The sequence below is a fragment of the Rhodococcus coprophilus NBRC 100603 genome, from assembly GCF_001895045.1.
Lineage (GTDB): Bacteria > Actinomycetota > Actinomycetes > Mycobacteriales > Mycobacteriaceae > Rhodococcus > Rhodococcus coprophilus.
Genome location: NZ_BDAM01000010.1, coordinates 344,837 through 433,296 on the forward strand (window position 1 = coordinate 344,837; position 88,460 = coordinate 433,296).

An 88,460-nucleotide genomic window follows, 5' to 3' on the forward strand; every position below is an offset into this window, starting at 1 on the left:
TGGCCACCGTGGTGTCGGCACGCGACGACGTGCTCGTCCTCGATGCGGGGAGCAAGATTCTCGGCGCCGACCGCGCACCGTGGGCAACCGGATACGGCCGTATCCTCGGCATACCCGATGCGCGGATCGTCGCGCTGTCCGAACATCACGCCACCGTCCGGTGGCCCACAGAAAGTCCCCGCCCCGGGCTCGGCGACCGGGTTCGGGTGGTGCCGAACCACGCGTGCAACGCGGTGAACCTCGTCGACGAGTTGGTGGCTGTCTCCGGCGACGTGGTGGTCGGGAAGTGGGCGGTCGCGGCACGGGGCTGCAATACCTGATCCGGGTGCCTGCCCCGATAGGCTCCGTGGATGCCACCACTGAACCCTGACCTCGCCGGACGGGTCTTTCCGCCGACGTCGTATCTCGTCGGACGCGAGAAGATACGCGAGTTCGCTCATGCCGTGCGATCGAAGAATCCGATCCACCACGACGTGGATGCCGCGCGCGCCGCGGGGTTCGCCGACGTCGTCGCCCCGACCACCTTCACCACCGTGGTCCAGAGCCCCGCGGTCGTCCAACTGCTGGAGACGCCCGGCACCGGCCTCGAATTGCACCGGACCGTCCACGGCTCGGAGAAGATCGAGTACCACCGCCCGATCGTCGCCGGCGACGATCTGACCACGACACTGATCATCACCGACGTCACCGAACGCGCCGGCAGTGCCATCCTGTCCACTGTCTGCGAGATCCGGGACACCGGCGGCGATCCGGTCGCCACCGTCACATCGACACTGCTGCACCGAGGGGACGACGCATGACTCGGAGCACGCCACCGCGATTCGACGACCTCGAACTGGGAGCGATCGTCGCCAAATCCGACGTGAAGGTCACTCGCACCGACCTCGTGCGCTACGCAGGCGCGTCAGGGGACTTCAATCCCATCCACTTCGACGACGCGGTCGCAGCCCGCGAGGGTCTGCCCGGTGTGCTCTGCCACGGAATGCTCACGGCGGCACTCGGATTGCAGGTGGTCTCCGACTGGGTCGGAGACCCGACCTCGGTGGTCTCGTACGAAGCCCGGTTCACGCGGCCCGTCGTCGTCGATCCCGTGGACGGAGCCGACCTGTCGATTTCGGCCAAGGTCGCCCGACTCGACGAGGCGGAGCGGACGGCACGAGTGGACATCACCGTCTCCACCGGAGGCCGGACCGTCCTCGGGAAGACCCAGGTCCACATCAGATTCTCGTCCTGACCCGGCGGGATCGCACGCGCCGCGAGAGGATGCACAGCGTGACCGGAACGCACCTGGCTCGTCTCACCGTCACCGTGCTGGCGGTAACCCTCGCGGCGTGCGCGTCGCCGTCGACTCCTGCGGCCGAGGAGGAACCCACCCGGCCGGCGTCCACGACCGCCGGTTCTCCGGCCTCCGAAGCAGGCGTCCCGCGTGTCACGGGCACAGTCGCATCCGGGCTCGGAACCCCGTGGGGCATCACGTTCCTGCCCGGCGGTTCCGCTCTCGTCACCGAACGTGATTCGGGCCGTGTCCTCGATATCGGCTCCGATGGCACGATTCGCGAGGTGGGTCGCATCGACGACGTGGTCGCGGAGGGCGAATCCGGCCTTCTCGGTATCGCTGTCTCCCCGGCCTTCGAAACCGACAGCCTCGTCTTCCTGTACGTCACGACGAACGACGACAACCGGATCCTGCGCGCCGTCTACGACGGCGAGGGACTGTCCGAGCCGACGGTGATTCTCGACGGCATCCCCGCCGCGCGGATCCACGACGGTGGCAGGCTCGCCTTCGGTCCCGACGGCATGTTGTATGCGGCGACTGGCGAGGCGGGCGACGCCGAACTCGCCCAGGATCCGGTGTCTCTCGGCGGCAAGATCCTCAGGATCACGCCCGACGGTGCGCCGGCCCCGGGCAACCCGGATCCGGCGTCGCCGATCTACTCGCTCGGGCACCGCAACGTGCAGGGCCTCGCCTTCGACGAAGAAAACCGGCTGTGGGCATCGGAATTCGGCCAAAACGATGTCGACGAACTCAATCTCGTGACGCCGGGGACGAATTACGGCTGGCCCGAGGTGGAAGGCATCGGAGGCGCTCCGGAGTTCGCCGACCCGATCACCACCTGGCCGGTGTCGGAGGCATCACCGTCGGGGCTCGCGTTCGCGGACGGGCGACTGTGGATGGCCGCCCTCCGCGGAGAACGTCTGTGGAGCATCGAGGTCGCGGCCGACGGCACTGCATCCGCACGGGAATTCTTCGTCGGCGAGTACGGACGGCTGCGAACCGTCGCCGCCGCACCGGACGGTTCGCTGTGGCTCACCACATCGAACCGGGACGGTCGTGGACAACCGGGCGACGACGACGATCGCATCCTGCGAGTCGAAATTTCCTGACCAGATCAGGGAACGAGTACGACGACCGTCTCGGCGACGAGGGCGGGCTTGGCCGAGCCCTCCACCTCGACGGTGTAGGCCACCACCACGTTCGCGCCCTTCGCCGTACGTTCGAACGACTTGAATTCGGCGCCCGCCCGGATCCTGGAACCGACGGGCACCGGCGCCGGGAAACGCACCTTGTTCGCCCCGTAGTTGACCTTCATGGTCACGCCCTCGAGCGAGAAGATCTGCGCGCCGAGGACCGGCAGCAGCGACAATGTGAGGTAGCCGTGCGCGATCGTCGTGCCGTACGGCCCGTCCTTCGCCCTCTCGGGGTCGACGTGGATCCATTGGTGGTCGCCGGTGGCGTCGGCGAACAGGTTCACGCGCTCCTGCGTGATGTCCATCCACTCACTGCGCCCGAGGTCGTCCCCGACCGCCTTCTCGACTTCGTCGATTCCGTTGAAAACTCGCATTGCTGCTCCTGTTTCGGGTTGTGGCGGGGAGTCAGTGCCCGGTCCGCCTGAGAGTGACGCGGTACGTGTAGTGCTCCGGCAGAAAGTAACTCACCGACAACTCGACGGGTAGCCCTTCGCCGTTCGAGTACAGGCGATCCACCCGTAGCAGCGGATGCCCGACCGCACAGTTCAACTCGGAAGCGACCTGCTCGGATGCGGGAGCCACGGTGATCGACTGTGCGGCTTCGGTGATGGGCGTGTCGAGATGTGGTTCGAGCAGACCGATCACCGTGCTGCCGCTCGACGCGCCGGCCTGCAGCTCGGGCGCCTCGATTACGTGCGCCGCTATCTCGTACGGGAGATAGATGGTGGTGAGCACGAACGGGGTGGACCCGTGTAGTCGCCGCAGGACCACCGAGTACAGAAGGTCGGTGTCGAGGCGTAACCGACTGGCTGCGTCGATGTGGGCGCCCCTGCGCAGCGGGGTCACGATCTGCATGAGGGTGTCGGCCGACAACGCGAGCAGATCCTCGATCGACCCCAGCCGCCGTCGATAACGCCGGTTCGACTCGTTCGCGAACGTCCCGCGCCCCGGGACGCGGTAGACGAGGTCGTCCGCCACGAGGTCCTGGAACGCACGGCGGACGGTCTGCCTGCTCACCCCGTGTTGCCGGGCGAGTTCCGCTTCGGTGGGCAGGCGCGTTCCGTTGCTGTACCGGCCGGCCTCCACCGCCGTCCGCAACTGACGAGCAAGCTGCGCGTACGCAGGTTCCGACTCTCCCGCCTTGTTGTCCATGCCGACAATCCCGTTGCTGCCGCTCAGATTCCGCCGCGGCTGACGAGTTGGCTCGCTATCACGTTGCGCTGGATCTCGTTGGTGCCCTCACCGACGATCATGAGCGGCGCATCGCGGAAGTACCGCTCGACGTCGTACTCGGTCGAGTACCCGTATCCACCGTGGATCCGTACCGCGTTCAGAGCGATTTCCATCGCGATCTCCGAGCAGTACAGCTTCGCCATGCCCGCTTCCATATCGCACCGCTCACCGCTGTCGAACTTCTCCGCCGCGTACCGCGTCAGCTGACGTGCCGCGGTGAGCTTGGTGGCCATGTCCGCAAGGTAGTTGCCGATCGACTGGTGCTTCCAGATCGGCTTGCCGAAACTCTCGCGTTGCTGCGCGTAGGCCAGCGAATCCTCGAGCGCCGCGGCGGCGACACCGAGCGCGCGGGAGGCGACTTGCAGTCGCCCCGTTTCGAGGCCCTTCATCATGTGCCCGAAGCCCTTGCCCGGTTCACCGCCGAGGATCGCCGCTGCCGGAATCCGGTAGTTGTCGAAGCTCAGTTCGCACGACTCGACGCCCTTGTAACCGAGTTTGGGGAGATCACGCGAAACCGTCAGTCCCGGACCGTGTTCGACGAGAACGACGGAAATGCCTTTGTGCCGCGGCGTGGCCTGCGGGTCGGTCTTGCACAGCAGTGCGATCAGCCCGGCGCGGCGCGCGTTGGTGATCCACGTCTTCGCGCCGTTGATCACCAGGTCGGCGCCGTCGCGCTTGGCGTTGGTGGTCATGGCCTGCAGGTCGGAACCGCCGCCGGGTTCGGTGAGCGCCATCGTCGCGCGGATCTCGCCGGTGGCGAGCTTGGGCAGGTACTTCTGCTTCTGCTCCTCCGTGCCGTACAGGGCGAGAAGCTTGGCGACGACGGTATGTCCGCCCATCGCGCCCGCCAGGGACATCCAGCCCCTGGACAATTCCTCTGTGACCTGCACGTAGCAAGGCATCGACACCGGTGACCCGCCGTACTCCTCCGGCACTGCGAGACCGTAGATGCCGATCTGCTTCATCTGCTCGATCCAGCGCTCCGGGTACTCGTCCGCGTGCTCGACTTGCTGCACGGTGGGTTTGACCTCGCGGTCGACGAAGTCGCGGACCGTCTTGACCAGGAAAGCCTCTTCGTCGTTCTGGGTGCTCACGCGGATCCTTCGATCGGTTTCGGGTACGGAACCCCGACCAGACTTTGTACGGCCATTTTGTGGAGCCCCCGCAACGGTTGTCAATGGCCGAAGTGCCGAACCTGCCGAGGATTCCAGAGTTTTCGGCGATGCGACCCACTACATCTGCCTATAAGGCTGGCGCAGAACTCCACATTGGCCGTACATTCACGGTTCCTCGCACGTTGCCGAAGATCGGAGCGCCGGCATGACCACCACCCCCGTCGACGTCGGCGGACCGTACTTCGACGATCTGTTCGTCGGTCAGGTCTTCGACGCGGCACCCGCCGTCACCCTCACCGACGGGCTGGCGGCCACCCACCAGTCCATCCTCGGCGACCGGTTCCGCCTCCCCCTCGACCGGCACCTGTCGGTCGCGGTCGCGGGAGGCGCTCTCGCGCACGCCGGACTGGTCACCGACATCGCGATCGGGCAGTCCACACTGGTGACGCACCATGTCAAGGCCAACCTCTTCTACCGCGGTCTCCGTTTCCACCGCTTCCCGTTCATCGGCGACACCCTCTACACGACCACCGAAGTCGTGGGTCTGAAGGAGAACTCGGCCAAATCGGGTCGTAAGCCCACAGGCCTGGCAGCGCTCCGCATCAGTACAGTCGATCAGGACGATGAGACCGTGCTCGACTTCTACCGTTGCGCGATGCTGCCGCTGAGCGAGAACCCCGATCCGCACAGGACAGTCCATGCCGGTGACCTGTCCGCCATCGGGCCGCAGGACAGCCGGACATGGTCCGCCCCGGACAACTGGGATCTCGCGCTGTATCGCACCCGCGTACCCGGTGCTCATTTCGATCCGGCACTCGCCGGCACCGTGCTGCGATCGAGCGGGGACGTCGTGTCGTGTGCGCCCGAACTTGCACGGCTGACCCTCAACATCGCCGCGACGCACCACGACGAACGCGTCGGCGAGGCGGGGCGTCTGGTGTACGGCGGGCACACGATCGGGCTGGCACTGGCTCAGGCGTCGCGGGCGTTACCCAATCTGGTCACCGTGCTCGGCTGGCAGTCGTGCGATCACACCGGTCCGGTGCACGAGGGAGACACCCTGACCAGCGACCTCCATGTCGAGTCCGCCGAACCGCTCCCGCAGGGTGGCGGTGTGCTCACGTTGCGTTCCTCGGTGTCCGCCCATCGCGGGGACGGCGCGCCGTCACCGGTGCTGGACTGGCGTTTCACGGTGCTGGCAGCCTGAGCCGTCAGCCCGTCCGCTGGGGCCCGGTGGCGCGGATCTCGTCCACCAGACCCCAGTCGAGGGCGCGCTCGACGCCCAGCGGCGCGGCGGTGACGAACAGATGCATCGCCCGCCACCGCCCGATCCGGCGCGGAATACTCACGGTGCCACCGGCACCCGGAATCAGCCCCATCGACACCTCGGGAAGCCGGAAGATCGTGTCCGGTCGGGCGACCACCCTGCCTGCGAACGCGGGAATCTCGATGCCTGCGCCCACGCAGTGACCGTGCAATCGCACTTCGAGGCGGTCGGCGAGACGCGCGACAAGACGTCCCGCTCCCCCACGCGTGCGGATCAGATGTGCAGTCGCTGTATCGGGGGTGCGCCCGAATTCGTCGAGGTCACCACCCGCGCAGAACGACGGGCCCGCACCGTCCAGGACGATGTGGTTGAGGCTCTCGTCGAGAAGCGCCAGTTGCAGCGCCTCGACCAGCGCATCACGCAACTGTGTGCCGTAGGCATTGCGACGTTCGGGGCGGTTGAGCGTCACGTGCAGGGCATCGCCGTCGCGCGCGAGGAGCACCGGGTCCTCACCGGCCGGGGGCGGCAAGGGGCGTGGTCCGCGATCCGCGAGCCACCGCGCGAATTCCGGTCCTCCTTGGAGCGTCGAGTAGCCCAGCGATTCGACGTCGATCGCCTCCGCCACCGCGAGTGTTTCCGTCGCACGCAGCACGTGCCGGACCGTCAGGGACGCGAGCGGGTTCCGGGTCACCGCCGCGAGGAAGGTCGCAACTTCCGCATCGGGGTCCGGCGATCCGACCGTGGTCTTCGCCTGCGGGTCGGGGCTCGCGTAGGTCACGTCGAGGGCTTCGAGCAGCGGGCCGAAGGTGTCGGCGCTGTCGTGGATCGGTCTCGTCGCCAGGCCGACCAGCACACGATCGGACAGGATGGCCCTGTGCACCGCCCGCGCAAGGATCGCCCCGGGGGTGTCGTCGAGGCGGACGATCATGACCGGCTTGTCGACCGCGCCGTCCCCGTCGACGAGCGGTGTGTCCGCTGCTCCGTCGGCGAGGTCCGCAGGGGAAATCGTCACGGCGTGTGCCGTATCCATATGCTCTGCCCTCGCGCTCTTCGCCTGCTCCGTCCGCAGGAATGTAGCATCACGCACATGTCCCCCTGTCGCACCGACGACCCGGCCCGCGACTGGGCGGAGAGCGGAATAGCCTCTCTGACGGGCAGACTCGACGGACCACCTCTCGTTCCGCCGGGTCGCGCAGCGACCAGGGCCCGGGAACTCGGAGCATGGATCGCAGCCGCCACCGACGATGCCGTACGGCTCGACGGCGCCGCCCTGCTGTCCGAGCGCGCCGCCTTCACGGGAGCGCACCGCGCCGGCACCACATCCGTGGGGGGAGCGTGCCGATTGCTTCCCACCACCGACGGATGGGCAGCGGTGTCGTGCGCGCGCCCCGACGATCCTCTGCTGCTCGGTGCGCTCGTCGGCTCCGACGTCGGTAACGATCCGTGGCCCGCTGTGACGACCTGGCTCGCCGAGCACTCAGGCGCCGAACTCGCTGAGCGCGCCGAACTCCTCGGTGTCGCGGCCGGGCCGGTCGCGTCACCGGCAGGCACCCCACCCCAACCTCTCGAGCCCCGATCGGTCCGTGGTCTGCTCGTCGTCGACTTCAGTGCCCTGTGGGCCGGACCCCTGTGCGCGCATCTACTCGGACTGGCCGGTGCCCGCGTGGTGAAGGTCGAGACTCCGAGCCGGCCGGACGGAGCACGACGCGGCAACGCCGAGTTCTATCGCCTCCTGCACGGCGGACACGAATCCGTAGTACTCGACCCCGCGGACGACAGGCAACGCCGAGAAATGGCCGCACTCGTCGACGCAGCGGACATCGTGATCGAAGCGTCGCGACCGCGTGCCCTCATCGGTTTCGGCCTCGACGCCGGACGGGTGGTCGCCCGCGGCGGCACCTGGGTGTCGATCACCGCCCACGGCCGCGAGTCGATGCGGATCGGGTTCGGCGACGACGTCGCCGCCGGCGCCGGGTTGATCGCCCACGACGCGCGCGGTCCCGTCTTCGTCGGTGACGCGCTCGCCGACCCTCTCACCGGGCTCACCGCAGCAGCACTTTCCTTGTCTGCACCGGCCGACGGGTCCGGCGTGCTGTGGGACGTGTCGATGTCCGCAGTCGTCGCCGCGACCCTCGAGGCGGCGGGTGCGCCGGTGCCCCAGGCATATCGACGCGGCGACTCGTGGTGGGTGCAGACTTCCTCGGCCACCGTGGAGATCGCCGCACCGCGACCGCGCGTACCCCAGGGCGATGCGGCCCCGACCGGGCGCGACACCGCAAAGGTTCTGGCGGAGCTGGGAATCCGGTCGTGACGCAACTGGTGTTGTGCGATGTCGAAGTCGACGGTGTTCCCGGTTCGACGGTGGAGATCCGGGACGGGTCGATCGCCGAGGTAGGGGTCGGGCTGAAACCGGCGAGTGACGCGGCCGTGATCGACGGACGTGGAGGTGCACTGGTACCGGGGCTGCACGACCACCACATCCATCTGCACGCGACTGCCGCCGAACGGTTGTCGGTCCGGTGTGGGCCACCGCAGGTCCGCACCGCCGACGAACTCGCGGAGGCACTGAGATCCGCTTCGGGAGACTCGATTCGCGGCGTCGGGTACTTCGAATCCGTTGCGGGAATGCTCGACTCGCAACTCCTCGACCGGCTCCACGCCGAACGGCCGGTGCGCGTTCAGCATCGCAGCGGTGCACTGTGGGTGCTGAACTCCGCTGCTGCGGCGCAAGCGCATCTCGACACGGCCGACCATCCCGGTGTCGAACGAGACGACGACGGGCGCCCGACGGGGCGGGTGTGGCGCGCCGACACCTGGCTGCGAGACCGGCTGCCCGCTACGGCGCCGCCGACGCTCGATGAGGTCGGTGCAGAACTCGCCCGGTACGGGGTCACCGGGCTCACCGACGCCACACCGGATCTGTCGCCGAGCTCGCTCACCGCCCTCGTCGACGCACACACCGGCGGTGCTGTCCCCCAGCGTCTGCACCTGCTGGGTGCGCCGCCGGACTTCGTCTCCCCCGAGAACACGATCACCTCAGGACCTTTCAAGATCGTGCTCGCCGACTCCGGACTACCCGACCTCGACGGTCTCGCGGAGAAGATCGCACAGATGCACGCGGAGGGTCGCGCGGTCGCTGTGCACTGCGTCAGCCGGGAGGCGTTCGCACTCCTCGTGGCCGTGTTCACCGAGGTGGGCGCCCATCCCGGCGACCGCCTCGAGCACGGTGCCCTCATCCCCGCCGACTCGATCGACGACCTGCTCCGACTCGGTCTGCGCGTCGTGACCCAGCCCGGTTTCATCGCCGACCGCGGCGACAGCTATCTGCGAGATGTCGATCCACGGGACATCGACGACCTGTACCGCTGCCGCAGCCTGGTCGACGCGGGAGTTCCCCTCGCGCTGTCGAGCGATGCTCCCTACGGTCCGATGGACCCGTGGCAGATCATCGCCGCCGCGACGACACGGCGCGCGGGTTCGGGTGCGGTCGTCGGCCCGGCCGAGAGGCTCGATCCGCTCCGGGCGCTCGCCGGGTTACTGTCACCGGCGAACGATCCGGGTGGGCCGCCGAGAGCGATCCGGCCCGGTGAGCCCGCGGACCTGGTGTTGCTGGACGCCCCGCTCGCCGAGGTACTCGAGGCACCGTCGTCGTCCGCGGTGCGCACGACCGTCATCGGGGGCCGGATCGTCCACGGATGATGCCGGTGGCACCGGAAGGCGGTCAGGTCACGGTCCAGGTATGCGGTCCGTCGAGGAGTTGCTGCAGATCTGCGGGCGCCTCGCTCTTCGCCTGCGCCACCTGGTCGCGCGCGCCGTCGTCGTACGTCGGCCGGTGCACCGCACGCACGACACCGGTGACGGTGTACCGGAGATTCTGATCCGACAGGCGCGACAGGGCGTAGGCGTATTCGAGGTCGTCGGTGTACGCGTCGTGGACGACGATCTCGTCGGGGTCCACTTCGGTGCGCTGCGCGACGCGCAGTCCGAAACCCTTTCGTACCACGCAGAGTTCGTCGTCGGTTCCGAAGACGATCGGTTCACCGTGCCGGACATGGATCATCCGCGACCCGGCACCGTCCTTACGGAGCACGTCGAACGAACCGTCGTTGAAGATCGGGCAGTCCTGCAGTATCTCGACGAATGCCGCGCCACGGTGGTGCGCTGCGGCGCGCAGCACTTCCGTCAACCCCTCCCGGTCCGAATCGAGGGCTCTGGCAACGAAACTCGCGTCGGCGCCGAGCGCCAGCGACATGGTGTTGAAGGGAGCGTCGACCGAACCCATCGGCGTCGATTTGGTGACCTTGCCGACTTCGGACGTCGGCGAGTACTGCCCCTTCGTCAAGCCGTAGATTCTGTTGTTGAACAACAGGATCCGCATGTTCACATTGCGCCGCAGGGCGTGGATCAGGTGGTTGCCACCGATCGACAGTGCGTCGCCGTCACCGGTGACGACCCACACCGACAGGTCGGGCCGGGTGACGGCCAATCCGGTTGCCAGGGTCGGGGCGCGACCGTGGATCGAATGCACCCCGTAGGTGTCGAGGTAGTACGGGAAACGCGACGAGCACCCGATGCCGGAGACGAACACGATGTTCTCTCTCGCGAGGCCCAACTGGGGCAACATGCTTCGGACGGTCGCGAGGATGACGTAGTCGCCGCATCCGGGGCACCACCGAACCTCCTGGTCGGTGGTGAAGTCCTTCGGCTTCTGCGGCACGTCGGTACGCGGAACGTGAGCGAGGCCACTCAGACCCAGTTCCCGTCCGGCAATGCCGCTCTCGTGAGCCGCACCGTTGTGAATCGTTCCCGTCATGTGTCGGATCTCCGATCTTCGGTGGCGTCAGCGGGTGACGGCCGCGGCGACTGCGGCTGCGGTCTTTGCGGATTCGGCGTCTCGCAGTGCGCCGTCGAATTCCTCGAGCAGGGCCTCGTGGAGTTCGTCTGCGCGGAACGCCATGCCCGACACCTTGGTCACGGGCTGGATGTCGGCGTCGTACCGGGCCCGCAGCAGCATGGACAGCTGGCCGAGGTTCATCTCCGGCACCAGCACCCGTTCATATCCGGCGAGCACGTCACCCAGGTTCGCGGGCATCGGATTGAGATGACGCAGATGCGCGCGGGCTACCGAATGCCCGCCGCGTCGCGCCCGGCGGACCGCCTCCCCGATCGGTCCGTAGGACGAACCCCATCCGAGGACGAGGATCCGGGCGTCGCCGCCTGGATCGTCGACCACCAGATCGGGTACGTCGATCCCCGCGATCCGCGCGACCCGCACCCTGGTCATCAATTCGTGATTGGTGTGGTGGTACGAGATGTCGCCGGTGCCGTTGGCCTTCTCGAGACCGCCGATGCGGTGTTCCCTGCCCGGGGTGCCCGGGATCGCCCAGTCCCGGGCGAGTGTGTCAGGGTCCCGCGCGTAGGGCTGGTGTCCGGCGTCGTCGTCTTCCGGCGGTGACGCGAATCCGGGTTCGATGGCCTGCAGGTCGTCGGCGTCCGGAATGCGCCACGGCTCCGAGCCGTTCGCTATCGCGCCGTCGGACAGGACCATCACCGGCGTCCGGTAGGTGACGGCGATTCGGGCCGCCTCCCGCGCCACGTCGAAGCAGTCTGCGGGCGACTGCGGCGCGACCACGGCGACCGGTGATTCACCGTTTCGTCCGAACAGCGCCTGGAGCAGATCGGCCTGTTCGGTCTTCGTGGGCAGACCGGTGGACGGACCGCCTCGTTGCACGTCGACGACGATCAGCGGTAGTTCGGTCATCACGGCAAGCCCGATCGCTTCGGACTTCAGCGCGAGACCCGGACCCGACGTGCTGGTCACGCCGAGGGACCCGCCGTAGGACGCGCCGATCGCGGCGCCGATGCCTGCGATCTCGTCCTCCGCCTGGAAGGTATGGACACCGAACCGCTTGAGCCGGCTCAGCTCGTGAAGGATGTCGGAGGCGGGCGTGATCGGGTAGGACCCCAGGAACACGTCCATTCCCGCGGACCGCCCGGCCGAGACGAGTCCGTACGCCAGCGCCGTATTGCCCGTCACCTGCCGGTAGCGCCCGGGCGGCAGCGCCGCGCGCCCCACCTCGTAGGTGGTGGCGAACGATTCTGTGGTCTCTCCGTAGTTCCATCCGGCGCGCAGCGCGAGGATGTTGGCCTCGCCGATCTCCGCCTTCGCGGCGAACTTGCGCTCGAGGAACTCCTCGACGGGGGCGATCGGACGCCCGTACATCCAGGACAGGACACCCAGGGCGAACATGTTCTTGGCGCGGTGAGCGTCCTTCTTACCGACCCCGGACGGTTCGACGGCACCGGCGGTGAGGGTGGTCATGGGGATTCGATGGACCACGAACTTGTCGAGGACGTCGCTCTCGAGGGGGTCTGCGTCGTATCCGACCTTGCTCAGGTTCCGCTTGGTGAACTCGTCGCTGTTGACGATGAGGGTTCCACCCGCGGGCAGGTCGCCGATGTTGGACTTCAGGGCCGCGGGGTTCATCGCGACGAGCACGTCCGGCCGATCGCCCGCGGTGAGGATGTCGTAGTCGGCGATCTGGATCTGGAAGCTCGAGACTCCGTGGAGTGTGCCTTGGGGGGCGCGGATCTCGGCAGGGAAGTTGGGTTGCGTGGCGAGGTCGTTGCCGAACGCGGCGGCCTCGGCGGTGAAGCGGTCACCGGCGAGCTGCATACCGTCGCCGGAGTCACCGGCGATGCGGATGACGACTTGTTCCAGCTTCCGTGCGGTCGTTCTCGACGTCATACGGTCGGCTCCTTTTTCCCCCGGCGTGCGCTGGGGGTCGGGTGAGCTCCATGGTCGTCTTCATGCGCATTTCCGCAACCCGTTCCCGGAACTTTCTCGTCGAAACCACCCCAGCCGCACCTCGGGGCGGGCGCATCTCAGTCGAGCGCGGTGTCGGCGACGAAGCGCAGCACCTGCGGCCACGAGAGGGCGTAGGCATCCGCATTGACCTTGTTGCCATGCCGGGAGGGCGCGCTGAAGCCGTGTTCCGCACCTGGATAGACGTGCACGATGGTGGCCCCGGTTCGACGCTGTTGAAGCGTCTGTTGCAGGTCACGGAAGGTATCTGCGGACATCACGGTGTCGGCGCCGGCGTGCAGCACCATCACAGGTGCGGTGATCGCCGCGGACAGTTCGACGGCATCGAGCGGGTGGTTCGCCGGTGCCGAATCCCAGATGGACGGGTGGTACGCGACCACGGCGACGGTCCGCTCGTCGCGCGCGGCGAGGAGCAGCGCGAGTCGTCCGCCGAGGCACCAGCCGATCACGCCGATCTTCGACACGCCCAGCTCGTCGAAGGCGAAGTCGAGCAGGGATGTCATCTCGGCGAGAGAAGTCTCGTCGTCGAGTTGCCCCATCATCTCGGCTAGGCGTTCGTAGGGTGTGTCGTCGGCGCTCGGTCCGTGCCACGGATCCCACACGAGTGCTGTGGCTCCGGCGCGCCCGATGTCCTCAGCGTATTCGCGTACCTGGGCGTCGATCCCGGTGATCATGGGGAGGAGCAGCATGGCCCCGGCACTGCCGCCGACGGGACGGGCCAGGTAGGCGCGCAGTTCCCCGACCTGGAGGAACTTCGTTTCGATGTCGGTCACGGAGTGGTCCCTTTCGCTGTGATCGGGCCCGGAACTCCGGCCCGTGACGATCTTCGTACGTCGTGCGTGGCGCCGCCGATCCCACTCGCCGGAAATATTTGGAGAATTCCATTTCCGTTTGCGATAGTGTGGCTCTCATCACCTCGGCGGCCGATGCCGAGAGTACTTCGGAACCTCGCGGCAATCGCGAGGACCTGTCAGGGAAGGGGCGGTGGCATGACTCGCACCGTATTGGTCAGTGGCGGCACGGGCGGACTCGGAGCGGCCGTGACGAAACACCTGCTCGACACCGGTTGGCGAGTCGTGGTGCCCTGGCTCGTGCGCGAGGAACTCGGCCGCGTCGGTACCCACCCCAACCTGCACCTCGTGCAGGCCGACCTCACCGACGAGCAGCAGCTCGAAGACGCGCTCGCGGTAGCGGGAGAAGACCCGGACGCGCCCCTGTTCGGTGTCGTCAACCTGGTCGGCGGCTTCGCCTCCGGCCCTCGGGTCCACGAGACACCGATCGAGGTCCTCGACTCCCAGCTCGACCTCAACCTGCGGACCGCGTACGCCGTCAGCCAGGCGGCGCTGCCGCACCTGATCCGTCGCGGTGGTGGATCGATCGTCTGCATCTCCACCGCCGCGACTCGCAACCCCTTCCCCGGTGGCGCGTCCTACATCGCCTCGAAGGCCGCGGTCTCCGCGCTCGTGGAGACGATGGCGCTCGAGTACCGGGGTGACCACATCCGGGTCAACGCCTTGTTGCCCGTGGTCATCGACACGCCCGCCAATCGTGCCGCGATGCCCGACGCCGACACCAGCAAGTGGTCGCAGCCGGCCGATGTCGCGAAGGTCATCGAGTTCCTGATCTCCGACGCGGGCGCACCCATCACGGGCGCACTGATTCCGGTCACGAACGTCGGCTGACCTTCGGGCGCCACAAACACCGACTCTCGAAACGAATAATCCGTCGGGACAACTAATTGTTGCGGGTCATGATGTTGTAGACACCAGCTCAGGGGTTGAAGAAGGCGGACGGGTCTTCCGACGGCGGGATGGGAAGTACCACCAACTCATCCGCCGACCGAAAGAACCCGTCCGTGCTCCACCGAAATGCCCCGCTGTCCGTCGAAGGTCGCCGCCGCCTCGTGCAGCGGTGCCGGACCCGCCCGCTGTCCCACGTTGCCGCCGAGATGGGGATCTCCCGGGCCTGCGCCAGAAAATGGATGGCCCGCTACCGCGAACACGGCGAGCTCGGCCTGCTCGACCGGCCCAGCGTCCCGCACCATCAGCCCACCGCAACATCGGCCGAGACCGTGGCGCAGATCGAGACGCTGCGGCGGAACCGCAAGTGGTCCGCTTCCCGGATCGCGCATGAGCTCGCCGCCGACGGCATCACCATCTCGGTGCGTACCGTCAGCCGGCACCTGGCTCACCTCGGGCTGAACCGGCGCCGGATCCTCGATCCGAGCGTCGAGAACAACCGCCAGCCACGCCGGATCGTGGCCCGCTGGCCTGGTCACATGGTGCACGTCGATATCAAGAAGGTCGGCCGCATCCCCGACGGCGGTGGCTGGCGGGTCCACGGTCGGGGTAGCGAGCAGGCCAAGCAGGTCGAGCGCGCCGAGGCCGCCGGTGCCCGCGCCGGCTACGTGTATCTGCATTCGGCGGTCGACGGGTTCTCCCGCCTCGCTATACCGAGACCCTGGCCGACGAGAAAGCCGCCACAGCAATCGGGTTCATGCATCGAGCACGGGTGTTCTTCGCCGCTCACGGCATCGTGCACATCCATCGCGTGGTCACCGACAACGGATCGTGTTATCGGGCGAAGGACTTCGCGAAGGTGCTGCACGGTGGCCGGCATCAGCGGATCACCCCGTACACGCCTCGTCACAACGGGAAGGTGGAGCGCTACAACCGGATTCTGGCCGAGGAGTTCCTCTACGCCCGCGTCTGGGCCAGTGAACGGCAACGCGCCCAGGCCCTACAGGTCTGGAATGTGCACTACAACTATCATCGTCCGCATACTGCCGTCGGTAACCGGCCGCCCGCGAGCAAACTCCGGACCGGTGTCACCAACGTCATGGCCTCATACAACTAATCGGGCAGGGTGCGGGGATCAGGCACACGGCGAACTCTCTCCGAATTCTACTGAGGCAGAAGACCACCCGCGATCACGAGAGCGGATTTCCGCTCTCGCGAGTCGTCATGCTCCCAGATCCATGATCCACACCACCGCATCCGGCTGTACGGGGCCGAGCAGACGACTCTCCCCGGGTGGACCCCAGGCTTGTGGTTGCCGTTACGGTCCAAACATATACCCCTAGGGGTATAGTTGCCTCCCGAGGGGCGCATCCGGGCAATCGACGAAAGCCCCCGGACCGCGACACGGAAATCGAGGAGTGAACACATGCGGGAAATCGACATCGAGGCCTTCTGCACTGCGTGGGAGACCGGCGCAACAGTAGTGGATGTGCGCGAAGACCATGAGTACGAGAAGGAACACATTCCCGGAGCGCTCTGGATTCCTCTTGGGGAGTTGGGTTCTCGACTTTCCGAAGTCCCTGATGCTGAAGTCGTGTATGTGATCTGCGCGTCCGGCAGACGTAGCCTGTCCGGTGCCGACATTCTCGAGAGCACAGGCCGTCGTGCAGTTTCGGTCGCTGGCGGTACGGCCGCATGGCTGCAATCCGGGCGCCCCGCAGAGCACGGTAGCGCCCGGTGAGCACAGGCGCCGAAAATGCGCCGAGCATGCGACCGGCCGTGGATCCACCACGGTGACAACCAACACGTGGAGAAACACATACCCCTGGGGGTATTATGGAAGATGATTGCAACCCCTGAGGAGAATCCATGTGTTACCCCGTTACCTGCCCAACCTGCAAGAAGACGACCTGGGGAGGGTGCGGACGGCACGTCGACAGCGTGATGAAGTCCGTCCCCGCCTCCCGTCGCTGCACATGCAAGAAGGACGAGCCCAGCACCACGACCGGCTTCTTCAGTCGGCTTTTCGGTCGCTGACTCCGTAAAATAAGGCGGCCCAGACTCTTTCGCCGATCCGGCAGAGACCGCTCGAACGCGGCCGCCGCCTTCGGCCGGCAAACCCCGCCCGCCTCGCTCCGGGCAGCTCAGGTACGTGCATTCCGGCACTGACGAAACCTGTCTACGACTGCGATTCAGCGCCGGACCGCCGAGCGTCTTCTCACCCTCCCTGTCACTCGACCACCGCCCGTCCAGGTACCCCCCCCGGGTATTTTATTACCCCGGGGGGTATATCGTGTATGGCCATCCCCCGCGTGGCGACTGCCCGAGGACGGTCGCTCGTCGCGCAAGTTCAGTGGGTGCACTGCACCCGAATTAATACCCCTACCCGTATAGGAGCTCCAAGAGTATGAGGATCGAGCACGCCGTCGACGGCGACCAGCCGCCGAAGACAGCGAAGGAGAAACCGGGAACCGCCCCGCCGAAGACCGGCGGCGTGCTGGCTCGCATGGGCGCGGTCATGGCCACCCACGCGAAATGGGTTTTCGGCGTGTGGCTGATCGCCCTCGTCGCACTGGGGTCCGCCGCCCCTACCGTGTTCAGCTCGCTCGCCGGCGCCGGCTGGCAGGCGAACGGCTCGGAATCCGTGCAGGTCCGCGAACTCGCCCAGGAACACTTCGGCGGCAACTCCTCCGCCGCGGTCCAGGTGGTCGTGCACTCGGACGCCGAGCAGGTCTCCGATCCTGCCGTCCAGCAGGTACTCGACGAGGCCACCGCGGTATTCGCGGACGACCCTCGGTTCGGGGAGGTCATCGCACCCCAGCCGGGGATGTCGATCAGTCCGGACGGGCACACCGGCATCCTGATCGCGGGCGCGAATGCGAGCACCGACGAGATGGTCAAGGCCGTCGACGAACTCAAAGCAGAACTGACCGCCCTGTCCGGGGACGGCATCGAGGTCTACCCGACCGGCGCGTCCGCGCTGTGGAGCGACTTCAACGAGGCCAACCACGACGCGATGATCAAAGCGGAGATGGTCTCCTGGCCGGTGACGCTCGCGATCATGGTGCTCGCATTCGGCTCCCTCGTCGCCGCCGGACTGCCACTGCTGCTCACCCTGGCCGGGCTGGTCGCTTCGGCGGGCGGACTGGTCCTGCTCAACGAGATCACTCCGATTTCTGTGTGGGCCATGAACTTTGCGATGATGTTCGCTCTCGCGCTCGGCATCGACTACGCCCTGTTCATCGTCGCGCGCTTCCGAGACGCGCTGAGGAAGAGCGGGGACCCACGCGCCGCGGTGGCCGAGACGATGGACACCGCCGGCAAGGCCGTGGTGTTGTCGGGCCTGACCGTGCTGGTGAGCCTGTCCGCCGTACTCCTCGTACCCGCTCCCGCAGTACGGACGATGGCCGTCGGGATCATGCTTGCGGTGACGTTCGTCCTTGCCGCGACCCTGACGCTCCTTCCGGCGGTGCTCGGAAAGATCGGACCGAAGATCAATGGCGGTGCGCTCCCGTACGCCAAGCGCCAGCAGCACCGGTCGCCGAAGTTCGAGGCATGGGGCAACGTGCTGCACAAGCACCCGTGGCCGTTTGCCATCGGATCTCTTCTGGTGCTGATCGCATTGTCGATTCCGGTACTGGGACTGAAGGTCGCCATGCCCTCGATCCAGGTGGTCCCCACCGACGCTCCCGTCCGCCAGGGCTACGAACTCGTGCAGTCCCAGATGGGCGACGGTGCACCGGGAATGCTCCAGATCATCGCTCCGGCATCCGAGGCGGACTCGGCCGCGGCCACCGCCCGGGCGACCGAAGGCGTCGACATGGTCACCCCGCCGATACCGGCGATGGATGGCTCCGACTACGTGATGCTGCAGGCCGTCCCGACCGTCGACCCCTCGGACGATGCGATGGGCTCGATCCTGGATCGGTTGCGTTCCGACCTGCCGCCGCAAGCCCTGGTCGGCGGCGCACCCGCAGAGAACCTCGACTTGCAACAGGCGCTCAACGACTACCTCCCGGTGATCATCGGCGTCATTCTCACCCTCGGGTTCCTGTTGCTTCTGGTCGCGCTGCAGGCGCCGCTGATCGCCATCCTGGGCACCATCGTCAGCCTGCTCTCGACCGCTGCCGCGTTCGGAGTCGCCAAGCTGATCTTCCAGGACGGACACGGAGCCGGACTCCTCGGCTTCACCCCGCAGGGCTTCCTCGACGGCTGGGGGCCTGTGTTCTTCTTCGCGATGATCTTCGCCATCGCGATGGACTACACGGTGTTCCTGCTCTCGACCGCGAAGGAGCACTACGAGGAGTCGGGTGACCCGAAGGTCGCCCAGGTCATGGGCCTGGCGCATTCCGGCAGAGTCATCGCTGCCGCGGCGGCGGTCATGGTGGCGGTGTTCTTCACGTTCGCCTTCGCCGAGCCGCTGCCGCCGAAGGAGATGGGCATCATCCTCGGCGTCGCCGTCCTGCTCGACGCGGTCCTCATCCGCCTCGTGCTGCTTCCCGTGCTGCTGCGCCTGACAGGCCACGCAGCCTGGTGGTCGCCCGCGTGGCTCCGCCGGATCCTGCCCGACATCAGCTTCTCGCACGGCTGACGGGGGAATGCGTGGTGGGACTCACCCCACCACGCATACCCCCTAGGGTATACTGATAGACAGCCGAAAGGAGTCACAATGGCTTCAAACGACCAGAGCATGGCACCCGTGCTCAACCGGTTGCGTCGCGCACACGGGCAACTCGCCGGCGTGATCTCGATGATCGAGAACGGCCGCGAATGCACCGATGTGGTGACCCAGATCGCTGCGGTGTCGCGCGCTCTGGACCGGGCAGGATTCAAGCTCGTCGCCGGTGGTTTACGCGAATGCCTCACCGGAGAACCAGGGGACGGCAAGGAACCCATGACCGAAGCCGAACTGGAGAAGCTCTTCCTCGCCCTCGCGTGAAGAATTCGCAAAAAAGGAGATGATCGTGAAACGCCTTCCACGTCATGAGGGGTGGACCGTCGAACGCGTCGTTCCGCTCATGGCCGGGGTGATGGTCCTGCTGAGCGTGGGACTCACACTGGCCTTCTCACCGTGGTGGCTTCTCCTCACCGGATTCGTGGGCGCCAACCTGGTCTTCTATTCCGCGGCCGGATGGTGCCCCGCAAGCCTGATCATGGAGAAGGCGGGCCTGGAGCGGGCGAGCTGCCGCATCTCCCCGGCCACCACCCGAACCCACTGAAACAGCCCCTCGGGGCGAACGGAGACCGATCATGAAACTCGCACTGTCCACCACTCTGCGGACCACCTTTGCCGACGCCGTCGAGAAGACCCGGACCGCGTTGCAGGAACAGGGTTTCGGAGTACTCACCGAAATCGACATGCAGGCCACCCTGAAGGCCAAGCTCGATGAGGACATGGAGCGTTACCTCATCCTCGGTGCCTGCAACCCGCCGCTCGCGCACCGCGCCGTCGAAGTGAACCGTCAGATCGGGCTACTGCTGCCCTGCAACGTCATCGTCCGCGAGGATCCGACCGTCGAAGGCACCGTCCTGGTGGAAGCGATGAACCCGCAACTGATGGTGCAGGTCACCGGGGAGCCCGAACTCGAGGCCGTCGCGGAGGACGCCGGAAAACGCCTCCAGGCTGCGATCGACACGCTCGCCGCCCAGCACTGAGCCCCGGCGACCGCGTCACCGTCAGCCGACGATCCCCGCATCGCGCAGTCCCGTAATCTGTGCGTCCGTCAGGCCCAGCCCGGCGAGCACGGCGTCGGTGTGCTGTCCGAGAGCGGGGACCGGGCGCATCGGGAGTTCGACATCGCGGAAGTTCATCGGCGGCAACAGACCGCGCACTACACCCGCTTCGGTGTCCACGTCGCGCCACCGATCGCGTGACGTGATCTGCGGGTGTTCGATGAGCCCACGGAGATCGCGGAGTTGCGCCGCGGGAATACCTGCGGCAGCGAGCTTCTCGTCGAGGTCTGCTGCGGTGAAGCGACTTGTCGCGTCGCCCACCAGCTTGTCGACCTCGTGACGTCGCCGTACGCGTTCGACGTTCGTTGCGTACCGGGGGTCGTTCGCGAGGTCGGGCAAGCCCAGCACCTCGGTCACCAAGGTTCGCCACCCACGGTCGTTCTGCACGCCGATGAGAATCTCGCCGTCCGACGTCGGATACTTGTCGTACGGGGTGATCGAGGTGTGTGCCAGCCCCATACGGGGAACCTGCCGATCCTGATACATCTGCAGGTACATCGGATAACCCAGCCATTCCGCCGTCGCGTCGAACATGGAGACGTCGATCGTTGCGCCGACCCCGGTACGGTGCCTGCGGAGCAGAGCGGCTTGGATCGACGTCAGCGCATACATTCCGGCCGCGATGTCGGACGTGGGGATTCCGGTTTTCACAGCCGTCTCGGGAGTCCCGGTGATGGAGCACAGCCCGGTTTCCGACTGGACAAGCAGGTCATAGGCTTTCCGGTCGCGCATCGGACCGTCGGTGCCGTATCCCGACATGTTCACGACCACCAGTTCCGGATGGTCGGCGCGGAGCACGTCGGCGCCGAGACCGAGTCGGTCCGCGGCGCCGGGGGCAAGATTCTGCACGAACACGTCCGCGCCGGCGACCAGAGCCTTGACCGCGTCGATACCGGCCGGGGACTTCACGTCCACTGCGAACGATTCCTTGCCACGGTTGAGCCAGACGAAATGCGCGGCGAGACCACGCACGGCGCTGTCGTAGTCCCGCGCGAAATCGCCGTCGCCCACCCGTTCCACCTTCACCACCCGCGCGCCGAGATCTGCGAGATGCCGGGTGGCGAGAGGCGCTGCGACGGCCTGTTCGAGGCTCACCACCGTCAACCCTTCGAGCGGCAGTTCGCCGGTGGCTGCCGCCTCCGATCGATTGCTCGTCACCGGAACCATCCTTTCCTGATGTGTGGCGTCAGCCGGCGGGTCCGTCGGTGACGAGCGGCCAGAGATCACCCGACGCGACTGCGGTCGCGAGAATCTCGGCGTCCCACGAGGCAACCGTCCCGAATTCACTGCGCCAGGAGAGGATTCTGTTCGCGTGGCGATGCAGTTCGTGCTCCATGGTGAATCCGATCGCACCGAGGGCCTGGTGCGCGTTCCGCACAATCACTGCCGCGGAGTGACCGCTGCACGAGGCTGCGGCGGCGACCGCGAATCGCGTTCCGGAACTGCCGAAGCCGTGCGAGTCGGCGGCTACCACGGCTGCATCGGCGGCGGCGTGGGCGAGCGCCGATTCCGCCGCGAGGTCGGCCACAAGTGCTTGCACCGCCTGGAACTTTGCGAGAGGGCGTCCGAATTGCACACGTGCGGTGACATGTTCGACGACGAGCTCGAGGATCCGGTCCATCGCACCGACCGAGGCGAGTACCCGCACGAGTGCGCCACGGTAGCGAAACTCTTCGGCGAGCGTTTCCGGTACCTCGGTGCCGGCGAGCGCCGAGATATCGACCCGAATGTGGTCGCGCGGTTCGGAAGCGAGGTTCACGTCTTCGGTCAGTTCGATTTCCGCGACCGGAACCTCCGCGACCCGCCACGATGAGTCGGCGGCAGGCCACAACACGACGATCGTGTCGGCGAACCGTGCCCACGGCACATGGCAGGCACCGCCGTTCTCGTCCAGCAAGGCCGCTGTGCGCACCGCGCTGCCGGCTCGGAGACCGGCCTGTTCGAGCAGCCACCCCGCGAGCAGGTCGTTCTCCGCGACCGGCACCGCCGCTGCAGAACCACCGGCAGCACCGAGAAGTAGTGCGGCCTCGGTCCAGCCTGCGCCGCTGCCGCCGTCGGATTCGTTTCCGGTCAACCGGTCCAGCCCGAGTTCACCGAGCGTCGACCACAGGGTGCGGTCGAACTCGACGACATCACCGACACGGTGGTCGTCTCCGGCCGTGAAGACCTCGGACAGCATCTGCGCGAGGTCGCGCAGTTCGGTGGGCTCGGTCATCTCATTCCCAATCCTCGTGCGATGACCCCGCGCAGGATCTCGCTGGTTCCCCCGCGCAGCGTGAAGCCGGGCCGTTGCATGACGCCTGTCCGGACGAGACTGCGGAGCTGGTCGTCGGTGGCGGTGTACCCGGTGATCTCGTCCGCGAGGTCGGCGATGTCTCCTTCCGTCTTCGTGCCGAGCACCTTGACGACGGACGCCGCGAGTTCGGCATTCTCACCGCGCTCGAGCGACTCGGACACCGCGGTGGACATGTGGTGCAGACCTACGACGCGCGCGATCGTGGCCCCGATCCTCGTGTCGGGTTCGAGAGCACAGTCCGCGACCGCCCGGACGAGGCCGTCGAGCACACCGAAGGTGGACAAGAATCTCTCCGGGCCGCTCCGTTCGTACCCGAGTTCACTCGTCACCTGCTCCCAGCCGGCGCCGACCTGCCCCAGCACGAGGTTGTCGGGGACGAAGACCTCCTCGAGTTGCACCTCGTTGAAATGGTGGTCGCCCGACATCGACAGGATCGGCCGTATCGTCACGCCCGGCGAATCGAGCAACACGATGAACTGGCTCAGGCCGTCGTGCCGGTGCGCCGGGTCGAGCGGGGCGGATCGCGCCAGCGCGAAGAAGGCGTCGGCGTGGTGCGCACCGGAGGTCCACAGCTTGGTTCCCGTGATCCGCCACCCACCGTCGACCTGTGTGGCTCTCGTCTTGACGCTCGCGAGGTCGGAGCCCGATTCGGGTTCGGACATGCCGATGGCCCAGCAGATCTCGCCCGCAGCGATGCCGGGAAGAAACCGTTGCTTCTGCTCTTCGGTGCCGTATTTCAGCAGCGACGGTGCGGCCTGCCGGTCGGCAACCCATTGTGCGGCGACCGGGGCGCCGACCGCGAGGAGTTCCTCCGTGACGACGAAACGCTCCATGAAGGTCCGCCCGTGGCCGCCGTACTCCACCGGTATCGTCATGCCTACCCATCCTTGCGCGGCGAGGCGACGGGTGAAGTCGCTGTCCCAGCGGGTCAGCCACGTGTCGACGCCGGGCACGAACACGCCCGCCTCGATCTGCTCTTTCAGAAACGTGCGGACCTGGGCGCGCAGTTCGGTGAGTGCGGCATCCTCGGGCCCGGCCGGTGGCACCAAGCGTGTGCTCATGGTTCATCTCTTCCGTCGGTCGCCGGCACCGGAACGCCACCCGGGCACAGCAGATGCAAGGACAGTTCTGCGTATCGTTCGGCGATGACGTCGGGTGAATCCGGACCGGTGGGGTCGTACCAGTTCGCGATGGCGGAGGTCATCGCCAGGATCGACCGGCGGCAATCGTCGGGAAAGTCCGTGGTGAACACACCTCTCTCGATTCCCTCGTCGATGACGTCCCGAATCCGGCGACGCCCGGCCCGGCGGCGCTCCTCGTACAATCGTGCGCCTTCCGGTTCGAGGTTGCGTACCTCGGTGGCGATCATTCTGCCCTGATCGGGGAACTCGGTCCGGAACTTGACGTTGCCACGAACGAAAGCGCGGAGTTGTTCGACCGGATCGTCCCCGGTTCTCGCGAGTTCAGCGTCACACACCGCGTCGTACGTATCGACACCGTCCATCAGGGTCGCCAGCAGCAACTCCTGTTTGTTCTTGTAGTGGTAGTACAGAGCGGACAGGCTCACTCCTGCTTCCTGCGCGATCGTCCGGATGGACGACGAGCCGTACCCGTTGCGGACGAACTCTCTGCGACCCGCCTCGATGAAGACGCGCTGCTTTGCCGAGGGTGCTTTCACGACGACACCTCGACACCGCCGTACCGCGCGATCAGGGCCCGGAGTTCACCTTTGACCATCTTCCCGGTCGGTGTCCGCGGCAGGCCGTCGACGAATCGGATCTGTCGGGGGCATTTGAAGTGGGACAACCGTTCCCGGCAGAAGTCGATCATGTCGCGCTCGAGGTCGTCACCGGCCTCCGTGCCCGCCGCGAGGAGCACGAACGCCTCGACCCGCTCTCCGAAGTCCGTGTCGGGTACGCCCACGACCGCGACGTCGGCGACCGAAGGGTGCAACACGAGAACATTCTCGATCTCCTGCGGATAGATGTTGACCCCACCCGAAATGATCGTGAACTTGTCGCGGCCGGTGAGGAACAGGACATCGCCGGAGTCCAGGTATCCGAGATCGCCTGTCGTGTACCAGTTCTCTTCGAAGGGATGCCGCGTCTCCGCAGTCTTGGCGGGGTCCTTGTGATACTCGAACGTAAAGTCCGGACGCTCGAAGTACACGGTTCCGATCTCCCCCGCCGGCATCACCTTTCCCTCCGTGTCGCAGATCCGTGCCCGGCCCAGCGTGCCCGGGCCACCGGTCTTACCGACGCATCCCGGCTTGCGCAACCAATCCTGGGGTGTCACGACCGTGCTGCCGATCGCCTCCGTCGCCGAGTAGTACTCGTAGACGATCTCGCCCCACCACCGCATGAGTTCCTTCTTGACTTCGGGTGGGCACGGCGCGGCGGAGTGGAGCGCGTACTTCATCGACGACAGGTCGTACCGGTTGCGCACCGTCTGGGGAAGCTTCAGCAGACGCACGAAATGGGTGGGCACCCATTGGCTGTGGGTGACGCGGTATCGCTCGATGCACTCGAGACTGCGTTCCGCGTCGAAGCGATCCATGAGAACGACGGTGCCGCCGAGCGCCTGGGTGGACACGCTGTAGCGCAAGGGTGCCGAGTGGTATATCGGCGCAGGCGAGAGGTACACGGTCTGCTCGTCGAAACCGAACCCGCGCACCGTCTTCAACAGAGGAGGACCGGGCTCGTCGCCGATCTGCGCACCGGTGAGCGGCGGCTTGATGCCTTTGGGCCGTCCAGTGGTACCCGACGAGTACAGCATGTCGCTTCCACGCGGCTGGTCTGCCGGCGGCTCCGTCGGCAGACCAGCCACCTCGTCCTCGTAGGCGAGGTGGCCCGTTATCGCACCCGAGAAGGCAAGCCGGTGCCGCACCTTCGGGGTGTGCACGACGATCTCCGTGGCGAGTTGCGCGAGCGGCGCGGAAACGATCAGCACCCGGGCATCACAGTCGTCGACGATGTATCCCGCCTCCGCCGGCGCCAGGTGGGAGTTGACGAAGGTGATGTAGACACCGGATCTCACTGCACCCCAATACAGTTCGAACACGGTTGCATCGTTGACGGAGAGCACCGCGATGTGGTCCCCGGCTCCGACACCGTGGGCGCGCAGCCAGTGGGCGAACCGGATCGACGATTCCTCGAGCCGCCCGTAGGTGATCGTCCGGCCGGTCGCGACCTCGTGCACGGCGGGCCGATCCGGGTCCGTGGCTGCGTATCGGCCCGGATACACGGCTACAGCCCCAGGTCTTTCGAAATGATCGTCTTCATGACTTCGCTGGTGCCGCCGTAGATTCGGGTCACGCGCGTGTCTGCGTAGAGGCGCGCGATGGGGTATTCGGTGATATACCCGTAGCCACCGTGCAACTGGAGACATTTGTCGATCACGCGACCGGCGACCTCGGTGCAGAACAGTTTCGCGCGAGCCGCATCGGCAACACTCAGTTCCTTGCGGTCGAGCAGTTCGAGGCAGCGGTCGACGTAGACGCGGGCCGCCTGGGTCTCTGCGGAACATTCGGCGAGTACGAACTTGGTGTTCTGGAATGCCGCGACCGGTTTGCCGAAAACCTTGCGGTCCTTGGTGTATGCGATCGCATGCGCGATCGCTGCTTCCGCGAACCCGACCTGGTTGAGCGCGATACTCAAGCGCTCCTGCGGCAGGTTGTGGGTGAGGTATCCGAATCCGGCGCCCTCCTCACCAAGAAGATTCTCGACCGGCACCTTGACGTCGCTGTACGACAGTTCGGCCGTATCCTGCTGGTGCAGGCCGATCTTGTCGAGCTTGCGTCCGACGGAGAACCCTTCGGCGTCGGTGGGGACCGCGATGATGGACAGCCCACCTCGGCGGTTCTCGGGATCGAACGGCGAGGTGCGGCACACCGTGAGAATCAGATCCGCGGTCACCCCACCCGTGATGAAGGTTTTCGCTCCGTTGACGACGTAATGGGTACCGTCTTCCGAAAGCTTTGCGGTGGTGGCGATGTTGGCGAGGTCGGAGCCGGTCCCCGGTTCGGTCATCGCGATCGCGGTCATGATCGAACCGTCGGCGAAGCCCGGAAGCCAGCGCCTCTTCTGTTCCTCGGTGGCGTACTCGAGGAGGTACGGCAGGATCAGGCACGCATGGACGGTGTACGAACCGAAGGACACCCCTGCCCGGGCTACCTCTTCGAACACGATGGTGTTGTAGATGAAACTGGATTCCCCGCCACCGCCGAACTCTTCCGGAACCTGGATGCCCAGGACGCCGAGTTCGCCGAGCCGACGGAAGAATTCGCGCGGGGGGCGACCGAGTTCGTCCCACTCCTCCCGGTGGGGCACCACTTCCTTCTCGATGAAGTCGCGCAGCATCTTTCGGAACTGCTCGTGCTCTTCGGTCATGATCGTGCGTTGCATGGATGATCCTTCGGGCTGGGACGAGGCTCAGTTGCCCGTGAAGTTGCCGGGACGGCGTTCGAGGAACGCGGAGAGAGCCTCACGATGATCTTGGGTGTGGTGGGACAGTGCCTGCAAGGAGGCCGACAGTTCGAGCAGTGTGTCGAGGTCGACGCGCTGCCCTTCGCGGAGAAGCTTTTTCGTCATCCGCAGCGCGTTGGGCGGATTGACCGCCACCCGCTCGGCCAGTGCGCCTGCCGCAGCGAGGAGGTCTTCGGGTTCGACGACCTGGGAGACCATGCCCCACTCGAGGGCGGTCGCGGCGTCGACCCGGTCTCCGGTGAAAGCCATCTCCGCGGCCCGGGCAGCGCCGACCGCACGCGGCAGCAGCCACGCACCGCCGTCGCCGGGGATGATACCGAGTTTGACGAAGCTCTCGGCGAAGAACGCCTTCGTCGAAGCGATTCGCATGTCGCACATCATCGCGAGATCGCATCCGGCCCCGACGGCGGGGCCGTTGACCGCAGCGATGATCGGTACCTCGCAGTGGTACACGGCCTTGGGCAGTCGCTGGATACCGCGGCGGTAGCCCTCGCGGAGCGCGTACGGTGCGCCCGCGAACATTCCGGCGCGTTCGTCCATGTCTTTGACGTTGCCGCCGGCGGAGAACGCGGTCCCGGCACCGGTGAGGATCACGACGCGGGTGTCGATGTCCTTGTTGGCTTCGTCGACCAGACTCACGAGACGCTCGACGACGTCGTCTCCGGAGATCGGGTTACGAGCATCGGGGAGATTGAGCGTCCACGTGACGACATTTCCGTTGCGCTCGCTGAGTACGACGTCCTGCGCTGTCGTCATGTGGATTGTGGTCCTTCCGTCGCCGATGTGGCTCGAACCAGAGTTTTGGTCGAACGATCGTTAAACTACGGGCGGTGCGGGCGACTGTAAAGACTTGGGCGGCAAAAGGTCAGTCGGGAAGACTCATGCCCGATTCGGCAATTCGTATGCGCACCTCGTCGGGAAAGACGTTGCGGAACACGAACGGATCGCGCCCGAGAATCCACCCCGGTGCGAGCGCTGTCGCATAGCGCTCGAAATATCCCAGCTGCTTTCCGAACAGGACGAGTTCCTCGGGACTGGTGGTGTTCCATTTGCGGCCGAGGGACACGAGAGCACCGATCAGTTCGCTCAGCCGCAACTCCCCCATGTCCCTGCCGAGCAGCGGCCCGAAGGTCTCGGCCACCTGACGACCCACCTCCACGTCGTCGACATCGAGGTCGGCCGCGACACCGAGCGCCCGGATACTTCGCGCGGCCTCGGTGAAGTCGCCGTCGAGCAATGCCGCACGGAACAACGAGCGGAGCAGCATCCGCCACTGCTCGGGCAGTTCACCGACGATCCCGAAATCGAGCAGCGCGACCCGCCCGTCGTCGAGCAGCCACAGGTTTCCGGCGTGCACGTCACCGTGGAACGGGCCGTGGCACAGCACCGCTTCGATCCAGACCTTCACTCCGCGCCGCACCAGCAAAGCGGTGTCGATCCCGTCCTGCCCCGGAAGCACACGATCGAGCGGACGACCGCTGAGCCGCTCCATGCAGATCACGCGCGGACCACACCAGTCCCAGTACACCTCGGGAACGGTCACGAACGCGTTGTCGCCGAAGGCACCGATGTTGCGCCGGAACCGATCCTGCCGGTCCGCTTCGACCGTGGCGTTGAGCTCGGTCATGGTCGCGTTGTAGAGGTCGCGGATGATCGCGGGAGTGTTGGCGATCCGGAAGAATTCGAACACCTGCAGTAGCCGGGCACCCATGTAGGCGGCACGCAGGTCGACGAGCATGCGCCGGGCGATTCCGGGGCGCTGCACCTTCACCACGGCGCGGCGTCCGTCGCGCAACACGCATCCGTGCACCTGGGCGACAGAGGCCGCCGCGAGCGGAACATCCTCGAACGACGCGAACATCTCGTCGATCCGATGTCCGAGATCCGCTTCGATCACCGCGCGTGCTTCCGCGGAAGGAAACGTCGGGACGTCGTCGAGCATCCGCAGGCACGCATCCGCCAGGGCCACGGGAAACAATCCGGGCGACGAGGCGATGAGCTGACCGAGCTTCACGAAGGTGGGGCCGAGATGTTCGAACGCATCGACCGTGCCGTGCGCGGCAGCGAAGACGACGCCGTGGCCGCGGGGGCGCACCAGCCACCGCAGCACCGCCCACAACACGAATGTCACGAGAACCACGCCCACCACCACCGCGCGTCCGAGTTCGGCAAGCCCGAAACGGTCGAGCGGTGGGCTGTCGACGCGCAACGCGTCGGGTGACGGGCCGCCCGAACACGGTCCGACGGGACCGCGAACCGGTAGCTGCGTCGCCCCGACGTTCTCCTCCGATGCCTGGTCGCGCAGGGTGTGATCCTGCACCGCGTGCCCCCATCTCCCTCACCGACGCGCTCACCACGTCGCGGCTGTGAGCACGGTACCCGTAGAGAACCCCGGGAGCGAGGGGTCAGAGCAGTCACCGGCCGGCGCGCACGGGTGTTGCCTGTCGGTGGTCGCGACTACCCTTTGACGGGTAGTCGTTCGGGCCGACGATTCAGGGGTGGGTGCGGCATGGCAGAACAACTTCTCGACGATCTTTCCGGCGATGCGGGCAGTCAGACCGATTTCATGGGACTGGCGGAGCCCTTCCGTCGCGAGCTTCTCGCCCATTGCTACCGGATGAGCGGGTCGCTCCACGATGCGGAAGACCTCGTGCAGGAGACCTATCTCCGCGCGTGGCGGGGCTACGACAACTTCGGTGGCCGCTCGTCACTGCGCACGTGGCTCCATCGCATCGCGACCAATGTCTGCCTGACCGCGCTCGAAGGACGCAAACGCCGTCCTTTGCCTACCGGTCTCGGCGCACCCAGCTCCGACCCTGCCGACGATCTCGTGATCCGCCATGAGGTCCCGTGGCTCGAACCCATCCCCGGCACCTACACGGACGACGGTCGTTCCGACGACCCGTCCGACCCCGCGACGATCGTCGCATCACGCGATTCGATCAGACTGGCGTTCGTCGCGGCGCTACAGCATCTCTCCGCCCGGCAGCGCGCCGTGCTGCTGCTGCGCGACGTCCTGCAATGGCGCGCGGCCGAGGTCGCAGCAGCCCTCGATACGTCGACGGCAGCCGTGAACAGCCTGCTCCAGCGCGCTCGGGCGCAGCTCAAGGATGCGCAGGTGACCTCGGACGACGACTTGACCGAACCCGACAGCGCGGAAGCGAAAGCGCTGCTTGAGCGATGGGTCGAAGGTTTCGAGAAGTACGACATCGACTCGCTCGTCGACATGCTCACGAAGGACGCCATCTGGGAGATGCCGCCTTTCGACGGCTGGTACCAGGGTGCCGACGCCATCGTCCGGCTCATCAAGCTCAATTGCCCGGCGAAGGAGCCGGGCGACCAGGTCATGGTCCGCACGGTCGCAAACGGTCAGCCTGCATTCGGGCTGTACATGCGTGGTGAAGACGGACTGCATCGCCCTTTTCAGCTGCAGGTGCTCGACATCGTAGGCGGGAAGGTCGCGCACACCACGGCCTTCTTCGCCGATGACACCGACGCCCTGTTCGCCCGATTCGGATTGCCGGGGTTCCCGCCGGGCCTTCGCTGACGGCACGACTCGACACCGGCTACCCGCGAAGCGCGGCGATCGGTGCCCCTGATAGAGAAGGGGCATGATCACCGGCGCAGCACCCTTCCCTCTCGACAGGCCCACCTCGTTCACGGGCATAGCCCTGTCGATCGTCGGCGACAACGAGATAACGGTCTCCCAGCCCGTCGGCCCACAGTTTCTCGACCACCGTGGACAGACGACGATCGGTTCGGTCGGCGTGCTCACCGATGTGTCGGTGGGCGCAGCTGTCGCCGTCGCGCGCTTGAAGGCGACCGGTGAACGGCCGCAGACGGTGATGTCCCAGATCACGGTGTCCTCCGCGCACGCGTTCCCCACCGAAGGCTCTGTGTCGGGACGCGGACGAGGTGTGTACTTCGACGACACCACCGGACTCGCCGAAGCAACGATGTTCGACGACGACGGCAACCCGGTCATGCACCTGACCGGACGATCGATCGTGGTGGGCCGCGCGCCGTCCGACGATCTGCGTGCACCGGACACCACTCACCCGTCGGTCACCGACATCGAGCCCGAGGGCTGGGCCGACACGGGCGTGCTCGCGGAGCTGGGGGGTCTCGAGATCGTCGAAGAAATCGCGGCGGGGAGGGTACCGCGCGGCCCGCTCGCGGGGCTGCTGGGCATGACCCTGACCGACGTCCGGCACGGCACCGTGGACGGTGAGATCGTCCCGCTCGCGTGGATGGCGAATCCGATCGCTTCCATCCACGGCGGTGTGCTCATGTCGATGGCGGAGATCGTGTCCGGTCTGGCCGCGCAGACCCTCACCGGTGTCGGCGGGCGATACCGGATCCTCCAGATCAGCGCCGACTACCTGCGTTCCCCTGCCGCGCCCGGCCCGGCCGTGCAGCTCACGTCGGAGGTGACGCGTGCCGGTCGCCGCCTCGCCTCGATCGAGACGGTGCTCTCCGGTACGGACGGCACGGTCTATCTGCGTGCTCGCGCCAACGCCCAGTTGTTCCCCGGCGTGTAGCGCCCGCGCCACTTCCTCCCAGCTTCTGCACCATCAGATCACGCGGCTCGGCGCGCAGCGGTCACTGCTGCGGCGCCGAGCCGCGGAAACCGCCCGTCCGAGAGGGTGGTGAACGCGTTGCCCATCCGGTTGGTGACGAATGCGACCGACAACCCCGTGTCGGGGTCCGCGAAGGCACCGGAGCCACCGAAGCCGTAATGGCCGACGGATCGCAGCGGTTGTTGCCGCAGGGCGATCCACGCCGGGTGGTAACCGAGTCGCCAATTGGCCCGGATTCCGAGCACGTAGTCGCGACGCCGGGTCTGTACTTCGAGCAATTGGGCAACGGTGTCCTTCTCCAGCAGACGGACGTCGTCGATCATTCCTCCGCCTGCGATCGCCGCGTACATCCGAGCGAGCGCGCGGGCGGTGAAGACACCGTTCCAGCCGGGCATCACCGAATCGTGTGCTCGCGGGCTGCGCATCAACTCGTCGAAACCTTCAGCCATGCCCGCCTCGGCGAGTCCGCGCAGACCCGGCGTCCTGGCCAGCACGGCACCCGCGGTGGCCCAGGGCGCGGGCAGAAAGTTGACCTTCGGAAACACCCGCGCGATCCGGTGACGCTGGTCCTGGGGAACCCGGTACCAGAACTCGTCGACTCCGAGCGGGCCGGCGATCTCGGTGCGGACCAGTTCTTCGAACGAGGTGCCCGACGCGCGCGCGGCGATCTCCGCGACAAGGTTTCCGTAGGTCACCGCGTGATAACCGGGGCCGGTCGTGCGGCGGGGATCGGGGGGCGCTGCGGCGAGCGCGACAGCGACTGCCTCCGAATCGAGCAGGCCGAATCGTCCGGGCACGAGACCGCGTGCCTTGTGCAGACCTGCGCGATGGGACATCAATTCGCGCACGGTGATGGTGTCTTTGCCCGCGGCGGCGAACTCCGGCCAGTATTCCGCGACGGGACTGTCGTACTTCACAAGGCCCCGGTCGGCGAGCCGGTGGACGACCGTGCTGGCGACGCCCTTCCCGGTGGAGAAGGACAGGGCGACGGTATCGCGGTTCCAGCGCCGGTCACGCGCCGCCCACCCGGCCCAGATGTCGAGAACGCACTCGCCGTCCAGGTAACACGCCAGCGCTCCACCGCCCTGACCAGGTGAGAAGAACATCCGGAAGAACAGGTCCGCGACCGGCATGAACCGCGGATCGACCACCATCTGCGTGGCCGGTATTTCGTTCTGCGTCATGCCACCGAGCTCCTAGCGCTACCGTCCCGAACCACTGCTCTGCGCACGATGGTAGGAGCCTTACCCCACCGGCGTGGAGGTTCGCCGCGTCCGGGCGGCGCCTGCAACTCCCGCGGAATCGGTGTAAGGATGGACCACATGACCATCGCCCCACATTCGGAGATCCGCTCCGGCATCGACCTCGAATACGTCGACCAGCACGTTCGGCCGCAGGACGACCTGTTCGAGCACGTCAGCGGGCGGTGGCTCGCCGAACACGAGATTCCGGCCGACCGCGCTCTGGACGGTGCGTTCCGCACGCTCGCCGACAAAGCCGAAGCCGACGTCCGCTCGATCATCGAGGACGCCGCGGCGTCCGGCGGTGAACCCGGCACCGACGCCCAGAAGATCGGTGATCTGTTCGCGAGTTTCATGGATACCGACACCATCGAGGCTGCGGGCCTCGCTCCGATCTCCGGCGAACTCGCGGCCGTGGCCGGGGCACCCGACCGGAATGCCCTCGCGTCGGTGCTGGGTGCGTTGCAGCGGGTCGGTGTCAGCGGTGCGCTCCTGCACTACGTCGACACCGACTCGAAGAATTCGCAGCGCTACCTGATGCATGTGGCGCAGGGCGGGCTCGGTCTTCCGGACGAGTCGTACTACCGGGAGGAGCGTTACGCCGACATTCGTGGTTCGTACACCGAGCACATCGGCCGCATGTTCTCCCTCGCCGGCCTCGACCTCGATCCGGCGCGGGTGCTGGCGCTGGAGACCAAGCTCGCGGCCGGGCACTGGGACGTCGTCAAACGCCGCGACGCCGACCTGACGTACAACCTGGTCACCCTGGATTCGCTGATCGCCGACCGGCCGCAATTCGATTGGACGGGCTGGATCACCGCGACAGGCGCGAGTACCGAGCAGTGGGCGGAGGTCGTGGTCAGGCAGCCCAGCTTCCTCGACGTATTCGCGCAGGTGTGGGCCGACGAATCCCTCGAGGATTGGAAGGCGTGGGCGTCGTGGCGGGTGTTGCGGGCACGCGCGCCGTATCTCACCTCGGCGATCGTCGATGAGAACTTCGCGTTCTACGGACGTGAACTCACCGGCGCACAGGAGATTCGCGCTCGCTGGAAGCGAGGGGTGTCGCTGGTGCAGGACCTGCTCGGCGAGGCGGTCGGCAGGATCTACGTCGAGCGGCACTTTCCGGCCGAGGCGAAGACCCGGATGCAGGTGCTGGTCGAGAACCTCAAGGAGGCCTACCGCCAGAGCATCACCGGCCTCGAGTGGATGAGCCCGCAGACGCGCGAGGCGGCACTGCGCAAACTCGACAAGTTCACGCCCAAGGTCGGATACCCGGACAGGTGGCGCGACTACTCGGCGGTCACCGTCACCGCCGGCGACCTCGTCGGCAACTACCGCAGCGGATACGCCGCGGAGTACGACCGTGATCTCGCCAAGCTGGGAGGCCCGGTCGATCGCGACGAGTGGTTCATGACGCCGCAGACGGTGAACGCGTACTACAACCCCGGAATGAACGAGATCGTTTTCCCCGCAGCGATTCTCCAGCCGCCGTTCTTCGACCTCCACGCCGACGACGCCGCCAACTACGGTGGAATCGGCGCGGTGATCGGGCACGAGATCGGCCACGGATTCGACGACCAGGGCGCCAAGTACGACGGCGACGGGAACCTGGAGAACTGGTGGACCGATTCGGACCGTGAGGAATTCGGGAAGCGCACGGCACAACTCATCGCGCAGTACGACGATTTCGAGCCGAAGGCGCTGCCCGGGCATCACGTCAACGGAAGTTTCACGATCGGCGAGAACATCGGCGACCTCGGCGGCCTCTCCATTGCGTTGAAGGCGTACTCGATCGCCCTCGACGGCCGGCCGGCACCGGTAATCGACGGGCTCACCGGGTTGCAGCGGGTGTTCTTCGGCTGGGCCCAGGTGTGGCGCACCAAGGTTCGCGACGAGGAGGCTCTCCGTCGGCTTGCCGTCGATCCGCACTCGCCGCCGGAGTTCCGGTGCAACGGGGTCGTCCGGAACATCGACGAGTTCTACGAGGCGTTCGATGTGCGCGAGACCGACGCTCTGTACCTCGAACCGTCGGAGCGCGTGAAGATCTGGTGATCGATGCCGAACGCCCCCACATCCGGAAAGGACGTGGGGGCGTTCGTGGATTCAGGTCCTGGCTGTATCAGCCCAGGTGCGAGCCGGGCACCGGGACACCGCGCGCGTGGAACCACGGGATCGGGTCCGTCTTGACGCCGTTGGGCAGCCACACCTCGTAGTGGAGGTGCGGTCCGGTGGACTGGCCCCGGTTGCCCATCGTGGCGATGATCTCGCCGGCGCGCACGTGCTGACCGACCGTGACCAGCGACTGGTCGATGTGCCCGAACACGCCGATCGTGCCGTCGTCCTGCGCGATCCGCACCCACAGGCCGAAGCCCGTCGCCGGGCCGGATTCGATCACGACGCCGTCGGTGACGGAGACGATGGGAGTTCCGATCGAGTTGGCGATGTCGATGCCGTTGTGGTTGGTGCCCCAGCGTGCGCCGAAACCGGAGGTGAGCGTTCCCGCGGCAGGGAATGCCAGGGCGGGGCGCCGCGCCGCTTCTTCGCGAGCCAGCCGATCGGCTTCTTCCCGCGCGATGCGCTCGGCTTCCGCATGCATTGCGGCGATCTCGTCGGCGACGCGTTTCGCGTCGCGTTCTGCCGCGCGCTGCAACTTCCCGGCGTAGTCGGCCGATTCGAGCCCGGCGACTTTCAGTACCTGCGGTGCGGTGGACAGGACGGTCGCACCGGCGCCCGTCCACGCCGGACGGATTTCCATGCCGTCGGGTCCGTCTGCTGCGCTTGCAGCCGTGGTTCCGCCTGCCGTGACGGCACCGGTCACGATGACCACGGCCGCCCAGCGGCCGACACGTGCAGCCTTGGAGGGCCCGTGCGGTGCACGGGCACTGTGGTCGCGATGTTCCGATGTGTGTGACAAAGCAGAGATCCCTTTGGCTCGTCCCCCGATAACGAACTGATTACGACAGCATCACGATAACGCTGGAATCGGGGTTTTACGGCGTGGCGTCTTGACACGTTCGTTGCCAAAGGTGGTTCAGATTACGAATTCGGTATCTCTCGAGTCACAGGAACCTCACACGGTTCGCGAGGTCTCGGAAGTTTTCGGGGAAAAGTGACCGGAATCACGCAATGCGCGGTTTCAGCGACCCCGATTCATCACCTTCTCGGCTGCTTCCCAGTGGGCGTCGGCCACCCATAGTCGGGCGAAGGCGTCCACGGCCTCGGCGGGGGTCGCCCCGTTCATGACCCGTTTGATCGACGCCGACGACCCGTTGGCGAGCGATCGGCCGAGCGCACGCCACCCCTCGTCGAACGCCTCCCGGGGCAGAACGCGGTCGACGAGGCCGATGCGCTCGGCCTCCTCCGCGCGCAGAATCGTGCCGGCACCCGCCAGCATCAGGCCGCGCCCGCGACCCACCAGAGCGGCGAGCCGCTCGGCGCCTCCCCACGCAGGCATGATGGCGAGCGAGGACTGGTTGAAGCCGATCCTGATATCGGAAGCGGCGATCCGGATATCCGCGGCGACCGCGACCTCCGCTCCCCCGCCGAGCGCATGCCCGTTGAGTGCTGCAACGACGGGTGCCGGAAACTCGGCGATGCGATCGCAGATCGCGCGCATCCGGCGCGCCATGTCGGCGGCCTCCTCATGGGTCCGGAGCTTGGCCAGTTCCTTCAGATCACCGCCGGAGACGAATGCCTTGTCGCCGGCGCCCCGGATCACCAGCGCGCGCGCACCTGCCGCGGCGTCGAGCACCTTCTCGAGTTGATCCATGGTCTCGGGGGCTATCGCATTGCGAGCGTGGGGGCGATCGATCGTGACGATCGCCAGTCCGTCTTCGACTTCGAGGTCGACCATAGGTTTGTTCTCCGAATTGATATTGGAATTCTGGAATTTGGAGAATAACATGCTCGCATATGCCTCAGCCGACTCCGAAGCGCTGCGACGCAGGGCGGAGCGGTCTCACCCCTCTGACCTTGGAGCTCCCACGATGCGGCAGTTGCCCCCCGAATTGGTCGAACGCTACGAGAACGAAGGCTGGTGGACGCGCGACACGATCGGCGACATGCTGGCCCGCGGGTTGAAGGCCGCCCCCGACATCGAATTCCGGGTGCACTCCGAGGTACGGCCCTGGTCGGGGACCGTCGGAGACGTCGAAGTCGTCGCGCGACGCCTCGCGGCGGGCCTACGGCGACGCGGCGTCGGCGCGGGCGATGTGGTGGCGTTCCAGCTGCCGAACTGGATGGAGGCCGCGGCCGTCTTCTGGGCGACTTCCTTCCTCGGCGCGACGGTGGTGCCCATCGTGCACTTCTACGGACGCAAAGAACTCGGGTTCATCCTCCGCGAGGCATCCCCGAAGGTCTTCGTGTGTGCCGAGCGGTTCGGGTACACCGAATACCACCCCGACCTGTGCGCCGACATTCCGATCGTCGGTGTGGTCGGACGGGATTTCGACGACCTGCTCGACGACGAACCGTTCGAAGGTGTCCTGCCCACGGATCCCGCTGCGCCGGCGCTGCTGGCCTTCACGTCCGGCACGACGAGCGACCCCAAGGGTGTCGTGCACAGCCACCGGACCCTCGGGTTCGAGACCCGGCAACTCGTCGCTCGCTACCCTGCCGATCGCGGCACGCAGCTCACCGGCGCACCCGTCGGTCACTTCATCGGCATGGTCAACGCGTTTCTGATCCCTCTCCTCGACAACAGCCCCATCAACCTGCTCGACGTCTGGAACCCTGCCCGGGCGATCGAACTCATGGAGAGCGACGGCCTCGTAATCGGTGGTGGCGCGACGTATTTCATCACCAGCCTTCTCGATCACCCCGACTTCGACGAGTCCCGCCACCTGCAGTACATGAAGTACGCGGGCCTGGGCGGGTCGACCGTTCCCGCTGCGGTGACCCGCAGGCTCGACTCGCTCGGCATCACGGTCTTCCGGGCGTACGGGAGCACCGAGCATCCGTCGATCACGAGTTCGCTGGTCACCCACCCCGCCGACAAGCGCCTCTTCACCGACGGGTGCGTCTCGCCCGGAGTCGAGATCCGCCTGACCGAGGACGGCGAGATCCTCAGCCGCGGCCCGGACCTGTGCATGGGCTACACCGACCCCGAACTCACCGCCCGCATGTTCGACGAGGACGGGTGGTACCACACGGGCGACATCGGTGTGCTCGACGACGACGGCTTCCTGACCATCACCGACCGCAAGGCAGATTTCATCATCCGGGGTGGCGAGAACATCAGCGCTCTCGAGGTGGAAGAAATCCTGCTGACACTTCCGTCGGTCGCGGAGGCTGCGGTCGTCTCCGCCCCGGACGAGCGCCTGGGTGAGCACGCCGCGGCGGTTCTGAGGCTGCATCCGGGGCACGCGATGCCCACGCTCGACGAGGTGCGCGAACACTTCCGGGCGTCCGGTGTCGCGAAGCAAAAGTGGCCCGAGGAACTGCACGAAGTGACGGAGTTTCCCCGCACCGCGAGCGGCAAGATTCAGAAGTTCCGGGTGCGGGGGGATATTGCGGCCTCCCGCGGAAGAGAATAGTATTCTCACAACAGGAGAAGGAGGATCTATGTCACCGAAAGAATTGCCGTATCCGCTGTTCGATGCGGACAACCACCTGTACGAGACCGAGGAAGCCCTCACCAAGTTCCTGCCGGAGAAGTACAAGGGCGCCATCAAGTACGTGCAGGTCGACGGCCGCACGAAGATCGCGATCCGCAACCAGATCAGCGAGTACATCCCCAACCCCACCTTCGAGGTGGTCGCTCGTCCCGGAGCGATGGAGGACTACTTCAAGAACGGCAATCCCGAGGGCAAGAGCAAGCGGGAGATCTTCGGCAAGCCGATGAAGTCGATCGACGCCTTCCGTGAACCGGCCGCGCGTCTCGAGCTCATGGACGAACTCCAGATCGACCGCACCCTCATGTTTCCGACGTTGGCGAGCCTCGTCGAAGAGCGGATGCGCGACAACCCGGAGCTGATCCACGCCGTCGTCCACTCGCTCAACCAGTGGCTGTACGAGACCTGGGGCTTCAACTACAAGGACCGCATCTTCACCGTCCCTGTCATCAGCCTGCCCATCGTCGACAAGGCGATCGAAGAGCTGGAGTGGTGTGTCGAGCGCGGCGCCAAGGCGATCCTCGTCCGGCCGGCCCCCGTTCCGGGATTCAAGGGTCCGCGTTCGTTCGCACTTCCGGAGTTCGATCCGTTCTGGAAGCGCGTCGTCGAATTGGACGTCCTGGTCACCCAGCACTCGTCCGACAGCGGTTACGCCCGGTACAACCAGGAGTGGGACGGCACCGGCGACGAAATGCTGCCGTTCGTCACCAACGCATTCCGCATGGTCAGCGAATGGCGTCCGATCCAGGACGCCGTTGCATCCTGGGTGTGCCACGGCGCGTTGTTCCGCTTCCCCGAGCTGCGGATCGCGGTCATCGAGAACGGTGCCTCCTGGCTGCCGCACGTGCTGCAGACCCTCGGAGACACGTTCAAGAAGGCTCCCGAGGGCTTCGGCATGCAGGATCCCGTCGCGGCCGTCAAGAAGAGCATCTACGTCAGCCCCTTCTGGGAAGAGGACTTCAGCAAGCTGACGGCTCTCATCGGCGCCGACCACGTCCTCTTCGGCTCGGACTACCCCCACCCCGAGGGCCTGGCCGAACCGACCAGCTACATCGACCACATCCAGCATCTCCCGCTGGAGGATCAGAAGCTGGTCATGGGCGGCAACCTCGCGAGGCTGCTGAAGGTATGACCTGGCGGACCATCCCCGAGATGGTCCTCAGCACGGACGACCGCTTCGGCGATGCCGAAGCGGTCGTCGACGGGGACCTGCGGATCACCTTCACCGAACTCACCGAGCGCATCCGCCGGGCCGCCGGAGCCTTCGCAGCGGCCGGCGTCGGCAAGGGTGATCGGGCCGCGATCTGGGCCCCCAACTCCGCGGAGTGGATCGTGGCGGCGTTCGGACTGCTCGCTGCGGGCGGTGTCCTCGTCCCTGTCAACACGCGCTACCGGGAAGAAGAAGCCGGTGACATCATCCGTCGCAGCGGCGCCAAGCTGGTGCTGGTCGAGAACGGCTTTCTCGACACCGAGTTCCGCACTCCCGCAGGCATACCCACTTTCGATATCAAGTCGGACTTCCTGAGCAGTGGTAACCCCTTCGCCCGACGCTCTAGCGGCGACGACATCGCCGACATCATGTACACCTCCGGAACCACCGGTCGCCCAAAAGGCGTGATGATGAATCACAGCCAAACCCTCCGGATGTTCTCGGAGTGGTGCGATCTGGCCGATCTCCGCAAAGGCGACCGGTATCTGGTCGTCAACCCCTTCTTCCACATGTTCGGCTACAAAGCCGGACTCGTCGCCTCGATGATCCGGGGCGCCACCGTGTATCCCGTACCCGTCCTCGACGTCGACCGTGTTCTCGAAATCGTGGAGCGAGAACGGATCACGATGCTTCCTGGGCCACCGACGCTCTACCAGTCCCTCCTCGCAGCCCAGGGAACGCGCGATCTGTCGTCGTTGCGGGCAGCGGTCACCGGCTCGGCAGACATCCCGGTCGACCTCATCCGTCGTATCGCCGACGAACTGCCGTTCCGAACCATCATGACTGGATACGGGCTCAGCGAAGCCGGAACGGCGACCGCGTCCCGGCCGGGAGACACTTTCGAACAGATCGCGAAGACTGTCGGAACTCCTTGTGAGGGAATAGAAGTCCGCATCGCGGACGACAGCGAAGTGCTCATCCGGGGCTACAATGTCATGCAGGGTTACCTGGACGATCCGGACGCGACGGCAGAAGCCGTCGACACCGACGGCTGGTTGCACACCGGAGATCTCGGCAGCCTGGACGAAGACGGCCGCCTGAAGATCATCGGCCGCAAAAAGGACATGTTCATCGTCGGCGGTTTCAACGCATATCCCGCGGAAATCGAGGGGTTCATGCTCGAGCACCCGGCAGTCGACCAGGTTGCCGTGATCGGCATTCCGGATCGGCGCCTCGGGCAGGTCGGAAAGGCATTCGTCGTCTCGGCGAATCCCGTGCCGGTGGAGGAACTGCTCACGTGGAGCCGGCAACGAATGGCCGGGTTCAAGGCCCCGCGTGAGATCGAATACCTCGACGCCCTTCCGCTCAACGCGACCGGCAAGGTCGTGAAAGACCAATTGCGTTGATACACAACGTATCGACGACACCCACGATCGAAGGAGAGACGGCGCGATGACCGATGAAGCTGCGATACTTGCCTTCGCCGTTAAGTGGCGCCACTGGAACGGCGGACCCGACGAAGACATCTTCGTCACCTTCGGTATCTCCCCCGAGGACTATTTCCATCGTCTGCGCAGGCTTCTGACCAAGCATCGATGGAACCGGCTCGACCCACAGGTACTCACCGATCTCGTCCGCATCTGCGACGACCGTCTCAGCACTGTAGATATCCGGTCCGGTGGCGACCGGATCCGGCCACGGCACGTGTCGTCCGAGCATCCCCTCAGCAAGCTCTCTGCCTGACACCGACCGGTCGGGTTGGCGGCATCAGCCGACAACCCGATCGGTGGCCGCGGGGCGGGGCGCGGTATCGGGCTGCGACAGTACCGGTCCCGCGACGGGCGGGGTGCCGGGAACGCTCGGCTGCTCTCCGCGGATTCCCACCGTGGCGAGAGCCGCGAGGAGCGCCGAAGCTCCGCCGATCAGCATGCCGACGAGGAAGCCGTTCTCGGTGGGAATCAGATTACCGGCGAACGCGACGCTCATCTGAGCCAGAACGACGCCGGCCACCGCCGCAGAGACGGTACCCCCGAGTGATCTCAGCAAGGTGTTCACGCTGTTCGCCGAAGAGACTTCCGTGCGCGGTACGGCCCCCATGAGCAGAGTGGGAATTGCCCCGTACGCCAGCCCGATTCCCGCAGCGATGCTGCATGTGATCACCAGCAGGCCCCAGGTCGATCCCATCAGGACGACCGACGATCCGTACGCCACAGCCATCATCAGGCATCCCGTACACAGGGTGGTTCTAGGTCCTCGCAGTGTCGTGAGTCGCGCCCCCAATGGCGATATCGCCATCATCAGCAGCCCGGCCGGAGCGCACCAGAGTCCCATGACGATCATCGACTGACCCAGTCCGTAGCCCGTCGATTCGGGTAGCAGCCGGATCTGCGGAACGAGCAACGCCTGGAAGTACATCGAGAACCCGATCAGGATCGTGACGATGTTGGTCACCAGCACACGATTGCCCATGGCCACCCGGAGGTCGACCAACGGGCTTCCGGTGCGAAGTTCCCATCTACCCCAGCCGAGAAAGACGACGAGCGACACGACGAACAGTGTCACGGTCGTAACGGCGGTCCAACCCCAGTCGCCACCTTTGGACACCGCGAGCAGCAGGCACACCAGCGCCACCGCGAGTCCGACCGCTCCGAAGCCGTCGAACCGTCCCCGGGTTTCCCGGACGGGCGCCTCACGCACGAACCACGCTATGAGCAGAGTCATTACGACGCTGAGGATTCCGACTCCCCAGAACAGCATCCGCCAGCTCGTCGTCTGCGCGACGATCGCTGCGACCGGCAGGCCGAGCGCTCCCCCGATTCCCAGCGAGGAACTCATGAGTGCGATCGCCGATCCGAGCCGCTCCGGTGGGACGAGGGAACGGAGAGCGCTGATCCCGAGGGGCACGATGCCGAATCCGGCGCCTTGCAGTGCACGTCCGATCAGCATGGGCCAGAGCGACGACGACATCGCACACACGAAGGAGCCCACGATGAGCGGGATCGTGCACAGCAGCAGTATCCGGCGCGCACCGTACATGTCGCCGAGCCTGCCGGTCACCGGTGTGGCGACCGCTCCCGCAAGCAGGGTCACGGTCACCACCCAGGATGCGTTCGCGGGACTCGTTCCGAGAATGGCCGGAAGCTCGCCGAGCAGTGGAATGACGAGCGTGGACATGAGAGTCGTGACGATTCCGGCGAACACCAGCACCCAGATCGTGCGGCCGGCCCGGTCTTCGGGCAGCCGGATACCTTCAGACGGCGCGGTCATGCATCGGCATCCACGAGGGCGTTCTCCGCGTCGTCGAGGAGATTCTTGCGTCCGGTGACCGACGGGATCGGGAAGTGACACGCCGCGAACTGTCCCGGCCGCACTTCACGCATCTCCGGTTCTTCCTCGGCACAGCGGTCCTCAGCACGCGGGCAACGGGTCCGGAAACGGCACCCGGTCGGCGGCGCGAGAGGCGACGGTACGTCTCCCGCCAAAGCCGGCCCGGCGAACGCCTTCTCGGGATCGGTCAAGGGCACCGAATCGAGAAGGGCCCGCGTGTAGGGGTGGGCAGGGTCGTCGTATACCTCGATCGAATCCCCGAACTCGCAGACCTTGCCGAGGTACATCACCATGACGTTGTCGCTGACCGTCCGCACGACTCCCAGGTCGTGCGCGATGAACACGACCGTCAGGTCGAACTTCTTCTTCAGTTCCTCGATGAGGTTGAGGATCTGCGCCTGCACCGAGACGTCCAGTGCCGACACCGGTTCGTCACAGATGAGCAGCCGCGGTTCGAGGGCGAGTGCTCGCGCGATCGCCACACGCTGCGCCTGACCACCGGACAGCTGCCGCGGAAGCACATTCGCGAACCGGTCCCCGGAGAGACCGACCTGTTCGAGCACCGACGCCGACGCCGCCTCACGCGACTCGGACGAGGCCCGTGCGATGGCCATCCCCTCGACGACGATGTCCTTGACGGCGCGCCGTGGATTCAGTGAGGACACCGGATCCTGGAAGATCATCTGCATGTCCCGGCGGAGCGAGCGCATCCGCTTTTCGCTCGCACCCTCGATCCATTCCTCGCCGAAGCGGATGCGTCCGGAGGTCACGCGGTCGAGACGCAGAACCGCGCGACCCGTCGTGGACTTGCCACAGCCGGATTCACCGACGATGCCCAGCGTCTCACCGGGCAGCACGTCGAAACTGATCTTCGACACAGCCTGCACTGTGCCGGCGTCGGTGGGGTATTCGACCACGAGGTCCTGAACGCTGAGCAGAGCGTCGTCGCCCCGCAGATGAGCGGCACCACTACCCGCCATGGGATTCACCTCCGGATACAGCGGCCACCGCCGGGACGACGGGACGCAGACATGCCACCTCGTGATCGGTACCGACCGTCTCGAGAGCGATGGGCGACGCGGTGCACCGGTCTTCCGCGTGGGTGCAGCGAGGCGCGAACCGGCATCCCGGTGGCGGATCCGTCGGGTCGGGAAGCGATCCTTCGATCAGCCGCAACGGTGCGTGCCGCTCGTGGTCGATCGTCGGAGTGGCTCCGAGCAAAGCGTGGGTGTAACGATGCATCGGAGCGTCGAACACCTCACGGGTGGAACCGACCTCGGCGAGCCGCCCGGCATACATCACCGCCACGCGGTCCGTGCGTCCCGCGACGACCGCGAGGTCGTGACTGATGAGCATCATCGACATGTTCCGGTCGCGTTGCACACGCCGGAGCAGATCGAGGATCTGCCGCTGCACAGTCACGTCCAGTGCGGTCGTGGGCTCGTCGGCGATGAGCAGGTCCGGTTCACACGCCAGAGCGATCGCGAGCATCACGCGCTGGCGCATGCCACCGGACATCTCGTGCGGATAGTTGCCCAGCCGGCGTTCCGGGTCCGGCACACCGACTTCCTCGAGAAGCTTCAACGCGCGGGTTCGTGCCTCCGACCTGCTCACCCCGAGGTGCCTGCGCATCCCTTCGGTGAGTTGCCGCTCGACCTTGACCACCGGATTGAGCGACCGCCCCGGGTCCTGGAAGACCATGGCGATCTGGTTTCCCCAGATCTCCAGTTTCTCCTTCTTCGTCAGGGAGAGGAGATCTCGGCCCCTGAATGTCACCTCCCCGGAACGGCCCGAGCGCGGCGGCATGAGCCCCATGATCGCCCGGGCCATCACCGATTTGCCGGAGCCGGACTCGCCGACGATACCCAGCGCCTGTCCGGAATCGAGGTCGAGCGACACGTCGTCGACTGCACGGACGGTGCCACGCGGTGTGCCGATGTAGGCACGTAGATTTCTCACTTCGAGAAGCGGCTGAGCATTCACGGCGAGCCGGCCCTTTCCTCGTGTCGGCTAGTTACTGATCCAGAGCTCTTCGGGAAGAGGAGACCCGAGTGTGTAAATCTGTGCGCCGTGCAGGTTCTTGCCGAAGACCACCGAGGGCAACGCCCGGACGTACCAGAGACCCACCACGGTGTCGGCGATGATCCGCTGCGCCTCGTCGTAGGCTGCCTTACGTTCCTCGATGGTCTGCCCGAACCGTCCCCGCTCGAGTGCCCCGTCGAGATCGGGGTTGTCGACACCCATGAAGTTTCCGGACGACTGCGAATCGAACCCGATCGTCAGTGCATAGTCGGGATCCTGGGTGATCGAGGACGAGACCAGCATGTCGAAGTCGCGTGCACCCGCGCGGGCGGTCACCGCGGGAAAATCGGCCACCTCGACGTTCATCTGCACATTCTTGAATGCACTCAGCTGGGCCTGGATGGCCTCACCGAGGACGCGGCTCTCGGTCGTCGGGTAGGACAGGAAGGTGAACGAAACCGGCTTGCCCTCCGCAGCCAGCTCGTCGAACAGACGCTGCGCTTCCGCGGCATCCGTCGTGCTCAAGGGGATGTCGGCGTAGTACGGGGAACCCTCGGGGAACAGGGTCTTGGGGACCTCACCCTCACCGTTGTAGACCACGGTGTTCACAGCATCGAGATCGACCGCGAGCGACACCGCGCGACGTGCCCGCACGTCGTCGAACGGCGCACGACGCTGGTTCATCCCCGCGAACTGGCCGCCACCGGTGGATGCGACGAGGTATTGCAGGCCGGCAGCTTCTGCCTTGTTGATGTTCGTCCAGCTCGTCTCGGTGGTCAGATCGGCCCCGCCGGTGATCATCGTGTTGGAACGCTGGTTGGCGTCGGCCACCGTGCGGATTACGAGCTTGTCGAGATAGGGCTTCGGCGCGTCCCAGTACTGGGGGTTCTTTTCGAGTTCGACCGAATCCTGACGAGTCCAGTTCACGAGCTTGAAAGGTCCGGCTCCGACGGGGTTCTGGTCGAAAGCCTGACTCCCCTGCTCGAGTGCGGCCGGCGACGCGATCCAGTTGAGCGCGCCGGCGACGATCGCCTGTCCGAACTGGGGGTTCGGCTTGACCATCGTCACACGCATCGTCGACGGGTCGACGACCTCGGTCGATTCGATCTGCACGGCCTGGCGGATCGTCGTAGATCCGAGTGCCGGGTCCTTGAGCCGGTCCCAGTTGTACTTCACGGCCGCGGCGTCGAGGGGGCTTCCGTCACTGAACACCAGACCGGGTCGCACGCCCAGCGTGAAGGTCTTTCCACCGTCTTCGGTCGAGAAGTCGGTTGCCATCTTGTATTCGAGTTCGAGCGTGTCGTTGGTGGTGATCATCAACGTGCCGTAGAGAGCATTGCCCAGGGTGGGCTGGTGTGCCCAGGTGTTGGACAGCGCGGCGGGGTCGAGCGAACGCGGTTCACCCATCTGCAGGATGCGTGCAGTGCCACCGGCAACGGGATCGCCCGCTTCCACCGTGCTCTGGGCGGCAGTGGCGCCGGAAGCGGTATCTCCGGACCCGCATGCCCCCAGTACGAGCACGGTGGAACAGGCCACCGCGAGGGTGGTCAACAGACGTGTGTGTCGGATCATTCTCGACCTCTCATTGAAAAATGTTCGATTACAACCGGTTCGAGGCCCACTCAGTCGTGCAGCGTCCGGTCGTACTTGGTGCGAAGGTGATCGCCGACTTGATTGAGCGCGAACACCGTGAAAAAGATGACGAGTGCCGGTACGAACACCAGATGGGGTGACGTGGCGATGGCATCCTTGCCGTCGTTGATCATGCCGCCCCAGCTGGGCTGTGGCGGCGGTATACCGAGGCCGAGGAAGCTCAGCGAACCTTCGGCCACGATCAGTGCCGCGATCACGATGGGCATGTACGAGGCCAGCGGGGCGAGGACGTTCGGCATGATCTCCCGGAACAGAATGCGCCCGTCGCCTGCACCCATGTTCTTTGCTGCCCTGACGAATTCGCGAGACGACCAGGCCAGGGTGTTGGCTCGGGAGAGCCGGATGAACGACGGGATCGCGAGCAACCCGAGTCCGAAGAGCATGGTCTGGACGCTCGGTGTCAGGATCGAGGCGAGGGCGAGGAGCAGGATCAGCGGCGGGAACGCGAGCATGGCGTCGGCCACGAGCGAGATCACGGCGTCGACGCGCTTGCCGAAGTATCCGCCGATCATCCCGAACAACGAGCCGACGACGAAGCCGACGGTGCCGGCGACGGCACCGATGACCAGCGACACCTGGGCGCCGTAGACCACTCGCGACAACAGCGAACGTCCGAGAGTATCGGTTCCCAGAATCGTGTCCAGTGAACCGAATCCGGGTGGCGTGCGCGGCGCGCCGATGGGGACGTTGTAGGGGGCTAGGGGCAGCAGCCCCGCGAATACGGCCGCACCGATGATGATCACCAGCCAGGCAATGGACAGGTAGACCAGGACGGAACGGGTCTTCTTGACCGCAGGGACTACGGGAAGGGTGACGACGGCGTCCGCGGGACGTCCGTCCTCCTCCTTCTTCTCCAACGCGACCTGGGTCATGCTCCGACCACCTTCCTGACCCGCGGGTCGATCACTTGGTAGCTGAGGTCGACGAGGGTGTTGATGCCCACGTAGACCACCGCGATGAAGACGACGATGCCCTGGACCATGATCACGTCGCGTGAGGTGATCGACGACGCGACGAGCTGCCCGAGACCTGGTAGCCCGAAGAGTGTTTCGACGATCACGGTTCCGCCGATGAGGCGGCCGAGGTTGATGCCGGCGACGGTGATCAGCGAGAAGGACGAAGGACGCAACGCGTGCCGGAACATCACGTACCAGGACGGCATGCCCTTGGCTCTGGCGGCGGCCACGAAGTCCTCACGGAGCGTGCCGATGAGGTCGGTGCGGAGCAGACGATGGAATGCCGCGATCTCGGTGAGTGCGATCGCCAGCGCCGGAAGCAGGGCGCCACGCAGATTCTCGCCCAGCCCTTCACCGATACGGGACCAGCCCATCACCGGAAAGATGTTGAGCTGGATCGCGAGGAAGTAGATGAGCACCGGGCCGGCGATGAAGGCCGGCACGGACAGGAAAACCGCCGACAGCGCGTTCATTCCGCGGTCGACCTTGCTGCCGGGCCGCGAGGCGGAGACGACTCCCATGATGAGCGCGATGGTGAGCGCGATGATCAGGCCCATGGCGGCGAGTTGCAGGGTGACCGGGAGACGCTCCGCGATCGCTTCGCTCACCGACTGTCCCGTCAGGGGGGATGTTCCGAGATCTCCGCGTACCGCGTCACCCAGCCAGCCCGTGTACTGCGCCCAGAAGGGTTGGTCGAGGCCGAGTTCGGCATCCATGGCGGCGACGGCTTCCGGAGTTGCGTTCTCGCCCAGGATGACCTGCGCGACGGACCCCGGAGCGAGACCGAGCAGGGCGACGACCGCGATCGTCACCAGAAGGACGACCAGCAGGCTGCGGCCCACTTTCTTCGAAACCGTGAGAATCATCCACACTCAACTTTCATCGTGCTACCGGAGCCGCAGGACACGGCACACAGAACAAGACCCGCCCGAGCACTTCATGTGATGACCCACACATTAAGTCTTGTTTGTTAGCACTGCAATACGGATTCACGAAAAAGGCGAATGGGATGCAAAGAATACAGAACGGCAATCTTGCAGTGCTGCAACATCTTTGGAGGCTGGGTCCAGACATGCGGAAAGCCCGCACCCCGTAGGGCGCGGGCTTTCCGCATGTCGGAGTCAGCGGGCGGCGGGCCCCTCCAGAATGGTCACGCCTGCCACCGCGGTCGGTCCCCCGACGTTGTGTGCGAGCCCGATTCGTGCGCCGTCGACCTGATTGACGGCGTCTCCCCGCAACTGCTCGAAGAGTTCGACGCACTGCGCCACACCGGACGCTCCGGGTGGGTGTCCTTTCGTATTGAGGCCACCGCTGGGGTTCACCGGAAGCGATCCCCCGATCTCGGTCGCTCCGGACTCGAGCAGCTTGAACGCTTCGAACTTCTCGGCGAAGCCGAGATCTTCGTAACTCATGAGCTCGATGCCGGTGAAGTAGTCGTGTATCTCCGCGACGTCCACGTCCGCCGGACCCAGTCCGGCAGCCCGGAACGCCTGCTGAGCGGCACGCCGAGTCGCCGGAAGAGTGGTGAGATCCTTTTTGTGCTGGTGCATCACGGAATCGAGGCCGAGTCCGGTACCGCGGATCCATACCGGCCGGTCCGTGAAGCGATCGACGACATCGTCCGCGACGAGGACGAGCGCGGCAGCACCGTCGCTCTGGGGTGCACAGTCGTAAACCCCGAACGGCGTGACGGTGGTTTCCGCGGCGAGCACTTCTTCCACCGTCAGTTCGAAACGCCGGCAGGCCTTCGGGTTGGTCATTCCGTTGCGATGGTTCTTCACCGCCACCATCGCCATGTGCTCACGAGTGGCGGGGGACTCGTACAGGTAACGCCGGACATGGAGTGCGAAGCCCGCTTGAGCAAGACCCAGCGGGTAATCCCACGCCATGTCCCGGGTCATCGACTCCCATTCCCACAACATGCCCTTCGACGCCGTCTCACGGATCTTGTCGGCACCCATGACGAGGGCGACGTCGTACGCTCCCGACGCGATCGCGAACATCGCGTTGCGGATCGTGTCGTGACCGGTGGCACAGGAGTTCTCGACGCGCGTCACCGGAAGTTCCGGCAGTCCGAGCGTGTCCGCCAGGATGCCGGACGGAAATCCGTCGGCGGTGCCCATCGACCCGAACCACGCGGCCTGTAAGTCGGACTTGTCGATCCCCTTGTCCACGCTCGCGGCACATTCGGAGTAGGCCATCGGGAGCAGGTCCCGCATGCCCAGCGCAAAATGCTCGGCGAACGGGGTCATTCCTGCGCCGACGATTGCGACGTTTCTCATGCCGCCTCCTCCGCATCCGTACCGACATCATCGGGCTCGAATGCATAGCCGTAATCCGGGACGCCCGACCGCACAGCGACCCGGCGCAACACCAGCCTGCCGCGGTCGCCGATGTCGGCCGTGCCGGCCTCGGCGCCGGTAACTCGCACCAGTGCACGGACTCCGACGTCGTCGAGTTCGACGACGACCAGCGAATAGGGCGTGCTCAGACCCGGAACCGGCGTGTGCACGGTGACCTCGGTGTACACCGTCCCGGTCCGGGGAAGATCGACGAGCATATATCCGGTATTCAGCGTTCCGTCGGCGTCGACGCGGTAGCGGGGTGGAAAGTCGAGAGTCTCGCTGTCCGCGAAACGCCCGGCCTCCCAGCGCACTTTCGCCTCGAAAGCCCGTTCGTACGCAGCCAGGGAGATCGGAATCTCCCCTTCCGGGGTACTGATGGAGGCCGGTCTCGGCCGCGGCGGCCGCTCCCGCCGATGCACATGTACCGCCCCGTCGGCGACCGTCAGCCCGGACAGGCTCGCCTGCTCCACTCCGACCAGTGGCCCGGTGATGCCGGCTTCGGCCATGGTCGCGAGGGCGAACAGACCCGAACTCGCCCCCGTGGTGGGCAGGTCCAATTTCCGCGTCGCCGCCAGACGGCCGGTCTCGGACGGCGCCACCCCGGCCACGATCGCGGGGGACTCCACCCATGCCGTCGACAGTGAGGCGAGGTAACCGCGCTTCGCGAGCAGCCTAGGATCGCCGTAGTCGTGGATGTCGCCGGACGCACTCCGTGTCCGCACGGGCAGGCTGCGCGAGACCCGGGCAGCCGTGCGAACCTGCAGACCGCGATCGGACGTGAGTACCGCTGCCGCACCGGCAGGTTCGATATCGACCCCGATCACGAGCGTGCGAGGTCGAGCCGACCCGAGGGCGTCGAGTGCAGCCGGTGCGCCACCGAGACGCTCTGTCACCTCGAGTTCGGGATCGAGGCCGAGCCCCGCGAGCAGTACCGCCGCATTGCTGCTCTCCGTCAGCGGCAGGTCACGGCTCACGAGGACGACGTACTCGACCGGTCCACCCGCTTCGAGCGCGGCACGGCCGGCCTCGACGGCGAGGGTGACGGCATCCTCGTCGTCACCGGCAACTCTGCACTCCGGTGTTCCCCAGCAGGGCAGATACGTTCCGATCGAAGCGATGTACGGCATGGCCCCTCCTTGCGGGCTAGGTGACTGCTCCCGCGGTCTTGAGCTCGATGATGCGTTCCCAGTCCAGTCCGAGCTCCAGAAGGATCTCCTCCGTCTGGGCAGCGAACTCCGGTGCCGGTCCGCTCTCGGGTGCGACCACGTCGAACTGCACGGGGTTGGCCACGAGCTCCAGTTCCCCGGCCTTGACGATGTACTCGTTGGCCCGGACCTGGGGGTCGCTGACCACCTGGAGCGAATCCTGGATCGGTGCCCACGGTCCGGACAGGGTGCCGAAGCGCTGGATCCATTCGCTCAGCGGCTTGCCGCCGATCACCTCACGGAGAATCGCCACGGCCTCGGCGGTGTTCTCACCGATCGACTCCGCATCCGCGAAGCGCGGGTCGTCGATCAGATCCGGCCGTTCGATGTGGCGGCACACGTCCGCCCAGAAACGACCGGGCTGGAGCATCACCAACGACACGTACCGGTCGTCCGCGGTCCGGTAGACGCCCGACAACGGATTCCGCGGCGAGCCGTGGCCACCGGCCTTCGGCGCCTCCATGTGCCGGCCGAGGTGAGCCGACAAGGCGATCGTGTGACCCATGGCCCAGACACCGCTGCTCAGGAGCGAGACGTCGACGACGGAAGGCTCGCCGGTCCGTTCGCGCTTGAACAGCGCCGCTGCGATACCGCCGGCGAGGTTGGTGCCCGAGATGGTGTCGCCGAACGCCGGCCCGGGAGGAGCGATCATCCCTTCCGTTCCGTCCGGAGTGAGGGTCGCGGCGACACCGGCGCGTGCCCAGAAGGCAGTCATGTCGTAACCGCCCTTGTCGGATTCGACACCGCGCGGCCCGAGCGCACTGCCGCGCGCGTAGACGATCTTCGGGTTCACCGCGCGGATGTCGTCGACATCGATGTTCAGCTTGGTCCGCACCTTCGGCAGGAAGCTCGTGAGAAACACGTCGGCTCCGCGCACGAGATCGAGGAGCACTTCGCGGCCCTGCGGATTCGAGATGTCCAGTCCGAGGCTGCGCTTCCCGCGGTTGGCGTGTTCCACGTTCGGGTTCGGGTCGCCCTCGACCCGCATGGTGCCGGTCTGCCGGAGACCACGCTGCGGGTCGCCGGTCACCGCGTGCTCGATCTTGATGACGTCGGCGCCCCACTCGGCGAGCACCGCGCCCGCCGACGGGACGAAGCCGTACATCGCGACCTCGACGACACGAACTCCTTCGAGTGGCCTCACTTGACCACCACCGAGAATGCCTTCAACTGCTGGAACTCGGCCAGGCCCGCGGCGCCCATCTCACGACCGATGCCGGACTGCTTGTAACCGCCGAACGGGACGTCCGGGCTGAAGTAGTTGCCGCCGTTGACGCTGAAGGTGCCGGTGCGGATACGACGCCCGATGGCGATGCCGCGCTCGTCGTCCGCGCTGAGCACGCCACCCGAGAGGCCGTACTTGGAGTTGTTGGCGATTTCGACGGCGTGATCGTCGTCGTCGAACGGGATGACGGCGAGGACCGGACCGAAGACCTCTTCCTGCGCGATCTCGCTGTCCGGGTCCACATTTGCGAGCAGGGTCGGCTTGTAGAACCAGCCCGGATCCACCTTCTCGCCGCCGGTGACGAGGGTCGCGCCCTCGTCGACGGCGCGCTTGACCATGGCGTCGATCTTCTCGCGCTGCTTCTCGCTGATGACCGGGCCCATGTAGATCTTCGGGTCCGACGGATCACCGAACGGCACGTGCTGCATGACGCCGGCGACGTGCGCGACGATTTCGTCGTGCTTCGCCCGGGGCACGAGCAGGCGGGTGGTGAGAGCACAGCCCTGGCCCGCATGCGAGCAGATGCTGAAGGCCGCGAACTGGGCCGCAGTGGCGACGTCCGCGTCGTCGAGCACGATGAGTGCCGACTTGCCGCCGAGTTCGAGGAAGACCCGCTTGAGGGAGTCGGCTGCCGCCGCCATGATCTTCTTGCCGACCGGAGTCGATCCGGTGAAGGTGACCACGTCGACGTCGGGATGGGTGGTCATCAGTTCACCGGGGGCGATCTGCGACGACGACAGGATGTTGACGACGCCTGCGGGAATGTCCGTGTGGTTCGCGATGATCTCGGCGAGCGCCTGCGTCACGAGCGGAGTGTCGGGCGCGCCCTTGAGCACCACCGTGCAGCCCGCGGCAAGCGCGGCCGGCAGCTTCGCCATCGCCAGCTGGGTCGGGTAGTTGTAGGCGACGATCGCCGCGACGACGCCCGCTGCTTCCTTCTCCACCCAGCGGCGGTGAGGCTGTCCACGGAACTCGACCTCACCCAGTTCCTCGGTGAACGAGGTCTTCCGGAGGAGTTCGGCGTAGTACTTCACGATCTCGATCGGTGCGTCGAGCTGGTTGCCGTGGGTCAGGATGCGCGGTGCGCCGACCTCGGCGATCGTCAGTTCGCGCAGCTCCTCGGCGTTGTCGCGCAGGGCCTGGTAGAGCTGGTCGAGGCAGGTTGCCCGGAACTCGGCATCCGTCGACCAGGTGGTGGTGTCGAATGCCCGGCGGGCCGCCTTGATGGCCGCTTCGGCCTCCTCGACTCCTGCGTCGGGAGCGTGACCGACGACGTCGCCGGTCGCGGGGTTGTAGGACGCGAACGTGCGCTCCGTGGTGACCAGCTCGCCGTCGATGAGCAGGCGCTTCGTCACACCGCTCGAAGTTGCGTCGTCGGCCACGGCGGTCGACCCGTTGTCCTGCACTGACATTCCGGCTCCTCACTTAAGTGGAAACATCATTCTCGTCAACGAGAATTATTTGCTCTGTAACGGAGAACTCTAGCAATCGCGCCTTCGGGAAGATAGCCCGAAAGTGATGTGCGCCACGAGCCGTAACCCACGTTCACACACACCCTCGCCCTCACTCCGGGTCTTGCGACCTGCAATTGCCCGAGAGTATGGTTCTCGCATCCGGAAGGGAGATTCTTGTGATTCAGACTACAGCCCTTACTCCATCGCTGGGCGTAGAAGTAACGGGCCTCGACAGCCTCGACGACGACCGTGTCGTCGCGCAGCTGCTCGAAGCACTCAAGTGGCGGGGGGTTCTGCTCATCCGCGGACTGAACCTCGACGACGATGCTCAACTGGCTTTCAGCCGCAAGCTCGGCAAGGTGGTGATGCCGGCACCGGGACAGGAGATCTTCACCGTCTCGCTCGATCCGGCCAAGACTCCGTCGGCCGAGTACCTCAAGGGCACGTTCCACTGGCACATCGACGACACCACCAACGACGTGCCGGCGAAGGCCACCACTCTCAGCGCCCGGCACGTGGCGATGGTCGGCGGAGGCACTGAATTCGCGAGCACCTACGCGGCATACGAGAATCTCCCCGAGCACGAGAAGAAGCGCTACGAAGGTCTGCGCGTCGTGCACAGCTTCGAAGCCGCACAGCGTCTCGTCCATCCGGATCCGTCCGAGGAGCTGGTCGCACGGTGGCGTGCCCTTCCGCCTCACGAGTCGTCCCTCGTCTGGGAGCGGAACGACGGCCGGCGCTCGTTGGTCATCGGCGCCACCGCCGATCACATCGTCGGTATGCGCCCGGAGGAGAGCCGCGAACTCCTCGACGAATTGCTCGCGTGGACAACGCAAGAGCGCTTCTGCTACACCCACGACTGGGCCGTCGGTGACCTTGTGGTGTGGGACAACACCGGAATGCTGCACCGCGCGCTGCCCTACGACCCGGCGTCCGAGCGCCTGATGCGCCGCACCACCATCGTCGGCGACGAGGCGTGGTCATGAGGACCGCCGTCGTCACCGGAGGCAGTTCCGGAATCGGCCGGGCCATCGCCGAGCGCTTGCGCAAGGACGGGCACCGGGTCGCCGTACTCGATCTCAACCCCACCGGGGAGGAATTCGAATACAAGGTCGACGTCTCCGATCGCACGCAGGTCGACGCTGCTCTCGCCGAAATCCGCGCGGAACTCGGCCCCGTCACGATCCTCGTCAACGGCGCCGGGCTCGAGTTGTACAAGCGCTTCCACAACATCGACTACGACACCTGGCAGAAGGTCGTCGCCGTGAACCTCGGCGGTGTCTTCCATTGCGTGCAGGCCGTACTGCCCGACATGCTCGAGGCCGGCTGGGGACGCATCGTCAACATCTCGTCGTCGAGCGCACAGTCGGGCCAGCAATTCATGTCCGCCTACGTGTCGTCCAAGGCCGGCGTCAACGGTCTGACCAAATCGCTTGCCCTCGAGTACGGTCCCAGCGGCATCACCGTCAATGCTGTACCGCCGGGCTTCGTCGACACCCCGATGCTCCGCCGCTCCGAAGAAAAGGGACTGCTCGGCGGAACCCTCGAGGATCACATCCAGCGCACCCCTGTCCGACGGGCCGGGAAGCCCGAAGACATCGCCGCCGCATGTTCTTTCCTGATCTCCGAAGAGGCCGGCTACATCACCGGTCAGATCCTCGGGGTCAACGGCGGACGCAACACCTAGACCCGCTCCGGCCCCGCGAGGTGCCGGTTCCGCTCGGCCGGAAACCATCCGGCCGAAACACCGTCGAAAGGACATCTCCGTGGGACGTGTTGAAGGCAAGGTCGCGTTCATCACCGGCGCAGCTCGTGGCCAGGGCCGTAGTCACGCAGTCAAACTGGCATCCGAGGGCGCTGACATCATCGCCGTCGACATCTGCCGGAACATCGATTCGATGGGGTACGCCATGGCGACCCCGGAAGATCTCGAAGAGACGGTCCGGCTCGTCGAGAAGGAAGGCCGGCGCATCGTCGCCGTCCAGGCCGACGTGCGTGAGGCCGCGCAGGTGAAGGCCGCCCTGGAACAGGGTCTTGCCGAGTTCGGCAAGGTCGACATCGTCGTAGCCCAGGCGGGTGTCGCCGGCATGAAGGGCGAACCGCAGACGCAGGCATGGGCCGATGTCGTAGACACCAACCTCGTCGGCACCCTCAATGCGATCCATGCGGCGCTTCCGCACCTCGCCGAGGGTGGATCCATCATCGCGACCGGCTCGACGGCCGCCCTGATGGATGTGGCCAAGGTCGACGTCCCCGGTAAGGATCTCGGTGGAGTCGCCTACGTGTTCTCCAAGCGTGCGATCGCTCAGCTCGTCCACGAACTGGCGACACACCTCGCGCCGCGCAAGATCCGGGTCAACGCACTGCATCCCACCAACTGCAACACGGAGATGCTGCAGAGCGAGCCGATGTACCGCTCGTTCCGTCCGGACCTCGAGCACCCGACCCGCGCCGACGCCGAGCCTGTTTTCGGTGTCCAGCAGGCCATGCCGATCCCGTACATCGAGCCCGAAGACTCCAGCAACATGGTGCTCTTCCTCGCTTCCGACGAGTCGCGCTACGTCACCGGCATGCAGATGCGTGTCGACGGTGGTGGCTACCTGAAGTGGTACGACTTCCGCATCTGACCGTCACAACGTGCGAGAAAGTTCCCCGGCGGTCGTGGCAGCATCCGGGCGCCGACAAGTTCTCAACCCAACGGGAGGAAATATCGTGAAGGTGAAGGTCGATCCCGAGCGTTGCCAGGGACACACCCTCTGCGCAATGGCGGCACCGGAGGTATTCGAACTGAGTGAAATCGACGGTCACGCCACAGCCGTCGTGGACGAAGTACCGGCCCATCTCGAGGAGGCAGTGCGGGAAGCCGCGCGGTCGTGCCCCGAGCAGGCCATTCAGATCTCCTGACCAGCAGCGTTTCGAAGCCCCTCAATCGAAGCGTCAGAGAGGAAACCATGAGTGTCGACGACGTCGTTGCCGACAAATCCCACCGGACCCCGGTCTTCAATTTCGACCGGCACGCCGCCGACTACCGCGAGAATTTCCTGCCGATCACGGAGGAAATGCAGTCCAAATGCCCCATGGCATGGTCGGACACCCACGGAGGCCACTGGGTCGCCGCGGGTAGCGACGAGGTGTTCAACATCGTCCGTTCGCCCAACGTCTCCAACGACCACGACATCAAGGGTGTCCGTCGTGGTTACAAGGGCATCATGATCCCCACCGCCGAGCGCGCATCCGGCGTGCGCGGCGGCATCCTCGAGATGGACGATCCGGAGCATCGCGAGTTCCGGGCGCTCCTCAACCCGTATCTCTCCCCCGCAGCGATCCAGAAGTGGATCCCGATCATCGACGAGGTCGTGCAGGCCAGCATCGACGAGAAGATCGAAAGTGGGCGAATCGATTTCGTCGACGATCTCGCGAACATCGTGCCGGCGGTCATCACGCTGGCGATGCTCGGAGTCCCGATCAAGAAGTGGGAGGTGTACTGCGAACCGGTCCACGCGGCCATCTACACCCCGCCGGATTCCCCCGACATCGCACGCATCGGTGAGCTTCACCGCAACATGGGTATCGACCTGCTCACCAACCTGTTCGAGATCCGGGAGAACCCGCGCCCGGGCCTGATCAACGCGATCGCCGACGTCGAGGTGCTCGGCGAGAAGCCCGACGACATGGAGTTGCTGGGCATCCTCAGCCTGCTCATCGGCGGCGGCTTCGACACCACCACCGCGCTGACCGCGCACGCACTCGAATGGCTGAGCGAGAACCCCACCGAGCGGACGCGTCTCAGCGACGAACGCGACGCCCTGCTCGACAGCGCCACCGAGGAGTTCCTGCGCTACTTCTCTCCGACACCCGGTGACGGACGAACCTTCTCTGCGGACTGCGAGTTCAGCGGCGCGCAGGTCAAAGAAGGCGAACGTGTCTGGCTGTCGTGGGCGATGGCCAACCGCGATCCGGCCCTGTTCGACGAGCCCAACTCGGTGGACATCGAGCGTAAGGGCAACCGCCACTTCAGTTTCGGATTGGGTGTGCACCGTTGCATCGGGTCGAACCTGGCACGGACGGTGTTCAAGCGGATGTTGATCGCCGTGTTCGATCGCATGCCGGATTACAAATGCGATGCGGAGAACACGGTTCACTACGACTCGATCGGAGTCATCCAGGGCATGCGGCATCTGCCCGCAACGTTCACGCCGGGCAAGCGGATCGGCCCCGGCCTCGACGCGACCCTGGAAAAGCTGCAGGTCCGTATCGACGAAGAGGGACTCGCAGCACCCATCACGGCAAAGAAGTAAGGACGCTCGGGTAAGTGGCTGACACAGCGGTGGTCGATCAGGAATCAGGGAAGGCTGGAACAGGGGAGACGGCGGCGAAAGCCTCCGGCCGTCCCCTCCCCCAGTTGACCCTGGAAAACAAGTTCTTCTGGAAATCGGGCGCGGACGGCCGGTTGCGGATACAGGAATGCGAGTCGTGCTCGGCTCTCATCCATCCTCCTCAGCCGATCTGCCGCTACTGCCGGGGGAAACAGATGGGTGTGCGTGTCGTCTCGGGATACGCCATGCTCATCGGATTCACGGTCAACCACCGCTTCGGTCTGCCCGGGCTCCCCACTCCCTTCGTCATCGCGCAGGTCGCACTCGAAGAAGATCCCCGGGTGCGGCTGACGACCAACGCGATCGAGTGCGACGCAGAGCAACTCGAACTCGGTATGCGCATGGAAGTCGTCTTCGAAGCCGACGGCGACGTCTGGCTGCCGTTCTTCCGTCCGGTGGCGGAGCAGGGTGATCCTGCTCCGTTGCCGACGGACGAGATCGAGCCGGACCAGATCCGTTTCCACATCCGTCCCCCCGTCACTCAGGAAAAATTCGAGGACAAGGTCGCCATCAGCGGCGTCGGCATGTCCGACATCGGACGCCGGATGATGGTCAACCCCATCGCCCTCACGATCCAGGCATGTGAGCGCGCCGTGGCCGACGCCGGCCTGACGATGGACGACATCGACGGCCTCTCCACCTACCCCGGCGCCGGACCCCTCGTCGGATTCGGAGAAGGCGGCGTCGGCGCCCTCGAATCCGCACTCGGTCTGCGCCCCACGTGGTTCAACGGCGGGCTCGAAACTCCCGGTCCCAGCGGCTCGGTGATCGCCGCGATGCTCGCGGTGGCGAGCGGGCTCGCCCGCCACGTGCTCTGCTACCGGACGCTGTGGGAGTCGACCTACAGCGAAATGATGCGCTCCGGCGACATCACTCCGACGGGTGGGCGCACCACGAGCTGGATGATGCCGTTCGGTGCCAGCTCCGCGGCACACACCCTCGCCCAGAACGCCCAGCGGCACTTCCATCGCTACGGGACGACCCGCGAGACCCTCGGCTGGATCGCGCTGAACCAGCGTGCCAATGCCGCGCTCAACCCGACCGCGATCTACAAGGATCCGATGACGATGGACGACTACCTGTCCGCACGTCTCGTGACCACTCCGTTCGGGCTCTACGACTGCGACGTCCCGTGCGACGGAGCCGTCGCCGTCATCGTCTCCGCAGCCGAAACCACCGGTGATCTCGCCAGGCCCGCGATCCGCGTCGAAGCGGTCGGAACGCAGATCGTCGAGCGAATCGAGTGGGACCAGAGCACCCTCACCCACGAGCCGCAGGTACTCGGTCCCGCCGCACACCTGTGGACGCGCACCGCGCTGCGTCCCGACGACGTCGACGTCGCCCAGCTCTACGACGGATTCAGTTTCAACGCGTTGTCGTGGATCGAAGCACTGGGCTTCTGCGGGATCGGCGAATCGAAAGACTTCCTCGACGGCGGAAAGAACATCGCCCGCGACGGCATCCTCCCGCTCAATACGCACGGCGGTCAGCTGTCGCACGGCCGCACGCACGGCATGGGTCTCGTCCACGAGGCGGTCACCCAGCTGCGTGGCGAGGCCGGCGAGCGACAGGTGCGCGATGCGCGCGTCGCCGTCGTCAGCAGCGGCGGACTCACCCCGGGCAGCGCGATGTTGCTCCGGAGCGAGTCGTGATGGCCGCTCACCCCCACACCTCACCGATCGAGGAGGCCCGCGTCGACGGCGCGGGAGGCGTCTCACCCGTCTCTCGCGTCGTCGATGTCGAGGGCATCCCGATGTCCGGTCTGCTCGCCGAAGCCGACGCGCCGCGCGCCGTGATCGTCGCGCTGCACGGTGGAGCCGCCAAATCTGTGTACTGGGATTGCCCCGGTCATCCCGAACTGTCGCTGATGCGCCAGGCGATGGCGCAGGGTTTCACGGTGCTGGCGCTGGACCGTCCCGGCTACGGCTCGTCCCGCCCGCATCGGGAGGACATGACCGAACCCGCCCGTCGCGTCGAGCTTGCCTACGCGGCCACCGATGCGATCCTCGGCTCCGGATCGCGCGGCGCCGGAGTATTCCTGTGGGGGCACTCGGTCGGCAGTGAGTTGACGATGCGGATGGCGGTCGACAACCGCAACGGCGACATCCTCGGTCTCGAACTCTCGGGCACCGGACGCGAGCATCACGCGCTCGCGGCCGACATCTTCGGCGGAAAAGATAGGTACGCGAACGCCCGCGGGGTCGGCGAGCTTCTGTGGACCCCCGAGGATATCTACCCGGAAGACATGCTCGGCGGCGCAAAGATCGCATCGTCCACTCCGGCATACGAGGGCGTCGTGACGGCGTCCTGGCCCCAGGAGAATTTCCCCGCGCTCGCCGCGGAGGTTCGGGTACCGGTGCACTTCACTGCGGCCGAGCACGAAAAGGTCTGGCGCAACGACCCGTCCGCTCTCGACGACGTTGCTGCGATGTTCACGGAGGCACCCCGCGTACAGGTACAGGTGGAGCCGTCGGGTGGGCACAACCTGAGCATCGGTTACGCCGCACCCGCCTACCACCGTCGCGTGATCTCGTTCCTCGAGGAGTGCATCGAGTACCGCACCCGGCCCGCGGATTTCAGGTTATGACCACCACGAACGGTAAGGAGGTTCGGTGATGCGCGTCGGATTCATCGGGCTCGGAAGTCAGGGCGGGCCGATGGCCCGCCGTATCGTCGAAGCGGGATACGAGACCACGCTGTGGGCTCGCCGGCCCGCGTCGCTCGAACCGTATGCCGATACCGCTGCCAACTACGCGGAGTCGCCCGCGAAGCTCGCCGCCGCGAGCGACCTGGTGTGCCTGTGCGTCGTCGGGGACGACGACGTCCGGCAGGTGATCGCCGGTGAGAACGGACTCCTCGAGGGGCTGCGCGAAGGCGCAATCATCGCGATCCACAGCACGATTCACCCGGATACCTGCCGCGAACTCGCCGAACTCGCCGCGCCGCGGGGTGTCTCGATCATCGACGCGCCGGTCAGTGGTGGCGGGATGGGCGCAGCCGCGGGAACTCTGCTCGTCATGGTCGGAGGCGACACCGACATCGTCGAGAAGTGCCGCCCGGTGTTCTCGACCTACGGCAACCCGGTCGTCCACCTCGGAGAACTGGGCGCAGGCCAGGTCACCAAGCTGCTCAACAACCTGCTCTTCACCGCGAACCTGTCCGCCGCAGCGAGCACCCTCGAACTCGGCGCGGCGCTCGGTATCGACTCGGCACGTCTGGGTGAGGTCGTCGCCAACGGCACCGCGAACAGCTTCGCCCTCGGACGGGTGGTGTCGGCCGGTGGAACTCTCGACCGGATCGCGCAGCACGCGGGTGAGCTTCTGCGGAAGGACGTGCGGCACATCGCCGAGATCGCCGAGACAGCCGGCGTGACCCCCGGCGCCGCACTGACCGCGGCCGACGCGACACTCGAGATGATGGAGTACCCACGGTGAGCGCAGTACATTACGTCGGAGCCGGACGCATGGGGTTGCCCATGGTCGGTCGTCTCGTCTCGGACGGTCACGACGTGCATGCGCTGGCACGGAACGACGAGACCCGATCTGCCGTCGAGTCGGCCGGAGCGCACCCGGTGTCGGACATCGCAGGCATCGGTGAGGGCGCCGACATCGTCGCGGTGTGTGTGTTCACCGACGCCCAGGTTCGGCAGGTGTGCCTCGAAGACGGAGTGCTCGCCCGTATGCCGCGGGGTTCCGTTCTCGTCGTCCACACGACGATCAGCCCGCGTTCGATCGAGACGTTGACGGCAGAGGCCGAACCGTTCGGGATCTCGGTGGTCGACGCTGCGGTCAGCGGCGGACCACACGACATCGCGGCCGGTGCGCTCACACTCTTCGTCGGTGGCCCGGACGACGCGGTAGCCGCTGTGACGCCGGTGCTGAAGAGCTACGGCGACCCGGTGATCCACGTCGGCGAAAGCGGCAGCGGACAGCGGGTCAAACTGGTCAACAACGCTCTGTTCGCGGCCGAGATCGGCTTGATGGCGGAAGCGGCGGAACTCGGACGCCGCCTCGGCCTCGACGAGAAAGCGCTCTTCGAGGCGCTTCCTCATGCGAGTTCGTCGTGCAAGGTGATGGGTAACATCGCGATGCGCGGCTCGGTTGCCGAGTTCCGCAGCGCCGTGGGCGAGTTCCTCTCGAAAGACGTTGCAGTCGTGCGTGCTACGGTCGCCGAACTGGGCGCCGACCTCGGCGTGCTCGACATCGCGATCGACGCGCGGCGATAGAAGCACTTCATACGGGTACCGGGGCGGCGCACACTATGTGCGCCGCCCCGGTGTCTCGGCCGGGCCGCCGTCAGACGAGGCGGGATTCGCGTCCGGCCCAGTACCCGTCGCGGAGCCGGCGCTTGTACAGCTTCCCGTTGGGATCGCGAGGCAGTGAGGCGACGAAGTCGACGGTGCGGGGGACACTTGAAGGCGGCGAGTTCCGTTCGGCAGAACTCGATCAGCTCAGCCTCGAGTTCAGAACTCGCCGCGTCGGGCTCGGTCAGTTGCACAACGGCTTTGACGGCTTCTCCCATTTCGTCGTCCGGGACGCCGATCACGGCGGCATCGACAACTGCGGGATGACCGATCAGGAGGTTCTCTGTCTCCTGCGGATAGATGTTCACACCTCCGGAAATGATCATGAATGCCTTCCGGTCGGTGAGGTAGAGGTATCCCTCCTCGTCGAGATACCCCATATCTCCCAGGGTCCGCCACCCCTTGTCGTTGGTGATCGACGCGGTCTTCTCCGGATCGTTGTGGTATTCGAAGGCGCGGCCGCCGGCGAAGTACACCACGCCCACCTCCCCCGGCGGCAGTTCTTCTCCGTTCTCCCCCACGATGTGGCACTCCTGCATCGGCCTACCCACCGAACCGCGGTGCGACAACCACTCTTCGGGGGAAATCGCCGAGGCGCCGACATCTTCTGTGCCGGAGTAGTACTCATGAATGATCGGCCCCCACCAATCCATCATCTGCTGTTTGACCGCGACGGGGCAGGGCGCTGCTCCGTGCACGACCTCCCGGAGACTCGACATGTCGTATCGTTCACGCACGTCTTTCGGCAACTTGAGCATGCGGACGAACATCGTGGGCACGAACTGCGCGTCCGTTACCTTGTACCGCTCGATCAGCTCGAGACACCTGCGTGCGTCGAAGCTCTCCATCACCACGACGGTGCCCCCAAGTCGGTGCCAGGACATCGAGAAGACCAGCGGGGAAGCATGATACAGCGGAGCGGGTGACAGATAGACGACGTCCTCGCGCCAACCGTTGCGCACCAGTCCACGAGCGATGAGGACAGGCGCACACGCCGGATCACCGAAGAAGGTACCGGGCCACGGTTTACGCACACCTTTCGGAAAGCCGGTGGTTCCACCGGAGTACAGCATTTCCCGGCCCTCCACCTCGTCGTCCAGCGGATCCGCTGATTCGCTCCGGAGCACGTCGCCGTACTTCTCGAACCCGGGAAGTGAACCGGTCGCCGACACCCGCACCGAGATCCCGGCTAGGTCGAGGCTTTCGACCACCTCCGACATTTCCTCACTGCTGACGAGCGCGACGGCACCGCAGTCACGGAGCACGTGCTGGACTTCACCCGTTTTGAAGTGCCGGTTGATCGCCGTGTAGTAGAGGCCGGACCGTTGTGCGGCCCAGCAGATCTCGAGGAACGGCCGGTTGTTCTCCATGAGGATCGCGATATGGTCCCCGGCGCGGAGTCCACGGGACCGCAACGCCCTCGCGAACCTGATCGAACGCTCTTCGAGTTGCGCGTAGGTCACCGTCTCACCGGTCGACGCCATCACGATCGCGGGCCGGTCGGGCGCGAGTCGCGCATATGTGCCCGGTATCAACAGTTCCTGCGTTTCGGTCATGTATCCCACCCTTGTCGATCAGACGGCTCAATCGCACTTCGAAATGATATTCCCTGCAGAATAGAACCGAATTCTTTACCAGGGAAGCTTCGTTCTGTAGGTTTTCGACATGACCATTCGACACCGGCGTTTCACGGTCTTCGTGCTTGCAATGCTGTGCTCGACAGTTCTCGTCGTGAGTGGCTGCAGCGCTCCCGAGACTCGCGGCACCGACGACCGCACGGCGAACACGGAACCGACTCTCGGCGGTTCGATGCAAGCGATTCAGGGTGGTGAGCCACGCAGCCTGGACCCTGCCACCATGGTGAATGCATGGATGGCGCAGAGCCTCGTAGGCAACGCGCTCTACGGAACGCTTATGACAAACGACGTCGAGACCTTCGAGGTCGGACACGCCCTGGCGACGAGCTTCGTCAGCGAGGACGGCGGCGCAACGTTCACCTTGACTCTTCGCCCGGATCTTGCGTTCACCGACGGAACACTCCTCGATGCCGCAGCTGTCAAACACAACTGGGACCGCCTGCGCGATCCGAAGGTCGGGTCACCATCTCTCACCCAAGCTGCGCAGGTCGCCTCGACCGAAGTTGTCGATCCGCTCACTCTCCGAGTCGTCATGGCCGCACCGAACCCGCACTTCGCTCAATCGTTGGTCACAAGCGGAATGAACTGGATCGCGTCACCGGATGCTCTCCAGAAGGGCCAGAGCGAGTTCGACAAGAATCCGATCGGTGCCGGACCGTTCAGACTTGCGTCCTGGAGCCGGCAGAACCGTATCGAACTCACCCGGAACCCCGACTATTGGGATCACCCCAAGCCATATCTCGATGCGCTGACCATCCGAACCGTCCCCGACACCAATCAGCGTCTCAACGCGATCACGACCGGCAGTGCCGACCTTGCGATGGAGGCCAGCTGGTTCACCCTGTCGAAAGCAGAAGCTGCCGGATATCCGACCTATACCGTCCCCACCGGCGGTGGCCAATTCCTCGCATTCAACACGCGGAAAGCACCGTTCGATGACGTGCGTGCCCGACGTGCGGTATCGCTCGCACTCGATCTCGAGGCGATAGACGCCGCTGTTTACAACAGCACGGGATCGATTCCCGAAACACTGTTTCCGGAGGTCTCCCCTTTCCATAAGGACATGGCCCTCCACGAGAAGGACCGTGATGCCGCCAAGCAGTTGTTCGACGAGTTGGCTGCTGAGGGAAATCCGGTCGACTTCACGTTCCTCGCGTACTCTTCCATCGAGAACAAGGCGGTCGCAGAAGCCGTCCAGGCGCAGCTGAGCACTTTCGAGAATGTCACCGCCAGGATCGAGATCGTCGAATTCGTGGCCGGTGTGCCACGCCTTGCAGCCGGTGATTTCGATATGGCTATTCTGTCGGCAACAATCTTGGACCCGGATGCATCGCTGTGGAGCGTCTTTCACTCTGATTCGCGCGGAAACTACACCGGAATCGACGATGAAGAACTCGACCAAGCCCTCGACGTCGGACGTGTAGCCAAGTCGACGGAAGAACGAGTGGCGGCCTACGAGGTAGTGCAGCAACGCCTGGCCGATCTGGACCCGGCAGTCTGGTACGTCCGATCGGCACCATCCGTAGTCACGGGAAAGGACACGTTTGGCGTGGCGACATACGGCATGGGATCCGTTTTGCCTGAAGAACTATGGACAACCGAGCAGGAGAGCAAGTAAATGGACGGGTTGAAGGACAAGGTCGTACTCGTGGCAGGCGCCGCGACCGGACTCGGCGCCGACTCCGCGCGCCGACTCGCCAGAGAAGGTGCCCGAGTTGTTCTGGGGGATCTGAACTTCGAGGGTGCTCAGCGGACGGCCGGCAGCATCACCGAACTCGGTGGTGACGCACTGGCCGTGCAGTTCGACATCTCCGACGACGATTCGGTTCGGGGCCTTCTCGCGGCGACCACGAAAGCATTCGGCGGGCTCGACGCGGTCCACATCAACGCCGGCGACATGTCCGCCGTCAGCAAGGATTCCGATGTAGTGGACATCGATCTGGAGGTGTGGGACCGCACCGTCGCCGTCAATCTGCGTGGCCACATGCTGGTGACCCGCCATTCCGTGCCGCTCCTGCTCGAGCGCGGCGGTGGCGTCATCGTCTACACGTCCTCGATCGCCTCGTTCACCGGCGACCCGCAACGCCCGGCGTATTCCGCCACGAAAGCGGGAATCAATGCTCTTGCACGCCACGTCGCGTCACGCTGGGGACGCGAGGGCATCCGCGCCAACGCAATAACCCCGGGTCTGATCCTGACCGACGAGATCCGGGAGGGCGCGCCGCCCGAACTCCTCGCCGGAATGCTGGCGCGCACGCGCAGCACGAGGCTCGGAGAAGCCGCCGACGTGTCGAGCATGGTCGCGTACCTGATGTCCGGCGACGGATCGTGGATCAACGGCCAAGTGGTCAACGTGGACGGCGGAACCGTCCTGCGCTGACCACCCGGCCGGCCGTCGTGCCTACCTCTGGTCGACGACAGCGGTGGTCTCGAGCGACACCGCATGCGTCTGTTCGAGGTAGCGCACCACGGCGGTCTGGTCCACGCCCGGTTCGAGGGCGTCGACCGCCGCGTTCCACACACGTCCGACGGTCTCGCCCAGCACCGGTGCGAGCCCCTGATCGTGTGCAAGATCGAGCGCGATGCCCACGTCCTTGCGCATCAACGACGCAGCGAATCCGGAATCGAATGTGCGCGACAGCACGAACTTCTCGTACTTCGTCTCGGTGGCCTGATTTCGGCCACTGCCCGCGTTGAGCACTGCGAGAAGCGTTTCCGGCGCTATGCCGAACTTGGTTCCGACGAGCAGCGCCTCCGCGGCGACCAGCATGTTGTTCGCGGCCAGCAAGTTGTTGAGAGCCTTGGCCGCGTGCCCCGAGCCCACCGCCCCGACGTGGATGATCTCCTGTCCGGTCTCCTGCAACAACGACCGCACCCTGTCGACGATTTCGGTGTCGCCGCCGACCATGACGGCTAGCGCTGCCTGCTCGGCTTTCGCGACTCCACCGCTCACCGGTGCATCGACGACGAAGATCCCCTTTTCCGAGGCGATCTCGGCGAGCCGCTGTGTGCGGGTCGGCACGCTCGACCCCATGTCGATCAGAACCGTGCCGGGACGGAGATGCGCGAGCAATCCGTCGTCGCCCAGCACCACGGCGTCGACGATGTCGCTGGTCGGCAGCACCAGCACCACGACGTCGCACTCGGCGAAGTCTGCGAAACCGGAGGCACCGATCACGCCTGGATGCTCGTCGACGAAGCGTTGCTGCGCATCGGCGTCGGCGTCGCGCACCACCATGGTCCGGTCGTGGCGTGCGAAGTTCCGGGCGATCGGGCGACCCATCGCCCCGAGCCCGACGTGGCCGAGGCGGCCGGCCTGCGTCGAATCAGCTGTGGCACTCATGCCTGCGCCTCCTCGCTGTCTGCTGTCTCCGTCTCAGAGGAGTCGAGAGGGCCCAGTTGTTCCACCAGAGTCGCCTGCACGACCCGCATCGCCGCCAGTCCCGCCGGTGCGCCGACATAGGCGGTGGCGTGCACGACCGCCTCGGATATTTCTCTGCGGGTCAGTCCGTTCCGGAGCGCCGCGCGCACATGGGTCGCAAGTTCGGTGTGCTGGCCAAGCGCGATGAGCAGTGAGACGGTGACGAGTGAGCGGTCTCGTCGCCCGAGTCCGTCCCGCGTCCACACGCCGCCCCACACGAACTCGCTGACGTAGCCCTGAAGGGCTTCGCCGTCGGTACCCGCATTGCGGCTCAGCGCGGCGTCGACGTACTCGTCACCCAGGACTCCCCTGCGTGCGGTGAGACCGGCGTTGTAGACCGTGTCGTGTGCGGCAGCGACGTCGCTCTGCACTGCCATGACGTCTCGAGACATCGATGATCCCTTCGTGGCCGGTCGCTTCAGAGCCGAGCCGAATCGAGTTTGACGGTAACGCATTTGATCTGACCGTAATGGTGTAGCGCCTCCACACCCTTTTCCCGGCCGTAGCCACTGTTCTTCCATCCCCCGAAGGGTGTCTGGACCGATCCCGTCGACCACGTGTTGACGAAGACCTGACCGGTGCGCAGGCGACCGCTCACCGTGAGTCCACGGGATATGTCCCTGGTCCACACCCCTGCCACCAGCCCGTAGTCGGAGTCGTTGGCGATGGCGACCGCGTCGGCTTCGGTGTCGAAGGGGATGACGACGAGCACCGGGCCGAAGATCTCTTCCCGGGCGATGCGCATCGCGTTGTCGACGCCGCTGTACACGGTGGGATCGATGTAGAACCCGCCCGATTCCGCGGCGAAGTCCGATACCGTCCCGCCGGTTTCGACACGCGCACCTTCGGATTCGGCGATCTTGAAGTATTCCTGCACCTTCCGGAACTGCTCACGCGTGACCAGCGGACCCATATCGTGCCCGACGCGGATACGGGCGACGGCGTCCACGAGACGGCTCACCACCTCGTCGTGCACGTCCCGTTGCACGAGGAGCCTGGTGCCGGCGGAACAGACCTGCCCCGCGTTGGCGGTGAACCCCTGCACCGCGCCCGCGATCGCAGCATCGAGGTCGGCGTCGGAGAACACGATGTTCGCGGACTTCCCGCCGAGTTCGAGCGTGACCGGGATGACCCGGTCGGCCGCGATACCGGCGATCACCTGGCCGGTGGGCACCGAACCGGTGAACGCGACCTTCGCGATGTCTCGGTGATGTACGACTGCGGCTCCGGCTTCCGCTCCTGTTCCCAGCACGACGGTGAACGCGCCCGCAGGAAAGCCCACCTCCGTGGCGAGCTGCGCAAGTCGCACGCTGGAGGCCGAGGTGTTCTCGGAAGGCTTGAGAACCACGGTGTTTCCCGCAGCGAGGGCGGGTGCGCAGGCACGCGCCGACTGGTTGAGCGGAAGGTTCCACGGCGTGATCACCCCGATGACACCGAACGGCTCCCGAATGGTGAAGACGTGCTGGTCGGGTGCGACGTCGAGGGTCTCCCCTGCGGGCATGCCCACGAGTCCGCCGTAGAACTCGAAGTAGGTCGCAGAGTTCTCGACCTCAGCCAGAGCGACCTGCTCGGGTTTACCGGTTTCGCTGCTCTCGAGGGCGGCGAGAGTCGTCGCGTCCGCTCGCATCGCGCGGGCGAGTTCGACGAGCAGCCTGCCGCGGCCGAGTGCCGGAACGGCAAGCCAATTCGCGGTCGCCTGCACAGCGGCGTGCACCGCCGCGTCAACGTCTGCGACACCGCCGCGGGCGACCCGCCGAACGGTACGGCCGGTCGCAGGGTCGGTGACCGGGAGGTACTCGCCTCCGGCGGGGGTCACCGGCACGCCACCGATCCAATGGTCGAGCGTCTCCATCATGTTGCCTTCCCGAAATGGTCGAAGAGCACGCAGGTGCTCGTGTGCCGCGGCTACCGTGCCGCCGACGCCGTCTGCCCGTCCGGGTGGGCATCGTGGTGCCGCCCGCGCACAGAGACCCCCGCATCTTGCCTCGTTGCACCTAACGGCGGCAAGGCATTCGGCGACAGCAACGCACGACGCTCGTGGAGGAACTCGTGGGGGTAACCCAGCGAGATGCGCGACGCATTCTCGAGTTGTGCGACCTGTTCGTCGCTCAGCGTCACGGTGGTGGCACCGAGATTGTCGCGCAGTTGCGCAACGGTTCGAGCGCCGATCGACACCATCGGGCCGCGGTGCATCACCCACGCGAGCGCCACCTGGGCGGGCGAGGTACCTAGTTCCTCCGCAATCGTCCGCGTCGTGTCGATCACGGTTCGCGCCCGGCCCGGCAACCGGGCGAAGCTTTCTTCGGAGTGGTCGCGGGCAAGGAGCCCACGGGCGAGCGGGCTCCAGGCGCTCACCGAGAGCCCGAGTTCGTCCGCCATCGGCAGCAGGTCGCGCTCCGGAGTGCGCGCGACGAGCGAGTACTCGACCTGCAGCGCGCAGAACGAGGTCCAGCCCCGCAGTTCGGCGATGGCGTCCGACCGGGAGACGACCCATGCTGGCGTGTTGGACACCCCGAGTGCGAGCACCTTTCCCGACCGCACCAGATCGTCGAGTGCGCGCAGCGTCTCCTCTGCGGGCGTGCACCGATCCCACGCGTGAACCCACAGCAGATCGAGGTAGTCGGTGCCGAGCCGCTTCAGGCTCGTCTCCACACTGCGGCGCAGGCTCTTCCGGTTGCTTCCCCCGGAATTCGCGTCGCGGGGGTCGGTCGGCAGGGTGTACTTCGTGCTTACCACCACCGCGTCACGCTCCGACGCGATCAGCCGGCCGAGGAACTCTTCGCTCGCACCGTTGGTGTAGTTGTTCGCGGTGTCGACGAAGTTGCCCCCGGCTGCCCGGTACTCGTCGTAGATGGCGCGGGAGGTCGCCTCGTCGGCTCCGAATCCCCACTCCGTTCCGAAGGTCATGGTGCCCAGACACAGCTCGCTCACGCGGATGCCGGACTTCCCGAGGACCCGCTGCGCCATTCCGGTCGCACCGTGCTCACGCATCGTCGTCCACCACCCAGTTGACGAAGCGGTGCAGCGGGTACATGCCGTCGTGCGGGCCACCCATGCTGCCCTTGAGGGCACTGCCGAGTCGCACGATCCGCTGGACGCCGGCCGTGGCGAGCAGATCCCGTATCTCGGCCTTCCGCGCCGCCGGATAGACACCGACGGTCTGGGTAGCCACCGTGGCGTAGGACGCTGCCTCACGCATCTGCGCGACGGGAATGACGTTGACGGTCTTGTTGGTCGGATGGAAATCGACCATCTCCGGTGACCGCACCACAAGACCGCTGCCGTCGAACGTGCCCCACACGCGGTATTCGGGTTCGAGGAAGCGCATGCCTTCGACGGCTTCGCGGATCTCGGCGCCGGGCTTCGGCCCGAAAGCCTCCGCGAAGTCGCGGTCCACCCCCAGACGCTCGTGCAACAGCGCACAGAAGCGGTCGACTTGTTCTTCGTCTCCTTCGACGCAGATGTGCCGGGCCGCCAGGCACGCGTCCTGGTTGAAGATGGTGGCGTCGAGGGCCGCCAGTTCGGCAACCTCGCGCAACGTCTCGTCGGATTCGAATGCCTCGCGGCCGATGATCGACATGGACACCTTGGGGTCGAACGAGATCAGCTGGAAACCCGGCCCCGCATACTTCGCGGCATTCTCGATGGCCGAACCACCGCCCCACGCGACCAGCTTGTCGAAGTACTGCGAGCGGTAGAGAACGTTCTCGACCTTTTCGTCTCCGCCCCGCCAGTAGACCGCGGAGATCGATCGGAGCACCGGATGATCGGGCGCGATGTCCGCCATCGTGCGCAGCACGGCGACGGTGGTGAACGGATCGGCCGACGGCATCTTGAAGAGGTTGACCCCTTTGGTGAGGGCGGCATCCGCGATCGTGGTCATCGCAGCGCTCGGGGAGTTGCCGGCCATCATGTGGACGAGCCGTGGCGGGAAAGCGCGTACCCGGCTCACGCTGCCGTTCGGGTCGGTCCGTTCGATCCAGCCGTCGAGGACGTCGAGGCTTCCGAAGGTGCGTTCGAGCCGGTATTCGAGGGCCTGCCTGGTCAGGAACTGTCCGGGGCGAGCGAAGGTGTTCTCGATGATCCGACGGGGAAGGGCGCTGACCTGAACCGTCATCTCTAGGGATTCCTGGAGATATTCGTTCTTCTCGAGGGTCAGGTAGTGCGCGGTTTCCACCAGGAAATCGATGATCTCCGCGACCGGCACGTCGAAAGCGGGCCCGGGCTCCGAGCGCGGCGCGAACAATCCGTTGTACTCGAGGCGCGGGGTCACGAACGGCACACCGAAGTCGCGGGAGAGGTATTCGCTGTCCTCCCCCCAGATCAGTTGGCCGCGAACGAAGTGCGGCACCCGTATCTTGGCCGCGCGCGGCGCGGAAGCGGTTGTGGTCATGGTCGTCTCATTCCTCGATGAAGCCGCGGACGTACGCATCCATGGTTCCGGCGCACGTGATCTTGTCGTCGTTGCCCAGGTCGGAGTAGCGCGCGATATCGGGAAGGATCGTCTCGCCGGAGCGTCCGCACGGGCACCCGTCGAGTTCGACGACGATGCGGTCCCCGGAGATCGTGCCGCCCCACCGACCGTCGACGGTCAGGTCGAAGAAGGCCGCACGGCCCTCGATTCTTCCGTCCACCACGTCCGCAAGCTTTTCGCCGTCCTTGTCGAGGACGAAGAGCACGATCTCGTCGGGTACGTGATAGCGCCCGCCGAGGCATCTGGGCATGCGGAGGTTGAGTTCCTGCATGGAGTAGTAGTGGAAGAACCGCTCGGGCGCGATGTCGAGCATTGCGAAGATCTGTTCCTGATAATCGGCCGGCAGCGTACTGCCCTTCAGTCCGCCGCCGACCGTCAATGCGTTGCCGCCCGAAATGGTTCCCTCTCGGGCACCCTTCTCCCGCAGGATTTCCACCAGCCGGAACAGTTGCGTGAACTGGGCGTTGAAGAAGATCGGCTCAGTGGGCCGCGCAAGAATGTGGTCGGCCCAGTGGTGCAGGCGCCGCTCCTGTTCTGCCGCGCGCCCCTGCGCCTCGGCTTCGAAGGCGGACACTTCGTCCGGCGCTGCGGTTCCGTCGGCCATGGCTCGTCGCATGGCCTGTAACCGGGCCATGTACCGGTGGTGCCCTACGGGCGGGTTGCCCTCGAACAGCGGGATGCCGTCGGGGCGCCGGTAGTTGTCGATGATCAGGTCGCGCATGGCGACATGCGCGCTCTGCCCGGTGTCGGGCCCGACGGGGATGACGTGCCAGCGACGTTCCGGCGGCATTCCGAGTTCGGTGAGCCCGTCGATCATGTTCTGCATGTTCGCTTCCCGGTCGCGAACCGACTTGTTGAGGAAGGACCCCTTACCGCTCGTGCCGCTCGAACTCGAGACGAGATGCCCCGCCGCCTCGAGTGCTTCGATCCACTCGTCGACGTCGGTGACGCCCGAGACGTCGACGTCGGTGACCCGGTGCGTCGACACCGAATCGATCCAGCGGTTCATGCTCGACCAGCGGCCCTTGGCGATGAGCGATTCCGGGTAGCTCTTGTAGGTCGTGTGGGGGAACAGCAACGGGACCATGTCCTCGCGGGATCTGATCTCGGTGATGCCTTCGGCCTCTGCGCGTTGCCGCAGCACGGGGACCTGATGGCGCCGTTCCTGGAACCTGGCGTCGAGTGCGCTGATTACGTCATTCTTGTTTCGAGTTAGCGACATATCCCCTCCGGCGGTATGCGATTCTTGAATAACCATACCCACGGGTCAAGTTTTCTGTCTATGCCCGGATCGCTTTGGCACACTGACGGATATGACGAGCTCCCCGGCACCCGGTGCAGGCACGAAACGAAACAAAGGTGGACGACCGACCGCCGAACAAGCCACCGAACTCGATCGCCGGATCCGGGAAAGCGCACTCGAACTGTTCCTCGAGCACGGCTACGAAGGAACGTCCATGAACGGCATCGCCGCGGCGGCAGGCACCACGAAACCGTCCCTCTACGCGCGGTTCCCGACCAAGGAGGCAGTGTTCAGGGCGGTGATGGGCTGGGCGGTGCAGCGAACCGACTGGCCCTTCCCGGAGCTGCCCGCACCGGAATTCGACGACCTCGAGGGTGCGCTGATCGAGATCGCCACCGCCGCACTACGACGCGCACTCGACCCCTCGATGATCCGGCTCGAACAGGTCGCGATCGCGCACGCTTCGAGCTATCCCGAGATCGCGCGACGGACGTACGGACGCGGTGCGTGGCCCCGCACCCAGCTCGTGGCCGACCTGCTCCGGCACCACGCCGCGAGCGGCGCAATCGTCGCCGACGATCCGGAGATGCTCGCCGAGTTGTTTCTCGGCATGGCCTCGAGTGCGCCGGCGCGGCTCGCGTCGTTCGGCATCGTCCGCGACACCGTCGAGTCCGACAATCGCATTCGGGCCGCCGTGAAGCTGTTCCTGCGCGGCCTTCGACCGACGTGACCCTCGCAGCGACCCTGCCCGCTCGGGGCGAGAGTCGCGTCAGAATGCCTGTGCTGCGATCTCGTCGAGGACCGGAAGCAGCACGTCACCGCTCTCGGTGGGAATATCGACGATGACGCGGTCGACCGGCATCTCCCGAAATCTGTCGAGCACGTCGCCGAGGCCGGGACGAAGTGCCTGCAGGACCGTGACGCGGATACCCGCAGGGTCGCGACCCACTCGCTCCCATTCCACGCGGAGTTCCTTCAGATCATCCTCGAGCGTGTCGACCACGTTGTGACCCATAGGGATCCATCCGTCTGCCCATTTCGCCACCCTGCGGAAACCGATGCGGCCGGGGCGCACGCCCAGCAGAAGCGGAGGATACGGGCGCTGCAACGGTTTCGGACGAACCCGGCTGGGAGAGAGACGGACGTAGGTTCCCTCGTAGGCCGCGTCCTCCTCGGTCCACAGTGCCTTCATGAGGGCGATCTTCTCCTCGACGACCGCATACTTGTCGCGGGCATCGAACCCGTGGTCTTCGAACTCGTCGTTGTTCCAGCCGAATCCCACTCCGAGCACCAGTCGTCCACCCGACATGACATCGAGGGTCGCCACGGCCTTCGCATACGAAATAGGGTCGTGTCCGCCGGGAAGGGCCGTGCACGTCCCGACCACGAGATTCGTCGACGCGGCGACGAAGGACAACCCGACGAGGGGATCCCACAATCGGAGATACCGCTCGGGCATCTCCCCGCCGCCCGGGAAGGGCGTCTTCCGCGCGGTCGGTATGTGTGAATGCTCGGGGACGAACAACGATTCGAACTCTCGTTCTTCCGCGGCACGCGCGAGGTCCACGAGCGGCATCGATGTGTCGGTTCCGCCGTAGTGGAGACCGACCCTCATCGGCTCGCTCGTGTATCCGCTCGTGATCGCACACTGCTCGCAGCGCACACCCCGCCGTCGACGAGTACGTCCGTGCCATTGACGAATCCTGCCTCATCGGAGAGCAGGAACGCGACGACCGCGGCGAGTTCTTCCGCCCGTCCGGTACGGCCGAGTGGTGTCATCGCCACCATCGCGCCCATCCGCTCGTTGTGCGCCGCCTCCTGGCGACCCTGAGGGGTGTCGATCATGCCCGGCGACACCGAGCACGCCCGCGCTCCCACGGCACCGAGGCGAACCGCTTCGTCCCGTGCGAACTGCTGCACACCGTACTTCGCCCACGCGTACGCGACTCCCGTGTGCTCGATCGCGTCTCCCAGCGTTTCGCGCACGCGCTCGAGGAAGTCTTCGGCGAGCGGATCCGAAAGAACGGCGGCGACCTCCGGGGATGCGTGGATCTGCCCGATGGTCGGCGCCATCGAGGCGAAGTACACCGATGCGGTGCCGGCGACGGCGAGCGGCCTCAGTGCCTCCGCGAGCAGAGCCGTTCCGACGAGGTCGACCGAGAAGATACGACGCCAGTCGGCCATCGTGGGCGAAATGCCCGCGGCGTGGGCGACAGATCGCAGGGTGCCCAACTCGGCGACACGGCCGGCGAGTGCCGCGAGACCGTCGGTATCGGTGACATCGAGGACGAAGGGTTCGACGCGCGTGCCGTCGGTCGACAGTTCCTCGGCCGCCGCGCGCACCGTCGCCTCGTCGAGGTCGACGAGCAGCAACGTGTCGACCGTACCGACCATTCGCTGCGCGCAGGCGTATCCCATGCCGCGGCCGGCGCCGGTCGCGATTCCTACAGTTGTCATCTCGGTCCCCCTGGGGTGTCGCCGGTTAGTTCGTGGCATTCAGCGTTGTACTGCCCAGCAGCCGGACAATCCGGGTTCTGCTGCGCGCGTGACAAGTTCGACAAGCAGTCCGGTGCGGCTGCGTGCGAACGCGAAGAACAACCCGCCGTCGGGCGCGGCACGGGTCGCTTCGACGGTGTAACCCCGACGTTCGAGATCTGCAACATCCGCGTCCACGTCGTCGGACCAGTATCCGAGGTGATGCACCCCCGAGGTCGCCTGCCACATCGTTCCGGGAACGCTCGTGACCACTTCGATGCGCGGTGTCGTCACAGAATAGGAACATTGGAGTGTCACCACGGCGTCACCGCTCGGGAGGGCAACAGAAACGGGGCCACCCACTTCGGGGCCCCAGCTGTATCCGAGGAGGTTCGACAACTCGTCCCGCACCGCGCTCGGATCGTCGGTGACCATCCCGAAATGGAACAGATCCTCTGCCTTCACTACCGCCTCCGAACGTAGGGGTTTCGCATCGACCGCAACCCGTGTAAGAATCCTATTCTGAGTTGCGAGAAAGATATTCTCACAGTTGGAGAGGAGGCACAATGTCGTGGGACTTCGAAACCGATCCCGAGTACCAGGAAAAACTGGACTGGGCCGACACATTCGTGCGTAACGAGGTAGAGCCACTCGACCTGGTGTGGGAACACCAGCAGTTCGTGCCGCTCGACGGGCTCCGGCGCAAGGCCATCGACCCCCTCAAGGAACAGGTTCGGCAGCAAGGGCTCTGGGCCACGCATCTCGGCCCCGAACTCGGCGGCCAGGGCTACGGCCAGCTCAAGCTCGCGTTGCTCAACGAAATCCTCGGTCGATCCTCCTGGGCGCCGATCGTGTTCGGATGCCAGGCCCCGGACACCGGTAACGCCGAGATCATCGCCCACTACGGCACCCCCGAGCAGAAGGCGCGCTACCTGCAGCCCCTGCTGGACGGTGAGATGTTCTCCTCGTACTCGATGACCGAACCTCAGGGCGGTGCCGACCCCGCGCAGTTCCGGACCCGAGCGGTCAAGGACGGCAACGACTGGGTCATCAACGGCTGGAAGTACTTCTCCTCCAACGCGCGGACCGCAGCGTTCCTCATCGTGATGGTCGTGACCGACCCCGACGTGCCGGTGCACAAGGGAACGTCCATGTTCCTCGTCCCCACCGACACCCCGGGAGTCGAGATCGTCCGGAACGTCGGCCTGTACGGCGAACCGATGAACGACGGCACCCACGCACTCATCCACTACAACAACGTCCGCGTGCCACACGAGGCACTCCTCGGTGCCGAGGGCCAGGCCTTTGCAGCAGCCCAGACACGCCTCGGCGGCGGCCGGATCCACCACGCGATGCGGACGATCGGCCTCGCGCAGAAGGCCGTCGACATGATGTGCGAGCGCGTCCTGAGCCGCGAGACCGCAGGCAGCCGGCTCGCCGACAAGCAGACCGTGCAGGGCTACATCGCCGACTCGTACGCGCAGCTCGCCCAGTTCCGGCTGTTCGTGCTGAACACGGCCTGGAAGATCGACAAGTACAACGACTACAAGAAGGTCCGAAAGGACATCGCCACCGCGAAAATCGTGATGCCGACCGTCCTGCACGACATCGCCTGGCGCGCAATGCAGGTGCACGGCGCGCTCGGTGTCACCAACGAAATGCCGTTCTTCAGGATGATCCACGGCGCCGCCGTGATGGGCCTGGCCGACGGGCCGACCGAGGTGCACAAGACCACGGTCGCCAAGCAGGTCCTCCGCGATTACGAGCCCACCGACGGCATGTGGCCGACGGAATGGATCCCGCAGAAGCAAGAAGCCGCCCGGGCGAAACTCGCCGACTACCTCGAACTCGAAGTGGGGAACCAATGATCGACACCTCGCGACTCGCCGACTGGATGGACGAGCAGGGCCTGCCCGGCAAGGGTGCTCCGCTCGAAGCCAAGTACCTGTCCGGCGGTACCCAGAACGAGATCTACAAGCTCACCCGTGACGACTTCACCAGCGTCATCCGCATCCCGCCGGCTGCGGCACCCGCCGACCGCGACAAGGGCATCATGCGCGAATGGCGCATCATCCAGGGCCTCGACGGCACCGATGTCCCGCACACCGAAGCCGTCGCGGCCTGCGAGGACAAATCCGTCCTGGGCCGGTCGTTCTACCTCATGGGATACGTCGACGGATGGTCGCCGATGGATCACCGGGAGGCGTGGCCGGCACCGTTCGACACCGATCTCGATGCGCGCGCGGGCCTGGCGTATCAGCTCGCCGAGGGCATCGCGCTGCTGTCGAAGGTCGACTGGAAAGCTCAGGGCCTGCAGGATCTCGGCCGCCCCGAGGGTTTCCACGACCGTCAGGTCGACCGCTGGACCACGTTCTTCGAACGGATCAAGGGACGTGAGATCGAAGGTCTCGACGTCGCCACCAAGTGGCTGCAGAACCACCGCCCGCTCGACTACATCCCGGGCCTCATGCACGGCGACTACCAGTTCGCCAACGTGATGTTCAAGCATGGAGCCCCTGCCGAACTCGCTGCCCTCGTCGACTGGGAGATGGGTACCGTCGGCGATCCCAAGCTCGACCTGGCATGGATGGTCATGAACTGGCCCGAGGACATGAACTCGCCGAGTGCCGCCGAGGCCACGTACGTCGATCTGCGGGGAATGCCGAACCGCTCTCAGCTCGTTCAGCACTACTCGGAGATCTCCGGCCGTCAGGTCGACGACCTCGACTACTACCTCGTGCTGGCCAAGTGGAAGCTGGCGATCGTCCTGGAGCAGGGCTTCCAGCGCGCCGGCGACGACGTCAAACTGCAGTCGTACGGGCCTGTGATCGTCAATCTGATGAAGTCGGCCGCAGACCTCGCCGAATCCACGGAGTACAAGGGATGACCAGCGCAGTGACGGAGGGTTTGGTCCGTGAGCAGCACGGGTCGGTTCTCGTGCTGCGCATCGATCGCCCCGAGGCGCGGAACGCACTGACCGGAGAGGTGATCCGCGGGATCGGCGCCGCCGTCGCGGAGGCCGAGACCGACCCGGAGATCCGGGTGGTCGTACTCACCGGCACCGGTGATCGGGCGTTCTGTGCGGGAATGGACTTGCGGGCATTCGCGCGTGGCGACGACATCGGGCTCGGAACCGACGATGCCGCCGCCGCCTACGCGCGGCTCGGCCAGGGAAAGCTCGGCGTTCCGGTTATCGGTGCCGCGAACGGCAGCGCGGTCGGCGGCGGACTCGAACTTCTTCTCGGGGCCGACATCATCGTCGCGTCGTCGGAGGCGAAATTCGGTCTGCCCGAGGTCAAGCGAGGTCTCTTTCCGGCGGGCGGCGGCACTTCCATCGGGACGCGCATCCCGGTGGGCGCGGCCCTCGAGATCGCTCTGACCGGTGATCCGATCACCGCGCAGCGCGGCTACGAACTGGGTTTGGTCAACGCTGTCGTCGAACCGGGCGAGGTTATGAACACGGCCCTGGACTACGCGCGGCGGATCGCCGCGAACGCACCGCTCGGCCTGGCGGCGGTCAAGGAACTCGTACGATCGTCACCCACCGATCCGGAGTACGCGTCCGAGCGCCTCGGGTACTGGCAGTCGGTGGTCTTCGCCAGTGACGACGCCAAGGAAGGCGCCGCGGCATTCATGGAGAAGCGGGCGCCGGCCTGGCAGGGGCGATGAACACCGTGCGGGCAGTGGTCTGTCCGGAATACGGGCCACCGGAGATCGTCGAGATACGGGATGTTCCCTCGCAGTCACTCGTGCCCGGACAGGTTCGGGTGCGAGTGGGTGCGGCCGCGGTGAACTTCCCCGACGTGCTGCTCGTGGCGGACAAGTACCAGATCAGTGTGCCGCCGCCGTTCGTTCCCGGCAGCGAGTACGCCGGTGTCGTCACCGAGACATGCGGCGACGTGGGTGTGTTCACGATCGGTGACAGGGTCACCGGGACCGGCCTGGTGGGAGCGTTCGCCGAAGAAGTGGTGGCGTCGGCGGCATCGCTCAAAGCGGTCCCCGACGGTATCGACGACCGCACCGCGGCGTCCTTCGGCGTGGCACACCGCACGGCCTACCACACGCTCCGGTCGGTGGCCCGCCTCCGATCGGGTGACCGACTCGTCGTGCTCGGTGCGGGCGGCGGTGTCGGCCTCGCAGCAGTGCAACTCGGCGTCGCACTGGGCGCGTCGGTGACGGCAGTCGCGTCGTCGCCCGAAAAACTCGCGATCGCCGAGAAGTACGGGGCCGAGCATCTCGTCGACCACCGGGCAGGTGATCTGCGGACCGCGCTGAAGGCGGTGTTACCCGAGGGGTCGGATGTCGTAGTCGATCCGGTCGGCGGCGACCTGTCCGTGCCGGCACTGCGGTCGCTCGCCCGGGGTGGACGATTCGTCACGGTCGGCTACGCATCCGGAACGATCCCGAAGATCCCGTTGAATCTCGTTCTGGTGAAGGGAATCCGAGTCATGGGATTCCAGTTCCAGGACCTCGACCCGGACGAATACCGGCGCAACGAAGAGGAACTCGTCGACCTCTTACTGTCCGGCCGGGCAGTCCCCCACATCGGGGCAGGGTATCCACTCGAAGATGCTGCGCTTGCACTCCGGCACGTCGCGGACGGGCGAGCAATCGGCAAGGTGGTCGTCGACATTCCCCGATGAGCCAAGGTCCGGCGGGCGACTCGATTGTCTTCGTCGGCTGGAGGTCACGCCGTGCGAAACGGCCCGCCCCTCGCGGGGCGGGCCGTTTCGCATGTGCCGTCAGCGAATGCTGGTTAGGGTGCCTGTCTGCATCGCTCCCACGCTATCGGTCCGGAAGGACTCGGTCGGTCCGACGTGCACCGGCGCATCGGTCGCCGCCTGGAGGGCGTGGGCCTTGAAAACCCTTGCAGCTCTGCTCAACCGGTGCTGCTTGGAGCCGAATCGGGAGTCGAGCTCGGAGGGAACGTTCTCGCCCCACATCGTGATCGTGGTGGGGTGCTTCGCCAGGGTCTCGAGCAGCCCCTGGCGGATGCGGGCATCGTTCTCGTACAGGTCTGCCGCCACTGCGACGGTGTCGGGCATCGGGCCGTGCGGCGAACACTTCAGCGCCGACTCCAGTTCGACCGTGGTGGCACCGAGGATCTCGAGCGGTCGGATATCCACGTTGCCCGGTACCAGGACGACGACCTCCCACCCTGCTGCGACCTGGTCGTACAGCCAGCCGCCGGTGTATCGCACGGCGTCGGCGACGCGAGGCGCGACGACTGCCAGCCGCCTTCTCAGGATGTGCTTGCGGGCGTGAGCTGTTGCTCGAGAGACCGTGTGTAGTCCGCGAAAATCTCGGTCAGAGGGAGCGAACGATCGAGTAGCCATGAGGTTTCCATTCCGTTGAGGAAAGCGACAATCTCCACCGCTTTGACGGCTGGGTCCAGATCCGTTCGGTATCGTCCGGAGCGTTGTCCGCGCCGGATCCCGGCCTCGACTGTGTCGAGTGCCGCTCGATAACGACCGAGTAGGCGATCATTCAGTGGCGCATCCGATTCGAGATTCTCGATGAGGAGCACTGTGTACATCCCCACTTGATCCGGAAACTCCCGGTAGCGACCGGGAATCTTCCTGATCTGTTCGATGAGATCTCCCGACAGATCCACACGAGCAAGGTCGTCGGCGTCCCGTGCATCGAGCACGGCGTGCAACAACTCCGTCTTCGAATCGAAGTGGTGCAACAGACCCGCCGGGCTCAACCCTGCCTCCCGCGCGATCTGCGCAACACTGGTGCCCCGCCACCCGTTCCTCACCAGCAACCGTTGGGCGACGCCGAGAATTTGCGCCCTTCGATCCTCACCCCTGGCGAGGAGTGTGTCGTACGCCCGGTGTTGCAACGCTTCGCTTCCCCCTTGTCGACCAACCTACCGAACACACATTAGGTCGGTTGGGGCCGATGTGACAAGGGTCTCAGACGGTTTATTTTTTATCCCATGTCACATCGGCGGGTTTACCGGTCCATCAGTTCGACGACCGTCGCGTTCGCTGTCCCACCGCCCTCGCACATCGTCTGCAAGCCGTAACGCAGTCCCTGATCGCGCATGTGGTGGATCATCCTCGTCATGAGCACCGCGCCGGACCCGCCGAGCGGATGCCCGAGTGCGATCGCCCCACCGAGCGGGTTGACCCGCTCGATGTCGGCGCCGGTTTCGGCGAGCCAGGCGAGCGGCACGGATGCGAATGCTTCGTTGACCTCGAACACGCCCACTTCACCGAGCGCGACGCCCGCCTTGGCGAGCACCTTCTCCGTGGCGGGGATCGGTCCGGTCAGCATGAGAACCGGGTCCGATCCGGCGACTGCGCCGGCGCGATACCGGGCGAGAGGGGTCAATCCCAGCTCGCGTGCCTTCTCGGGAGTGGTCACCAGCAGGGCAGCCGCACCGTCCGAGATCTGCGACGAATTGCCGGCGTGGATGACGCCGTCCTCGGCGAAGGCGGGCTTCAGGCCCGCGAGTTTGTCCACGGTGCTGCCCCGGCGGATCCCCTCGTCGGCGGACACCGCGCCGGCCTCGGTGGCGACCGGCACGATCTGACCGTCGAACGCCCCGCGGTCCTGCGCCGCAGCGGCGCGCTCATGCGAGAGCACCGAATACTCGTCCAGGCGGGTCCGCGAAAGACCCCACTTCTGCGCGATCTTCTCCGCCGAGATTCCCTGGTTGAACGGGAACCCGTCGTAGCGTTCGAGAGCTTTGGGGCCGTACGGCATACCCGTGCCCCGCGCCGCACCGAGCGGCACCCGGCTCATCACCTCGACGCCGCCGGCGACAACGACGTCCTGCTGCCCGGACATCACTGCCTGCGCTGCGAAGTCCAGTGCCTGCTGACTCGAGCCGCAGGCGCGGTTGACGGTGGTGCCCGGAATCGACTCGGGCCATCCGGCTGCAAGCACCGAGTAGCGCCCGACATTGCTGGACTGGTCACCCACCTGCGAGACGCAACCCCAGACCACGTCGTCGATCACCGCGGGGTCGATGCCCGTGCGCTCGGCGAGCGCCTGAAGGATGTGCGCCGACAGATCCACCGGGTGCACACCCGACAGTCCTCCGTTGCGTTTGCCGACAGGCGTGCGGATCGCCTCGACGATGACTACTTCACGCATTCGTTTCTCTCTCACTCGTACCCGATTGTTGCTTCGCGGCCGCGGCGTGCGGAGGCTCCGCTCCGGAGCCGCCTCCCACCCAACGGCCCGTGAACCTCGCCTCACGCTTCTGCGCGAACGCGGCGAAAGCCTCGGGCGCATCGGCGGTTGCGAAGTTGACCGCCTGCGCACGGGCTTCACCCGCGAGCGCTTCGCGGAGGGTGCGGTCGGCTCCCTCGTTCAGCAGCGCCTTGGTCTGAGCGAGCGCCACCGGCGGTCCTGCTGCGAGGCGACCCGCGAGGTCGTCGACGAACGCGTCGATAGTGCCCTCGGACTCGACCCACGTCACCAGATTCAGCTGGTGCGCCCGGTCGGCGTCGATCGTCTCGGCCAGGAGTGCCAGCCTCTTGGCCTGCTGCAAACCGACGAGTTTCGGCAACAACCAGGATCCGCCGAGATCCGGAGACAGTCCGCGTCGTGCGAAGATCTGCGAGAAGGTCGACCGCGGCGTCGCGACGACGAAATCGCACCCCAACGCGAGATTCCATCCGGCTCCGACGGCCACACCGTCGATCTTCGCGATGGTCGGCACCGGAAGCTCGTGGAGGAGCAGCGCGATATCCGTGAGGACACGCATCTTGCGCACGGGATGCGCACGTCCGGGATTGGAAAGATCCGCGCCGGAACAGAACGCGCCGCCCGCGCCGGTCACGACGAGCACCCGCACATCGGGGTCCTGGCCGACGGCATCCAGCGCGTCGCGCAGCGCGTCCCATAACCCGCTGTCGAGTGCGTTCTTCCGGGAGGGCCGATTCAGTGTCAGTGTCCGCACACCGTCGCGATCATCGACGAGCAGGGAGTCTTCGGTAGTCACCGACTCTGCCTCACAGTCGATTCCGGGAACCGGTACGCGGGACCGATCGCCCCTTGGGCACGGAGGTCCTCGATCTGCTCCGGCCGGAGCCCCGCGTCGGCGAGCACCTGTGCGGTGTGTTCGCCGAGACCCGGAACAGCACCCATCGGCGGGTCGAAGCCCGCGATCACCGGTGGCGGCAACAACGCCTCGATCGGCCCGTTGGGCGAATCGACCTCCCGCCACCTGTTGCGGGCCTTCAACTGCGGATGCACGAGTACTTCGCTCGGCAGGTTGTACCGGGCGTTCCCGATGCCGGCGTCGTCTGCGATCTTCTGCACGTGTTCGAGCGGGTGCAGCGCGCACCACCGGGCGATCGCATCGTCGAGGACCTCACGATGCTCACACCGTCCGGCATTGGTGTGAAAACGCTCGTCGTCGGCGAGATCGTCCCGGCCGATGATCTCGCGGGCGAGTCGCTGCCACTCACGGTCGTTGGTGGTACCGAGCACCACGGTCTGGTCGTCGGCCGTCCGGTACGCGCCGTACGGAGACACCGCGGGTGAACTCATCCCGCGCGGCTGCTGATCCACGCCCGAGTACCGGGTGTAGGTGAGCGGGTAGCCCATGATCTCGGTCATGGTGTCGAACAGGCTCACGGACACCGACGACAGCGCGCCGGCCCGTCCGCGATGCCGTTCCCGGCCGCACAGTAGCGCGAGGATCGACACCGCGGCGTAGAGACCGGTGCTGATGTCGGCAACGGGCGGGCCGGGTTTGGCCGGCATGCCGGGGTAGCCGGTGACGGCGCACGCTCCCGACTCTGCCTGCACCAGTAGGTCGTAGGCACGCTTGTGCGACATCGGACCACCGGGGCCGTAACCGTCGATCTCGACGGCGATCAGGTCGGGGTAGCGCTCCGCCAGATCCTCCTGGGAGATACCGAGTCGCGCGGTGGCCCCGGGAGCAAGGTTCGACACCAGCACATCGGAGCTTGCCAGCAACGTGTGCAGAGTGGCGATTCCGGCGTCCGACTTCAGGTCGAGCGTGACGGATACCTTGCCCCGGTTCGCCCACACGAAGTGCGCGGCCATGCCGTTGACGACGTCGTCGTAGTCACGGGCGAAATCACCGCCGCGAGGATTTTCGATCTTGATGACCCGCGCTCCGAAGTCGGCGAGGGTGCGAGTGCACATCGGCGCCGACACGGCCTGCTCGAGCGTCACGACCGTGATCCCTGAAAGCGGACCTTCCGGACTCGTCGGGTCGGTCATCACATCACCATGCCGCCGTCTACCGGCAGCACCTGGCCGGTGACAAAGGAGGAGGCGTCCGTGGCGAGGAACACGAATGCACCCGCGACCTCCGCAGGCTCGGCCCAGCGCCGCAACGGGATTCGGTTCAGCATCGTCGCGGCGAACTTCTCGTTGGTGCGGATCGTTTCCGTCATCGGCGTCGCGGCGAGCGGCGCGAGTGCGTTGACGAGAATGTTCTTCCGCGCCAGTTCACGCGCCAGCGACTTGGTCAACCCGATGATGCCCGCCTTCGCCGCGGAGTAGTTCACCTGGCCGAGAGTGCCGGTTATGCCCGCGGAAGAGGTGACGTTGATGATGCGTCCGGTGCCGTCCGTGGCCAGGAACGGCAGCGCCGCCTGCGAGCACGTGAAGGCACCGAGGACGTGGATGTCGTGGATGCGCTGGAACGATTCGGTGCTCGTCTCCGCGAACATGGCCGGATCGGTGACACCGGCGTTGTTGACCAGGATGTGCAGAACACCCTCGGTGAAACCGGCAGCACGTGCCGCCGCCGCATCGGCCGCGGCCCGATCGCGCACATCCAGCGCCGCACTGTCGGCTTTGCCACCGTTCTGTGAAATCCTCTCGGCCACAACGGCAGCCGCATCACCGTCGACATCGGTGACGAGAACTGCCGCACCTGCAGCGGCAAGCGCCTCCGCCACGGCCGAGCCGATGCCACCCGCCGCGCCGGTGACCAGCGCCGACCGTCCGGTGAGGTCGAAAAGGTTGTTCTTCTCCGCCATCAGTAACTCCTCGGCAATCCCAAAGTGTGTGAGCCCAGGAAATTCAGGATCATTTCCTGGCTGATCGGTGCGATGCGCATCACGCGCGCCTCGCGGAAGTAGCGCGAGACGTTGTACTCCTCCGAGTACCCCATCCCGCCGTGCGTCTGCAATGCCCGGTCCGCGGCGGTGAAACCTGCATCGGCACAGAGGTATTTGGCCGTGTTCGCTTCTCGGCCGCACGGTTTCCCGTTGTCGTAGAGCCAGGTCGCCTTGCGGAGCACCAGTTCTGCTGCGTCGAGGTGGGCGAGCGAATCCGCAAGCGGGAACTGGATGCCCTGGTTCATGCCGATCGGCCGGCCGAACACCTCGCGCTCGTTGCCGTACTTGACAGCCTTGTCGAGCGCGACCCGGCCGATGCCGAGGGCTTCGGCGGCGATGAGCATGCGTTCCGGATTGAGCCCGTCGAGGAGATAACGGAAGCCCTGACCCTCTTCCCCGACACGGTCCTCCACCGGGATGTGCAGGTCGTCGATGAACAGTTCGTTGGACGTGACGGCGTTGCGTCCCATCTTCCGAATCGGCCGGATATCGACCTTGCTCCGATCGAGATCGGTCATGAACAGAGTCATGCCGTCGGTCTTCTTCTCGACCTCGTCGTAACGCTGTGTGCGGGTCAGCAGCAGAATCTTCTCGGATTCCGCCGCTTTGGAGATCCACACCTTGCGGCCGTTGACGACGTAGTGGTCACCGACGCGCTTGGCGAATGTCGTGATCCGCGAAGTGTCGAGGCCCGCACCCGGCTCGGTGACACCGAAGCACACGTGCAGGTCGCCGTTCACGATGCGGGGCAGCGTCCGCGCCTTGAGTTCGTCGGACCCGTGCTTGACAACCGGTTGCATACCGAAGATGTTCAGGTGGATGGCGCTCGCGGCGTTCATACCGCCGCCCGAACGAGCCACCTCCTCCAGGAGCAGGGTCGCTTCGGTGATGCCGTAACCGTGCCCGCCGTACTCTTCGGGCATGGTGATGCCGAGCCAGCCGCCGTCGGCCATCGTCTTGTAGAACTCGGACGGGAACTCGTGTGCGAGGTCCTTTTCCATCCAGTACTGGTCGTCGAACTTCTTCGTCAGTTCCGCGACCGACGACCGGATCAGTTCTTGATCTTCGGTGAGATCGAAGCTCATGCCTCCCATGACCGCCCCCTCACGCCCGAGTTGCACGGTTGTGGGACGGGACGCACGAGACGGCGTGCCGTGCGCACTCTCCGTAGCCTCGGAATGGTTCGGTTGCGCCGATCTTGCGGCGACTGCGTAGCTGGACGCTCACATCGTGCCCTTCTGCGATTCGTGCGATGCACCGGCCGTGCACCGCTCCCGGGAATTTGCCCGAACGGTTCGAGCGTCACGTCGAACGCACGGAGCCGGATCAGATCCGTCAGTCGGACGCCGGCAGTGCCTGAGCGGATTTCACGACCATCGGAACCCCGGCATAACTCAGTTCACCCGAGCCCGGAGACGTGCAGAGGACCTCGATGGTGTCGTCGACGTCGACGTACCGCTTGCCGAGCAGAGTTCCGGTGCCCGTGGCGGGTCCGGACGGGCGTCCCGGAGCGGCGGGGACCATCGCTGTTCCACCGCAGGCGATCTCGCGTGCGTCTTCCGACGGCGCCCGGACGATGACGACTCTCGTGGAGCAGTCGGTGCTGGCGAGCTGCTGCCCGGGGCGGAGCGGTGAAGGTGTGGTCACGGCGTACCTCTCTTTCGGTCGCTCGGACACCGAGCGTGGCTTCGACGAGTGCACGAATATCCGAAACCCTGCGCTCGACGAGCTGCGTAGTACTGCAGCGTGGGGACATCGGGCTGCACAGGTGTGGGTTCGAGCAGTTCAATATCAGGAAACTATCTTCTCCAATGTGGAGAATCAACCTGCGCGTCCGAGAAACCCGAGCGGTGGAGCCATGTCCGATTCCGATCCCTCGCGCGGGGTGCGCGTGCGAGCCAGAGAGCACCGCATGGTCGCCACCTGCGCATATCGAACCGGAAACATGGATGTTTGACAGTCGGCGCGGGGCATGGAAACCTATCGATCAGAAATGAGAATGTGATTCTCCGAGAGGGAGGAGGTCGGGTGTGGTCCTATTGCCCCCGCTGCCCGCAGACCGATGGGACGACAGTGTCGATGCCGCCCTGAAGGGGCTCATGCCGCGGGATATGAGAAACCCGGAACGCGCCGGCGTCGCGATGGCGACGCTCGTGAACCATCCGGACCTGACGAAAGCATTCCTCGGGTTCAGCGTTCATCTGCTGTTCCGGTCGACGCTCTCACCGCGACTGCGGGAGCAGATCATCCTCCGCACCGCGCACCTTCACGGGTGTGAATACGAGCGTGAGCATCACAGAGTCATCGCGGCGGCGGAAACCGACCTGACCGCGGACGAGATCGACGCCGCGCTGGAAGGAAAGTCGGACGATCCCTTCGAGCGCACCGTGCTCGAGGCGGTCGACGAACTCCACGAGTCCTCACGGATCTCCGAACGGACCTGGACCGCACTTTCAGCGCATCTCGACACCAAACAACTCATGGACCTGATCTTCACCGTAGGTGGCTACAGCTTGTTGGCGATGGCCTACAACACCT

83 protein-coding genes and 2 pseudogenes (1 of these 85 cut by a window edge) are annotated in these 88,460 nt (G+C 65.8%); 39 read left to right on the top strand and 46 right to left on the bottom strand.

Going from position 1 to position 88,460, the window contains the following annotated elements; genetic code table 11:
* The 4 genes in view from RDCOP1_RS18085 to RDCOP1_RS18100 are tightly spaced (at most 30 nt apart) and all read left to right on the top strand, a layout consistent with a single transcriptional unit that may run on beyond the window.
* Positions 1-320 carry the final stretch of an alanine racemase gene (locus RDCOP1_RS18085; protein WP_072703489.1) on the top strand. Its footprint begins 754 nt before the window's first position, so the window shows 320 of its 1,074 coding nt (coding positions 755-1,074); its start codon lies beyond the left edge, outside the window; its stop codon occupies positions 318-320.
* Positions 321-350: 30 nt separating this feature from the next.
* Positions 351-800 (top strand): FAS1-like dehydratase domain-containing protein, encoded by a 450-nt coding sequence (locus tag RDCOP1_RS18090; protein ID WP_072703492.1) that lies wholly within the window; start codon positions 351-353, stop codon positions 798-800.
* Positions 797-1,234, top strand: a complete 438-nt coding sequence (locus RDCOP1_RS18095) for a MaoC/PaaZ C-terminal domain-containing protein (RefSeq protein WP_072703495.1) — start codon at positions 797-799, stop codon at positions 1,232-1,234. The genes RDCOP1_RS18090 and RDCOP1_RS18095 overlap by 4 nt, the downstream gene beginning before the upstream one ends.
* Positions 1,235-1,263: 29 nt before the next feature.
* Positions 1,264-2,385, top strand: coding sequence for a PQQ-dependent sugar dehydrogenase (locus tag RDCOP1_RS18100; protein ID WP_072703498.1), 1,122 nt, complete (start codon positions 1,264-1,266; stop codon positions 2,383-2,385).
* 5 nt (positions 2,386-2,390) lie between these two features.
* Here the strand turns inward: RDCOP1_RS18100 and RDCOP1_RS18105 are convergent, their stop codons facing one another.
* Genes RDCOP1_RS18105 through RDCOP1_RS18115 form a run of 3 tightly spaced genes read right to left on the bottom strand, consistent with a single transcriptional unit; the run spans position 2,391 to position 4,796 of the window.
* The gene (locus tag RDCOP1_RS18105; protein WP_072703501.1) at positions 2,391-2,843 is read right to left on the bottom strand and encodes a MaoC family dehydratase; all 453 of its coding nucleotides are present in this window, start codon (positions 2,841-2,843) and stop codon (positions 2,391-2,393) included.
* A gap of 31 nt (positions 2,844-2,874) precedes the next feature.
* A complete protein-coding gene (locus RDCOP1_RS18110) occupies positions 2,875-3,621 on the bottom strand; it encodes a GntR family transcriptional regulator (protein ID WP_072703504.1) in 747 nt (248 codons plus the stop codon).
* 23 nt (positions 3,622-3,644) lie between these two features.
* Complete coding sequence (locus tag RDCOP1_RS18115) at positions 3,645-4,796, bottom strand: acyl-CoA dehydrogenase family protein (RefSeq protein WP_072703507.1); 1,152 nt, start codon at positions 4,794-4,796, stop codon at positions 3,645-3,647.
* 226 nt (positions 4,797-5,022) lie between these two features.
* Here RDCOP1_RS18115 and RDCOP1_RS18120 point away from each other — a divergent pair, with 226 nt between their 5' ends.
* Positions 5,023-6,024 (top strand): MaoC family dehydratase, encoded by a 1,002-nt coding sequence (locus RDCOP1_RS18120; RefSeq protein ID WP_072703511.1) that lies wholly within the window; start codon positions 5,023-5,025, stop codon positions 6,022-6,024.
* 4 nt (positions 6,025-6,028) lie between these two features.
* Here the strand turns inward: RDCOP1_RS18120 and RDCOP1_RS18125 are convergent, their stop codons facing one another.
* Complete coding sequence (locus RDCOP1_RS18125) at positions 6,029-7,114, bottom strand: enoyl-CoA hydratase/isomerase family protein (protein ID WP_072703514.1); 1,086 nt, start codon at positions 7,112-7,114, stop codon at positions 6,029-6,031.
* 57 nt (positions 7,115-7,171) lie between these two features.
* On the opposite strand from RDCOP1_RS18125, the gene RDCOP1_RS18130 reads away from it, so the two are divergent.
* Both RDCOP1_RS18130 and RDCOP1_RS18135 read left to right on the top strand, forming a co-directional pair.
* Positions 7,172-8,395: a CoA transferase gene (locus RDCOP1_RS18130; RefSeq protein ID WP_072703864.1), complete on the top strand. Its 1,224-nt coding sequence runs from the start codon at positions 7,172-7,174 to the stop codon at positions 8,393-8,395.
* Entirely contained in the window at positions 8,392-9,783 is a 1,392-nt protein-coding gene (locus RDCOP1_RS18135; protein ID WP_072703517.1) for an amidohydrolase family protein, read from the top strand. The genes RDCOP1_RS18130 and RDCOP1_RS18135 overlap by 4 nt, the downstream gene beginning before the upstream one ends.
* A gap of 22 nt (positions 9,784-9,805) precedes the next feature.
* Here RDCOP1_RS18135 and RDCOP1_RS18140 read toward each other — a convergent pair whose 3' ends face one another.
* The 3 genes from RDCOP1_RS18140 to RDCOP1_RS18150 form a co-directional block, all read right to left on the bottom strand.
* Entirely contained in the window at positions 9,806-10,897 is a 1,092-nt protein-coding gene (locus tag RDCOP1_RS18140; RefSeq protein WP_072703520.1) for a 2-oxoacid:ferredoxin oxidoreductase subunit beta, read from the bottom strand.
* Positions 10,898-10,924: 27 nt separating this feature from the next.
* Entirely contained in the window at positions 10,925-12,832 is a 1,908-nt protein-coding gene (locus RDCOP1_RS18145; RefSeq protein ID WP_072703523.1) for a 2-oxoacid:acceptor oxidoreductase subunit alpha, read from the bottom strand.
* A 137-nt stretch (positions 12,833-12,969) separates the two neighbouring features.
* The gene (locus tag RDCOP1_RS18150; protein WP_072703527.1) at positions 12,970-13,683 is read right to left on the bottom strand and encodes a dienelactone hydrolase family protein; all 714 of its coding nucleotides are present in this window, start codon (positions 13,681-13,683) and stop codon (positions 12,970-12,972) included.
* A gap of 216 nt (positions 13,684-13,899) precedes the next feature.
* Here RDCOP1_RS18150 and RDCOP1_RS18155 point away from each other — a divergent pair, with 216 nt between their 5' ends.
* The 8 genes and pseudogenes from RDCOP1_RS18155 to RDCOP1_RS18185 all read left to right on the top strand — a co-directional run bounded on the left by RDCOP1_RS18155 (position 13,900) and on the right by RDCOP1_RS18185 (position 20,304).
* Entirely contained in the window at positions 13,900-14,592 is a 693-nt protein-coding gene (locus tag RDCOP1_RS18155) for an SDR family NAD(P)-dependent oxidoreductase (protein ID WP_072703530.1), read from the top strand.
* Positions 14,593-14,765: 173 nt separating this feature from the next.
* Positions 14,766-15,766, top strand: a pseudogene (locus tag RDCOP1_RS18160) (IS481 family transposase).
* 309 nt (positions 15,767-16,075) lie between these two features.
* Positions 16,076-16,390, top strand: a complete 315-nt coding sequence (locus tag RDCOP1_RS18165) for a rhodanese-like domain-containing protein (protein WP_072703533.1) — start codon at positions 16,076-16,078, stop codon at positions 16,388-16,390.
* A gap of 128 nt (positions 16,391-16,518) precedes the next feature.
* Positions 16,519-16,686 (top strand): DUF8730 family Cys-rich protein, encoded by a 168-nt coding sequence (locus RDCOP1_RS22065; RefSeq protein WP_494410400.1) that lies wholly within the window; start codon positions 16,519-16,521, stop codon positions 16,684-16,686.
* Between the two features lie 370 nt (positions 16,687-17,056).
* Positions 17,057-19,240, top strand: coding sequence for an MMPL family transporter (locus RDCOP1_RS18170; protein ID WP_072703536.1), 2,184 nt, complete (start codon positions 17,057-17,059; stop codon positions 19,238-19,240).
* A 78-nt stretch (positions 19,241-19,318) separates the two neighbouring features.
* The gene (locus RDCOP1_RS18175) at positions 19,319-19,588 is read left to right on the top strand and encodes a metal-sensitive transcriptional regulator (RefSeq protein WP_072703539.1); all 270 of its coding nucleotides are present in this window, start codon (positions 19,319-19,321) and stop codon (positions 19,586-19,588) included.
* 25 nt (positions 19,589-19,613) lie between these two features.
* Positions 19,614-19,868 carry a YgaP family membrane protein gene (locus RDCOP1_RS18180; protein WP_255311422.1) on the top strand — a complete coding sequence of 85 codons (255 nt, stop codon included), beginning with the start codon at positions 19,614-19,616 and terminating at the stop codon, positions 19,866-19,868.
* A gap of 31 nt (positions 19,869-19,899) precedes the next feature.
* The gene (locus RDCOP1_RS18185) at positions 19,900-20,304 is read left to right on the top strand and encodes a DUF302 domain-containing protein (protein ID WP_072703545.1); all 405 of its coding nucleotides are present in this window, start codon (positions 19,900-19,902) and stop codon (positions 20,302-20,304) included.
* A 21-nt stretch (positions 20,305-20,325) separates the two neighbouring features.
* On the opposite strand, the gene RDCOP1_RS18190 is transcribed toward RDCOP1_RS18185, so the two are convergent.
* The 8 genes from RDCOP1_RS18190 to RDCOP1_RS18225 form a co-directional block, all read right to left on the bottom strand.
* A complete protein-coding gene (locus RDCOP1_RS18190) occupies positions 20,326-21,540 on the bottom strand; it encodes a CaiB/BaiF CoA transferase family protein (protein ID WP_231922880.1) in 1,215 nt (404 codons plus the stop codon).
* 28 nt (positions 21,541-21,568) lie between these two features.
* Entirely contained in the window at positions 21,569-22,597 is a 1,029-nt protein-coding gene (locus tag RDCOP1_RS18195) for an acyl-CoA dehydrogenase family protein (RefSeq protein ID WP_072703551.1), read from the bottom strand.
* Positions 22,594-23,739, bottom strand: coding sequence for an acyl-CoA dehydrogenase family protein (locus RDCOP1_RS18200; RefSeq protein ID WP_072703554.1), 1,146 nt, complete (start codon positions 23,737-23,739; stop codon positions 22,594-22,596). Before RDCOP1_RS18200 ends, RDCOP1_RS18195 begins: the two co-directional genes overlap by 4 nt.
* Positions 23,736-24,356, bottom strand: coding sequence for a TetR/AcrR family transcriptional regulator (locus RDCOP1_RS18205; RefSeq protein WP_072703557.1), 621 nt, complete (start codon positions 24,354-24,356; stop codon positions 23,736-23,738). The genes RDCOP1_RS18200 and RDCOP1_RS18205 overlap by 4 nt, the downstream gene beginning before the upstream one ends.
* Entirely contained in the window at positions 24,353-25,921 is a 1,569-nt protein-coding gene (locus RDCOP1_RS18210) for an acyl-CoA synthetase (protein WP_072703560.1), read from the bottom strand. Before RDCOP1_RS18210 ends, RDCOP1_RS18205 begins: the two co-directional genes overlap by 4 nt.
* Before the next feature lie 2 nt (positions 25,922-25,923).
* On the bottom strand, positions 25,924-27,081 hold the full coding sequence (locus RDCOP1_RS18215; RefSeq protein ID WP_072703563.1) for an acyl-CoA dehydrogenase family protein: 1,158 nt from the start codon (positions 27,079-27,081) through the stop codon (positions 25,924-25,926).
* Positions 27,082-27,108: 27 nt separating this feature from the next.
* Positions 27,109-27,918, bottom strand: a complete 810-nt coding sequence (locus RDCOP1_RS18220) for a crotonase/enoyl-CoA hydratase family protein (RefSeq protein WP_072703566.1) — start codon at positions 27,916-27,918, stop codon at positions 27,109-27,111.
* A gap of 109 nt (positions 27,919-28,027) precedes the next feature.
* Positions 28,028-29,467, bottom strand: coding sequence for an ABC1 kinase family protein (locus tag RDCOP1_RS18225; RefSeq protein ID WP_072703867.1), 1,440 nt, complete (start codon positions 29,465-29,467; stop codon positions 28,028-28,030).
* A 204-nt stretch (positions 29,468-29,671) separates the two neighbouring features.
* Between RDCOP1_RS18225 and RDCOP1_RS18230 the strand changes: the two genes are divergently transcribed.
* On the top strand, positions 29,672-30,709 hold the full coding sequence (locus RDCOP1_RS18230) for a sigma-70 family RNA polymerase sigma factor (protein ID WP_072703569.1): 1,038 nt from the start codon (positions 29,672-29,674) through the stop codon (positions 30,707-30,709).
* A 64-nt stretch (positions 30,710-30,773) separates the two neighbouring features.
* A complete protein-coding gene (locus tag RDCOP1_RS18235) occupies positions 30,774-31,703 on the top strand; it encodes a PaaI family thioesterase (protein ID WP_072703573.1) in 930 nt (309 codons plus the stop codon).
* A gap of 38 nt (positions 31,704-31,741) precedes the next feature.
* Here the strand turns inward: RDCOP1_RS18235 and RDCOP1_RS18240 are convergent, their stop codons facing one another.
* A complete protein-coding gene (locus RDCOP1_RS18240) occupies positions 31,742-32,926 on the bottom strand; it encodes a serine hydrolase domain-containing protein (RefSeq protein ID WP_072703577.1) in 1,185 nt (394 codons plus the stop codon).
* A 138-nt stretch (positions 32,927-33,064) separates the two neighbouring features.
* On the opposite strand from RDCOP1_RS18240, the gene RDCOP1_RS18245 reads away from it, so the two are divergent.
* Positions 33,065-35,035: a M13 family metallopeptidase gene (locus RDCOP1_RS18245; RefSeq protein ID WP_072703870.1), complete on the top strand. Its 1,971-nt coding sequence runs from the start codon at positions 33,065-33,067 to the stop codon at positions 35,033-35,035.
* A 67-nt stretch (positions 35,036-35,102) separates the two neighbouring features.
* Here RDCOP1_RS18245 and RDCOP1_RS18250 read toward each other — a convergent pair whose 3' ends face one another.
* Together RDCOP1_RS18250 and RDCOP1_RS18255 are read right to left on the bottom strand one after the other, a co-directional pair.
* Entirely contained in the window at positions 35,103-35,810 is a 708-nt protein-coding gene (locus RDCOP1_RS18250; protein WP_072703581.1) for a M23 family metallopeptidase, read from the bottom strand.
* 309 nt (positions 35,811-36,119) lie between these two features.
* Entirely contained in the window at positions 36,120-36,836 is a 717-nt protein-coding gene (locus tag RDCOP1_RS18255) for an enoyl-CoA hydratase/isomerase family protein (protein ID WP_072703584.1), read from the bottom strand.
* A gap of 133 nt (positions 36,837-36,969) precedes the next feature.
* On the opposite strand from RDCOP1_RS18255, the gene RDCOP1_RS18260 reads away from it, so the two are divergent.
* From RDCOP1_RS18260 to RDCOP1_RS18275, 4 genes are read left to right on the top strand one after another with little or no spacing between them, the layout of a single operon-like run.
* Positions 36,970-38,517: an AMP-binding protein gene (locus RDCOP1_RS18260; protein ID WP_072703587.1), complete on the top strand. Its 1,548-nt coding sequence runs from the start codon at positions 36,970-36,972 to the stop codon at positions 38,515-38,517.
* Between the two features lie 28 nt (positions 38,518-38,545).
* Positions 38,546-39,727, top strand: a complete 1,182-nt coding sequence (locus tag RDCOP1_RS18265) for an amidohydrolase family protein (protein WP_072703590.1) — start codon at positions 38,546-38,548, stop codon at positions 39,725-39,727.
* A complete protein-coding gene (locus RDCOP1_RS18270; RefSeq protein WP_072703593.1) occupies positions 39,724-41,151 on the top strand; it encodes a FadD3 family acyl-CoA ligase in 1,428 nt (475 codons plus the stop codon). The genes RDCOP1_RS18265 and RDCOP1_RS18270 overlap by 4 nt, the downstream gene beginning before the upstream one ends.
* 46 nt (positions 41,152-41,197) lie before the next feature.
* Positions 41,198-41,488, top strand: a complete 291-nt coding sequence (locus tag RDCOP1_RS18275; protein ID WP_072703596.1) for a DUF3263 domain-containing protein — start codon at positions 41,198-41,200, stop codon at positions 41,486-41,488.
* Positions 41,489-41,512: 24 nt separating this feature from the next.
* Here the strand turns inward: RDCOP1_RS18275 and RDCOP1_RS18280 are convergent, their stop codons facing one another.
* The 10 genes from RDCOP1_RS18280 to RDCOP1_RS18325 form a co-directional block, all read right to left on the bottom strand.
* Positions 41,513-43,012 carry an MFS transporter gene (locus tag RDCOP1_RS18280; protein WP_072703599.1) on the bottom strand — a complete coding sequence of 500 codons (1,500 nt, stop codon included), beginning with the start codon at positions 43,010-43,012 and terminating at the stop codon, positions 41,513-41,515.
* Positions 43,009-44,052, bottom strand: coding sequence for an ABC transporter ATP-binding protein (locus RDCOP1_RS18285; protein WP_072703602.1), 1,044 nt, complete (start codon positions 44,050-44,052; stop codon positions 43,009-43,011). Before RDCOP1_RS18285 ends, RDCOP1_RS18280 begins: the two co-directional genes overlap by 4 nt.
* Positions 44,042-45,055 carry an ABC transporter ATP-binding protein gene (locus RDCOP1_RS18290; protein ID WP_072703605.1) on the bottom strand — a complete coding sequence of 338 codons (1,014 nt, stop codon included), beginning with the start codon at positions 45,053-45,055 and terminating at the stop codon, positions 44,042-44,044. Before RDCOP1_RS18290 ends, RDCOP1_RS18285 begins: the two co-directional genes overlap by 11 nt.
* A 27-nt stretch (positions 45,056-45,082) precedes the next feature.
* Positions 45,083-46,666, bottom strand: a complete 1,584-nt coding sequence (locus RDCOP1_RS18295; protein WP_072703607.1) for an ABC transporter substrate-binding protein — start codon at positions 46,664-46,666, stop codon at positions 45,083-45,085.
* Between the two features lie 50 nt (positions 46,667-46,716).
* Entirely contained in the window at positions 46,717-47,619 is a 903-nt protein-coding gene (locus RDCOP1_RS18300) for an ABC transporter permease (RefSeq protein WP_072703610.1), read from the bottom strand.
* Complete coding sequence (locus RDCOP1_RS18305; RefSeq protein WP_072703613.1) at positions 47,616-48,569, bottom strand: ABC transporter permease; 954 nt, start codon at positions 48,567-48,569, stop codon at positions 47,616-47,618. Before RDCOP1_RS18305 ends, RDCOP1_RS18300 begins: the two co-directional genes overlap by 4 nt.
* Positions 48,570-48,824: 255 nt before the next feature.
* Positions 48,825-49,985 carry a thiolase C-terminal domain-containing protein gene (locus tag RDCOP1_RS18310; protein WP_072703616.1) on the bottom strand — a complete coding sequence of 387 codons (1,161 nt, stop codon included), beginning with the start codon at positions 49,983-49,985 and terminating at the stop codon, positions 48,825-48,827.
* Positions 49,982-51,175 carry an OB-fold domain-containing protein gene (locus tag RDCOP1_RS18315; RefSeq protein WP_072703619.1) on the bottom strand — a complete coding sequence of 398 codons (1,194 nt, stop codon included), beginning with the start codon at positions 51,173-51,175 and terminating at the stop codon, positions 49,982-49,984. Before RDCOP1_RS18315 ends, RDCOP1_RS18310 begins: the two co-directional genes overlap by 4 nt.
* A 16-nt stretch (positions 51,176-51,191) precedes the next feature.
* On the bottom strand, positions 51,192-52,397 hold the full coding sequence (locus tag RDCOP1_RS18320; RefSeq protein ID WP_072703622.1) for a CaiB/BaiF CoA transferase family protein: 1,206 nt from the start codon (positions 52,395-52,397) through the stop codon (positions 51,192-51,194).
* Positions 52,394-53,890: an aldehyde dehydrogenase family protein gene (locus RDCOP1_RS18325; RefSeq protein ID WP_072703625.1), complete on the bottom strand. Its 1,497-nt coding sequence runs from the start codon at positions 53,888-53,890 to the stop codon at positions 52,394-52,396. Before RDCOP1_RS18325 ends, RDCOP1_RS18320 begins: the two co-directional genes overlap by 4 nt.
* A 218-nt stretch (positions 53,891-54,108) precedes the next feature.
* Here RDCOP1_RS18325 and RDCOP1_RS18330 point away from each other — a divergent pair, with 218 nt between their 5' ends.
* The 9 genes from RDCOP1_RS18330 to RDCOP1_RS18370 all read left to right on the top strand — a co-directional run bounded on the left by RDCOP1_RS18330 (position 54,109) and on the right by RDCOP1_RS18370 (position 62,533).
* On the top strand, positions 54,109-54,918 hold the full coding sequence (locus tag RDCOP1_RS18330) for a TauD/TfdA dioxygenase family protein (RefSeq protein WP_072703876.1): 810 nt from the start codon (positions 54,109-54,111) through the stop codon (positions 54,916-54,918).
* Complete coding sequence (locus RDCOP1_RS18335; protein ID WP_072703873.1) at positions 54,915-55,619, top strand: SDR family NAD(P)-dependent oxidoreductase; 705 nt, start codon at positions 54,915-54,917, stop codon at positions 55,617-55,619. Before RDCOP1_RS18330 ends, RDCOP1_RS18335 begins: the two co-directional genes overlap by 4 nt.
* A gap of 79 nt (positions 55,620-55,698) precedes the next feature.
* On the top strand, positions 55,699-56,559 hold the full coding sequence (locus tag RDCOP1_RS18340; RefSeq protein WP_072703628.1) for a mycofactocin-coupled SDR family oxidoreductase: 861 nt from the start codon (positions 55,699-55,701) through the stop codon (positions 56,557-56,559).
* Positions 56,560-56,644: 85 nt separating this feature from the next.
* Positions 56,645-56,836, top strand: coding sequence for a ferredoxin (locus RDCOP1_RS18345; protein WP_072703631.1), 192 nt, complete (start codon positions 56,645-56,647; stop codon positions 56,834-56,836).
* A 47-nt stretch (positions 56,837-56,883) separates the two neighbouring features.
* On the top strand, positions 56,884-58,230 hold the full coding sequence (locus RDCOP1_RS18350; RefSeq protein WP_072703634.1) for a cytochrome P450: 1,347 nt from the start codon (positions 56,884-56,886) through the stop codon (positions 58,228-58,230).
* Between the two features lie 29 nt (positions 58,231-58,259).
* Complete coding sequence (locus tag RDCOP1_RS18355; RefSeq protein ID WP_072703637.1) at positions 58,260-59,960, top strand: thiolase C-terminal domain-containing protein; 1,701 nt, start codon at positions 58,260-58,262, stop codon at positions 59,958-59,960.
* Entirely contained in the window at positions 59,960-60,895 is a 936-nt protein-coding gene (locus RDCOP1_RS18360) for an alpha/beta hydrolase (RefSeq protein ID WP_072703640.1), read from the top strand. The genes RDCOP1_RS18355 and RDCOP1_RS18360 overlap by 1 nt, the downstream gene beginning before the upstream one ends.
* A gap of 28 nt (positions 60,896-60,923) precedes the next feature.
* Positions 60,924-61,742: an NAD(P)-dependent oxidoreductase gene (locus RDCOP1_RS18365; protein WP_072703644.1), complete on the top strand. Its 819-nt coding sequence runs from the start codon at positions 60,924-60,926 to the stop codon at positions 61,740-61,742.
* Complete coding sequence (locus RDCOP1_RS18370; protein ID WP_072703647.1) at positions 61,739-62,533, top strand: NAD(P)-dependent oxidoreductase; 795 nt, start codon at positions 61,739-61,741, stop codon at positions 62,531-62,533. The genes RDCOP1_RS18365 and RDCOP1_RS18370 overlap by 4 nt, the downstream gene beginning before the upstream one ends.
* 70 nt (positions 62,534-62,603) lie before the next feature.
* On the opposite strand, the pseudogene RDCOP1_RS18375 reads toward RDCOP1_RS18370, so the two are convergent.
* Positions 62,604-64,167 (bottom strand): annotated as a pseudogene (locus RDCOP1_RS18375) (acyl-CoA synthetase).
* Between the two features lie 301 nt (positions 64,168-64,468).
* On the opposite strand from RDCOP1_RS18375, the gene RDCOP1_RS18380 reads away from it, so the two are divergent.
* Together RDCOP1_RS18380 and RDCOP1_RS18385 are read left to right on the top strand one after the other, a co-directional pair.
* Positions 64,469-65,866, top strand: a complete 1,398-nt coding sequence (locus RDCOP1_RS18380) for an ABC transporter substrate-binding protein (protein WP_231922879.1) — start codon at positions 64,469-64,471, stop codon at positions 65,864-65,866.
* Complete coding sequence (locus RDCOP1_RS18385; protein WP_072703653.1) at positions 65,867-66,628, top strand: SDR family NAD(P)-dependent oxidoreductase; 762 nt, start codon at positions 65,867-65,869, stop codon at positions 66,626-66,628.
* Positions 66,629-66,649: 21 nt separating this feature from the next.
* On the opposite strand, the gene RDCOP1_RS18390 is transcribed toward RDCOP1_RS18385, so the two are convergent.
* The 6 genes from RDCOP1_RS18390 to RDCOP1_RS18415 are packed head-to-tail and all read right to left on the bottom strand — an operon-like array spanning position 66,650 to position 73,365.
* Positions 66,650-67,591 carry an NAD(P)-dependent oxidoreductase gene (locus RDCOP1_RS18390; RefSeq protein WP_072703656.1) on the bottom strand — a complete coding sequence of 314 codons (942 nt, stop codon included), beginning with the start codon at positions 67,589-67,591 and terminating at the stop codon, positions 66,650-66,652.
* On the bottom strand, positions 67,588-68,061 hold the full coding sequence (locus RDCOP1_RS18395; protein ID WP_084722692.1) for a carboxymuconolactone decarboxylase family protein: 474 nt from the start codon (positions 68,059-68,061) through the stop codon (positions 67,588-67,590). The genes RDCOP1_RS18390 and RDCOP1_RS18395 overlap by 4 nt, the downstream gene beginning before the upstream one ends.
* 26 nt (positions 68,062-68,087) lie before the next feature.
* Positions 68,088-69,524 (bottom strand): aldehyde dehydrogenase family protein, encoded by a 1,437-nt coding sequence (locus RDCOP1_RS18400; protein ID WP_072703662.1) that lies wholly within the window; start codon positions 69,522-69,524, stop codon positions 68,088-68,090.
* Between the two features lie 50 nt (positions 69,525-69,574).
* Complete coding sequence (locus RDCOP1_RS18405; protein ID WP_231922878.1) at positions 69,575-70,660, bottom strand: aldo/keto reductase; 1,086 nt, start codon at positions 70,658-70,660, stop codon at positions 69,575-69,577.
* A complete protein-coding gene (locus RDCOP1_RS18410; RefSeq protein WP_072703665.1) occupies positions 70,653-72,062 on the bottom strand; it encodes an acyl-CoA reductase in 1,410 nt (469 codons plus the stop codon). The genes RDCOP1_RS18405 and RDCOP1_RS18410 overlap by 8 nt, the downstream gene beginning before the upstream one ends.
* A 7-nt stretch (positions 72,063-72,069) precedes the next feature.
* Positions 72,070-73,365, bottom strand: coding sequence for a hypothetical protein (locus RDCOP1_RS18415; RefSeq protein WP_072703668.1), 1,296 nt, complete (start codon positions 73,363-73,365; stop codon positions 72,070-72,072).
* 91 nt (positions 73,366-73,456) lie between these two features.
* Here RDCOP1_RS18415 and RDCOP1_RS18420 point away from each other — a divergent pair, with 91 nt between their 5' ends.
* The gene (locus RDCOP1_RS18420) at positions 73,457-74,116 is read left to right on the top strand and encodes a TetR/AcrR family transcriptional regulator (protein ID WP_072703670.1); all 660 of its coding nucleotides are present in this window, start codon (positions 73,457-73,459) and stop codon (positions 74,114-74,116) included.
* Positions 74,117-74,155: 39 nt separating this feature from the next.
* Here RDCOP1_RS18420 and RDCOP1_RS18425 read toward each other — a convergent pair whose 3' ends face one another.
* From RDCOP1_RS18425 to RDCOP1_RS18435, 3 genes are read right to left on the bottom strand one after another with little or no spacing between them, the layout of a single operon-like run.
* A complete protein-coding gene (locus tag RDCOP1_RS18425) occupies positions 74,156-75,001 on the bottom strand; it encodes a TIGR03619 family F420-dependent LLM class oxidoreductase (protein WP_072703673.1) in 846 nt (281 codons plus the stop codon).
* Positions 74,998-75,843: an SDR family oxidoreductase gene (locus RDCOP1_RS18430; protein WP_072703675.1), complete on the bottom strand. Its 846-nt coding sequence runs from the start codon at positions 75,841-75,843 to the stop codon at positions 74,998-75,000. Before RDCOP1_RS18430 ends, RDCOP1_RS18425 begins: the two co-directional genes overlap by 4 nt.
* Before the next feature lie 39 nt (positions 75,844-75,882).
* Complete coding sequence (locus RDCOP1_RS18435) at positions 75,883-76,326, bottom strand: VOC family protein (protein ID WP_072703678.1); 444 nt, start codon at positions 76,324-76,326, stop codon at positions 75,883-75,885.
* A gap of 101 nt (positions 76,327-76,427) precedes the next feature.
* Here RDCOP1_RS18435 and RDCOP1_RS18440 point away from each other — a divergent pair, with 101 nt between their 5' ends.
* The 4 genes from RDCOP1_RS18440 to RDCOP1_RS18455 are packed head-to-tail and all read left to right on the top strand — an operon-like array spanning position 76,428 to position 80,504.
* The gene (locus RDCOP1_RS18440; RefSeq protein ID WP_072703681.1) at positions 76,428-77,729 is read left to right on the top strand and encodes an acyl-CoA dehydrogenase family protein; all 1,302 of its coding nucleotides are present in this window, start codon (positions 76,428-76,430) and stop codon (positions 77,727-77,729) included.
* Positions 77,726-78,748, top strand: coding sequence for a phosphotransferase family protein (locus tag RDCOP1_RS18445; RefSeq protein ID WP_072703684.1), 1,023 nt, complete (start codon positions 77,726-77,728; stop codon positions 78,746-78,748). The genes RDCOP1_RS18440 and RDCOP1_RS18445 overlap by 4 nt, the downstream gene beginning before the upstream one ends.
* Positions 78,745-79,530, top strand: coding sequence for an enoyl-CoA hydratase-related protein (locus RDCOP1_RS18450; RefSeq protein WP_072703687.1), 786 nt, complete (start codon positions 78,745-78,747; stop codon positions 79,528-79,530). Before RDCOP1_RS18445 ends, RDCOP1_RS18450 begins: the two co-directional genes overlap by 4 nt.
* A 5-nt stretch (positions 79,531-79,535) precedes the next feature.
* Positions 79,536-80,504, top strand: coding sequence for an NADPH:quinone oxidoreductase family protein (locus tag RDCOP1_RS18455; protein ID WP_072703879.1), 969 nt, complete (start codon positions 79,536-79,538; stop codon positions 80,502-80,504).
* A 99-nt stretch (positions 80,505-80,603) separates the two neighbouring features.
* On the opposite strand, the gene RDCOP1_RS18460 is transcribed toward RDCOP1_RS18455, so the two are convergent.
* The 8 genes from RDCOP1_RS18460 to RDCOP1_RS18495 form a co-directional block, all read right to left on the bottom strand.
* The gene (locus RDCOP1_RS18460) at positions 80,604-81,062 is read right to left on the bottom strand and encodes a hypothetical protein (RefSeq protein ID WP_231922877.1); all 459 of its coding nucleotides are present in this window, start codon (positions 81,060-81,062) and stop codon (positions 80,604-80,606) included.
* Positions 81,063-81,103: 41 nt separating this feature from the next.
* Positions 81,104-81,706 carry a TetR/AcrR family transcriptional regulator gene (locus RDCOP1_RS18465; RefSeq protein WP_072703690.1) on the bottom strand — a complete coding sequence of 201 codons (603 nt, stop codon included), beginning with the start codon at positions 81,704-81,706 and terminating at the stop codon, positions 81,104-81,106.
* A gap of 113 nt (positions 81,707-81,819) precedes the next feature.
* A complete protein-coding gene (locus RDCOP1_RS18470) occupies positions 81,820-82,968 on the bottom strand; it encodes a thiolase family protein (protein ID WP_072703693.1) in 1,149 nt (382 codons plus the stop codon).
* Positions 82,961-83,821, bottom strand: a complete 861-nt coding sequence (locus RDCOP1_RS18475; protein ID WP_084722693.1) for an enoyl-CoA hydratase/isomerase family protein — start codon at positions 83,819-83,821, stop codon at positions 82,961-82,963. The genes RDCOP1_RS18470 and RDCOP1_RS18475 overlap by 8 nt, the downstream gene beginning before the upstream one ends.
* Complete coding sequence (locus RDCOP1_RS18480) at positions 83,818-85,074, bottom strand: CaiB/BaiF CoA transferase family protein (protein ID WP_072703696.1); 1,257 nt, start codon at positions 85,072-85,074, stop codon at positions 83,818-83,820. Before RDCOP1_RS18480 ends, RDCOP1_RS18475 begins: the two co-directional genes overlap by 4 nt.
* The gene (locus RDCOP1_RS18485; RefSeq protein ID WP_072703699.1) at positions 85,074-85,841 is read right to left on the bottom strand and encodes an SDR family NAD(P)-dependent oxidoreductase; all 768 of its coding nucleotides are present in this window, start codon (positions 85,839-85,841) and stop codon (positions 85,074-85,076) included. Before RDCOP1_RS18485 ends, RDCOP1_RS18480 begins: the two co-directional genes overlap by 1 nt.
* The gene (locus RDCOP1_RS18490) at positions 85,841-87,007 is read right to left on the bottom strand and encodes an acyl-CoA dehydrogenase family protein (RefSeq protein WP_072703885.1); all 1,167 of its coding nucleotides are present in this window, start codon (positions 87,005-87,007) and stop codon (positions 85,841-85,843) included. Before RDCOP1_RS18490 ends, RDCOP1_RS18485 begins: the two co-directional genes overlap by 1 nt.
* A 250-nt stretch (positions 87,008-87,257) precedes the next feature.
* The gene (locus RDCOP1_RS18495) at positions 87,258-87,569 is read right to left on the bottom strand and encodes a hypothetical protein (protein ID WP_072703888.1); all 312 of its coding nucleotides are present in this window, start codon (positions 87,567-87,569) and stop codon (positions 87,258-87,260) included.
* Positions 87,570-87,952: 383 nt separating this feature from the next.
* Here RDCOP1_RS18495 and RDCOP1_RS18500 point away from each other — a divergent pair.
* A partial coding sequence (locus tag RDCOP1_RS18500) for a carboxymuconolactone decarboxylase family protein (RefSeq protein ID WP_072703891.1) occupies positions 87,953-88,460 on the top strand: 508 nt, incomplete at its 3' end.

What these genes read in the sequence shown, in the direction of transcription:
- RDCOP1_RS18090 (WP_072703492.1), top strand. Translation starts at nt 351, where the DNA reads ATGCCACCACTGAACCCTGACCTCGCCGGACGGGTCTTTCCGCCGACG.
- RDCOP1_RS18095 (WP_072703495.1), top strand. Translation starts at nt 797, where the DNA reads ATGACTCGGAGCACGCCACCGCGATTCGACGACCTCGAACTGGGAGCG.
- RDCOP1_RS18100 (WP_072703498.1), top strand. Translation starts at nt 1,264, where the DNA reads ATGCACAGCGTGACCGGAACGCACCTGGCTCGTCTCACCGTCACCGTG.
- RDCOP1_RS18105 (WP_072703501.1), bottom strand. Translation starts at nt 2,843, where the DNA reads ATGCGAGTTTTCAACGGAATCGACGAAGTCGAGAAGGCGGTCGGGGAC.
- RDCOP1_RS18110 (WP_072703504.1), bottom strand. Translation starts at nt 3,621, where the DNA reads ATGGACAACAAGGCGGGAGAGTCGGAACCTGCGTACGCGCAGCTTGCT.
- RDCOP1_RS18120 (WP_072703511.1), top strand. Translation starts at nt 5,023, where the DNA reads ATGACCACCACCCCCGTCGACGTCGGCGGACCGTACTTCGACGATCTG.
- RDCOP1_RS18125 (WP_072703514.1), bottom strand. Translation starts at nt 7,114, where the DNA reads ATGGATACGGCACACGCCGTGACGATTTCCCCTGCGGACCTCGCCGAC.
- RDCOP1_RS18130 (WP_072703864.1), top strand. Translation starts at nt 7,172, where the DNA reads ATGTCCCCCTGTCGCACCGACGACCCGGCCCGCGACTGGGCGGAGAGC.
- RDCOP1_RS18140 (WP_072703520.1), bottom strand. Translation starts at nt 10,897, where the DNA reads ATGACGGGAACGATTCACAACGGTGCGGCTCACGAGAGCGGCATTGCC.
- RDCOP1_RS18145 (WP_072703523.1), bottom strand. Translation starts at nt 12,832, where the DNA reads ATGACGTCGAGAACGACCGCACGGAAGCTGGAACAAGTCGTCATCCGC.
- RDCOP1_RS18155 (WP_072703530.1), top strand. Translation starts at nt 13,900, where the DNA reads ATGACTCGCACCGTATTGGTCAGTGGCGGCACGGGCGGACTCGGAGCG.
- RDCOP1_RS18165 (WP_072703533.1), top strand. Translation starts at nt 16,076, where the DNA reads ATGCGGGAAATCGACATCGAGGCCTTCTGCACTGCGTGGGAGACCGGC.
- RDCOP1_RS22065 (WP_494410400.1), top strand. Translation starts at nt 16,519, where the DNA reads ATGTGTTACCCCGTTACCTGCCCAACCTGCAAGAAGACGACCTGGGGA.
- RDCOP1_RS18170 (WP_072703536.1), top strand. Translation starts at nt 17,057, where the DNA reads ATGAGGATCGAGCACGCCGTCGACGGCGACCAGCCGCCGAAGACAGCG.
- RDCOP1_RS18175 (WP_072703539.1), top strand. Translation starts at nt 19,319, where the DNA reads ATGGCTTCAAACGACCAGAGCATGGCACCCGTGCTCAACCGGTTGCGT.
- RDCOP1_RS18185 (WP_072703545.1), top strand. Translation starts at nt 19,900, where the DNA reads ATGAAACTCGCACTGTCCACCACTCTGCGGACCACCTTTGCCGACGCC.
- RDCOP1_RS18195 (WP_072703551.1), bottom strand. Translation starts at nt 22,597, where the DNA reads ATGACCGAGCCCACCGAACTGCGCGACCTCGCGCAGATGCTGTCCGAG.
- RDCOP1_RS18200 (WP_072703554.1), bottom strand. Translation starts at nt 23,739, where the DNA reads ATGAGCACACGCTTGGTGCCACCGGCCGGGCCCGAGGATGCCGCACTC.
- RDCOP1_RS18215 (WP_072703563.1), bottom strand. Translation starts at nt 27,081, where the DNA reads ATGCAACGCACGATCATGACCGAAGAGCACGAGCAGTTCCGAAAGATG.
- RDCOP1_RS18220 (WP_072703566.1), bottom strand. Translation starts at nt 27,918, where the DNA reads ATGACGACAGCGCAGGACGTCGTACTCAGCGAGCGCAACGGAAATGTC.
- RDCOP1_RS18230 (WP_072703569.1), top strand. Translation starts at nt 29,672, where the DNA reads ATGGCAGAACAACTTCTCGACGATCTTTCCGGCGATGCGGGCAGTCAG.
- RDCOP1_RS18235 (WP_072703573.1), top strand. Translation starts at nt 30,774, where the DNA reads ATGATCACCGGCGCAGCACCCTTCCCTCTCGACAGGCCCACCTCGTTC.
- RDCOP1_RS18240 (WP_072703577.1), bottom strand. Translation starts at nt 32,926, where the DNA reads ATGACGCAGAACGAAATACCGGCCACGCAGATGGTGGTCGATCCGCGG.
- RDCOP1_RS18245 (WP_072703870.1), top strand. Translation starts at nt 33,065, where the DNA reads ATGACCATCGCCCCACATTCGGAGATCCGCTCCGGCATCGACCTCGAA.
- RDCOP1_RS18255 (WP_072703584.1), bottom strand. Translation starts at nt 36,836, where the DNA reads ATGGTCGACCTCGAAGTCGAAGACGGACTGGCGATCGTCACGATCGAT.
- RDCOP1_RS18260 (WP_072703587.1), top strand. Translation starts at nt 36,970, where the DNA reads ATGCGGCAGTTGCCCCCCGAATTGGTCGAACGCTACGAGAACGAAGGC.
- RDCOP1_RS18265 (WP_072703590.1), top strand. Translation starts at nt 38,546, where the DNA reads ATGTCACCGAAAGAATTGCCGTATCCGCTGTTCGATGCGGACAACCAC.
- RDCOP1_RS18270 (WP_072703593.1), top strand. Translation starts at nt 39,724, where the DNA reads ATGACCTGGCGGACCATCCCCGAGATGGTCCTCAGCACGGACGACCGC.
- RDCOP1_RS18275 (WP_072703596.1), top strand. Translation starts at nt 41,198, where the DNA reads ATGACCGATGAAGCTGCGATACTTGCCTTCGCCGTTAAGTGGCGCCAC.
- RDCOP1_RS18280 (WP_072703599.1), bottom strand. Translation starts at nt 43,012, where the DNA reads ATGACCGCGCCGTCTGAAGGTATCCGGCTGCCCGAAGACCGGGCCGGC.
- RDCOP1_RS18285 (WP_072703602.1), bottom strand. Translation starts at nt 44,052, where the DNA reads ATGGCGGGTAGTGGTGCCGCTCATCTGCGGGGCGACGACGCTCTGCTC.
- RDCOP1_RS18295 (WP_072703607.1), bottom strand. Translation starts at nt 46,666, where the DNA reads ATGATCCGACACACACGTCTGTTGACCACCCTCGCGGTGGCCTGTTCC.
- RDCOP1_RS18300 (WP_072703610.1), bottom strand. Translation starts at nt 47,619, where the DNA reads ATGACCCAGGTCGCGTTGGAGAAGAAGGAGGAGGACGGACGTCCCGCG.
- RDCOP1_RS18305 (WP_072703613.1), bottom strand. Translation starts at nt 48,569, where the DNA reads ATGATTCTCACGGTTTCGAAGAAAGTGGGCCGCAGCCTGCTGGTCGTC.
- RDCOP1_RS18310 (WP_072703616.1), bottom strand. Translation starts at nt 49,985, where the DNA reads ATGAGAAACGTCGCAATCGTCGGCGCAGGAATGACCCCGTTCGCCGAG.
- RDCOP1_RS18315 (WP_072703619.1), bottom strand. Translation starts at nt 51,175, where the DNA reads ATGCCGTACATCGCTTCGATCGGAACGTATCTGCCCTGCTGGGGAACA.
- RDCOP1_RS18325 (WP_072703625.1), bottom strand. Translation starts at nt 53,890, where the DNA reads ATGTCAGTGCAGGACAACGGGTCGACCGCCGTGGCCGACGACGCAACT.
- RDCOP1_RS18335 (WP_072703873.1), top strand. Translation starts at nt 54,915, where the DNA reads ATGAGGACCGCCGTCGTCACCGGAGGCAGTTCCGGAATCGGCCGGGCC.
- RDCOP1_RS18350 (WP_072703634.1), top strand. Translation starts at nt 56,884, where the DNA reads ATGAGTGTCGACGACGTCGTTGCCGACAAATCCCACCGGACCCCGGTC.
- RDCOP1_RS18360 (WP_072703640.1), top strand. Translation starts at nt 59,960, where the DNA reads ATGGCCGCTCACCCCCACACCTCACCGATCGAGGAGGCCCGCGTCGAC.
- RDCOP1_RS18365 (WP_072703644.1), top strand. Translation starts at nt 60,924, where the DNA reads ATGCGCGTCGGATTCATCGGGCTCGGAAGTCAGGGCGGGCCGATGGCC.
- RDCOP1_RS18380 (WP_231922879.1), top strand. Translation starts at nt 64,469, where the DNA reads ATGGTGAATGCATGGATGGCGCAGAGCCTCGTAGGCAACGCGCTCTAC.
- RDCOP1_RS18385 (WP_072703653.1), top strand. Translation starts at nt 65,867, where the DNA reads ATGGACGGGTTGAAGGACAAGGTCGTACTCGTGGCAGGCGCCGCGACC.
- RDCOP1_RS18390 (WP_072703656.1), bottom strand. Translation starts at nt 67,591, where the DNA reads ATGAGTGCCACAGCTGATTCGACGCAGGCCGGCCGCCTCGGCCACGTC.
- RDCOP1_RS18395 (WP_084722692.1), bottom strand. Translation starts at nt 68,061, where the DNA reads ATGTCTCGAGACGTCATGGCAGTGCAGAGCGACGTCGCTGCCGCACAC.
- RDCOP1_RS18400 (WP_072703662.1), bottom strand. Translation starts at nt 69,524, where the DNA reads ATGATGGAGACGCTCGACCATTGGATCGGTGGCGTGCCGGTGACCCCC.
- RDCOP1_RS18405 (WP_231922878.1), bottom strand. Translation starts at nt 70,660, where the DNA reads ATGCGTGAGCACGGTGCGACCGGAATGGCGCAGCGGGTCCTCGGGAAG.
- RDCOP1_RS18410 (WP_072703665.1), bottom strand. Translation starts at nt 72,062, where the DNA reads ATGACCACAACCGCTTCCGCGCCGCGCGCGGCCAAGATACGGGTGCCG.
- RDCOP1_RS18415 (WP_072703668.1), bottom strand. Translation starts at nt 73,365, where the DNA reads ATGTCGCTAACTCGAAACAAGAATGACGTAATCAGCGCACTCGACGCC.
- RDCOP1_RS18420 (WP_072703670.1), top strand. Translation starts at nt 73,457, where the DNA reads ATGACGAGCTCCCCGGCACCCGGTGCAGGCACGAAACGAAACAAAGGT.
- RDCOP1_RS18425 (WP_072703673.1), bottom strand. Translation starts at nt 75,001, where the DNA reads ATGAGGGTCGGTCTCCACTACGGCGGAACCGACACATCGATGCCGCTC.
- RDCOP1_RS18430 (WP_072703675.1), bottom strand. Translation starts at nt 75,843, where the DNA reads ATGACAACTGTAGGAATCGCGACCGGCGCCGGCCGCGGCATGGGATAC.
- RDCOP1_RS18440 (WP_072703681.1), top strand. Translation starts at nt 76,428, where the DNA reads ATGTCGTGGGACTTCGAAACCGATCCCGAGTACCAGGAAAAACTGGAC.
- RDCOP1_RS18445 (WP_072703684.1), top strand. Translation starts at nt 77,726, where the DNA reads ATGATCGACACCTCGCGACTCGCCGACTGGATGGACGAGCAGGGCCTG.
- RDCOP1_RS18450 (WP_072703687.1), top strand. Translation starts at nt 78,745, where the DNA reads ATGACCAGCGCAGTGACGGAGGGTTTGGTCCGTGAGCAGCACGGGTCG.
- RDCOP1_RS18470 (WP_072703693.1), bottom strand. Translation starts at nt 82,968, where the DNA reads ATGCGTGAAGTAGTCATCGTCGAGGCGATCCGCACGCCTGTCGGCAAA.
- RDCOP1_RS18480 (WP_072703696.1), bottom strand. Translation starts at nt 85,074, where the DNA reads ATGACCGACCCGACGAGTCCGGAAGGTCCGCTTTCAGGGATCACGGTC.
- RDCOP1_RS18485 (WP_072703699.1), bottom strand. Translation starts at nt 85,841, where the DNA reads ATGGCGGAGAAGAACAACCTTTTCGACCTCACCGGACGGTCGGCGCTG.
- RDCOP1_RS18490 (WP_072703885.1), bottom strand. Translation starts at nt 87,007, where the DNA reads ATGAGCTTCGATCTCACCGAAGATCAAGAACTGATCCGGTCGTCGGTC.